The following is a 115,343-nucleotide window of genomic DNA, read 5'->3' as shown; positions in this document are numbered from 1 at the left end:
GCGTCGCCGGACAGACCGCGCCGGTGCCGCGGCGGCATGCGGTGCTGGCCGGCATCGAAAACAAGATGGGCGCGCTGCTCGCGCAGATCGAGCCGGACGGTCCGGCGGCGAAGGCGGGACTGTTGCCCGGCGACGTCGTGATCAGGCTCGACGGCGTCGAGATCAACGGCGTCGACGATCTGATCCGCGTGCTCGATCGCGACCGGATCGGCCGGCGCCTCGCCTTGGACGTGCTGCGGCTCGGCCGCCTGCGGGCGATCGACATCGATCCGATCGAGCGTAAGCCGCAGCGCTAGCGTCGGCCCCTCCGGGCGAGGTATGACGGTGTCATGCCTCGTCCCCGGAAACCCGCCGCATGATGCCGGCGCATGAGACCTACGACGTCATTGTCATCGGCGCCGGTGCCGGTGGCATGACGGCGGCGGCCGTTGCCGCTGCGCAGGGCCTGCGCGTGCTGGTGATCGAGAAGACCGCGTTCGTCGGCGGCACCACCGCGTGGTCCGGCGGCATGGTCTGGATCCCCGCCAATGCTAAGATGAAGGAGGCCGGGCTCTCCGACAGCGTCGCGGATGCCGTCCAATATCTGTCGAGCACGGTGCCCGAGCCCGCCAATGCCGGCCTGCGTGCCGCCTTCCTCGCGCGCGGGCCCGAGGCGATCGCCTATCTCGAAGCCAACACGGAAGTTCGTCTCCAGCCGGTGAAGACCTGTCCGGATTGTTATCCGGAGCGGCTGGGCGCAACGTCTGGCGGCCGCGTGCTGGAGCCGGTCGGTTTCGCTGGCACGCGGCTCGGCGCCGCTTTTGCGCGATTGCGGCCACCGCTGCCGGAGTTCACCCTGTTCGGCGGGATGATGGTCAATCCTCTCGACGTTCCGCATTTGCGCAGCGTTGGAAAATCGCTGCGCTCGACCATGCGCGCGGCGCGGCTGGTCTCTCGATATGCGCTGCAGCGGCTGCGCAGCCCGCGCGGAACGTCGCTGCATCTCGGCAACGCACTTGCCGCGCAGCTCTATGCTTCGCTGCTGGCGCGGCAGGTCGAAGTTCTCTTCAGCGCCGACGTCGAAGACCTCTCGATGCAGGGCGAACGCGTCAGCGGCGTGGTGATCCGTCATGGCTCCCGCGATCGGCCCATCGCAGCGCGCCGCGGCGTGGTGCTGGCGACCGGCGGCTTTTCGCACGATTCGAGCTTGCGCAAGCGCTTCTTCCCGGCGGCGGCTGGATTTGTCTCGGCGACCAACCCCTCCAGCACCGGCGACGGACTTCGGCTCGCGGCAACGACTGGTGCCGCGCTCAATACGGACGCGACCAGCCCGGCCTATTGGGTGCCGGCCTCGCTGTTCCGCCGCGCCGACGGCAGCCGCGGCGTGTTCCCGCACCTTGTGACCGACCGCGCCAAGCCCGGTGTGATCGCCGTCAACGCAGCGGGCCGGCGTTTCGTCAACGAGGCGCTGTCCCACCACGAGTTCGTGCTCGCCATGCTCCGTCATGGCGATGGCGAGCCGGACCGGCCGTTCTATTTGATCTGCGACCGCCGGTTCCTGTGGGCTTACGGCCTCGGCCGCATCAAGCCGTTCACGCGCAGCTATCGGCGCTATGTGGCGAGCGGCGAGTTGGTCGAGGCGCCTGATATCGCGGGGCTCGCGGCGAAGATCGGCGTCCAGCCGCCGGTGCTGGCGGCGACGGTCGCGAGCTACAACGAAGGCGCGAAGGAGGGGCGCGATGGCGAATTCGGCCGCGGCAGCACCCTCTACCAGCGCCATCTCGGCGATATCAGCCACAAGCCCAATCCCTGCGTTGCGCCGATCGTCCGCGCGCCGTTGTTCGCGATGCGCATCCATCCGGCTGATCTCGGCACGGCCATCGGCATGAAGGTCGATGCGCAAGCCCGTGTGCTGCGCGAGGACGGCACGCCGATCGCCGGCCTCTACGCCTGCGGCAACGACATGGGCTCGATCATGAACGGCAATTATCCGGCGCCGGGGATCACGTTAGGGCCGGCGCTGACGTTCGGGTATATTGCGGGGCGGCACCTGGCGGAGGGGGCGATGATCGCGCCGAGTGCTGCGAAGGCGGTTGTCTGAGGAGCGCACCCGCTATATCCGCGCCATTGCGAGCGTAGCGACTTGTCCGCCGAAGCCTTGGCGATGGCGGAAGCAATCCAGAATCCTTCGTGGAGGCAGTCTGGATTGCTTCGTCGCATCAGCGCAAAATTGCTGCGCAATTTTGTCGCGAGCTCCTCGCAATGACGCGTGGAGAGAGCTTGCGTCCTCACCGCTACTCCGCCGCCGCCGCAAAACGGCTGTTCTCCAGCTCCGCCTCCAGCCGCGCCGTCTCGGCCGCTGCCAGCTTGATATTGGCCTCCTTGACGTGGCCGAAGCCTCGGATCGTCTCGGGCACCCTCGCGAGCCTTGCCAGCAGCGGGATCTGCTCTGCCTTCAAACCCGCGATCCGCTGATCGATCATGCCGAGATAATCTTCAACCAGCTTCCGCTCCTTCCGGCGCTCCTCGGTGCGGCCGAACGGATCGAGCGCGCTGCCACGCAGGAATTTAAGCTTGGCGAGAACGCGGAAGGCATGGATCATCCAGCCGCCGAACTCCTGCTTCTGCAGCCGGCCTGTCGTCTTGTCGCGCTTCGCGAAGATCGGCGGCGCCAAATGGTATTTCAGGGTGAAGTCGCCGTCGAATTTTTCGGACACCTTGTTAGCAAAGCTGCCGTCGGTGTAGAGCCGCGCGACCTCGTACTCATCCTTGTAGGACATCAGCTTGAACAGGTTTTTCGCGACGGCCTCGGTCAGCTCGGTTGACGCTGGCGAAGCCGCACTCTCGGCTTGGCGCACCTTGGCAACAGCCGCGAGGTAGCGGCCGGCATAGGCTTTGTCCTGATAGCTGGTCAAGAACGCCGCGCGGGTGGCGATGATGTCGTCGAGCGACTTCACAGGCGCGGATGCACGGCTCTTGAACTGGAGCACGCTGCGCACCCGCGACATGTCGTGGGCGGCCATGCGCCCCCAGGTGAAGGCGAGCTTGTTCATCTCGATCGCGGCGCCGTTGATTTCGATGGCGCGCAGCAGTGCTTCCAGCGACAGCGGGATCGCGCCCTTCTGGAAGGCAAAGCCGAGCATGAAGGGGTTGGTCGCGATGCTGTCGCCCAACAGCGCGGCGGCAATGCCGGTGGCATCGATGATATCGAGGTTCTTGTCGCCGACGGCGTCGCGCAGCACCGTCTGCATCGTGCCCATCTCGAAGTCGAGATCGGGATTTTGCACGAAGCTCGCGGTCGGCTGCAGGTCGGCGTTGATATAGGCTTTGGTCACGCCACGTTCGGCGCGGCTGAGCGCGGTGGGGCCGGCCGAGACGATCATGTCGCAGCCGAGGATGACGTCGGCGCCGCCCGTGGTGATGCGGACCGCGGAGATATCCTCCGGCCTCCGTGCGATGCGGACATGGCTCATCACGGCACCGTTCTTTTGCGACAGGCCGGTGAAGTCGAGCGCCGAGCAGCCGCGGCCGTCGACATGGGCGGCCATGCCGAGCAGCGCGCCGATGGTGATGACGCCGGTGCCGCCGATGCCGGTGACGAGGATGTTGTAGGGCGCGTCCAGCTCGCGTGCGGGCGGCAGCGGCAGGTCGGCGAAGAGCTGGCCTGAATCGACGGCCGAAGTCTTCATGCGCTTGAGCGAACCGCCATGGACGGTCACGAAACTTGGGCAGAAACCCTCGACGCAGGAAAAGTCCTTGTTGCAGTTCGACTGGTCGATCTGGCGCTTGCGGCCGAACTCGGTCTCGAGCGGTTGCACCGAGACGCAGTTGGAGGCCTGCGAACAGTCGCCGCAGCCTTCGCAGACCAGCTCATTGATGAAGGCGCGCTTGGCGGGATCGGGATAGAGCCCGCGCTTGCGGCGGCGGCGCTTTTCCGCCGCGCAGGTCTGGTCGTAGATGATGACCGTGAGACCCTTGATGTCGCGCAGGTCGCGCTGCACGGCATCGAGCTCGCGGCGATGGTGGATAGTCGCGCCTTGCGGGAAGTAGTTTCCTTGCGGGTACTTGCCCGGATCGTCCGAGACGATTGCAAGACGCTTGACGCCCTCGGCCCAGACCTGATGCGCGATCTGCGCGACATTGAAGGCGCCTTCGGCGGGCTGGCCGCCGGTCATCGCGACGGCGTCGTTGTAGAGGATCTTGTAGGTGATGTTGATGCCGGCGGCGGAGGCGGCGCGAAGCGCAAGCAGGCCGGAATGGGTGTAGGTGCCGTCGCCGAGATTCTGGAAGATGTGCGTCTCGGTGGTGAAGGGCGATTGCCCGATCCAGTTCACGCCCTCGGCGCCCATATGCGAGATCAGATCGGTGCGGCGGGTCGGCATGCTCAGGGCCATGCCGTGGCAGCCGATGCCGGCCATGGCGCGGCTGCCTTCGGGCACGCGCGTCGAGGTGTTGTGCGGGCAGCCCGAGCAGAAGAACGGCGTGCGCGCGAGCTTGATCTGCGTGTTGGCGGTGACCGGATTGTCGAAGGCCTCCAGCCGCGCGAGCCGCTGCTCCAGCACCGGGCTGTGATGGCCGAGCTTGCGCAGCCGTGCCACCAGCGCGCCCGCGACGATGGTCGGCGTCAGTTCGCCTTCGCTCGGCAGCAGTGGCGCGCCGCGCTCGTCGCGTTTTCCAGTGACGGTCGGGCGTCTGGACACATCGATATTGTAGAGGATGCGCATCAGCTGGTCTTCGATGAATCCGCGCTTCTCCTCGACCACGAGCACGTCTTGCAGACCCTCGGCGAAACGCTTGGCGCCGCTCTCCTCCAGCGGCCAGGTCAGCGCGACCTTGTAGATGCGAAGGCCCAGATCCTGCGCGTCCTTGTCGGTGATGCCGAGATCAGCCAGCGCCTGGCGCAGATCGAGATAGGCCTTGCCGGTCGCGACGATGCCGAGCCGCGCCGGCTTTGAATCGAGCACGATGCGGTCGAGCTGGTTGGCGCGCGCGAAGGCCTGCACTGCGGCCATTTTCGGGCCGAACAGGCGCCGCTCCGCCTCCAGCGGCGGATCGGGCCAGCGGATGTTGAGGCCGCCGGGTGGCATCTCGAAATCGTCGGGCAGCACGATCCTGATGCGTTCCGGATCGCTGTCGATCGACGCCGAGCTTTCCACCGTCTCGCTGATGGCCTTGAAGCCGACCCAGCAGCCGGAGAAGCGCGACAGCGCGAACCCATAGAGACCGAGATCGAGATAATCCTGCAGCGTCGCCGGATTGATTACGGGGATCAGCGCCGCCGCGAACACCTGCTCGCTCTGATGCGCCAGCGTCGAGGACTGGCAGCCATGGTCGTCGCCGGCGAGCGCGAGCACTCCGCCATTGAGTGACGTGCCGGCCGCGTTGGCGTGCTTGAGCGCATCGACCGAGCGGTCGACGCCGGGGCCCTTGCCGTACCAGATGCCGAACACGCCATCGACCTTGGCGCCGGGAAACAGCCCGACCTGCTGGCTGCCCCAGACCGCGGTTGCAGCCAGATCCTCGTTCAGGCCAGGGACGAAGGCGATGTCGTGCTGCTGGAGGTGCGACTTCGCGCGCCACAACGCGTGGTCGTACATGCCGAGCGGGGAGCCGCGATAGCCGGAGATGAATCCGCCGGTGTTGAGACCCTGGAGCCGGTCGCGTTCGCGCTGCAACATCGGCAAGCGAACCAGAGCCTGTGTGCCGGACAGGAAGATCCGCTTCGATTCGAGCCGGTATTTATCGTCCAGCTCGACCTGCAACAGCGTCATGTCGGGGATCCTTGTTGTCCTGGTCCGGCGAGGGATTTTGCGCCGCGGGAGATTTGCGGCCTTGCGAAGCGGAAGATACCCAGTCAAGAGCATGGGCCGGCGAAGTCAATATCGCTGGCCGCATCCGTGGCGCTCCTGCTAGTCATGGCTTCCAGTGGAGAACATCATGGCTGCAAAGGCATTCGACACCGAGATCACAGCGACGGCTGAGGCCCTGATCGGACCGTGGCGCCAGCCGCGTCAGATGCTGCAAGCGCAAACCTACGACGCGCACGCGTCCATTCACGACGACGCCACCGCGCAGAAGCTCGGCTTCAAGGGCGGTACCATCGAGGGCCCGACGCATTTCAGCCAGTTCGCCCCGCTCGGCGCGCAGCTGTGGGGACGCGCCTGGTTCGAGACCGGCTGCCTGTCCGCGCATTATCGCAGCGTCTGCTATGAGGGTGAGGAGGTGCAAGCGATCCTGTCGAAGCCACTGCCCGGGACGAGCCAGTGCCAGATTCGAATGGTCAAGCGCGATGGCACGGAGGTGCTGCGCGGCACGGCCTCCGTCGGCGAACCGCACGCCGCGACCGCGCTGGAGGCGCGCCTCGCCGAGCTCAAACCGCTCGCCGATCCCGTCATCCTGCGCGACGTCAAGGTGGCACAGACCGGCAAGCGGCAGACGGTCCGCATGGCGTTTGATCAAACCATGGGCGACCTTTATCCCTTCTCGCTGCGGCAGAAGCTCGCCGTCATCACCGAAAACTCGCCGTACTATTCGGGCGTCGACAACCCCTGGGGCAGACCGATCGTCCCGATGGAGATGCTGAGCGTGCTGTTCCAGTATCGCTCGAAGGACGATCCGCTGCCTGCCAAGGGGCCGGCAGTCGGCTTGTTCGCCGACCAGGAGATCAGGCTGGTGAAGGGGCCGCTCTTCGTCGACGAGGACTACGAAGTCGAGCGCGAGATCGTCGCGCTTTCCGGCAGCCGCCGCACCGAAAGCGCCTGGGCCAGGACGCGTGTGTTCGACAAGGCGGGCACGATGGTGGCCACCATGCTGCTGAACATGGCGACGATGAAGGACTCCTATGCGCCGTACGAGGAAGAGTATCGGCAGCTGTATGGGGCGTAGGGGCGAGCCGCGAGTGCTTCGCCTCTCCCCGCTCGCGGGGAGAGGCCGGATTGCATCGAAGATGCAATCCGGGTGAGGGGGACTCTCCGCGAGTCCGTCTCTCACCGTGATTGCGGAGGCAGCCCTCACCCCGACCCTCTCCCTGTAAGAACGGGGAGAGGGAAAAGAGAGAGCGTCGCCTCGGCATGACGGCGGAGGCCGCCCATCCTCTAGGCAAATGCCCGCCGCGAAGTCGTCGCACAGGGAATATGCAGACGCCGATCGCCGACGTAACCTTCTGACCACACAACGAATTCCCTAACGTCCGGCGCGCCATCGCAATTGTACACAATGGCACGGCGCTTGCAGAACTCCGGCAAAGAGAGTTCTCGCGAGGGGCGGGCGTCATGCTGGACTCGAGCAAGCCGACATTGGGCGTCATCAACGCCGAGCCCGAGCCGATCAAGCTCGACTGGCCGAGCACCGCGCTTCTCATCATCGACATGCAGCGCGACTTCATGGAGCCCGGCGGCTTTGGCGAGACGCTCGGCAACGACGTCAGCCAGCTCGCGCGCGCGGTGAAGCCGATCGGCGCGGTGCTGACGGCGGCGCGGGACACCGGCATGCTGGTGATCCACACCCGCGAGGGCCATCTGCCCGATCTCTCCGACGCGCCGCCGGCGAAAGTCGAGCGCGGCGCGCCGAGCCTGCGCATCGGCGATCCCGGCCCGATGGGCCGCATCCTCATCCGCGGCGAAGCGGGCCACGACATCATTCCTGAGCTCTACCCGCTCGACAGCGAGATCGTGATCGACAAGCCCGGCAAGGGCGCGTTCTACGCCACCGAGCTTGGCGACGTGCTGGAGAAATACGGCATCGAGAATCTGCTGGTGTGCGGCGTCACCACTGAAGTGTGCGTCAACACCACGGTGCGCGAGGCCAATGACCGCGGCTACCGCTGCGTCGTCATGTCGGACGGCTGCGCGTCCTACTTCCCCGAGTTTCACGAGATGGGCCTGAAGATGATCAAGGCCCAGGGCGGCATCTTCGGCTGGGTCGCAACCTCGGCCGCGGTTCTGGAGGCAATGAAGGTTTCGACCACATAGGGGTATTGTCATGAGCATATTGACGGGGACGGCCGGCAAGTCTGAGTTCAATACGTCTGAGTACAAGCCGGCACTATGGACATCGGGCGACTGGAATGCGTTTTTCGGCTTCGGCACCAACATCCTCGTCAACATGCTGGTGCTCACGGGCCTGTTGCGCTTCGTCCTGAAGATGCCTGATAGTCTGGTGTTCGGCCGCATCCTCCCCGCGCTCGGGCTGATGATGTGCCTCTCGACTTTCTACTACGCCTACCTCGCCTACCGTCTGGCGCAGAAGACCGGCCGTAACGACGTCTGCGCGTTGCCCTCGGGCGTCAGCGTGCCGCACATGTTCATCGTCACCTTCGTGATCATGCTGCCGATCACGCTGAAGACCGGCGATCCGCTCAAGGGCTGGTCCGCCGGCCTCGTCTGGGTATTCTTCCAAAGCTTCATCCTCATGATCGGCGGCTTCATCGCGCCGTTCATCCGCAAGATCACGCCGCGCGCGGCGTTGCTCGGCACGCTCGCCGGTGTCTCCGTCACCTTCATCTCGATGCGGCCGGCGCTGGAAATGTACATGACGCCGCAGATCGGCCTCGTCTGCTTTGCCATCATCCTGGTGAGCTGGTTTGGCGGCGTGAAATATCCGCGCGGCATTCCCGCAGGCCTCGTCGCCATCGCCGTCGGCATGATCATCGCATGGGGCTCGAACCTGTTCGGGCTCGGTCTCGGTGGACTAAGCGTCAAGGGTGTCGGCGATGCCTTTGCCAATTTCGGCTTCTCGGTGCCGCTCCCCGCCGTAGGCTACGTCTTTTCCGGCTTCGAATTCCTTGGCATCATCCTCGTCACCGCCATTCCGTTCGGCATCTATGACCTCGTCGAAGCCATGGACAATGTCGAGAGCGCGGAAGCCGCCGGCGACGAATATCCGACCACGCGGGTACTCACGGCCGACGGCGTCGTCAGCCTGATCGGCTGCCTGATGGGCAATCCCTTCATCAACGCCGTCTATATCGGCCATCCCGGCTGGAAGGCGATGGGCGGCCGCATCGGTTACTCCGCCGCAACCGGCATCATGGTGATCGTGCTGGCCTGGTTCGGCATCATCTCGGTGCTGCTGGCGCTGGTGCCCGTGGTCGCGATCTCGCCGATCTTGCTCTACATCGGCATGCTCATCGGCGCGCAGGCGTTCCAGACCACGCCGGTCAAGCACGCGCCCGCGATCGTGCTGGCGCTGACGCCGCATCTGGCCGCCTGGGCCAAGCTGCAGATCGACACGATGCTCGGCTCGACCATGAATGCGGCGGCAACCGTCGGCGGCATGGCCGCCGACAAGGCGGACGCGGTGAAGGCCGCCGCGATCGCAGCGTTGCCGCAGCAGGGCGTGTTCTACCACGGGCTCGAAGTCATGGGCGGCGGCTCCATCCTCGGCGGCCTCATCCTGGGCGCGATCGGCGTCTTCATCATCGAGCGCGACTTCGAGAAGGCATCAGGCTTCGCGCTGGTCGGTGCGGTCCTGACCTATTTCGGCTTCATGCATGGCGAGGCCGTCGGCATCGGCGGCGGATTCGGTGTCACGCCCGCCGTCGCGCTGGCCTACGCTGCGATGGCCGCCGGCCTGTTCGCGGCCAGCAAGCTCGGCGCCAGCGAACACTATGCCGCACATCCGGAGATGTCGGCCGCGCCGGCGGAGTAGTCAACGAGGTCAAGCTCCTTGCGGAACGGCTGGGTGATCCCAGCCGTTCTCGTTCAGGGCCGTACGGCCGGCGTCTCCATCGGCAGGCCGCGCGCCCGCGACATCAGATAAAGCTCGAGCGCGACCAGCTCGGGCGAGCCGTAATCATAGGCCTGGGCGCGGACGCCGCTCATGCAGCTGCGCAGCCGCCGCTCCAGCGATCCCAGCGTTTGCCATTCGAGGCGGTAGAGCGGATAGCCGGTCGGCTGTCCTTGCGTGACCGGCGCGCCCGCAAGGCGCTTGTCGAAATTGTCGTCGTGGCAATTGGTGCAGGCGAGGTTGAGTTGGCCCTCCCGCTGCATGAAGAGGTCGCGGCCTTGCGCCACGAAGGGCTTTGCTTGCGGATCGTCGCCGGCGGTGATCGCGACACCGCGCGATTGATGGGCAACGAAGGCGGACAGCGCCAGGAGGTCGCGGCTCTCGTAAGGCAGTGGCGGCGCCTGCTGATGATTGGCGCGGCAGAGATTGATGCGCTGGTCGAGCGTGACGGGGCGACTGAGCGTCTTGTCGATGGCCGGATAGCGCGTAGCGACGCCCTTCATGCTGCTGTGCGCATCGCCATGGCAATCCGCGCAGGCTTTCTCCGCGCTGCCGGACTTCTTCGTCCAGAGCTGTTCGCCGTCGAGCACGAACAGCATGCCCGGATTGGAGGTGTCGTCATCCTGCATGGAGCGCGTGTCCGGGCCCATGAACGAGTAGCCGGACCGGCGCGCATCGGGCGGGATTTCACCGGCGAGCAGGGCTGGGGCCGCGGCGAACAAGGCCGCTGCTGCTATCGCGTGCCAAACGCTCATTCGACAGTGATCGACGCCGACGCAGTGGACGAATAGCCGTTGTCGCCGATCCATTCGAATTCGAACTTGCCGCTTTCCCTGGCGACCGTGAAGAACGACAGATAAGGATTGGCTGCGATCGCCGGAAACAGGTCGGCGCGAAAGACCTCGGCGCCATTGTAGCGGCAGGTGAAGCTCGTGATGATGTCGCGCGGCACCAGCTTGCCGTCCACGGTGTGGCGGAAGCCCGTCTCCATGATGTGCGAGGTCAGCGTGCGGATCTCGATGACGTCGCCGCGCTTGGCCTTCGCGGGAACGTTGATGAGCGCGGCCATCAGTTCATCTCCTCGGTGCAGGCGGCCAGCGTCACGACCACGTCGACGGCGACCTGCCAGAACGTGTCGTCGGACAGTCGCGCGATCGCAACCACCTTCTGGGTGTCTGCGAGGCGGATGCGGGTCGCGACCTGGGCGCGGCCGCAGGAGGGGCCGAGATAGAAATTGCCGATGTTCGGCTGCGGGTTCTTCTCGTTGAAGATGTGGATGCTCTTGACGTGGTCGTCAGCGGTCATCGGGCTTGCAACGCTCACCATCATCGGCACGGTGTTGCCGTTCTCGACCAGCGGCGGAATGTCGAGCTTCACCCTGCCGGTGCGAATCGGCGCTTCGCCGACGACGTTGCGGATCGCGGTATTGAGCATCGCTGGGGTCGCGTGAAGCGGACGCAGGGTGACGATCGGGATCGTGCCGGCGGCAGTGACGCCTCCGGCGAGGCTCAAAAATTGTCGTCGCGTGGTTGGCATGAACAGTCCTAGTCGCGAAGCGTTGCAAGAAAAGCCACGATGTCCTCGATCTCCGCCGCCGACAATATCGGCTTGCCGGTGAAGTTGCGCCCGACCCGCACGAAGCCGTCAATGCGATAATAGGACGGCATGATGGTCTCCGGGTTGAAGCGGGCCGCATCGACCAGCCGAAGCCGCAACTGGCTCACCGACCAGCGGTTCCCGGAGCCTGTGAGGTCAGGTGCGAGATCGCCCTTGAACCGCGTTTCCGGGAAGGGACCGGAATGGCAGAGGATGCAGGTCGTGGTGCGCGCCAGCACCAGCGCGCGGCCGCGCACGGCATCGCCTGGCGTGCCCGTGAGCGATTCCACTATGCCGTCGCCGGCTACCTTGTAGGAGGCGAGTTCGTCCGCGCGCGCAACGCTGACGAAGGCGAGACTGGCGGCGATCAGCGCCACGCCATGGACGGAGGATTTAGCCAAAGGTGTCCGCCGTGATGGTTTGAAACCAGCGCTCGGCTTCGGTCGCCTCGCGGGCGCGCAATTCGCGCGGGGCATCGACCGGGCTCGTCGCGCCGCCTTCGACCTCGGCGAAGATGTCGCCTTTCGGCTGGTAGTTGCCGGCGAGGGAGAAGCCGTAACCGGGTGCCACGGTATTGTAGCAGACGCCTGTCAGCCGCGGCATTTCCGGCGCGCGGCCCGCGAGCAAAGCGACGATGGCAGCGGCGCAAGCCTTGCCTTGCCCGCTTGCGGCCGAGGCCGATTTGGGAATGCCGCCGCCGAGACAGGCGTCGCCGATGACGTGGATGTTCTTGACGAGCTTCGACTCGAAGGTCACGGGGTCGATCGGGCACCAGCCGGTCGCATCCGTAGCGCCCGCGATCGCGGCAATACGACCCGCGCGCTGCGGCGGGATGACGTTGGCGACATCGGGCGTGTAGTTGCCGAACTCCGTGATGATGGTTCTGGTTGCAGGATCGACCGAGGTCACGCGGCCGCCTTGCGACAGCGCGACGCGCTCGATCATGTCGCCGTAGAGCTCCTTCCACGCCTTCTCGAACAGCCGCTGCTGGGAGAAACCGTCCTTGGCGTCGAGCACCAGCACTTTTGAGCGTGGCTTGTTCGTCTTCAGATAATGCGCGATCAGGCTGGCACGCTCGTAAGGTGCGGGCGGGCAGCGCGAGGGATTGGCCGGGATTGCAATGGCGACCGTGCCGCCGTCAGCCATTGCCTCCAGCTGCCTGCGCAGCAACAGCGTTTGCGCGCCGGCCTTCCAGGCGTGCGGCATCTTCTCCGATGCGGCGTCGTCATAGCCGGGCAGAGCTTCAAAGTGGAAGTCGATGCCGGGCGAGAGCACGAGGCGGTCATAGGCAAACGTGGCGCCATCGGCGGCCGTCACGCTGCGCTTTTGCGCGTCGACGGCCGTCGCGGCCTGAGCGGCGACGGTGATGCCCTCGGCGGCGAGCCTGTCATAGCCGAACTGCTGCGCGTCGATCTCGCGCAGGCCGGCGATCACCTCGTTGCTGAAGGGGCACGACGTGAAGGTCTTGTTCGGCTCGATCAGCGTCACCTGCAAGCCCGCCTGCGCGCGCTTGAGCGCCCGCGCGCAGGCCGCGCCGCCAAAACCGCCGCCGATCACGACGACGCGGCCTGCCGATTGCGCGCGCAGGATGGAGGGGACGGCGAACGATGTGGCCGCGGCGGTGATGCCGAGAAGGGCATTCCGCCGTGTCACCGGCGCATTCATGAATTTTGTCCGCAAAATACCGCGGCGGCCGATAGGCCGCCGCGGCTGCTCTTAGGCGAAGGTGATATTCTGGTCCCGCAGCGGCACCGAGCGGATGCGCTTGCCGGTCGCGGCGAAGTACGCATTGAGCACCGCCGGCGCGGCGACGCCGATGGTCGGCTCGCCGACACCGCCCCAGAACCCGCCGCTCGGCACCATCACCGATTCCACCTTCGGCATCTCGTTGATGCGCATCGAGTTGTAGGTGTCGAAGTTGGTTTGCTCGATCTTGCCGTCCTTGACGGTGCAGCCGCCGTAGAACAGCGCGGATAGGCCATAGACGAAGGAGCCCGCGATCTGCCGCTCGACCTGCGCCGGATTGACGACGTAGCCGGGGTCGGTGGAGGCGACGATGCGATGCACCTTGATCTTGCTGCCGTCGGTCACCGAGATCTCGGCGGCGCCGGCGACATAGCTGCCATAGCCCATGACCTGGGCGATGCCGCGGTAAACGCCCTGCGGCGCCGGCGTGCTCCAGCCGATCCTCTCGGCGACCGCATTGAGCACCGCCAGATGCTTGGGATGGTTGCCCATCAGCTTGCGGCGGAATTCGAGCGGGTCCTGGCCCGCGGCCTGGGCCAGCTCGTCCATGAAGCATTCCATGTAGATCGCGTTGTGATTGACGTTGACGCCGCGCCAGAAGCCGGGCGGAACGTGCGGGTTGCGCATCGCGTGCTCGACCAGCAGGTTCGGCACCGAATAGCCGAACGCGGCTTCGCCGGATTGGGCGACGCCCTGGAAGGCGGCCGGATCCATGCCGTTCTGCAGCGCTTCGGGGCGCAGCGAGAACAGGATCGATTGCCCGGACAGTCGATAGTGCAGCGCGACCAGGTTGTTGTCGGAGTCGAACGCGCCGGTCATCTTGCACTGGGTGATCGGGTGATACCGGCCGTGCGCCATGTCCTCTTCGCGCGACCACAACAGCTTGACCGGCGTGCCCGGCATCTGCTTGGCTATCATGACGGCCTGGCGGACATAGTCGGTCTGGCCGCGCCGGCCGAAACCGCCCCCTAACATCACCTTGTGCACGTCGCACTTGTCGGCCGGCAGGCCGGAAGCCTCCAGCACCGCTGCGAACGCCGCCTCGCCATTCTGCGTGCCGCACCAGACCTCGCATTTGTCCGCGGTGTAGAGCGCGGTGGCGTTCATCGGCTCCATCGTGGCGTGGTTCTGGTAGGGATAGGAGTAGACGGCCTCGACCTTCTTTGCCGCACTCGCAATCGCCGCCTTGGCGTCGCCGTTCTTGTTGCCGACATAGGCCGGCTGGTCGTTGTTGAGGCCTTCGGCCAGCCACTTCGCAATCGACTCGCTGGAGACTTTTGCGTTGTCGCCCTCGTCCCAGACGATCGGCAACGCCTCCAGCGCGGTCTTGGCGTGCCACCAGGTGTCGGCAACGACCGCGACCGCGGTATCGCCGACCTTGACGACTTTCTTGACGCCTTTCATGCTGGCGATCTTGGCTTCGTCAAAGCTCTTCAGCTTGCCGCCGAACACGGGGCAATCCTTGATCGCGGCATTCAGCATGCCCGGCAGCTTGATGTCGGCGCCGTAGATCATGGCGCCGGTGGTCTTGTCGACGGTGTCGAGCCGCTTCACACCCTTGCCGATCAGCTTCCAGTCCTTCGGATCCTTCAGCTTGACCTCGGCCGGCGGCGACAGCTTGGCTGCGGCCTCGGCGACCTTGCCGTAGGTCGTGGTCCGGCCCGATGGCGTATGGGTGATGACGCTGTTCGCGGCCGCGCATTCGGAGGCCGGCACCTTCCATGCGTCGGCGGCGGCCTGGATCAGCATCACGCGCGCGGTGGCGCCGCCCTTGCGGACATAGTCCTGCGAGGAGCGGATGCCGCGGCTGCCGCCGGTCGAGAAATCGCCCCAGACACGCTTGCGGGCAACGCTCTGGCCGGGTGTCGGATATTCGGTCGTGACCTTGGTCCAGTCGCATTCGAGCTCCTCGGCGACGAGCTGGGCGAGACCGGTGAGCGAGCCCTGGCCCATCTCGGAGCGGGCGATGCGGATCACGACGGTGTCGTCGGGCCTGACCACGACCCAGGCGCCGATCTCGGGCGAGCCGTCGGCCGCACGGACCACGGCGGGCCCGCCGAAGGGGAGGTCGAGGCCGATGGCAAGGCCGGCGCCGAGCGTGGCGCTGCCGATGACGAAGGCGCGGCGGTTGAGCCGCGGCGAGATATGCTTATTCATGTGGGGATTTCCTTACGCGCTTGCGATCGTGTGGATCGCTTCGCGCACCTGCTGGAAGGTGCCGCAGCGGCAGATATTGGTGATGGCCTCGTCGATATCGGCGTCGGTGGGCTTCGGCTTCTCGTTCAGCAGCGCCGCCACCGCCATGATCATGCCGCTCTGGCAATAGCCGCATTGCGGCACGTCCTGGGCGATCCAGGCCTCCTGTACCTTGTGCAGCGTATCCCCGGAGGCGAGCCCCTCGATGGTGGTGATCTTCTTGCCCTCGGCTTCGCTGACCGAGACGCCGCAGGAGCGGGTGGCGACGCCTTCGATGTGCACGGTACAGGCGCCGCATTGTGCAATGCCGCAACCATATTTGGTGCCCGTCAGGCCGGCATTCTCGCGAATCGCCCAGAGCAGCGGCGTATCCGGCTCGACGTCGAGTGTGAAGGTTTTTCCGTTGATTGTTAGGTTTGCCATCGCAGTCCCCTGATTGGCCCAATCCACCGATTGAACTCAGGGGCGCAATGTGTCCGGCAAACTGGAACTGTTCAAATCAACAGTCCGAGGGGTGAAATGCGAAGAATTACGCCGAGGGAAGATTGTGGGGAGGGTGGTGTTTTGTCTCGCCCTCCATCATGGTTGATTCGGTCGACCTTCCGCGGGCGCCAATCCGTGGGTCTGAGGCGACGCCCGGCTGTGAAGGCCGGTTCCATGGCCGGTCGAGGCCACGGCGACAGTTTGTCCCTTTTGCCGGGGTGCAAGACGCAGGCGCTTTGGTACACTGCGCCGACGCCAGAAGGAGTTCCATGAACGTGCCGAGTCCCAACGTACTGATGCTGTACCCGCTGTTCTCGGCAGAGTCCTTCTGGACCTTTGGCGAATCCTGCAAGGTATTGGGCGTAAAGCGCCCGGCCGCTCCTTTGGGCCTGATCACCGTTGCCGCGATGCTGCCCGAAAGCTGGACGGTCCGGCTGATCGATTGCAACACGGCGTCCTTCAACGACGAGGATCTCGCCTGGGCCGACGTCGTCTTCACCGGCGGGATGATGCCGCAGCAGGCCGACACGCTGCGTCTGATCGAGCTCTGCCGCGCGGCCGGCAAGCCGGTGGTCGTGGGCGGTCCCGATCCGACTTCAAGCCCCCACATCTATGAGCGGGCCGACTTCCGGGTGCTCGGCGAGGCCGAGAGCGTCATCGACGAGTTCATTGCGGCCTGGGAGGGTGGCGCGCGGAGCGGCGTCTTCACCGCGCCGAAATTCCAGGCGGACGTGACCAAGACGCCGGTACCGCGTTTCGACTTGCTCAAGTTCGAGGACTATCTCTATCTCGGGGTGCAATATTCGCGCGGCTGTCCCTTCACCTGCGAGTTCTGCGACATCATCGAGCTCTATGGCCGCGTGCCGCGGACCAAGACGATCGAGCAGATGTTCGTCGAGCTCGAGAGGCTCTATCAGATGGGTTACCGCGGCCATCTCGACTTCGTCGACGACAATTTCATCGGCAACAAGAAGTCGCTGCGGCAGTTCCTGCCGAAACTCGCAGAATGGCAGCGTACCCACGGCTATCCTTTCGAATTGTCCACCGAGGCCTCGGTCAATCTCGCCGACGATCCCGAACTGCTGGACCTGATGGGGGCGGCCAATTTCTTCGCCATCTTCGTCGGCATCGAAAGTCCGGATCCGGCGACGCTGGTCGCGATGCGGAAGAAGCAGAACACGCGGCGCAACATCGCCGAGAGCATCCACAAGATCTACGCCGCCGGCATGCTCGTCACCGCGGGCTTCATCGTCGGCTTCGACAACGAGAAGGTCTCCATGGCGGACGCCATGATCGACTTCATCGAGGAAGCGGCGATTCCCGTCAGCATGGTCGGACTGCTCTATGCCTTGCCGAACACGCAACTGACGCGCCGCCTGGAGCGCGAAGGCCGGCTCCACGCGGGCCACGATGTGGCGCCGACCATCGGCGCCGATCAGTGCACGGCCGGGATCAATTTCGATCCGGTGCGCCCGCTGCGCGACATCCTGACGGACTACAAGCGCGTGCTGGAGCACGTCTACAGCCCGGCCGCCTATGCGGGACGGGTCGATCGCTTGATGACGCTGCTCGACCGTTCGCGGCAGCGCCACGAACTCGCGGAAGGGGATATCCGCGCCAAGCTCGGTGCGATGGAGACCGTGCATCGTGTCGTCTCCGCGCTTCCCGAAGCGCGCGGGCCGCTGTGGCAGACATTCATGAACTGCGCCAAGCGCGACACGTCATCGGCGCGCATTGCGGTCCAGATGATCGCCGCCTATGCCCATCTCGGACCGTTCTCGCGCAAGGTCATCGCCGCCATCGATGAGCGGCTGGCGGCGCTGGACGAACAGATTCCGAGTCCAGCCGTGGCTGCAGGCGCGATCGAGGCTCGACATCTGGCCTGACATCCGGAGAGTCGATGGAACCGTCGACCCTTTGATGCTCTGCCCGGCGTGCCGTCCGGGGCGCAAACTGGCTGTCATGTGTGAGATCCCGGCTTGACAGCATGACAACCTCAAGCTGATCGTCATCAGGACGACACCGCGCCTGCCGCGATTTCGGCGTCTGGACGTTCCGCGGGCATTTGAATTGGCCCGCAAGGCTCAGTGCTCGTCTGCCGTTGCGACCGACGTCATTGCAGGAAAAGCTTTAGCGGGGTTGGGCCATGTTCAGGAAGGTGATCCGCTGGTCGGTTGCGCTGATTGTCGTGGCGGTGCTGGTCCTCGCGTATCTGCCTTCCTTCATCGCCGATTCCATCTACAAGAACGTCGACGACATCACCGATGGTGAGATGCCCGCCACCGTCACGGCCTTTCAATCGGGGCCGGACGTCGTCAGTACCATCGGTGGCAGCGGCGAGGGCTTGAACTGCAGCCTGCCGCCCTGGGCCAACATATTTTTCGACGGCGGCAGGGATTCCAACCAAAAGCGCCATCTCGTCCTGCAGCGCTTCAGGCAGGCATGCGTCTTTCACGATCTGTGCTATCGCCATGGCCTTGCGACCTATGGCTATAACCAGAACGATTGCGACCGCATTCTGCAGAACGCGGCTTTTCGACTCTGTCTCTACATACGAAACGGCAGCCAGGAGAGCAGCGCGGCGCGCTGTCAGACCGACTCCAAGATGGTTCTGGCAGGCGTGAGCCTCGGCGGATACGACGCCTATCGCGGCTGGGACCGATCGACCTATTTCGAATTCGATTCGGACCCGTCGCGGTCGAACGGATTTCTGGTCAGCCGTGTGGTGGATCATCCGTTCAAGGCGGTCGCGCCGGCGAAATACGGCAGCGACCCCGATCAGGTCATTCTCATGTTCGAGAACGTCCGCTCCAATCTTGCGGTGACCTGCATCACCTGCGCGAGTGTTCCCGTTCTCGACTGGACGACCGATCCCAACGCCGTCAGCGCCGAGTTGCGCTCGGTCGGTGTGATGCGCTTGCCGGAAGCGCTGCTCAAGCGCGAGCCCATGCTGTCCGAAACCATGCCGGTCTGGTTGCCGCCGCGCCGTCGACACGCGGCGCCGCATCTCCTCGTCGACGGAGCGGGCAAGGACCATCTGATCTGGATGAGCCGGAACAACCCGCAGGACAGCATGTCCTGCATCGTCGGCGCCGATCCGGCGCGTCTCCTCACCAATACCCTGCCGGCCCGGGATCTCTGCTCGGTCGATGCCGGCCCGTCGCTCAGCAGGGTGGAGGTCGACATGTTCGCGACCTCTCCGCTTCCGATGGAGGTGCCCGGAAGTTCGGATCTCGTCTACGCGACGTCGATCAGCACACAGAAGACAAAGGAGCAGCATCTGAGCTTCTGCTCCCGCTCTGCGTCCAGGAAGGTCGAGGACTCCGGAGGCGACGACCAGTCCAAATGCGTCACCTTCCCCGAACCGGAGGTTCGCAAGGGCGCGGCGCTCGGTGCATTTCAGAACTTTCCGCTGGTTCGCGCCGGACAGCAGATCTATTTCGCGCGGGACATCGATCAGCGTACGGATTCGCTGCTGACTGCCGCCTGGCAGCGCGCCTTCGGCAACAGCTTTTCGCCCGACGGTGCCCTGCTCGTGATCGACGTGGCGCCACCGCTCGCCGCCAAAGGGCCCCTTGCGGCCAAGCTGAAGAAGATCGTCCGGTTCAACATCGACGATCGTTTCGATCCGATGATGCCGATCACGCGCAAGGTGGACGATCTGCGATTCCTGAGCCTGGAGGCGTCGAAGTCGAGCGTGCACCTTCGCACGATCGATTTCGCCAGGGACAACCCCTCCGTTGGCAATGCGCGGCTGACGATGGGCAATGGTGACGTGGAGCTGGACCGCTCGTGGGCGGAGAGGCCCGTGCTGGTGCTGGAGACCAGGGAGGCGCGACCGAGGACCAAGCTGGTGTTCTCGCGTGGGGAGATAGCGGTCGAACCGGGCAGGCCCGACGTGTCCCGCGCGACGACCGAAGTGTTGACGCTGCAGACCCTGGTTTTCGAACGCGATGCGGCCGCGCCGTCGGATGCGCCATTCGTGAAATCGGCTGGCGCGGCATGCCGGATCGTCTATGAGTTCGAAGCGAACCACACCGATTGGCCGTGCTATCGCGCGTTCGACCCCGACCGTACGATGCGGGCCTCGCCGGCGACGCGGATGCAGGCTTCCCAGACGCTGGTTGGACGGTTCAGCCAAGGCGGCGGCCATGGCCTCGCATTTCCCGATCTCTGCCTGAAGTCGGAGCCGATCATCCTGACGCCGAAAGGGGGCACGTTTGTGCCCCTGAGCGAGACTGCGGGCTGGAACGGTCCGCCAAGGCTGACGCGGACGATCAAATGCGAGCCGCTCGATGCCGCGGCAATCGTGAGCCGTCCCATCGCGCAGAAGGCTCCGTGAAGGCGGGCCGGCCGATTGAGGCGCGGACGCGCGTTCGGTCTACTTCACTGCCAGCCGCAGGAAGCTCATCACGCTGCCAAGTGCGGCAAAGCCGGCGCCGAGCGCCAGCGCGACGGTTGCGCCGTCGTGGCCGGCGAGCGCGAAGCAGAGTGCCGCGAGGGCCGCCCCCGTCGTCTGTCCCGTCAGGCGCGCGGTCGCGACGATGCCCGAGGCGCTGCCGCTGCGATGCGGCGGCGCGCTTGACATCACCGCCTTCATGTTTGGCGCCTGGAAGAAGCCGAAGCCCATGCCGCAGATCACCATCCGCCAGATGATGTCGGCAATGGCGGGGTTGGCCGGAAGCGTCGCAAGCAGCGCCATGCCGAGGCCGAGCAGCACCAGGCCGATGCCGCCGAGCAGGCCGACCGCGTGGCGGTCGGACAGGCGTCCAGCGATCGGCGCCATGATGCCGACCACCAGTGGCCACGGCGTCATGAAGAAGCCGGTCTCGACCTGCGAGCGGCCGAGCACGTCCTCGAAATAGAACGGCAGCGAGACGAAGGCGAGCCCCTGCACGGCGAAGGAGCACACCGCGGTCGCGGCCGACAGCGCGAACATCGGCCGACTGAACAGGTCGATCGGCAGCATCGGCGCCGGGTGGTCGGCGTGGCGGCGCGTCAGGATGACGCCGAGCGCGAGGGCCGTGACCAGCTCGATGCCCACGACGACCGGCGACAGATTATGGGCGGCACTGCCGATGCCGGTGATGAACAGGCCGAGGCAGGCCGACGCCAGCACCGCGCCGAGGAAATCAAAGCCGTGATCGGCGCGCGGCGTCTTCGGCAGCATCGCAAAGCCGATGCCGATGGCGACGAGGCCGAACGGGATGTTGACGGCGAACAGCCACGGCCATGGGCCGATGGCCAGGATGGCGGAGGCGATCGTGGGCCCGAATGTGAAGGCGGTCGCGACCACCAGCGCGTTGTGCCCAAAACCGCGGCCCAGCATCCGGCCGGGATAGACGAAGCGCACCAGCGCGGTGTTGACGCTCATGATGCCGCTGGCACCCAGCCCCTGCAGCGTGCGCGCGACCAGCAGGCTCTCCAGCGACCACGCCACCGCGCAGAGCAGCGAGGCGATGGTGAACAGGATGAGGCCGCCGAGATAAATGCGCTGGTGCCCGACGATCTCGCCGAGCGCGCCCAACGGCAGCAGCGTCGCCACCAGCGCGATCTGGTAGACATTGACCACCCAGACCGACTGCTCCGGCGAGACATGCAGATCGGCGGCAATGGCGGGCAGGGCGATGTTGGCGATGGCGGTGTCGAGCGAGGCCATCGCCAGCGCGGTGAAGATCGCGGCGATCGCCCAGCGCCGCTGCGCGGCGGGGAGGCCGTCAGACGTGGTGTGGTCGGGCTCGCGCGCGGCGGCAGGTAACGTGATCGTCATTGCGTTGGCGCGTGGCTCCGGCGGCGCGGCTCAAATCGGTCATTTCGCATGTACTACGGTGGGGCCGCGTTCCACAGGCATATGCTTGCATGCTGTGTATGCGTGAAGGTGGGGCGATGCCGCCTCGCGCTGCCTTATATCGCGCCGCTGCTGCAAAAATCAGGGGATCGCCATGCAAATCGTCGTTCTGCCCGGTGACGGCATTGGACCTGAGATCACGACCGCGACAATGGGTGTGTTGCGCGCCGCCTCCGAGCGCTTCCAGCTCAATTTGCGCCTGGAGGAGCACGCGGTCGGGCATGCGAGCCTGAAGCTATCAGGCACGACCGTGCGCCCCGAGATGCTCGACATCGTCCGCGCCGCTGACGGCCTGATCCTGGGCCCGACTGCGACGTTCGACTTCAAGGACGAGGCGCGTGGCGAGATCAATCCGTCGAGGTACTTCCGCAAGAACCTCGACCTCTACGCCAATATCAGGCCCGCGCGCACCTATGCGGGGCGGCCCGGCCGCCTCGGTGATTTCGACCTCGTCGTGGTTCGCGAGAATACCGAGGGGTTCTACGCCGACCGCAATCTGGAGCAGGGCAATGGCGAGATGCTGGTCACGCCCGACGTGGTGATCTCGCTGCGAAGGATCACACGCCTATGCTGCGAGCGCATCGCGCATGCCGCATGCCGGCTCGCCATGAAGCGGCAGAGGCACCTTACCATCGTGCACAAGGCCAATGTGCTCAAGATCGGCGACGGCATGTTTCTCGAGATCTGCCGCGCGACGGCGAAGGCCTATCCAGGACTGAGCGTCGACGACATCCTGGTCGATGCCATGATGGCGCATGTGGTGCGCAGTCCCGATCGTTTCGACGTCATCGTGTCCACCAACATGTTCGGCGACATCCTGTCCGATCTTACCGCCGAACTTTCGGGAAGCCTCGGCCTCGGCGGCTCGCTCAATGTCGGTGAGCGCTACGCGATGGCGCAGGCCGCGCACGGCTCGGCGCCCGACATTGCCGGACAGGACGTCGCCAATCCCGTCTCGTTGATCCTGTCGACCGCGCTGCTGCTGGTCTGGCACGGCGAGAAGACTGGTGCGGTCCGCTATGAAGAGGCCGGGCACGCGATCGAGGCGGCGGTGGCGAAGGCGATTGGCGAGGGCAGTGCGACGCGGGACGTCGGCGGCAAGCTCGGCACCATCGCCGCAGGTGCGGTGATTGCGGAGATCCTGCAGGCGGAGTGAGCCGTGCACATTTTTCTCGGGGCCCAAGACAAAAAGTCGAAAAACAACCCCATGCACAGTAGAAGTCTCCTTGATTGATAACGGATTTTCGAACCGCATTGCGACGGCAGTCGCGGCTGCGATCAAGTTGACCCGTCGGGCAAAACGCTGGCAGGATGCTAACGTGCCAGCGATCCTGAAAAAGACTTGGATGCCGGTCCGTTACGGAAGGCCAATTTGAAGACGGCCAAGGCTCTGGACCTCGTGATCGCCGAAAGTTTTCTGATCGGCGCCGATCAGGTGATGGACTGAAGTACGTGGGTTCACGGCAGAAGTGTCATGAACTCATAGACGACTACGGCAGCGCCGAGACAGCGCCGCCAGGGATTCACGCCGCGGAAGACCTCGTCGGCGCCCCAGACGACGAGTCCGCCCTTCACGACGATCGTCAAGCCGACGCTGATGTTGCCTGCGGAAGGCCAGATCCAAAGCAGAAGGCCCGCAACGATAACGATCCAAAGAAGAAGATTCGGCCACTGCGCGATGGTGATGGCACCTGTTTCGCGGTTCCGGAAGAACCAATCAACGAATCGCCGCACCGTCACGGAGCCGATCAGAGCGCAACTTGACCCTCTTCACGGCCCTTCCAATAAGTTATGCGGTTGGCTTTGACCTTGATCAGCACGATGCCCGGCGTATCGATGCCGTGGTCGAACCATTTGTCGAGATCGCTCGTCCAGTGCTGCTGGAAAGCCGCCTTGTCCCGGATCAGTTCGGCCGTCCCCTCGACGGCGACGTAGATCCCGTTCGAGAACAGGCCCGCTTCCGACGAAAACCCGAGCGCGACTTTCGGATTTCGTTGGATGTCCGATACGGTGCGGGTCTGTTCATAGGCGAAGTAATAAGACGTGCCGTCGTAGGCGACATCGCCGTTGTTGCTCATGGGACGGTTGGCGATTTCGCCGTTCTCGGTGTGGGTCGAAAGAATGGCGATGTCGATGTCGGCCATTTCCTTCGCGATCTCGGCGAGCGATGTCTTGGACATGAACTTTCCTCCAGTGGGGCTGGAGCAACGGCGGGATGCAGGCCATGTTCCCTGATGAATAGAGCGGGGGTCCATGCCCACCGGCCATTACTTCGCTGATGCAGGCTTGGCGGGTTTGAAGGAGAGGGCCGTCGGCGGGTCTGATTGACGCGCTCTTTCTACCTCGAAATAAAACCGCCCCCGACATCAGCCGGGGGCGGTTTGGATGAGATCGTATCAGTGGCCGGTGCCGGGCTTGGTGGTCTTCGGGGGCTTGCCGTCTTCCATGCGGCCCTCATTGCGAAGATCGCGTCCCTCTTGAGCCTTGCGCTGGCTCTCGGGACCCTTGCCGTGCTCGTTCATCTCTTCCTTGATGTATCCGGCGCCTTCCTTGATCTTGCCTTCAACGCTCATGATCTTCTCCTTCGATATTGGAGATAACGCGTTGGCGGATTTGGCGTTCCGGCATCAGAACGGCGCAGATTTGCGGGGAACCGAGTTGAGCCTTCCCGAGCGTCTAACGCGCAGAATGGCAGAGCATTTGCGAAACTCATCGTGCTGAGTGCTGATCGTTCGTCGATGGGTTTCGCTGCGCGTTCATGGCGTGGCTCGGACTTTCCGAGCTGTGGCGCTGGTGCACGACAGGCGGGCTGCTCACTTATTCCCGCGGTATGGATCCGTCACCAGATGGCAGCTCATCACATGCGAGAGCCATTTCGTTTCGCTCTTCATCATCTACGGAGTGGTTGCTGCCACGGGAGTGACGATTTGCACCATGCAGTGCCTGTTGATCCGCAGGTGGTGGTTGAAGAAGCTGGCGGCGGGTCAGTGATCGTGCGCGCGCCTCTCGCGAGCACGATTGACCGCATTTGAAGGCCAGGAAGATGCTCGGCGGGCTGTCGCCGACATTGTTCCGGCGCGAGGTCGCGGCAAGACGGCTGGTAAGAAGCCAGCGGGCCAAGTGACGTGGAGATCAACGCTCGTTGTGGAAAACCGTCACTCGAATACAAGCCCTAACGCCAACCAGGTCGCAAGAGACAAGCAGACGCCAATTCCCAAATAGGGCAATGCAAGGCGCATCGGTCACTCCTCAGCTCCGAGACGCTGCGAAAACGCCGTCAGCTTCGCATGTTCGCCGTGCCCTGCCCATATTCCATACGATGTACGAGCTTTGGTTCACCGTGGACGGCAACGTACCCGACTGCACAATGAAGACGATGCGCCTGATTTGACGTCCCCTTTGCCGTACCAGGCTGATTTAATTTGACTTCGCATTTGGTTCAAAATATATAATTTATTTAATTATTTAATTGTGGGTATGGTGCCATGCCGAACTGCGAAACAGGCGGAGCAATCGCGCCGTTCTAGCTGTTATCTAAAGAGGCGTGATCAATGCGCCGACCGATTGATACTGCACCCAGGGACGGAGAAGACATCTGGGTGGAAGATGCGACCGGGGTTGTTGACGTCGCTCGCTGGTCGCCTCAAGCAGGCAAATGGGTCTCCAAAGACGGCGCTCCAATCAACGCCGAGCCGACCCATTGGTCTCCCGAAACTGAGGACATTGACCCAGAGGGCGGGCCATTGGGCATTCCGCTCGCAGCGGCTGTCATTTTGCTTCCCGCGATCCTGATTGGAGCGGCCTTACTGGGTGTGTTCGACACTTTCGGCGCACGAGCAATTCCGGAAACGACGCAAATCGGCGGCGAGAGTGCCCTCAGCTTCGAGCAACGGCCGGAAATAGGGGCGGGGTCGCAAGCGCTCCTTCAGCGCGAAGCGGGCGGAGCCCTGACGTACACGGTGCCGGCAGGCATGGTGCAGCCTGAGCCATGGCCGGATCGAGATGCTTTGCAAGCTAATGCGCGCGCCAGTGAACTGGACGGGGCGCGCAGGGAACTTGACGAGGCGGTCCAGCACGCGCACGCGGCAAAAATTGCGGCGGACGAGTTGCGGCAGTCGCTGCAACAGGAGCAAGCGCGCAACGCTGCGCTTGCGAACGAAGTCGCCGAATTTCGCAGCGAGATCGATGCCCGCGACGCAGGATCGCGGAAGGCGGAGGATGTGGCCGCGCAGCAGAGAGAGGCGGCGCAGCGGGAGATCGCAGAACTAGAGCAGTCCCTGCAGCGCGAGCGGGAAAATAGCGCCGTCCGCGCAAGGCAGGTGAACGCCGCACAGGCAGCAGCGGCGAGCGCTGAGCAGGAACGCCACGAGGCGCAGTCGCGCGCCGCCGCGCTCGCGAGCGAACTTGCCGGAATGCCTCGCCGCTTGCCTATGACGGAAGCTGCGACCGCGGAGCAAAGCCAGGCGGCGGGGCTGGAGATTGCGGAACTGCGGCAGTCCCTGCAGCAAGAGCAGGAAAAGAACGCCGTTCTCGTCACGGAAGCCAAAGCAGCACAGGCAGCAGCCGCCGATGCCGATCAACAACGCCGCGCTCTGGAAAAGGCTCAGGCGCACGCCGCTGCGCTGGAGAGCGAACTTGCCGAAGTGCGCCGGGAGATCGAAGCCCGCAACGTGCAACTGCGCGAGGCCGAAAATGCGACCTGGCAGCAGGGCCAGGCAGCGAAACAAGAGATCAGCGAACTGCGACAGTCGCTGAAACAGGAGCTGAGCAAAACCGAGGCCAGGGAGAGAGATCTTGCACCGGGGTGGCGCTCGACCCATGAGCGCGTCCTCGCCGAGCAAGCAAATGACGCCCCGGTCTTGCCGGCGACGCGGAGCGTGGAAGTGGCGGAGCCACCGACCGCTGCCGCCCAGAACGAGGCGGAGGCCCGTTTGATCCCGCGTGCCAGGGCGCTCCTCGATCAGGGAAATATCGGTGCAGCACGCATTGTACTCGAGCTCGCGGCTGAGAAAGACGTTGCGCAGGCAAGTTTCATGCTCGCCGAGACCTACGATCCGGCGGTTCTATCCGCCTGGGGTACTTATGGAACTCGCGGCGAAGCGGCCAAGGCGCGCGAGCTCTACGCGAAGGCACACAGGGCCGGTATTCGCGAAGCGAAGGAACGGCTGGATGCGTTGCGACCCTGAGAATGGGCTTCTTGCAGTCCGAGAGACGAAAGCTCGCGGTGGCTGAGCCGGAAGGAAACGACATGAAGAAGGCGCCAAAGTTACGCTCATTGCTCCTGCTCACTTGGTTGGTGCCGGTCGCTATGATGCTTCAAACGGCCTGCCTGGATGCGCAAACGGCGAAAAATGCCAAGGCCGATGCACAGCTCGACCGACGGCCGCTTCCGAAGGAGAACGAAAAGGACCGGATGAACGCCTGGACGGTCGGGCTCGCCGGGGGCCTGCTCGAGGGCGCGCCGATCCGCCTCGCCGCAGAAATGGCTCGCGTCGTCGACGACGGAGCAGACCTGCATCTCCTGCCGATCGTCACCCGGGGGGCCACCGACAATCTGAATGCGCTGCTCTATTTGCGCGGCGTCGATACTGCCATCATCAATTCCGACGCGCTCGAGGAGTATAAGATTCAGGCACCGCAGATCCGAAGCCGCATCACCTATCTGCTCAATCTCTTCCCATCCGAGCTGCACATTTTTGTGCGGCCTGAAATCACAAGCCTGCAGGATCTTGTCGGCAAGAAGGTGAACTTCAACACCCTGGGCACCGCGGCCGCCTATTCAGGACCACTGATCTTCAGCCGTCTCGGGATCGATGTCGAAAAGACATTCATCCCGCATCAGGTTGCCCTGGAACAGATGCGCAAAGGCGAAATGTCGGCCGTGGTGTTCATCACCTCGAAACCCGTCGACGCCTTCGTAAAGGGCCGTTGGGAGGCTGGATTCAAGTTCCTCCCGATCCGTTACGACAAGAAGTTCGAGGACTATTATCTGCCCGCGACCTTGGACGCCAATGAGTATCCAAATCTGATCAAGCAGGGTGAGCGGGTCTCGACCATCGCGGTCCCGACAGCGCTTGTCGCTTTCAACTGGCCGCTCGGCTCCAATCGCTACCAACGCGTGGCTCGCCTTGTCGAGTACCTGTTCTCGCGCATCGACCGCCTGCAGGCACCAGGCTTCGATCCGAAATGGCAGTCGATCAATCTTGCGGCATCGGTCCCGGGTCTCACCCGCTTCCAAGCCGCGCAGGAATGGCTGGATCGCAAAGCGCGCAGCGTACAGGCGAGGCCATGAAGACTGCCGCTCCTCCGCTCGCTGTCGCCTTCAACGTCGCCTGCGGTATCGCCTACGCGCAAAGTACGAGCGATCCCATGGAAACACTTAGGGCTTGTTCGGCGATGGAGGGACAAGCCCGGCTGGAATGTCTGCAAGACTTGTCGCGCAAGATTCCACCGTCCAGTAGGGGCAGCCGGGATGCTGGCTGGACCGTCAGCGAGACGACTTCGCCGGTCGATTATCTGCCGGTCGTCACCGCCACCGCCACTTCTGTCGGCAACTCGGATGGCGCCGCGATGCAGCTCGCAATCCACTGCCGCAGAGGCCGCACGGAAGTCATAGTCGCCGGACCGGCGCTGTCACGCAGCGCCAACGAATACGTGATCTCCTTTCGGCTGAATACGGATACGCCAATGCAACTCGCAGCAGCGTCGCCGTCATTCGGATCCGGCGTCGCTTTCGGGGGCGACGTCGTAAAGTTGTTGAGCTCACTACCCGACGACGGCCACATCGTCGTGAGCCTTTTCACCCGCACTGGCCCGGTGCAAGGCGGACAATTCCTGCTCAGCGGATTCGAAAACGTGCGCAAGAAAATGGCGGCTGCATGCAAATGGCCACATGCCATCGCCAGACCGGGTAGGTGATGGTCAGGAAATGGGAGACACGAGATGATCAATCCAAAATTGGCGATGGCACTCATCGGAGGCTTGACGATACTGCTTCTGGTCGGACCAGGCGCGCAGGCGCAGCAGGACAACCAGTGGATCCCGCAGGCGCGCGAGAAGAGCCAAGCGAGCAACGCGAAGCATCCGGGTGGACAGAAGCAGGTGAGCAAGCCGCGGCAGAACCACGCGATCAGGCAGGATCCTCCGAACAGCACGAAGATGGCTCAGGCTACGAAGACCGAGAGCGCGAAAAAGTCGCACCGGCTGGTGCTGCAGGTTAATTCCAACGAACCTGCGATGATGAACCTCACGCTCAACAATGCGAGCAACGTCGCGCAATACTATCGCGATCTCGGTGAACCGGTGTCGATCGAGGTCGTCACCTTTGGTCCCGGCCTTCACATGCTGCGCGATGACACCTCGCCGGTAAAGCCGCGCATCGAGGTGCTCGCGATGAGCCATCCCGAAATCTCCTTTAAAGCCTGCGGCAACACGCAGGAAAACATGCGCAAGGCGGAGAACAAGGACATAACCCTGATTCCACAGGCCACGATCGTCAAATCCGGCGTCGTCCGCGTCATGGAGCTGCAGGAGCAGGGCTGGAGTTACGTCAAGCCGTGAGGTCCGGCGTCAAACCGGAGAAGGCGTGCGTTCGCGGGCCGTGGATTCAGGAGACCAACCCTAGAACTGATACCGCCTCAGCCCGCCGTCCACCGGGATCACCGTGCCCGTGATGTACCGCGCCACCGGTGAGGCAAGAAACACTGCCAGTGCGGCGAGGTCTTCCGGCTCGCCCCAATAGCCGACCGGAATTTCCTCTTCCGCAAAGCGCTCGCGATAGTCAGGCGCGTAGTTGCGGCGGATCTGCTCGCTCATGATGCGGCCGGGCGGGATGCAGTTGATGGTGATGCCGTGCTCGCCGATCTCGCGCGACAGGCCCTTGGCCCAGGCGTGCACGGCGGCCTTGGCGGCGAACGCCGCGTTGAGCCCTTCGGGCTCGGACTTGCCGGTGATGTTGACGATGCGGCCCCATTTGCGTTCGATCATCTGCGGCAGCAGCGCATGCGCGATGCGGCGGTAGCTGGTGAAATTCAGCGCGATCGCCTCGTCCCATTTGCTGTCGGGGGCATCGACCGGCAGCGGCCGGCTGCCGCCGGCATTGTTGATGAGGATGTCGACATGGCCGAGCTCCTTCACCGCAAAGGCGGCGATCCGCTCCGCCGCATCCTTGGCCATGACGTCCTGTTCGAGCGGCGTGATCAGCCCGGAGCCTTCCTCCTTCACCAGCTCGGCGAGAAGATCGGTGCGCCGCGCCACGCCGACGACGCGCACGCCCTCGGCGGCGAGGCCCTTGGCGATCGCGCGGCCGATGCCGATGCTCGCGCCGGTGACGACAGCGGTTTTCGATTTGAGCCCGAGGTCCATGGTGACACGCTCTCTTGTTTGGTTCTTGCTTATTGCTGTGCGTTTCCTGCCCGTCCCGCGCGCCTTGCGAATTGCCTGAGCGGGACGAGCAGTGGTAACCAAGAGCGACGTTGAAGGAAACACGAAAAAGAAAAAGGCGTTGAGACGATGGTCTGGGATCCGCAGCAATACTTAAAATTCTCCGGCCACCGGCTCCGGCCCGCCGTTGACCTCTTGATGCGGATTCCGGATTTTGGCCCCCGCGAGATTGCCGATCTCGGCGCCGGCGCCGGCAACGTGACAAAACTCATCAAGGAGCGCTGGCAGGAGGCGAGCGTGACCGGCGTCGAGGGCTCCGCCGAGATGGTTGCCGCCGGCCGCAAGGCTGCACCCGATGTGGAATGGTCCCACGAGGACCTCGGCCATTGGCGCCCCGCCGGGCAGTACGACTTGATCTATTCCAATGCCGCACTGCACTGGCTGCCCAATCATGCGGCGCTGTTTCCATCGGTCATGGAGAAGGTGAGGCCTGGCGGCATGCTCGCGGTGCAGATGCCGCGCAACTTTCTGGCGCCGTCGCATGTGCTGATCGGCGAGACGGCGCTTGATGGTCCGTGGCGGTCCAAGGTCGAGCATCTCGTGACGCCGCCGCCGGTCGAGGGCCCGGCATTCTATCACGATCTTCTTGCGCCGATGTCGGCCAACATCGACATCTGGGAGACCGAATATCTGCAAGTGCTGGAAGGCGAGAACCCCGTCAAGGAATGGACCAAGGGGACTTGGCTGACGCGCTATCTCGACGTGCTCGCAGGCGAGGAGAAGATCGCATTCGAAGCCGCCTATGGCGCGCGGGTTGCGAGGGCCTATCCGAAGAATGCGGCGGGGCAGACCCTGTTCCCGTTCCGCCGTCTCTTCATGGTCGCCCAGCGCAAGAGCTAATGCACTGCCGCAATGCGACATAAGCGCTCGTTCCCCTGGATGGAAGCAGGTGCCGGGTTGCGTAGACAGCGCTCGTCAAGATAGCTTGGCTGCGGCAAATTGGGCTTAGGTCTAGTTGTTCGGCCTGCGGATTGCTGCCACTACTCAAACCGGAAAACAAAAAAAGCACCCGGTTTGTCGAGGTTGTTGGGAGGTCTTCATGCGCAAACTGCTTCTCGCGGTCGCGGCGGCCGCGCTCGTTTTGGCCCCCGTTGTTGCGCAGGCCCAAACTCCGATCGTCATCAAGTTCAGCCACGTCGTCGCCAACGACACGCCGAAGGGGAAGGGCGCGCTGAAGTTCAAGGAGCTCGCCGAGAACTACACCGACGGCAAGGTCAAGGTCGAAGTCTACCCGAACTCCACACTCTATAAGGACAAAGAGGAGATCGAGGCGCTGCAGCTCGGCTCGGTGCACATGCTTGCCCCTTCGACCGCCAAATTCGCGCCCCTTGGTATCAAGGAGTTCGAGGCGCTCGATCTGCCCTGGCTATTCAAGGACGATCAAACCTATTCCAGCGCGATCAAGGGCACCATCGGCAAGTGGCTATTCCAGAAGCTCGAGGCCAAGGGCATTACCGGCCTCGCTTACTGGGACAACGGCTTCCACATGGTCTCCTCGAATCGTCCGCTGATAAAGCCGACGGATTTCCAGGGCCTCAAGTTCCGCATCTCGGGATCCAAGGTCGCCGACCAGTATTTCCGCCTGGTCGGCACCATCCCTCAGATCATGGCGTTCTCCGAGGTCTACCAGGCTTTGCAGACCGGCGTGGTCGACGGCTGCGAGAACACCGCGTCCAACTACTTGACGCAGAAGTTCTACGAGGTGCAGAAAGACATCACCGTTTCCTATCACGCGCATCTGCAATATGCGGTCATCGTCAATTCGAAGTTCTGGTCGGGCCTGCCGCCCGATATCCGCACCCAACTCGACAAGGCGATGGCGGAGGCATCCGACTACACCAACTCGATCGCGCGCCAGGAGAACGAGGACGCGCTGGCCGAGATCAAGAAGACAGGCAAGACCAATCTGCATTACCTGACCGATGCCGATCGCAAGGCGTGGCAGGACGCGATGCAGCCGACTTATAAATGGGCAAAGGGCCGGGTCGGGCAGGAAGTGCTCGATCTCGTCGCCAAGGAACTCGACGTCAAGATGAACTGACGGCCGCGCCCTGACAAGAACAATAGCAACGGTCGGGGGTGATCGCACTCCCGGCCGTTTCGCTCTTGAATGGACGAGCCAATGCTGGGGGGACGAAGTTGCTGCGTGTGCTGAATCGTGTGCTCGATCATCTCGAAGAATGGCTGATCGCGACGATGATCGCGGCTGCGACGTCGCTCATCTTCGTCGCCGTGCTGCACCGCTACGGCGCCGGGCTGTCGATCGACATCGCCAAATGGGCGGAAGCCCGCAACCTGACCTTCCTCGCCGTCCCGGCGCGCGCGGCATTCGTCTGGCTTGCCGCGCTTGATTTGTCCTGGGCGCAGGAACTCTGCATCTACATGTTCATCTGGATGGCGAAGTTCGGTGCCGCCTACGGCGTGCGGACCGGCATCCATGTCGGCGTCGACGTGCTGGTCAACATCCTGCCCGGCGGATCGCGCCGTCGCGTCATCACCTTCGGTCTGTTGTGCGGCGCTCTCTTCACCGCCATCGTCGCCTATTTCGGCGCCGCGTTCGTGGGGCAGATGTGGCAGACCGGCCAGCAATCCAACGATTTGGAAGCACCGATGTGGATGGTGTATCTCACCATCCCGCTCGGCTCCGGCTTGATGTGCTTCCGCTTCCTGCAGGTCGCCTGGTCGTTCCATCGCACCGGCGAGCTGCCGCATCACGACATGGCGGGTGTCGAGGGCGTCGAGGCGGATCCGGTGCATCCGGCGCCGGTCACGCATAGTCAGGTCGTCCGCGACGAGCGCAGCCCGCTCGGCTGGATCCTGATGCTGCTGCCGGTCCTGATCGTCGCGCTGTGCTTCGCGCATGCGGGCCACGTCATCACGTTGCCGCAGGGCTTGCGCGTCCTCATCGTGTTCGCGCTTCTGCTCTCCTTGATGCTGACGGGTATGCCGATCTCGATCGCGCTCGGTCTCACCGTGCTCAGCTTCATGTTCACCTTGACCGACGTGCGCACGGAATCGGTAGCGCTGAAGCTGTTCACCGGCATCGAGAACTTCGAGATCATGGCGATCCCGTTCTTCATCCTCGCCGGCAACTTCCTGACCCATGGCGGGGTGGCGCGGCGGATGATCACCTTCGCGACCTCGCTGGTCGGCCATTGGTACGGCGGTCTCGCGCTGTCGGGGGTGGTCGCCTGCGCGCTGTTTGCCGCCATTTCCGGCTCGTCGCCGGCGACCGTGGTGGCGATCGGCTCGGTGATCCTGCCGGCGATGGTCGCGCAAGGCTTCCCGAAGCGGTTCGGCGCGGGCGTGATCACGACGTCGGGCTCGCTTGGAATTCTCATTCCGCCGTCGATCCCGATGGTTCTCTACGCCGTCTCCACCAACAGCTCGGTCGGCAAGCTTTTCATCGCCGGCATCGTGCCGGGATTGGTCCTGGCCTCGCTTCTCGGCGCCACGACGTTCTATCGGGCCTGGCGCAACGACTATCCGCGGATGCCGAAGGCAACGCTGTTCGAGCGCTTCGATGCCTTCCGCAAGTCGATCTGGGGCATCCTGCTGATCGTGATCGTGATCGGCGGCATCTACAGCGGCCTGTTCACGCCGACCGAAGCTGCCGCCGTCAGTGCGGTCTACGCCTTCATCGTCGCCGTGTTCATCTATAAAGACCTGAAGCTGAGCGACGTGCCGCGGGTGCTGCTGTCGTCGGCGAATCTCTCGGCGATGCTGCTTTACATCATCACCAACGCCGTCCTGTTCTCGTTCCTGATGACTTACGAAAATGTGCCGCAAGCGCTGGCGCAATGGATGATCGACCAGGGCCTGGGGTGGATCGGCTTCCTGCTCCTCGTCAACCTGCTGCTGCTGCTGGCGGGCAACGTGATGGAGCCGTCCTCGATCATCCTGATCATGGCCCCGATCCTGTTTCCGGTCGCGGTCAAGCTCGGCATCGACCCGATCCATTTCGGCATCCTGATGACAGTCAACATGGAGGTTGGCCTCTGCCATCCGCCTGTCGGCCTCAACCTCTACGTCGCCTCCGGCATCGCCAAGATGGGCATCACCGAGCTCACGGTCGCGGTGTGGCCGTGGCTGTTGACGATGCTGGGATTCCTGGTGGTGGTGACGTATTGGCCCGGGCTGTCGCTGTGGCTGCCGCGATTGCTGGGGATGTAGCGATGGGAGCTGCACGAAGCGACCTCCCCCTCCAGGGGAGAGTGAACCCGGCTGCGCTTCGCTCCATCAATGGCAAACGGCTGTGAGATGCGGTTAGATGGCTCTCACCAGATCAGGGGAGCCATCTTGATGACGGACATTTCGAACAGCGAGCCGAAGGACGCGACGCCGTCCGTCGTCGCGCAGCAAACAACGATGCTGAACGCGCTGCCGTTTTCCGACACGCGGGATTTCGACGACGCCGCGCGTGGCTTCCTCGGAACGATCGAGAACGCGACGATCACGAACCCGCAAGGGAGGACGGTCTGGAGCCTCGAGCCTTACGGCTTTCTGTCCACCGATCAGGCGCCGCCTACGGTCAATCCGAGCCTGTGGCGGCAGTCGCGTCTCAACATGCAGCACGGCCTGTTCGAGGTCGTGCCCGGTGTCTACCAGGTACGCGGGCTCGACATCGCCAACATGACGCTGATCGAGGGCGACAGCGGCGTCATCGTCGTCGACACTCTGACCTCGATCGAAGGCGCCCGCGCCGCGCTCGATCTTTACTTTAAGCATCGCGGCCTGAAGCCCGTTGCTGCCGTGATCTTCACCCACACCCACACCGATCATTGGGGCGGCGCGCGCGGCATGCTGGAGGACGACGCGCTCGCCACCGGCCGCGTGCCGATCATCGCTCCGAACCTGTTCATGGAGCACGCTGTCTCCGAGAATATCATCGCAGGCCCCGCGATGCTGCGCCGGGCGCAGTATCAGTTCGGGCCGCTGCTCGCCAAGGGGACGCGGGGGCAGGTCGATTGCGGGCTCGGCAAGTCGATGGCGGCAGGATCAGTTGCGCTGCTACGCCCGACCGATTTGATCATGGCGACCGGCGACAGGCGCGTCATCGACGGCGTCGAGTTCGAATTCCAGATGGCGCCGAACAGCGAAGCACCGGCGGAGATGCATTTCTTCATCCCGCGCTACAGGCTGTTGAACCTCGCCGAGAACTGCACTCATAATTTCCACAATCTGTTGCCGTTCCGCGGTGCCGACGTGCGCGACGCGCTGGCCTGGTCAAAATATCTGGGCGAGGCCTTGCAGCTCTGGGACGGCAAGGCGGAGGCGATGTGCGGCCAGCATCATTGGCCGGTGTGGGGAGCTGAGCGCATCGGCACGATGATCCGGCAGCAGCGCGACCTCTACAAATTTGCGCATGACCAGACCATCCGCCTGATGAATCACGGCCTCACCGCGGCCGAGATCGCCGAGACGATCCAGCTGCCCAAGAGCCTGGAAGGCGCCTGGCACGGCCGCGGCTATTACGGCCACATCCGGCACAATGTGAAGGCGATCTACCAGAAATATCTCGGCTGGTACGACGCCAACCCGGTCAATCTCGATCCGCTGCCGCCGGTGGAGTCAGGCAGGAAGTACGTCGAGTATATGGGCGGGGCGGATGCGATCCTCGCGCGGGCGCGTGCGGATTTCGATAAGGGGGAATTCCGCTTTGGCGCCCAAGTGCTCGGCCATCTCGTCTTCGCCGAGCCCGACCATGCGGCAGCGCGCGCGTTGCTCGCCGACACGCTGGAGCAGCTCGGCTACGCCGCCGAAAGCGCGACCTGGCGCAACGCCTATCTGTTCGGCGCGCAGGAATTGCGCCAGGGCATGCCGAAGGTGCCGGCGCGCCCCCCGATGCCACGGGAGACGCTGGCTGCGCTGCGCACCAGCCAGCTCTGGGACGTGCTCGGCATCCGCCTCAACGGTCCCAACGCCGAGGGCAAGCGCATCGTGCTGAACTGGAGTTTTTCCGATACCGGCGAGACCTTCGTGCTCAATCTGGAGAACTGCGCGCTGACCTATAGCGAGGGCGTGCAGGCAGAGGGCGCCGATGCCAGCTTCACGCTGGCGCGCGCAACGCTCGACGAGGTGATCGCCAAGCTGACGAGCTTTCCGGAGGCGGTGGCTGCGGGCAAGGTCAAGCTGTCGGGTAACCCGATGAAGCTCGCCGAGCTGATGGGCCTGATGGACGAGTTTCCGCGCATGTTCGAGATCGTGGAGCCGAAGCGGGCGGTGGTGAGGTAGGTGCTTTCGCAACAATACCAGTGTCGTCCCGGCGAAAGCCGGGACCCATAACCACAGGATTGCGTTTTTGCGCGAGCTGGCAACTCCGAGTCTTCGCAAAACTAATGCTGCGGAGTATGGGTCCCGGATCGGCGCGCGCTTAGGGCGCGCTTGTCCGGGACGACAGTTGTGATTGTGGCTAGCCTACTCCGCGCTGCTCACCAGCTTGATCCGCGGCGACTGTTCCTCGGCGAGGCTGCGATAGGCGGCGAGGTAATCCAGTGCCATTCGCCGCGCCGTGAAACGCGCCTCGAACTGCTTGCGGATCGCAGTGCGGTCAAGTTGCGGAAGGCGATTGACGACGCCGGCTGCACTCAGGACATCCTCGACGACGAAGCCGGTCAGCCCCTCGTCGATGATCTCCGGCACCGAGCCGCGGTTGAAGGCGACCACCGGCGTTCCGCAGGCCATGGCTTCGATCATCACAAGGCCGAACGGCTCCGGCCAGTCGATCGGCAGCAGAAGGCCGAGCGCGCCGCTCAAAAAGTCCGACTTCTCGTGATCGCTGATCTCGCCGATGAACTCCACCAGCGGATTGTTCTCGATCATCGGCCGGATCAGCTCGTCGTAGTAATCCTGGTCGGCACGATCGACCTTGGCCGCGATCTTCAGCGGAATGCCGCAATGGGTCGCGATCTTGATGGCGCGGTCGACGCCCTTCTCGGGCGCGATGCGGCCGAGCACGGCGAGATATTCCTGTTTCGCCGGCTTCGGCGTCAGCAAGTTCTCCGGAAGACCGTGATGAATCGTGGTCACCCAGTTCGCCTGCGGCACCGGCCGTCGCTGCGCATTGGAGATCGAAATGACGGGCATCTTCGAGAAGGTGTTGAACACCGGCTGATGCTCCGGCAGGTCGAGCCGGCCGTGCAGCGTGGTCAGGAATGGCGTCGGCTGGCGGTGGAACAACGACCACGGATAATAGTCGAGATGGAAGTGGAGGAAGTCGAACTCCTCGTCGTCACATTTTTGCCGCACACGCTCCAGCAGCACCATGTGCAGTGCATTGGGGTCACGTACGGAACCGTCGAGACGGAGCGCCTTGGGCCACAGCGCATCCAGCTTGGCTGATGTCTGCGAGTCGCCGCTGGCAAATAGCGTCACGTCGTGCCCGAGGGCCACCAGCTCTTCCGTCAACCAATGCACCACCCGCTCGGTGCCGCCATACAGCTTGGGTGGAACAGCCTCCGTCAACGGAGCAACCTGCGCGATGCGCATCTCACCATCTCCTTTGTGCGATCATGATCGTAGAAAGCCCCCGCTTGTCGGCACCGGCAATGCCAGCCAAGGGAACGTTCCCGCACTTGCGAAGTTCCTTCCTCCAAAGGTTACTTATTCGACACGTCCGGTGTTCGTCGCGATGCTGCCATCACATCTTCGCAGATCGTCCGCATCCGCATGTCGTGATGAGGTTGCCCGGGAACCGAGGCGAACTGGTCGATGTTCAGTCGATCAGTAACAAAATGAAGACCAGCAAACGGGGCGATAGCCATATGGATCATCTTTCTGGATACGCGCGCAGGCCATTTGCCTTTGTCTTGCGCTATCTTCGGATGCGAATGGCATCGCATCTGGTGATCCTGGCCGCGGTCGTTGCGGCGGTTGCCTGCTCCGTAGGCACCCAATACGGGGTCAAATCCCTTGTCGACGCCTTGTCTGCGGGTCCTTCGCAAGGCGGCGGCGTATGGCTGGCATTCATTTTACTCATGTCGCTGATCGCCGCTGACAACTTCCTGTGGCGGATCGCGAGCTGGACGGCGAGCTTCACCTTCGTTCGTGTCACGGGAGACTTACGACGTGACATATTTCGTCATCTGACCGGACACGCGCCGAGCTACTTTTCGGACCGGATGCCCGGCATGCTGACGAGCCGTATCACCGCGACGTCGAACGCGGTGTTCACGGTTGAGAACATGTTCGTCTGGAACGTTTTGCCGCCCTGCATTGCCACAATTGCGGCAATCGCCCTGATTGGAACCGTCAGTCCTTACATGGCGCTTGGCCTGATCGTGATTGCCGGCGGCATGGTGGTTGCGATGTTCCGCCTCGCCGCCGCGGGCAAGCCGCTGCATGACGATTTCGCCGACAAGGCCGCCGTCGTCGACGGCGAGATGATCGACGTCATCAGCAACATGCCCCTGGTGCGGGCATTCTGCGGTATCGGGCACGAGCACGAGCGGTTCGACGCGACCGTGAGCCGGGAACTGACCGCGCGAAGCCGCAGCCTGCGTTATCTGGAAAAGCTGCGGCTCCTGCATGCCGCTGTGACCGTGCTTCTGACGATCGCGCTGATGGCCTGGGCGGTCACGCTCTGGCAGCAGGGCGAGGCGACCACCGGCGACGTGGTGCTGGTCTGTACGCTCGGTATCTCCATCCTGAGCGCGACGCGCGACCTTGCGGTGGCGCTGGTCGACGTAACCCAGCACGTTGCGCGGCTGACCGAGGCGATCGCCACGCTGCTGGTGCCGCACGAATTGCGTGATCATCCCGAGGCGGAGCCCCTGGTCAAGAGCGGCGCCGCGATCGCGTACAATAACGTCACCTTCGGCTATCCCGGCGGCGAGAAGATCTTCGAGCGCTTCAGCCTGCGGCTCCAGCCCGGCCAGCGCGTCGGCCTGGTCGGCCAATCCGGCGGCGGCAAGTCCACACTGTTCACGCTGCTGCAGCGCTTCTACGATACCGACGAGGGCAGCATCACGATCGACGGCCAGGACATTTCGAAGGTCACGCAGCAGAGCCTGCGCGAGGCGATCTCCGTGGTGCCCCAGGACATTTCCCTGTTCCACCGTTCCATCCGCGAGAATATCCGCTATGGTCGGCCGAATGCGACCGATGACGAGGTGCTGCGCGCGGCGATCGCAGCACGCTGCGATTTCGTCGAGAGCCTGCCCGATGGCCTCGACACCATGGTCGGCGACCGCGGCGTCAAGATGTCCGGCGGCCAGCGCCAGCGCATCGCGATCGCGCGCGCCTTCCTGAAGGATGCGCCGATCCTGCTGCTGGACGAGGCGACCGCCGCGCTCGACAGCGAGTCCGAGGAAGCGATCCGCGAGGCACTGTCGCGCCTTATGCGCGGCCGGACCGTCATCGCGATCGCGCACCGGTTGGCGACGCTGCGCAATTTCGACCGCGTGGTGGTGCTGAAGCATGGTAAGATCATCGAGGACGGCTCGCCGGAGCGTCTGATGCAGGGCCACGGGCCATATCGTGAGCTGGTCACGCGGGAAATGAGCCGGCTCGCGCAAGCCGCCGCGTAAACCCACAGTCGCGTTCTCGAGTCGGTTGCGTTTCGAAACAAGCGCAGGGGAGCAGCTCATGTCGGCCGAAGCCGTAGCCCAATTCGTCTCCGTGACGCGCACCTCCGAACAGGTTGCGGAACAGCCTTTCTACATTCCCATGACCGGGCCGTCGGCCCGGCCGCGGCGGTCCCTAAAGCACGACGACACCTTCATCGTGCTCGACAGCCATGGCGACATCGGCGCCTCCGCCGGCGGGCCGGACGGTCTGTTTCACTACGACACCCGCTATCTGGCGCGGCTGGAGCTCGTGCTCGACGACCTCCAGCCGCTGCTGCTCGGCTCCAATCTGCGCGACGATAATTCGTCGCTCACCGTCGATCTCACCAATCCCGACATCTACCGTCAGGGCCGCCTCGTCTTCCAGAAGGACCTGCTGCACATCGTGCGCACGATCTTCCTGTGGCGCGGCACGGCCTATCAGCGCATCGGCGTGCAGAACCACGGCGACGGGCGGGCCAGTTTCGAGCTAACGTTGCTGTTCGACAACGATTTTGCCGATCTGTTCGAGGTCCGCGGCGAGCGCCGCCCGCGCCGCGGGACCGGCACGAGCAAATTGCTCGGGCCGACCGACGTCCTGTTCGAATATCGCGGCCTCGACGACACCGAGCGCACCACGGGCCTGCATTTCGACCCGCGTCCGACGCGGCTGTCGGTGAATGCCGCGACCTGGCAGATCGAGCTGGACCCGCATGAATCCAAATCGCTGTTCGTCGCCGTATCCTGCAACCGGCCGGTCGCGGAGAAGCCCGCACGCTTCTTCAGGGGCCTGCTCGCCCATCGGCGCGAGATGCGCCGGTCCACGATGGGCGCCGCCAGCATCGAGACCTCGAACAACATCTTCAACGAGGTGCTGTGCCAGGCCATGGCCGACCTCAACATGCTGATGACGGAGACGCCGCAGGGGCGTTATCCCTATGCCGGCATTCCCTGGTACTCGACGACGTTCGGCCGAGATGGCCTGATCACCGCGCTCCAGATGCTGTGGGTCGATCCGCGTGTCGCCAAGGGCGTGTTGCGCCGGCTCGCGCATTTCCAGGCCAAGGCGACCGATCCGCTCGCCGATGCCGCGCCCGGCAAGATCCTGCATGAGATGCGCGGCGGCGAGATGGCGGCGCTGCGCGAGGTGCCGTTCGCGCAATATTATGGCAGCGTCGATTCGACCGCGCTGTTCGTGCTGCTCGCCGGGAGCTATTTCGAGCGGACCGGGGACGAGAAGACCTTGATCGAGCTATGGCCGGCGATCGAGGCGGGGCTGGCCTGGATCGACGGTCCCGGCGATCCGGACCAGGACGGCTTCGTCGAATACCAGCGCGCGACCGAGAAGGGGCTCGTCAACCAGGGCTGGAAGGACTCGTACGATGCGATCTTCCATGCCGACGGCCAGCTTGCGGAAGGCAATATCGCGCTCGCCGAAGTCCAGGGCTACGTCTACGCAGCCAAGCTGCTCGCTGCGCGTTGCGCGCTGAGGCTCGGCAAGCCGGACCGTGCGCGTAAGCTCGAGGCCGAAGCCAGGACGCTGGCTGAGCGCTTCGAGAAGGCGTTCTGGTGCGAGGAGCTCGGCAGCTACGCTCCCGCCCTCGACGGCAAGAAGCGGCCCTGCAAGGTGCGGACCTCGAACGCCGGCCAGGTGCTGTTCAGCGGCATGATCCGCGAGGACCGTGCCCGCCTCGTCGCCGCCGATTTGATGCGGCCGCATTTCTTCTCGGGTTGGGGCATTCGTACGGTTGCTGTCGGTGAAGTGCGCTACAACCCGATGTCCTATCATGACGGGTCGATCTGGCCGCACGACAACGCGCTGATCGCGCTCGGGCTCGCGCGCTACGGCCTCAAGCATTCGGTCGCGCATGTCTTCAAGGGGCTGTTCGACGCCGCCACCTATATGGACCTGCGCCGGTTGCCCGAATTGTTCTGCGGCTTCCGGCGCGAGAAGCGCCGCGGCCCGACGCTCTATCCGGTCGCCTGCGCGCCGCAGGCCTGGGCCAGCGCGACGCCGTTCACGCTGCTGGAGGCGGCGCTCGGCATCGAGTTCGACGTGGCGCGCAGCGAGATTCGCCTGCGCAACCCGCATCTGCCGGCGTTCCTCAACGAGGTGATCCTGCGCGATCTCAGGCTCGGCGAATCCAGTGTCGATCTTCGTGTCAGCCGACACGGCGACGACGTGGCGCTGGAAGTCTTGCGCACGCGCGGCCAGATCCAGGTGTCGATCGTGCTGGCGCGCTAGCGGCGCGCAGGGAGAGTGTCATGCGTGCGATCGGAGCGTTGATCCTTGGCATAGCCATCGTCGCGGGCCTGGCGGTGGCCACGTCGCGCGCCGCAGAGGAGCCGCCTGCAGGGCAGAGCGAGGCGAAAGCGCCGACGGCAGCGTCGCCGACCTCGGCCGTCCCGGTCACGCCGAAGGACGCCGCGCCGCCGCCGTCGGTGACCATCATCGGCGCGAGCGAGGCCCATGGCGTGCTCGGCCGCGACGTGCGTAGCGCCGCGGATGAGGACATGGGTCGCATCGTCGACGTCATCGTCGACCGCGGCGGCCATGTCCGCGCCGCGGCCATCGATTTCGGCGGATTTCTGGGCGTCGGCAGCCGCAAGATCGTGGTGGATTGGAACGCATTGCGCTTCGGCAAGATTGCCAACAAGAAGGACAGCATCACGCTGGAACTGACCAAGGCGCAGGTCGCGGCCGCGCCGGAATACAAGGAAGACACGCCGATCGTCGTGCTCGGCGCGTCCGGCAGCCTTCAACCGCTGCAAGCGATCCAGTGAGGTGCCGGGAGGGCTGACCGCCTGTGCTGTTGTCGAGGAAGCCGAACCATGCGGATCGTGACGGCCGCGCCGAGCAGGACAACGTCACCGCGCCATCGGCCGCGGGCATTCCTGCGCCGTCGCGGCAGAGCCTGCGTGGCCTCGACTGGTTCATCTTCTTCCTCGCCGACGTGCAGACCGGATTCGGTCCCTTCATCGCAGTCTATCTGACGACCCAGAAATGGACCCAGGTCGAGATCGGCCTCGTGCTGTCGATCGGCGGTATCGTCGCGTTGATCGGGCAGATGCCGGGCGGGGCGATCATCGATGCCGCCAAATCGGAGCGACTGGTCGCCGCCCTTGCGATCGCCACCATCGGCGCTTGCGCGCTGGCCTATGCCGCGATGCCGATCTTTCCGGTGGTGGTGGCCGCGGCCACCCTGCATGCGGCGGCGAGCTGCGTGCTGGGGCCGGCGATTGCGGCGATCAGCCTTGGCCTCGTCGGCCCGCTCGCGATCGGCGAGCGGCTCGGCCGCAACGCGCGCTTTGCCTCGCTCGGCAACGGCGTAGCGGCGGCGGTGATGGGCACCGCGGGCTATCTGCTGTCGAGCCGTTCGGTCTTCCTGGTCACATTCCTGCTCGCGATTCCGACCCTGATCGCCCTTTCGCGCATCCGCGAGCACGAGGTCGACATTGCGCGCTGCCACGGCGAGATGCCGCGCGAAGCGGCGGACCGTGGCGACACCAATATTTGGCACCTGATCCGGCAGCGGCCGCTCATCGTCTTCGCCCTCAGCGTGCTGTTGTTGCAGCTGGCGAATGCCGCGATGATGCCGCTGATGGCGAGCGCTGTGACGGCGCGGTCCGCCCAATGGGCGACGGTGCTCGTCGCCTTTTGCATCGTCGTTCCGCAAGCGATCGTGGCGCTGCTGTCGCCGACGGTCGGGCGCAAGGCGCAAGCGTGGGGCCGGCGGCCGTTGCTCCTGATCGGATTCGGCGCGCTGACGATTCGCGGCCTGCTGTTTGCGACCGTGCGTGATCCGTATCTGCTGGTCGCAGTGCAGGTGTTCGACGGCCTCACTGCGGCGGTGTTCGCGGTGATGATTCCGCTGATCGTGGCCGATGTCGCCTTCGGCAGCGGCCATTTCAACCTGGCGCAGGGCATCGTCGGCACTGCGATCGGCATCGGCGCGTCCTTAAGCACTGCGCTCGGAGGCTATGTCAGCGACAAGTTCGGCAATGCGACCGCCTTCATCGGGCTGTCCGGCGTTGCCGCGACCGGGCTCTTGCTGATTCTGTTCGTGATGCCGGAGACGCGGCGCACGGCATGATTCGAGGCCCAAAGAAAATGGCCGGCCGAAACGCGTTCGGCCGGCCAAGTGGGTAGGGAGGAGGAAGATCAGGCGTCGAGATGTTGCAGGCGCTGGCGGTTGCGCAGCACGATCTGGCGGGCGCCGGAGAAGCCCAGAATCCCCTGGGCGTGAAGCTGCGACAGCGCGCGCGACACGGTTTCGAGGGTGAGGCCGAGATAGTCGCCGATGTCGCGGCGGCACATCGGCAGCGCCATCATGCCGGCAACGGCGAGGCGGCGGTCCATTTCGAGCAGGAAGGTCGCAACGCGCTCCATCGCGGTCTTGCGGCCCAGCAGCAGCATGTGATCCTCGGCATGGCGCAGCTCCGAGGCGGTCATGGCCCAGAGCTTGCGGGCGACCTGGACGTCGGTGCCGGCGGCCTTCTCGAGGCTGGCGCGCTTCACGAGGCGCACGGTGGTGTCGATGATGGCTTCGGCAGCAAGGCGGTGAGCCGGACCGGATTCGAGGCCGAACACGTCGCCGGGAAGATGGAAGGCGCCGATCTGGCGGCGGCCGTCGGACAGGAGCTTGTAGCTGCTCACTGCGCCGGACACGACCTGGTAGACATATTCGGCCGGCTCGTCCTCGCCATAGATCTCCTCGTCCTTGCGGTAGGAGAACTCGGTGGCGACGAGGCCGACATGGCCGGTGATGGCGCCGAACTGGTCGGTAACGGGATGGCCTGGGGCGATCTTGCCAACAATCTGGGTGTTGATCGCCTGGGTGTTGAGGGTCTGGGTGAGCATCTGCGCCATCTCCGTTGTGATGACGCTTTGGTACGCGGTATCGGGGGCTTCGAAAATTTCGAGCGATATCTTAAGGGGGTCTACCTACGTAGAATCCCGTAGGTCACGCGCGGGGGCGGTCCTGAATGGCCCGGCGGATGCGCTTGATCAGGTTTTCGTCGAGAAGCGGCTTCAAAACCACGTCTTTGACGCCCGCCGCGGCCGCCCGGGTCGAGATGTTCTCGTCCGGATAGCCGGTGATCAGGATCACGGGGGCGCCGCGGTCGGCCTCGCGCAGGCGGCCCGCCAACTCGATGCCGTTGATGTCGGGCATCTTGTAGTCGATCACGTAGCAGTCCGCCCCGCGCGCGCCGCCGGCGTTGAGCAGCGCGGTGCCGCTCCTGAAGGTCCGCACGGCAAAGCCGTCGGTTTCCAGCAGGAACCGCAGAGAGCCCAGGACGGCGGCATCATCATCGACCACGTAGACGGTGGGGAGCGCTGAGGACGACGGCCGCTCATGATGTGAACCGACCTCGATCATGCTGCTTGGCTAGCACGGCGCCGGGAAGGGGCCTTGACTTGCCTCAATCCCGTTTGCCCCTATCCGACTTGCCTCAATCGTTGAGCATGCCGGCGCGCATTGCGAGGCGGACCAGCTCCGACAGGCTGTTGGCCTGCATCTTGGTCATGACGTTGGCGCGGTAGACCTCGATGGTGCGCGGGCTGATGTCGTATTCGCGGGCGATCAGCTTGTTGGACAGGCCCGCGATCAGCCCCTCCATGACTTGGCGCTCCCGGGGACTCAAGGAGGCGACGCGGGCGGCGATGTCCTGCGTGACGGCCTCGCTCCTGGCGGCGGGCTCGGCCTGGCGGATCGCCGATTCGATCATCGTGGTGAGGCGGTCGTCCTCGAACGGCTTTTCCAGGAAGTCGACCGCCCCCAGCTTCATCGCCTCGACTGCGAGCGGCACGTCGCCATGACCGGTCATGATCAGGATCGGAAACGGGCTTTGCTGCGCCTTCATCCGCTTGAGCAGCTCGATCCCGTCGAGTCCCGGCATGCGCACGTCGGAGACGACGCAGCCGAAGGCGAGGCCGGGCAGGGCGTCGATGAAGCTCTGCGCACTGTCGAACAGCGTGACGCCGAAGCCGGCGGAATCCAGCAGGAAGTTCAGCGAATCCCGCATCGCCGCATCGTCGTCGATGACGTAGACATGTCCCTTGGTCGTCATGAATCGGTTCTCGTCAGTCAGTTCTCGGCGGTCGCCGGCAAGGTGAAGCGGAATGTCGCGCCGCCCGATGCATTGCTCTCGGCCCACATACGGCCGCCGTGAGCCTCGATGATCGAGCGGCTGATGGACAGTCCCACGCCCATGCCGGTTTCCTTGGTGGTGAAGAAGGTTTGAAACAGGTTTGGAATGACGTCGCCCTGGAAGCCGGAGCCGGTGTCGGAGACCTCCACCTCGATCATGTCGTCGGCGACGCGGGTGTTGGCGACGACGAGCTCGCGGCGCGGCGACTGCGCCATCGCCTCCAGCGCGTTGCGGAACAGATTGACCAGCACCTGCTGGATCTGCACCCGGTCGGCGAGGACGAGATCGGCGTCGGGATCGAGGCTGAAGCGGAGCTGTACGTTCTGCTCGCGCGCGCCGGCAAGCCCGAGCGCGCCGGCCTCCTCGATCAGCTTGGACAGGCTCTCGACCCGCTTCTCCGACTCGCCGCGCGAGACGAAGTCGCGCAGGCGCCGGATGATCTGGCCGGCGCGCAAGGCCTGCTCCGCCGCGCGATCCAGCGCGCTTTCGATCTTCGGCGTGTTCGCGTCGGTGCTGCCGGCGAGCAGCCGCCGCGATCCCTTCATGTAGTTGCTGATCGCGGCCAGTGGCTGATTGAGCTCGTGGGCGAGCGCGGAGGCCATTTCGCCCATCGCAGTCAGTCGCGAGACGTGGACGAGCTCGGATTGCAATTCCTGGAGCCGGGCCTGGGTCTGCTGGTGCTCGGTGAGGTCGCGGACGAATCCGGTGAAATAGGGCTCGCCGGCGGATTCCATCTCTCCGATCGACAGGTGCATCGGAAATGTCGTGCCGTCGCGGCGCTTGCCGGTCACGATGCGGCCGATGCCGATGATGTGCGGATCGTTCGTGGAGCGGTAGCGGGCGATGTAGCCGTCGTGGCGGGTGCGATCAGGCTCCGGCATCAGAATGCTGACGTTCTGACCGATCGCCTCGTGCTCGGACCAGCCGAACAGGCGCTCCGCAGCCGTGCTGAACAGCTGCATGATGCCGTGGCCGTCGATGACGATCATGGCGTCGGGAATAGTATGAAGAATCGAGCGGAGGTGGGTCTCGCGCGTGCGCAGCGCCTCCTCCACCTGCTTTTCCTCGTCGATGTCGAGAAAGATGCCGCTGAGATGACGCGCCGTGCCGGCTTCGTCCCGAATGAGTCCGGCTCGGGCGCGAATCCATTGCCCGTTGCCTGAGGGGTGCGCGACCTTGAAAGACACGTCAAAGCTGCCGCCACGCTCGGAAACGCGCTTGATTGCGCTCTCGACCCGCTCCCTATCGGTCGGTTGAAGCCGCGACAGGAAGAGATCGTAGCTCGCCGGCTGACCCGGTTCGGCGCCGAGCAGAGCCCTGGCGGTATCGGACCAGTCCAATTCCCGTGTCGCGAGGTCGAGGTCCCAGGTGCCGACGCCGAACCCCTCGATCCGAACGCGAAATCGTTCGCCCCGACCGTCGTCCTGCGAGTGCGTTACGCGGGTCGGCGACAAATGATGCTCCTCATCCTGATGCGGCGGCTCCGGACGCGGTTACCGCTCCCCTAATGTCGCCTAAGGCCGGGCCGGAGGCAAGTTCTGTCGGTTTGCCGATTGACGGCAAGTCGAGCGCCGGCGCCCTCCTTGATCTATCTCATCCCGATGTGCGGAGGCAGGCGTAAATTTCACCAAAGTCTTTGCACTGGAGAATTCCGATGACATACGCGACGGTGATGGTCAGCCTGGCGCTCGACCAGTCCAACGAAGCGCGTCTTCAGGTCGCGGGCGAGCTCGCCGAACGATTCGAGGCTGATATCGTCGGGGTCGCCGCGGCCCAGTTCGCGCCGCCGCTCTATTTCACCGACGGCGCCGAGGCGCAAGCGCTGATCGACGAGGGCGAAGCTTCGGTCAAGCGGCGGCTGGCTGGCCTCGAGGCGCAGTTCCGCGCCGCCACCAGGAATCGCGGCGGATATGCGGAGTGGCGCAGCGCCATGGACTTTCCGGCGCGATTCGTCCTGGCGCAGGCGCGCTGCGCCGACATCGTGGTCAGCGGCGGGCAGAGCCCGGCCTTCTCCGATGCGTTCGCGCTCGCGAGCCCCAAGGACCTGGTGATGCAGGCCGGCCGTCCGCTTCTCGTCGTCCCCGATCGGGTCAATTGGCTCGATCTGCGGAATGTGCTGGTGGCGTGGAAGGACACGCCGGAGGCCCGGCGGGCCGTGTCCGACGCGCTGCCGATGCTGCGCAAGGCGAGGGACGTCACCATCACCACAATTCCGGAGCGCGACGACGACCGTTCGGTCGTGATGGCCGGCGTCACCGACGTTGCGGCCTGGCTCGCCCGCCACGGCGTCACCGCGACCGCGCGCATCTACGAAGGCGCCCGGAACGAAACCGCCGCCGCGCAATTGGAGAAAGTCGCCGGCGACGTCGATGCCGGCCTGATCGTTGCGGGCGCCTATGGTCATTCGAGATTTCGTGAACTGATCCTGGGAGGCGTCACCCAATATCTGGTCACGCAGACCGCCCGCAGCGTGCTGCTGTCGCACTGACGGCCGGCCAGAATCGAATCGAGGAGGACGCGCCGTGTACAGATTTCTTGAACAAACCGTCGACTGCTACATGACGCGCAACGTCAAGGCGGTGCAGCGCGACCGTGACCTGCTCGAGCTCAGCGAGATGTTCGAGACCGATGATTTCAACTCCTATCCGGTCGAGGACGACGGGCAGGTGGTCGGCATCGTCACCAAATTCGACATTCTGAAGTGCTTCGCCTTCACGCCGAGCCAGATGCTGCCCCGCTATCACGACCTGATGAGCCGCAAGATCGGCGACGTCATGACGCCCGAGTTCATCTATGTCAGCCCCGACACGCGGCTGACGCGCGTGCTCCAGATCATGGTGGAGCACCGCATCAGGAGCATCATCGTGCTCGACGGTGCGCAGAAGCTGGTCGGAATCATCGCCCGCGAGGATGTCATCGCGGCGCTGAAGGCGACCGCGCGCGACTGACGGACTATCCCTGATCGATTTCATTGTCGCCTCCGTGATTATACGGAGGCTATTCCCGTTTGCGCGTCACGCCGGGCCGGCCTGCTCGCGGGTCGAGATTTCAAGGGAACCGATTTCAAGGGAACCAAAGGGATCATCGCCGGCTACGGAGAACTTAAATGCCTGTCTTGATTTCAATCAATTCCGAGTGAGGGTGAATGTGGTTTCTGGCGCTGTGTTCTTTCAGAGAGAATCCGCATGAGCCAGCCCTCCATTTCCAAATCCATGACCATCGGTGAAAGCGGCTTGGCTGTCGTGTTCGCAGTCACCGCCTTCCTCTGCGTGATCGCCTCGGCCAAGGCGCTGGATGCGCCGTTCGCCTTCCATGCCGCGCTCAGTGCGGCGGCGAGCCTTGCCGCAGTGTTCGTCATCGTCAACCGCTACCTCGATCGGCCGGCTACGCTGCCGCCGGCGGAGATCAACGGCCGCCCCAACTACAACATGGGGCCGATCAAGTTCACCGCCTTCATGGCGATGTTCTGGGGCATCGCGGGCTTCCTCGTCGGCCTCATCATCGCCTCTCAGCTGGCCTGGCCCGCGCTGAATTTCGATCTGCCCTGGACCAGCTTCGGCCGGCTGCGGCCGCTGCACACCTCCGCCGTGATCTTCGCCTTCGGCGGCAATGTGCTGATCGGCACATCGTTCTACGTGGTGCAGAAGTCCTGCCGCGCGCGCCTCGCCGGCGACCTCGCGCCCTGGTTCGTCGTGGTGGGCTACAATTTCTTCATTCTCGTCGCCGGCACCGGCTATCTGCTCGGCGTCACCCAGTCGAAGGAATATGCCGAGCCGGAATGGTATGCCGATTTGTGGCTGACGATCGTCTGGGTGACCTATCTGCTCGTCTTCCTCGGCACGGTCATCAAGCGCAAGGAACCGCACATCTTCGTCGCGAACTGGTTCTATCTCGCCTTCATCGTGACGATCGCGGTGCTGCATCTCGGCAACAACCCGGCGCTTCCCGTCTCGGTGTTCGGCTCGAAGTCCTACGTCGCCTGGGGCGGCATCCAGGACGCCATGTTCCAGTGGTGGTACGGCCACAACGCGGTCGGCTTCTTCCTGACCGCCGGCTTCCTCGCCATCATGTACTACTTCATCCCGAAACGCGCCGAACGGCCGATCTATTCCTACCGGCTGTCGATCATCCACTTCTGGGCACTGATCTTCCTCTACATCTGGGCAGGTCCCCACCATCTGCACTACACGGCGCTGCCCGACTGGACGCAGACGCTCGGCATGACCTTCTCGATCATGCTGTGGATGCCCTCCTGGGGTGGCATGATCAACGGCCTGATGACGCTGTCGGGTGCCTGGGACAAGCTGCGCACCGATCCCGTGCTGCGCATGCTCGTCGTCTCCGTCGCCTTCTACGGCATGTCGACCTTCGAAGGTCCGATGATGTCGATCAAGGTGGTCAACTCGCTCAGCCACTACACCGACTGGACCATCGGCCACGTGCACTCCGGCGCGCTCGGCTGGGTCGGCTTCGTGTCCTTCGGCGCGCTCTACTGCCTGGTGCCGTGGGCCTGGAATCGCAAGGGGCTCTACAGCCTGAAGCTCGTCAACTGGCACTTCTGGGTCGCGACCCTCGGCATCGTCCTCTACATCTCGGCGATGTGGGTGTCCGGCATCCTCCAGGGTCTGATGTGGCGCGCCTACACTTCGCTCGGCTTCCTCGAATATTCCTTCATCGAGACCGTCGAGGCGATGCATCCCTTCTATATCATCCGCGCCGCCGGCGGCGGGCTGTTCCTGATCGGCTCGTTGATCATGGCCTATAACCTCTGGATGACCGTTCGCGTCGGCGAGGCGGAAGTCCAGATGCCCGTCGCTCTTCAGCCGGCGGAATGAGGAGCTCCACCATGTCGTTCTGGACACGCCACCAAATCTTCGAAAAGAACTCGATCATCCTGATCGTCGGCATCCTGCTGGTGATCGCGATCGGCGGTCTCGTCGAGATCACCCCGCTGTTCTACCTCAAGAGCACGATCGAGAAGGTCGACGGGGTCAGGCCCTACACGCCGCTGGAGCTGGCGGGCCGCAACGTCTACGTTCGCGAGGGCTGCTATCTCTGTCACTCGCAGATGGTCCGCCCGCTGCGCGACGAGGTCGAGCGCTACGGCCACTTCTCGCTCGCCGCCGAGAGCATGTACGACCATCCGTTCCAGTGGGGCTCGAAGCGCACCGGTCCAGACCTTGCCCGAGTTGGCGCAAAGTATTCCGACGACTGGCACGTCACCCATCTGACCAACCCGCGCGCGATAGTGCCGCAGTCGGTGATGCCGGGCTATCCGTTCCTCAGCCAGACCGAGGTCGACCCGGACACGATCGCCGACCACATGCGCACGCTGAAGGCCGTCGGCACGCCGTACACGGACGACCAGATCGCCAACGCGGGCGCCGACATGAAGGCCCAGGCCGACCCGGACAATTCCGGCGGCGACGCCTTCAACAAGCGCTACGCCAAAGCCGTCGTGCGCAATTTCGACGGCAAGGCCGGCACGCCGACCGAGATGGACGCGCTGGTTGCGTACCTGCAGATGCTCGGCACGCTGGTCGACTTCAAGATCTACAACGAGAAAGCCAATCTTCGCTGAGAAGGCATGAACGATGAAAGCTATCCTGTCAGTCCATAATCTAGCGTCCGAGCTCGTGACGACGATCTGGACCCCGGTGTTCGTCGCGATCTTTCTCGCGATCATCGCCTACGCATTTTGGCCCCGTAACAAGGCTGTCTTCGACGAAGCAGCGCACCTGCCGTTGCGGGAGGAGTGAGAGACCATGACCGATCATCATAGCGACATCGATTCCGTCTCCGGCAAGTCCACGACCGGACACGAGTGGGACGGTATCAAGGAGCTCAACACACCGCTGCCGCGCTGGTGGGTGATCTCGTTCTACCTCACCATCATCTGGTCGATCGGCTACTGGATCGTCTATCCGGCCTGGCCGCTGATCCAAAGCAATACTACGGGCATGTTCGGCTACTCCTCGCGCGCCGACGTCGCGGTCGAGCTCGCCAACCTCGAGAAGATCCGCGGTGACAAGATGGCGGCGCTGGGCGCAGCCTCGCTCGCCGACATCGAGAAGGATCCGGCCTTGCTGGCGCTCGCCCGCGCCAAGGGCAAGACCGTGTTCGGCGACAATTGCGCGCCCTGCCACGGCTCCGGCGCCGCCGGCGCCAAGGGCTATCCGAACCTGAACGACGACGACTGGCTGTGGGGCGGCACGCTCGACCAGATCATGCAGACCATCCAGTTCGGCGCGCGCTCCGGTCATGCCAAGACCCATGAGGGCCAGATGCTCGCCTTCGGCAAGGACGGTGTGCTGAAGTCCGACGAGATCGTCACGGTCGCCAACTACGTGCGGTCGCTGGCGGGCCTTTCGACCCGTAACGGCTTCGATGCCGCCAAGGGCGAGAAGATCTTTGCGGAGAATTGCGTCGCCTGCCACGGCGACGGCGGCAAGGGCAACCAGGAGATGGGGGCCCCGAACCTGACCGACAAGATCTGGCTCTACGGCTCCGACGAGGCGGCCCTGATCGAGACCATCGGCCAGGGCCGTGCCGGCGTCATGCCGGCCTGGGAAGGGCGGCTCGATCCCGCCACCATCAAGGCAATGGCGGTCTACGTTCATTCGCTGGGCGGTGGAAAATAGCAGATCTCGCTGCAGACGGGGGTGAACAAAAGTGCCCCCGTTTGAGCTGGATCAACTGACGCGGCGGTGTCGGGTCTAGGTTCAATCGCACCTTTACGAGAAGCTCCAGGCGATGAACAAGACCGTGAACCCCAAAGACCTCACATTGGATGATGACAACGGGCCGCTCTACGCAGCTCACAAGAAGGTCTATCCCCAGAGCGTCTCCGGCACGTTCCGCCGGATCAAATGGAGCCTGATGGCGATCTGCCTCGGCGTCTATTATTTCCTGCCGTTCGTGCGCTGGAACCGCGGCCTCGGCGCCCCCAGCCAGGCGGTGCTGATCGATCTTCCCAACAGCCGCTTCTACTTCTTCTTCATCGAGCTGTGGCCGCAGGAGGTCTACTACTTCACCGGCCTGTTGATCGTGGCCGCGGTGGCGCTATTCCTGATGAACTCGGTCGGCGGCCGCATCTGGTGCGGCTATCTCTGTCCGCAGACGGTGTGGACCGACCTGTTCTATGCCGTCGAGCGTCTGATCGAAGGTGACCGGCGCGAGCGGATGAAGAAGGACAAATCGTCCGACCCGCTGAAGCTCGAGCGGATCTCCGAGATCGTGCTCAAGCATTCGATCTGGCTCATGATCGCCTGGTGGACCGGTGGCGCCTGGGTGCTCTACTTCAACGACGCACCGACCCTGGTGAAGGAGCTCGTCACCTTCCAGGGGCCGATGATCGCCTATATCTGGATCGGCATTCTCACGGCCTCGACCTATCTGCTCGCCGGCTACATGCGCGAGCAGGTCTGCACCTATATGTGCCCGTGGCCGCGCATCCAGGCCGCGCTCACCGACGAATGGGCGCTGAACGTCACCTACCGCTACGACCGCGGCGAGAAGCGCACCTCCGTCAAGAAGGCCGCCGAGCTGCGCGCGCTCGGCGAGCAGGTTGGCGATTGCGTCGATTGCTACCAGTGCGTCGCGGTTTGCCCGACCGGAATCGACATTCGCAACGGACCGCAGATGGAATGCATCCAGTGCGGCCTTTGCATCGACGCCTGCGACAACGTGATGACGAAGATCGGCCGGCCGAAGCGCTTGATCGGCTACGACAACGACATCAACATCCATCGACGCCAGGAGGGCAAGGCGCCGATCTACCGGATCGTCCGGGCACGCACCATCGTCTACAGCGCGATCATCGCGGCGATCGGCGGCTTCATGGTCTATACGCTCGCGACCCGCAGCCTGCTCGACGTCAACGTGCTGCATGACCGCAATCCGGTCGCGGTCAAGCTCAGCGACGGCTCGATCCGCAACGCCTATACGGTGCGGCTGCTGAACAAGAGCGGCTACGACCGCGCCATCGCCATCGACGTGGAGGGGCCAGCCAATCCCACGATGCACGTCGTCGGCGTCGATTCGGTGACGCCGGATCGGCCGATCATCGTGATCCCGCGCGACTCCACCAGCGAGCTGCGGTTGCTCGTCACCGCGCCGGCCGAAAACAATCCGGAGAAGTCGATTCCGGTCCGCTTCCACGTCATGGATATCGGACTGGGTGTCGCCGCGAGCGCCACCGACAATTTCGTCGCGCCGTAAATCCAGGAGACCGTCATGTCATCCAAGCCGCTGACCGGAACCAAGGTCTTCCTGATGCTGGTCGCCTTCTTCGGCCTCGTGATCGGCGTCAACGTCACGATGATGAAGCTGGCGATCGCGACGCTGCCCGGCACCGAGGTCGACAGCCCCTATGCCGCGGGCCTGACCTACGACCGCGAGATTTCGGCGGCGCAGGACCAGGCCGCGCGCAAATGGAAGGTCAACGCCCATATCGAACGCCGCAACGACGGCGGCGCGGTGGTTCAGGTCGAGGCGCGCGATGCCGGCGGCCAGCCGATCGCCGGACTGAAATTCGGCGGCCGGCTGGAGCGGCCGACTGACAAGCGCGCCGATCTCGCCGTCGAGCTCACCGAAGCCGGCATCGGCCTCTATCGCGGCGATGCCGCGTCCGTCGCGCCGGGCCAGTGGGACCTGGTGATCGAGGGCGAGGCGCGGGGAACGCGCGTGTTCCTGTCGCGCAACCGCGTGATCCTGAACTGAAGGACTTCGACATGCACGTCACGCAGGATTTCTCGCACTACGTCCGGACCGCGGGCGAGGGCGTCCAGCATATCGATCTCGCGGTCGAAGGCGTTCACTGCGCCGGCTGCATGGCCAAGATCGAACGCGGCCTGTCCACCATCCCCGACGTCACGCTGGCGCGCGTCAACCTCACCGATCGCCGCGTCGCGCTGGAATGGAAGGCGGGTACGCTCGACCCCGGCCGTTTCATCGATCGCCTCGAGGAGCTCGGCTACAAGGCCTATCCGTTCGAGACCGAGAGCGCGGAGGTGGCGGAGGTCGCCGAATCGCGCTTCCTGCTGCGCTGCCTCGGTGTCGCGGCGTTCGCCACGATGAACGTGATGATGCTGTCGATCCCGGTGTGGTCGGGCAACGTCTCGGACATGCTGCCCGAGCAGCGCGACTTCTTCCACTGGCTGTCGGCGCTGATCGCATTGCCGGCGGCGGCTTATGCCGGCCAGCCGTTCTTCCGCTCGGCCTGGCGTGCGCTGTCGGCGAAGACGACCAACATGGACGTGCCGATCTCGATCGGCGTGATCCTGGCGCTCGGCATGTCCGTGGTCGAGACCTTCCACCACGCCGAACACGCCTATTTCGACGCAGCGATCATGCTGTTGACCTTCCTGCTCGTCGGCCGCTTCCTCGACCAGAACATGCGGCGGCGCACCCGCGCAGTCGCCGGCAATCTCGCCGCGCTGAAGGCGGAGACGGCGGCCAAGTTCATCGGTCCCGACGAGATATCGCAGGTGCCGGTGGCCGCGATTAATCCCGGCGACATCGTGCTGCTCCGGCCCGGCGAGCGTTGCGCGGTCGATGGCACCGTGATCGAGGGCCGTTCCGAGATCGACCAGAGCCTGATCACCGGCGAGACGCTCTACGTCACGGCCGAGCAGGGCACGCCGGTCTATGCGGGCTCCATGAACATCTCCGGCACGCTGCGGGTGCGGGTTTCGGCCGCGTCCGAGGCGACGCTGCTCGCCGAGATCACGCGGCTGCTCGATAACGCGCTCCAGGCGCGCTCGCGCTATATGCGCCTCGCCGACCGCGCCTCGCGGCTGTATGCGCCGGTGGTGCATGCGACCGCGTTCATCACCATCCTCGGTTGGGTCATTGCCGGCGCGTCCTGGCATGATGCGATCGTGACGGGCGTCGCCGTGCTGATCATCACCTGTCCCTGCGCGCTGGGGCTTGCCATTCCGACCGTGCAGACCATCGCCTCCGGCGCAATGTTCAAGTCCGGCGTGCTGCTGAATTCCGGCGACGCGATCGAGCGGCTGGCCGAAGCCGACCATGTCATCTTCGACAAGACCGGCACGCTGACGCTGCCCGATCTCGAAGTGATGAATGCCGCCAACATCCCCGCCGACATCTTCGAGCTCGCCGGCCGGCTCGCGCTGTCGAGCCATCATCCGGTGGCCGCCGCCGTGGCGCAGGCCGCCGCCGCCAAATCGCCTGTTGTCGGTGCGGTCGAAGAGGCCGGGCAGGGCGTCCGTGCGACCGTGGACGGCGTCGAGCTTCGCCTTGGCCGACCCTCCTTCTGCGGCGCGGAGGCGCTGGTTGGCAGCACCGTCGTCGATCCCGAAGCCTCCATCGTCGCGTTCAGCAAGGGCAGCGAGAGGTTCGTGCTCTCGGTCCGCCAGGGCCTCCGTCCGGACGCGCAGGCTGTGATCGCGGCGCTGAAGGCGCGCAATATCGGCATCGAGATTCTCTCCGGCGACCGCGAGCCGGCGGTGAAGGCCGCGGCTCACGCGCTCGAAATCCCCGAATGGCGCGCCGGCGTCACGCCGGCCGACAAGATCGCACGGATCGAGGAATTGAAGCAGCGCGGCGCCAAGGTGCTGATGGTGGGCGACGGCATGAACGACGCGCCTTCGCTCGCGGCAGCCCATGTCTCGATGTCGCCGATCTCGGCCGCGCATCTGAGCCAGGCCACCGCCGATCTCGTCTTCCTCGGCCGGCCGCTGGCTCCGGTGGTTGCGGCCATCGACGCCTCGCGCAAGGCGCTGCATTTGATGCGGCAAAACCTCTGGCTTGCGATCGGCTACAATGTGCTCGCGGTGCCGGTTGCGATCAGTGGCGTCGTGACGCCCCTGATCGCGGCTGCGGCCATGAGCGGATCCTCGATCCTGGTCATGCTGAATTCGCTGCGGGCGCGCAGCACCTCGCGGGAGATCGTGTAATGGAGATTCTGGTCATCCTGGTCCCGCTGGCGTTGATGCTCGGCGGCGCCGGTCTCGTCGCCTTTCTCTGGTCGCTCCGGAGCGGCCAGTACGACGATCTCGATGGTGCCGCCTGGCGCGCCATCGCCGATGACGAGCCGCCGCAGGAAGCCCCAGTCAAGCGCTAGCGCTTCAAGTTCAGCGCGAGCAGGCCAGCGGCCGCAAGGGCTATGCCCACGCCCGTCACGCAAGCGTGCCAGCCGAAGGCATCGAACAGTCGGCCGAGAACGGCTGTGCCGACGAGCCCTCCACAGAAATAGCACGCAAGATAGGTGCCGCTGGCGACCCCACGGTTCTCGGTCGCCGTCTTCCCGACGAAGCCGGTGGCCGCCGCCTGTGCAAAGAAGGTTCCGACCGCAACGAGCACCATTCCGGTGAGCACTTCAGGCAGCCGCGCAGTCAGCATCAGCGGCAGGCCGATGCCGGCAACGGCGAGCGAGCCCCAGATCGTCGGGCGTGCTCCGATGCGTGAGGCAACCCGTCCCGCCAGCAAGGTCGTGACGACCGAGGGCAGGAACACCAGATAGACAAGGCCAAGATCCATCATGCCGAGCGACAGCGGCGGTCGGACCAGAACGAAATTGACGAAGGTGAAGGTACCGATGAAGGCGAACAGGATGCAGAAGCCGATGCCGTAGGCCGCGCGCAATCGCGGATTGCGCCAATGCGCGATGGTGGCTTTGAGCGGCGAAGCAGTCGGCATCATCGCATGCATCGGCTGCACGCGTCGAATCGTGAAGTAGACCAGCACCGCGCCGGCCAGATTAAGAGCTGCGAACAGATAGAAGTTCCAGGCAAGGCCCAGGCCGTCTGCAACGGCGGCCGAGATCACCCGGCCGACGAGATTGCTCGCGACATTGCCGGTGATGTAGGCGGCAAAGGCGCCGCCGGCGTCCATCGCGCTGCATTGCTCGCCGAGATAGGCGAGGGTGAGCGCGAAGGCGGAGGCCATGCACAGGCCCTGTGCGACGCGCAGGACGGTGAACACGGTGAGATTTGGCGCGATCGCCAGCAGGCTGGTCGGGAGTGCGAGCAGCATCAAGCTGAGCAGGATGCCGGTCCGGCGGTCGATATGCGGGCTGAGAAAGCCAACCACGAGGCTGGCTGTGGCCATGCCGAACGTGCTGGCGTTGACGGCAAAGCCCATCGCTGCGGGCGTGACGCCGTAATGGCGGGTCAGCGAGGGCAGGATCGCCTGTGTTGCGAAGAGATCGACAACGGTCAGGAACGCGGTGAGGCCGATCACGAGCGAGCGTAGCGCCAGACCCGGCGAGTGCGCCTCCATCGTCATCGCGGCCGGTTGATCGGTGCGGAAAGATCGGTCATGGCGTGATTGTCCTGTTAGGATTTGGCGCCCGGCATGGGGATCGCGGGCGCCTCATCCATAACGGTGCGCTGGGGCTGGAATGCGCTCGTTACATGTGGCGATCGTTGGGATCCTTGCGGATGTCGCCGACATAGAGAATGACGGTCTCCTTGCCGAGGTTCTTCCACCAATGCGAGGTGCCGTACACCTCCGGGCGGATGTCGCCGGCCCTGTGCACGATCGGGTCGACACAGTTGGAGGCGTATTCGACGATTTCGCCCTGCTGCACGAAGATCAACGCGGGGCGGTCGTCATGGCTGTGCCAGGGCACGATGCCGCCGGGCTCGATCGTGAGCTTGCGGAAGCGCAGCTCGCGGCCCTCGATATGCGCCGGCTGCTTGCCGAGATCGATCGCCCCGAGCGTGACGTCGATAACGCCGACGGGTTTGTGATCGACCATCTGCTGGGCGTTCGGCTTGATCTTACCGGCCGGGCACTCGCCGGCAACGACCGGCTGCGCCGAGAGTGCGAGCGCGCTGACGATGGCAAGGCCCGGCCAGATCAGACGCGGCAAAGCGTAGCTCTTGAACATGGGGAGGTCTCCTATGTTGGCCGCAACCCCGCTGGTCGCCGGCGATGACGGGAGCTTCATCGAGATCGCGTCGATCCTGAAATGCCGGCTTGCTCTCGATGCGATAGCGGTGCGCTATGTTGATGCGCGCCGGCTATCGATCCGATTGGGCAACGGCATTTCCGCTTTCGCGGCATTCGGCGTCCGATGGCACGGCGCCCGATTGGCGGGCGTTCACGTCAATCCGCAGGAGCCCCAATGCCGAAATTGTCCAAGACCCTGATCGCCACCGCCGCGTTTGCGGTCATCGCCACCTCGGCCTTCTCGGAGGCCGCCTGGGACTTCAAGGCCGGCATGGCCTATGTCTATGGCGGCCCCGGCAAGATGTCGGCGATGGCCATGGCTCCGGCCGAGAAGAACCACGAGGCGATGATGAAGAACGCCAAGAAGGTGCCCGACAACACCGTCTTCTTCATGAGCAACGGATCGCTGTACTCCACCTCGGGACGGCTCGATCCGACCGGCAATTTCTACGTGAACTGAGCCGGCCTGGCATCGCGGCCGCCCCTTGCGGGCGGCCGAACCGGGAAACTAATATTCGCTGAAGGGAATGCCGGAGCAGAAGATGACATCTCTCTCGCCAGCCGATGCCGAGCAGCTCAGGCTTGCTTTCCAGCGCTGCCGCGACATGGACGGCACGCTGAACGAACAGCTCCGCGCCTATGCCGACGCCAGCCGTGCGGTGTTTCCGGCCTATGGCGAGGCCGTCGATCGCCTGGTGGCGAGATTGGGCGGGAACGGCGGTGGCGAGACCGCGCCTCACCCGGGCGATGCGATGCCGGCGTTCATGCTGCCGGACGAGGCCGGGCGTCTCGTCACGCTGCCTTCGCTGCTGCAGCGCGGCCCGCTCGCCGTGATGTTCTTCCGCGGCCATTGGTGTCCCTATTGCCGGCTCAATGTCCGTGCCGTGGTCCAGGCGTTCGATCGCATCGAGGCCATGGGTGCGCAGATTGTTGCGGTCGTGCCGGAGACGCTGGAATTTACCCGCCAGCTCAAGGCTGAATCCGGCGCGCCGTTTCCGGTCCTGACCGATCTCGACAACGGCTATGCGCTGTCGCTCAATCTCGCGATCTGGCTCGGTGCCGAGATCCAGCGCCTGTTGTCCTATCAGGACATGGCGAAATTCCACGGCAATGACGGCTGGATGCTGCCGATCCCGGCCGTGTTCGTGGTCGGCCGCGACGGCATCGTGAAGGCCCGCTTCGTCGATCCCGATTTCCGCAAACGCATGGAGATCGACGATCTGCTCGCCGCGCTGGAGAGCGCGGGCAGGGAGAACTAGGTTCTCCCCTTATCCGAAGACCGTTCTCGCTACCCCGCGATCTCGCGCCAGTCGGCGCCGCGCAGCATGCGCATCACGGCGCTGGCGACCGCCGTGCGCTGCCGGCCGGCCACGCCGTAAAGGCTGACGGTGCGGCGGGCGTCCAGGCCGGCGACGGCGGCACGCGTCAGTGTCTGCGGCAGGGGCGAGGTGTGCGGCATCATGGCGACGCCGATGTCGGCCTCGACCAGCTCGATCAGGTCGCGCTCGCTCGAAATCTCGTGGCCATGCTCGATGCCGTGCTCGCGCAGGCTCGCGGAGATGCGGCGCGAATGCTCGCAGAACGTCCGGCTCAACAGTTGCTCCGAGCGCAGATCGTCCAGTTCGATGCTGCTGCGGCCGGCCAGCCGATGTCCGTCGCCAAAGACGAGCTCGAAGCTCTCGGTGAACAGCGGCCAGGCGTCGAGCCGTTCCCAGGCCTCATCGATCTCGGCGGCGATGCCGAGCTCGGCTTCACCTTTCTTCAAGAACTCGCCGACCTCGCGGCTCGTCCCGCGCAGGAAGCGGAATTCGAGCTGGTTGAATTGCCGCCTGATCTCGTTGAGATGCGGAATGAGCAGCGCTAGGTCGATCGAATGCGTCAAGGCAACGCGCAACGCGCCGACCTCTCCGCTTTTGAACGAGGAGGCGAGCGAGCGCGCGCCGGCGGCAGCGTCAAAACACTGCTTCAGGAGCGGATGCATGCGCTGGCCGAGCTCGGTCAATTGCGCCGCCGGCCGCTCGCGGCGGAACAGGTCGCCGCCAAGCTCGGCCTCGAGTTGCTTGATCGCGCGTGTCAGCGAGGGCTGTGTAACGTTGCACTCCTCGGCCGCGCGCGTGAAATTGAGCAGCTGCGCCACCGCGAGGAAATAGCGGACCTGGTGCATTTCCATGGATCGGCTCCCAGCGAAATCGACCTCAAATCTAGCCGATCGGAACCAGAAATGACATCCCACGCGCGATAGCACGGACGTATGGACTTGGAAGCCAACTGGCATTTCAAAAGATCCCGCCATCTCTTAAAATGATCGCGGGTAACAATGCCGCCGCGTGCGACGAAAATTCGGCCGGTGCAGGCTCACCAGGAGCGAACCATGAACGGCATGAAGGGCAAAGGTGCGGATATCCCGGGTCAGGTCGTGCTGGTGCTTCAGGGCGGCGGTGCGCTTGGCTCCTATCAGGCGGGTGTCTACCAGGCGCTGCACGAGGCCGGCATCGAGCCGGACTGGGTCATCGGCACCTCGATCGGCGCCATCAATGCGAGCCTGATTGCCGGCAACGTGCCGGAGCAACGGCTTGCGCGCCTGAAGGAATTCTGGAAGCGGATGGAGCAGGCCCCGGTCTGGACCCTGGGCGGCGCCTTTCCCGACTTCAACGAGAGGCTCGCTTATTGGTCGACGGTCACCGGCGGCATTCGCGGCTTCTTCCGGCCCAATCCACTGGCGCATGCGGGCGATTCCTATCCGCTCGGTGCCGACAACGCGGGCTATTATTCGACCGCGCCGCTGGAGAAGACGCTGAGCGAGCTCGTCGATTTCGATCTCGCCAATCGCTGCGCGCCGCGCCTGACGGTCGGTGCGGCTCATGTCGGCACCAGTGAAATGCGCTATTTCGACAGCCGCGACAGTGAACTGACGGTGAAGCACATAATGGCGTCGGGCGCGCTGCCGCCGGCTTTCCCGGCGGTGCGCATCGACGGCGAGCTCTATTGGGACGGCGGCATCCTGTCGAACACGCCGACGGAAGCGGTGTTCGACGATAATCCGCGCAGGGATTCGCTGATTTTCTCCGTGCATTTGTGGAATCCCGTCGGACCCGAGCCGAACACGATCGCGGAGGTGCTGAACCGGCACAAGGACGTGCAATATTCCAGCCGCATTTCGAGCCAGATTGCGCGCCAGCAGCAGGCCCATCGCCTGCGCCATGTCATCAACCAGCTCGCGGCACGGCTTCGGGAGAGCGAGCGCAGCGATCCCGCGGTGAGAGAGTTGACGAGCTATGGCTGTCCGACCCGCATGCATGTGGTACGGCTGCTGGCGCCGCAGCTTGAGCGCGAGACCCATACCAAGGATATCGACTTCAGTCCGTCGGGGATCACACGGCGTTGGCACGCTGGTTACGCTCACACGCGATCGGTCCTGGCACGCAAGCCCTGGATCGGCGAATTCGATCCGCTCGCCGGGGTGGTGCTGCACGAGCATATGGAGGAGATGCCGATTGCGGCGGAGTGAGGGCTTGACGCGTGATTGTCTTGCGCAGTGGCGATTTCCCGAGGGCTAGGTCTGGGCTATTGTTGCCCCGTGTTCGTCGCGAGGCTTGCAATTGGTCGCTGAGAAAGATCTGGAGGCAACGCTCGATCTGGTCCGCGCCAACGCGGCGGGGCCGGTAGCGGGCGTGTTCGGTCCTGATACGCTGACCTGGCGGATCGACCGGGAGGCGGTCATCTTTCTCGGTGCCGGCCGCGCGTTGTTGCTGCAACTGGCGCATCCCTGGGTCGCCGCCGCCATCGCCGAGCATTCGAAAACCCTGGCCGATCCGATTGGCCGCTTCCATCGCACCTTTGACATCGTCTTTGCCATGGTGTTCGGCTCGCTCGACCGTGCCTTGCTGTCCTCCCGGCAGCTGCACCGACGACACAGCATGATCGTCGGAGAGATGCCGGAGACGGTCGGTCCCTTTGCGGCAGGCTCGCGCTACTGCGCCAACGATATCCCCTCGCTGCGTTGGGTCCATGCGACGCTGGTCGAGACGGCGCTGATGGCGCACGAGCTGGTTCTGCCGCCATTCTCGGTGGAGGAGCGCGAGCGCTACTGGACCGAGAGTCGGACGTTCGGTGCATTGTTCGGATTGACGGCGGATGATCTGCCCGCGGACTGGTCGGGCTTTACGGCCTACATCGCGGCGATGGCGCAGTCGGACACGCTGACCGTGAGCCCGGCGGCGCGCGAGATCGCGGCGCAGATTTTTGGCGGCGCGCGTCCGTGGTTGCGGCCGCCGCGATGGTATCGCGCGCTCACGGCGAGCCTGCTGCCGGAACGCTTGCGCGCCGGCTTCGGGTTTGAGCTCGGCGAGCGGGAGCTCAGATCGGCCGACAACGCGCTGCGATGGATCCGGCGCATCTATCCGACATTGCCGGATCGGCTGCGCTATGTCGGGCCCTACCAGGAAGCGCAGGCGCGGCTGCGGGGCGAGCCGCAGCCCGACTGGATGACGCGCTGCCTCAACAGGGCGTGGATCGGGCGGCCGCAGATGGATGTGCGCCGCTGAGAATTATTCAGGGTGTCCCGGACACAGCGCACCGCAAGAGCACTGCGCTGCGTCCGGGGAACGAGAGCGGAAAGTGAGGCGCAAAACTGTCTCCACACCGTCATTGCGAGCGCAGCGACTTGTCCGCCGAAGCTGGCGAAGGCGGAAGCAATCCAGACTGTAACCGCGGAGGGTTTTTGGATTGTTTCGTCGCAAGGGCTTCTCGCAATGACGAAGAATGAGGAAGCGGCTTGCCTCACACCGAAGCCAGCTTCCGGTAGAGCGCGCTGTAGGTCCCCGCCGAGATGCTCCAGGAGAAGGACCGTCCCATGGCGCTGCGGCGCATGGTGTCGAGCTGGTCCTGCGCCATGAAGGCCGAGAACGCGCGGCGGACGCCGCCAAGGAAGGACTCGCGCGAGGGCCTCGAGAACAGGAAGCCGGTCTCGCCGTCGGTGATGGTTTCGGCAAGGCCGCCGGTCTGGTGACCGATTGGCAGCGAGCCGAAGCGCTGGGCGTACATCTGGCTGAGCCCGCACGGCTCGAAGCGCGACGGCATCAGGGTGAAATCGCTGCCGGCAAAGATGCGGCGGGCCTGGGCATCGTTGAAGCCGATCACAACTCCGATCGCGTCGGGGCGGCGGCGATGCGCGTCGATCAAGGCCTGCTCCAGCGCCGGCTCGCCGGAGCCGGTGACCACGATCTGTCCGCCGGCATCGACGATCTCGTCGGCCGCCGACAGCACGAGATCGATGCCCTTCTGGTGCACGAGACGCGCGACGATGCCGAACATCGGGCCGCGCGAGACCGCTAAGCCAAACTGCTTGCGGACGTAGTCCGCATTGGCCCTCTTGCCGACCCAGTCGCCGGCGCCGAACTGCTGGGCGAGCTGGGCGCAGGAGCGCGGGTCCCAGCTCTCGTCGATGCCGTTGAGGATGCCGGTGAGCTCGGACGCGTCCGAGCGCAGGCGGAGCAGGCCCTCCAGGCCGCAGCCGAATTCGGCGGTGGTGATCTCGCGCGCATAGGTGCCGCTGACGGTGGTGAGGTGCGAGGCGTAGACGAGGCCCGCCTTGAGGAAGGACAGCTGGTCGTAGAACTCGACACCGTCGATGTGGAAAGAGCTCTCCGGTGCGCCGATCCGCCGCAGCGAGTCCTTCGGGAAGAGGCCCTGATAGGCAAGGTTGTGAATGGTCAGGATCGACGGTAGCTTGGAGCCGCGCCAGGCGAGATAGGCCGGCACGAGCGAGGCCTGCCAGTCATTGGCATGGATCAGGTCAGCTGCCCAATTCTTGTCCAGCTTGCCCATGGCCAGCTCAGCGGCGGCAGAGGCAAAGCGCGCGAAGCGGATGTCATTGTCGGGCCAGTCGCGCCCGGACTCGTCGCCATAGGGGTTACCGGGCCGGTCGTAAAGTTGCGAGCACAACAGCACGTAGACCGGCATTCCGTCCTTGGTTGCGGCCCGTCCGAGCGAGCAGGCCGGCATCTCCGCGAGCGCCGGGCAGCGTCCAACGATCTGAATATGCGTGAGTTGCTCGATGATGTCGCGATAGCCGGGCAACATGATCCGGATATCGGCAAAGGAGCGAAGGGCGCGGGGCAGTGCAGCGGACACGGCTCCAAGGCCGCCGACGCGGACGAAGTCGTCCAACTCCGTGGTGACGAACAAGACCCTCAAGAACAGCTGCCCTCTGTCGATCCCGTTCGCTACTATGCAAGAACGGGTCCAGTTGTCCGGGAATTCTTAAAGCCCACCCACGCGGCGTGTCGGTTCGGTAAACACTTTCCTACTCGGCCGCCGCCCTCTAGGGTCGCCGCATCAACAACAGAGAACTTCGAGAGTTCCTAAGACCCAAGGACGTGAGCAGGCATGCAGCTAGCAGATAAGCATGAGGGGACGACGACAAAAACCTTCGCCGGGCTGAGGGTCCTGGATTTTTCCACCACCATCGCCGGTCCTCACTGCGCGCGGATGCTTGCCGACATGGGCGCTGAGGTCATCAAGATCGAGACCGACGGCGGGGAGACCATGCGGACCCGGCCGCCGCTGCGCAAGGGGTGCAGCACCGCGTTCGGCCAGCTCAATGTCGGCAAGAAGAGCGTCGTGCTCGACCTCAAGTCCGAGGACGGCAAGGAGGCGGTGCGCCGGCTGGCCGCGACATCAGACATCCTGGTCGAGAACTTTCGCCCCGGCGTGATGCATCGGCTGCGGCTCGACTACGACAGGCTGCGCACCGTCAACCCGAAGCTGATCTATTGCTCGATCTCGGGCTACGGCCAGACCGGCCCCTCGGCCGAGCTGCCGGCCTATGCGCCGGTGATCCATGCCGCCTCCGGCTATGATATGGCGCATCTGGCCTACCAGCCCGGCCGCAATCGCCCTGATTATTGCGGCATCTATCACGCCGACGTGGTCACCGGCACCTACGGCTTCGGCGCGATCGCGTCCGCACTCTATCAGCGGACCGTGACCGGCCTTGGCCAGCACATCGACGTGTCGATGCTGGAATCGATGCTGTCACTGACGCTGACCGAATTGCAGAGCGCACAATTCGCCGTGAAGCCACCGCCGCGCCCGATGTTCGGCCCGACCGAGACGGCAAGCGGCTATGTCATGATCACGGTCGCCAGCGAGAAGACGTTCCAGGGATTGATGGGCGTGATCGGTCACCCCGAATGGATCTCCGATCCGCGCTTTGCGACCTATGCCGCGCGCCGCGAGAATTGGGCCGAGGTGATGGACGGCGTCGAGGCCTGGTCGCGGCAGCTCACGACCGATGCGTGTCTCGCAGCGCTCGGGGCTGCCGGCGTGCCGGCTTCGGCCTATCGCACCGTGTCCGAGGCGCTGGCCGATCCGCAGCTTGCGCACCGGCAGGCGCTCTCCGAGGTGCGGGACGAGGGCGGCTCCTTTCAGGTGCTCAACCTGCCATTCCGGATGTCGGGTGCCGATACCACGCCGGCCAAGACGATGGCCGTGCTCGGCGAGCATACGGATGCCCTGCGCGAAGAGATCAGCCTCGCCGATGATGCATCAATTCCGACAGGCAAAACTGCCGCGACAGGCTGAGCACCATTACGCCGCACGTGCGGCGTGTGATCTGTCACGCGTTCCTCTTGCCGTGGCGAGCTTTTGTCGCCAATCTCGTCCCCAGTCATTCAACGAACCGAAACATCGGACGAGGGATCCCGGGAGGAACCATGACGAACATTGCTGCCGCGGCGCGCAAGCACGCGCCGATTTTCCTTGTTGCGGCATTTGCCCTCCTTCCGCTGGCCGGGCCGGTGCAAGCGCAGAAGCCGGGCGGCAGCATCACCGTCGGCCAGGAGCTGGAGATCGCGGGCTTCGATCCGCTCAAGGTCGGCGTCTACGACACCTCGACTTTCACCGCGGCCGCGGCGATCTTCGATACGCTGACCACGCTCGACGACAAGGGCGATGCCGCTCCAAAGCTCGCGATGTCATGGACCCATTCCGACGATTACAAGAGCTGGACCTTCAGGCTCCGCGAGGGTGTGACATTCCACGACGGCACGCCGTTCAATGCGCAGGCCTTCAAGGAGAATTTTGACCGGCAGAAGGACCCGGCCAACAAATGCCGCTGCGCCTTCTACATCACCAACGTCAAGGAAGTGCTGGCGCCGGACGAAACCACCGTTGTCTTCAATCTGACCGATCCCTCGGTGAACTGGCCGGCGGTGATCACCATCCAGAGCTCCAACAACGTCATTCAGTCGCCGACCGCCTGGAAGACGAAGGGCGACGATTACAATCGCAATCCCGTCGGTACCGGTCCCTATATCCTGAAATCATGGACCGCTGGCGACCGGATGGTGCTGGAGAAAAACCCCAACTACTGGGACAAGGGCCGTCCCTATCTCGACCGCATCATCTTAAAGCCGCTGCCCGATGCGCAGTCGCGCTTCGCCTCGCTGCAATCGGGCGAGGCCGACATCATCTGGGACGACGAGAACGACGCCGACAACATCATGAAGGCGCAGAAGGACTCCAAGCTCACGGTGCACACCTACAAGGGCTCGGGCGCGCAGGTCTACGCCTTCAACACCAAGGTCGCGCCGTTCGACGATGTCCGCGTGCGTCAGGCGCTGGTGATGGCGCTCGACCGCCCGAAAATGTCGCAGGCGATCAGCAACGGCCTGAGCCGGCCCGCGACCAATCCCTATGGCGATGGCTCCTGGGTCAAATGCAAGGATGACGGCGCGCTGCCGTTCGATGTCGAGAAGGCCAAGGCGCTGATCAAGGATTACGGCAAGCCGGTCGAGTTCAAGATGCTGGTGACCGCAACCCCGCGCGGCCGCATGATCGGCCAGGTGCTTCAGCAATTCTGGAAGCGCGCCGGCGCCAACATGGAGATCGAGCAGGTCGATCAGGCGACCATTCCGTCACGCGCCTTCACCCGCCAGTTCCAGATGACGCCGTGGCGCATCGTCGATCTCGCCGATCCCGACCCGCAGATGTACGCGAATTTCCGCAGCGGCAGCCCGCTGGCATTGGCCGGATACTCAAACCCGGAGCTCGACAAGCTGCTGGACCACGCGCGCGTCACCGCCGACCTCGGCCAACGCACCGAGGATTACTGCGCCATCAGCCGCCTGATCAACAAGGAGGCAATCTGGTTCTGGACCTTCCAGAACACTTATTACGCGCTGTCGAGCGCCAAGCTGAAAGGCTTCCCCAAGATCTACAACGGCGTGATCGACGTTTCGACGACCTGGCTGGAATGATGGCGCGATGCTGAACTTCGTCGTTCGGCGGCTGCTTGGCATGCTGCCGGTGTTGCTCGCCGTGTCGCTGTTGACCTTCCTGATCGCCTCGCTGCTGCCGGGCGATCTCGCTCTCGTCATCCTCGGCGATCAGGCGACGCCGGAGAATGTTGCGGCGCTGCGCCGTGACATGGGGCTCGATCAGCCGCTGTGGTGGCGTTACCTGAGCTGGCTCGGTCACGTCCTGCAGGGCGATCTCGGCCGCTCGTTCCGCACCGGGCAGACGGTGTTGCAGGCGGTCGCCGAGCGCATTCCGGTCTCGCTCCAACTGATGCTGATGGCCGAGTTCATCGGACTGTTGATCGGCGTCCCGGTTGCGATCGCCTGTGCCGCGCGTGCCGGCGGCGCGTTCGACCGTTTCATGACCGGCAGCGCGTTCGCGATGCTGTCGATGCCGTCGTTCCTGGTGGCGATCCTGCTGATCTATCTGTTCGCGGTCGAGCTGCACTGGCTGCCGGCGACGGGCTATGTGCCGTTCACCGAGGCGCCGCTGGCGAATTTACGCTTCTTCGTGCTGCCGGCACTGACGCTGGCGCTGGCGGAATGGCCGGGAATCATGCGCGTGCTGCGCTCCGACATGATCGCGACCTTGCAGGAGGATTATATCGCGCTCGCCAAGGCCAAGGGTCTCAAGCCCGCGCGTATCCTGTTCGTGCATGCGCTCAAGCCCTCGTCGCTGACGCTGGTGACGGTCACAGGCATCAATATCGGCCGCCTGCTCGGCGGCACCCTGATCGTGGAATCGATCTTTGCGCTGCCCGGCATCGGCCGGCTGCTGGTCGGGGCGATCTACACCCGCGACCTCGTCATCCTCCAGGGCGTCGTGCTGCTGGTTGCCTGCGGCTTCGTCATCGTGAATTTCATCGTCGACATGCTCTACGCCGTGCTCGACCCCAGGATCCGCCATGGCCACGCTTGAGCTCTCGATGCAGGACGAGGCGGCGCCCGTGCCGGTCGGCCGCAAGCGCAGGCTCGGCCTGCTGTTCTGGATCGCGAGCGCCTGGCTCGCGATCATCCTTGCGCTCGCGATCCTTGCGCCGGTGCTGCCGCTGCAGAACCCCGTAGACATGGACATGCTGGAGCGCCGCGCGGCATTCTCCACCGAGCACTGGCTCGGCACCGACGGGCTCGGCCGCGACGAGCTCGCCCGCCTGATTTTTGGCGCGCGCGTGTCGTTGACCGTCGGGCTGATCGCGCCGATGATCGGCCTTACGCTCGGCGGCGCGCTCGGCCTGCTCGCCGGTTATTTCCGCGGCCGGTTCGAGACGCTGGTGGTCGGCAGCATGGACGTGCTGCTCGCCTTTCCGCCGCTGATCTTCGCGCTCGCGGTGACGGCTTATCTCGGTCAGTCCGTCCCCAACCTCACCCTGATCCTCGGCGTGCTCGGCGTTCCCGCCTTCATGCGTGTGGCGCGGGCTGCGACGCTGACGCTGGCGCGGCGGGAATTCGTGATCGCGGCCGAGGCGTTAGGTGCCAGCCATGCGCGCATCCTGCTGCGTGAGCTATTGCCGAACGTGATCCTGCCGCTGCTGGCCTTCTTCCTGCTCGGCGTTGCCGTCACCATCGTGGTCGAGGGGGCGCTGTCCTTCCTCGGTCTCGGCGTGCCGCCGCCGATGGCGAGCTGGGGCAGCATGATCGGCGAAGGGCGCGACAGCCTCGACGTCGCGCCGCGGCTGGCGTTCCTGCCGGCGACCGGATTGTTCCTCACCGTGCTGGCCTTCAATCTGGTCGGCGATACCTTGCGGGCGCTGACCGACCCGCGTCAGGGGGCGCTGTGAGCGCTCCGCTCTTGATCATCGAGGACGTTGCAGTCGAGCTACCGACGCCGCGCGGTAATCTGCGCGCCGTGGATCATGTCGACCTGTCGCTGGAGGCGGGCTGCACGCTCGGCATCGTCGGCGAGTCCGGCTGCGGCAAGACCATGCTCTCGCGCGCGGTGCTTCAGCTGCTACCGAAAAAAGCAAAGCTCACGGGCCGCGTGATGTTCGACGGCCAGGATCTGGTGCGGCTCGATGCGGAACCCTTGCGTCGCTTGCGCGGGCGCGATCTCGCAGTCGTGTTTCAGGACCCCATGACCTCGCTAAACCCGGTGCTGACCATCGGCACGCAGCTGATGGAGACGATCCAGGAGCATCTCGAGCTCGATGCCCCCGCAGCACGGAAGCGCAGCATCGAGCTGCTGGCGGCTGTCGGAATCCCGGCGCCTGAGCAGCGGCTCGCGCAATATCCGCATCAATGTTCCGGCGGCATGCGCCAGCGCATCGCGATTGCGATCGCGTTGTCCTGCGAACCGAAGCTGCTGATCGCGGACGAGCCGACCACCGCGCTCGACGTCACCATCCAGGCACAGATCCTCGATCTGCTCGCGCGCGAGCAGCGCCGCCGCCACATGGCGATGATCATCATCACCCACGATCTCGGCGTGGTCGCGGGCCGTGCCGACGAGGTCGCCGTGATGTATGCGGGCAGGGTGGTGGAGCGCGCCCCGACCCAGGCGCTGTTCAAGCGCATGCACATGCCCTACACCGAAGCGTTGCTGGCGGCGATCCCGAAGCTGGAGACCGCGCCCCATACCCCGCTGCCCGCGATCTCCGGCCGTCCGCCCGATCCGACACGACCGCTAAAGGGCTGCTCCTTCGCGCCTCGCTGCCGCTATGCCGCTAGCCGTTGTCATGAGGCCAAGCCCGACCTGAAGAGCGCCGAGATGCCCGATCATCTCTATGCCTGCTTCCACCCGATCCAGATGGCGGAGGGAGTTGGCGCATGATGCAGCTTGCCGCGCGCGCTGAGCCGCTGCTGAACGTCGACAATCTCGTCGTCGAATATGGTCTCGGCAACAAGACGGTGCATGCGGTGTCCGGTGTCAGCCTTGCGGTCGCGCGCGGCGAGACGTTGGGGCTGGTCGGAGAATCCGGCTGCGGCAAGTCGACGCTGGGGCGCGCGGTGCTGCAATTGCGACGTGCCAAATCCGGCCGGGTGTTGTTCGACGGCGAAGATCTCACCGCAATGGAGGGCGAGGCGTTGCGCAAGATGCGCCGCCGCGTGCAGTTGATCTTCCAGGATCCGATCGCCTCGCTCAATCCGCGCCGTCGCATCGGCGACATCGTGGCCGAGCCGCTCATCATTGCCGGCGTCAAGGATGCCGCCGAGCGCAAGCGCAGGGTTCACGAGGTGCTCAGCGCGGTCGGGCTCGATCCTGATCTCGTCGCGGGCCGCCTGCCGCATGAATTCTCCGGCGGGCAGTGCCAGCGCATCTGTATCGCGCGGTCGCTCGTCCTCAATCCGGAATTCATCGTCTGCGACGAACCGGTCTCGGCGCTGGACGTCTCGATCCGCGCACAGATCCTCAATTTGCTGGAGGAGATGAAAGCACGCTTCGGCCTGACGCTGTTGTTCATCGCGCATGATCTCGCAGTGGTCAAAGCGGTCAGCGACCGCGTCGCGGTGATGTATCTCGGCCGGCTCTGCGAGGTCGGTCCGTCGGAGCAATTGTTCGCAAATCCTGCGCATCCCTATACCGGGCTCTTGTTGCAGGCGATCCCGGTGCCCGATCCGGATGTGCGTCCCGCCGAGAGTGTGGCGGCGGGTGAGCCACCATCGCCGATTGCGCCGCCGTCCGGCTGCCGCTTCCGCACCCGCTGCCCACGCGCCGATAAGCGATGCAGCGCGGAGATACCGGAGTTGCGCGAAATCGGGCCTCGCCAGTTCGCGGCTTGCCATCATCCGCTGACCTGAACTAAGACCGGTTTGTCTCGCCTCGCCGGCCATGGCATGGTGGCGCGACAACGAGAAGCATGCCGGGAGAACGCCGATGAAGAGTTTCAAGGTCGCCGATTTCAAGGCGCCGCTGCAGGAGTTCGACGAGGCGACGCCGCAGCCTTCGGGCACGCAGGTCCTGATCAAGGTGAAGGCCGCCGGCGTCTGCCACAGCGACCTCCACATCTGGGAGGGCGGCTACGATCTCGGCCATGGCCGCAAGCCGCTCTCGCTGAAGGACCGCGGCATCAATCTGCCGCTGACCATGGGTCACGAGACGGTCGGCGAAATCCTGGCCTTCGGCCCCGACGTGAAACCGACCGACCAGGGCGACCTCAAGCTCGGCGATGTCGGGCTGGTCTATCCCTGGATTGGCTGCGGCAAGTGCGCGACGTGCCTCGCCGGTGACGAGAACATGTGCCTGACGCCGCGCTCGCTCGGCGTCTATTGCGACGGCGGCTATTCCGATCACATGCTGGTGCCGCATCCGCGCTATCTGCTCAATCTCAGGGGACTCGATCCCGCAACGACCGCGCCCTATGCCTGCTCGGGCGTCACCACCTACAGCGCGCTGAAAAAGGTTGAGCAGCATTTCGACACGCCGATCGTGATGTTCGGCGCCGGCGGGCTCGGCCTGATGGCGCTGTCGCTCTTGAAAGCCATGGGCGGCAAGGGCGCGATCATGGTCGATATCGATGCCAGGAAGCGCGAAGCGGCGGAGAAGGCCGGCGCGCTCGCCACCGTCGACCCGAAGGCGCCGGATGCGCTGGAGCAACTCGCCAAGAAGGCGGGCGGGCCGATCCGTGCCGTGATCGACCTCGTCGGGAATGCCGCGACGACGCAACTTGGATTCGACTGCCTGACCAAGGGCGGCAAACTCGTGATCGTCGGCCTGTTCGGCGGCGGCGCAACCTGGGCGCTGCCGCTGATTCCGATCAAGGCGGTGACGATCCAGGGCAGCTACGTCGGAAACCTGCGCGAGACGCAGGAATTGCTCGACCTCGTCCGCACCAAGAAGGTGCCGCCGATCCCGGTGACCACGGCGCCGCTCGCCAAGGCCAACGATGCGCTGGTGCAATTGCAGCAGGGCGCGGTGGTCGGGCGCACGGTGCTGACGCCGTAGCGAACACTCTCTCCTCCGTCATTGCGAGCGCAGGGAAGCAATCCGGAAATCCCTCCGCGGACACAGTCTGGATTGCTTCGTCGCAAGAGTTCTTCGCAATGACGACTTGGCTAGCTCCTTTCCTTGAGGCCTTAAATGTCCGCAAACAACGCCTTCCACATTGCCGTGCTCGCCGGTGACGGCATCGGTCCCGAAGTCATGGCGCCGGCCGTCGAGGTGCTGCGCAAGATCGAGCAGAAATCGGATTTGCGCTTCCGTTTCACTGAAGCACCCGCCGGCGCCAACAATTATCTTGCCACCGGCAAGTCGATGCCTGACTCGACCATCAAGCTGTGCGAGGAGGCGGACGCAATCCTGCTCGGCGCCTGCGGCCTGCCGTCGGTGCGCTACCCCGACAATACCGAGATCGCGCCGCAGATCGAGCTGCGTTTCATCTTCGATCTCTATGCCGGCGTGCGACCGGCGCGCCTTATTCCGGGCGTGCCGAGCCCGATCGTCGGCGCTGATGAGCGCGGCATCGATCTCGTCGTGATCCGGGAATCGACCGAAGGCCTGTTCGCCTCGATGGGCAAGGGCGTCGTCACCCATGAGGACGCGCGCGAGACCATGGTGATCACACGCAGGACATCCGAGCGCCTGTTCGATTTCTCGTTTCGCCTCGCCGAGCGGCGCAAGGCGCGCGGCAAGCCCGGCGCGCTTGCCTGCGTCGACAAGGCGAACGTGTTCAAGGCGTTCGCGTTCTTTCGCGGCATTTTCGATGAGATCGCCAAGAAGCACCCCGACGTGAAGACCGATCGGCTCTATGTCGATGCCTGCTCGGCCATGCTGGTGAAGCGTCCCTGGGATTTCGACGTGATGGTGATGGAGAACATGTTCGGCGACATCGTCTCCGACATCACTGCGAGCCTGATCGGCGGCCTCGGAATGGCGCCGTCGGCGGACATCGGCGACAAATATGCCGTGTTCCAGCCCTGCCACGGCACCGCGCCCGACATCATGGGGCAGGGCAAGGCCAATCCCACTGGCATGATCCTGTCGGCGGCGATGATGCTGGACTGGCTCGCCGACAAGCACGGCGTCGAGAGCGCGGCGGAGGCCGGCGAGACGATCGAGCGTGCGGTGGATCAGGTCTATGCCGGCGGCATCAAGCCGATGGAATTCGGCGGCAGCAACGGGACTGCCGACATCACCAAAGCGGTGCTGGCGGCGCTCTGAGAAGCAGCCGAGCCGCGGCGCCGGTTCGTCTCAAAAGAAAAAGGGGCCTCGCGGCCCCTTTGTCGTTCACCAGCGGCGCCAATGGTGGTGGCGATGGCCCCAGCCCCACGGGCGCGGGCCGTAGAAGCGTCGCGGGCCGCCGTAATAGCCGTAGGCGCCGTAATAGTTCGGACGCCAGAAGCAGCGGCCCCAGGGGTTGCACACCCAGCGCACCTGATCGACGTCAGCGGCCGGACCGCTTGCAATCTTGTCCGCCTGCGGGATGCCATTCGGCATGGCTGCGAGCGCCTCGCCCGAGGCGAGCGCTACACCGCCGATGGCAGCCAGAGCAAGAACAGCAGATTTCAGTGTCATCGCGATCTCCCTCGTTGTGGCGGGAGAACTTTCGTCAGATCAACTAGTTGCTACCGCGCGGAGCTGCACGAGGAATTTAATCTTCCTGAACGTCGGTTCAGCTTCAACGCCCCTGGAACTGTGGCTTGCGCTTTTCCATGAAGGCTTGCCGGCCCTCGCGAAAGTCTGCGCTGTCCATACAGGCATTGCCGATCGCCTTGATCGCATCCATGTCGCGTTGACTCTCATCCTTCAGCACCTGCGCGATGGTGATCTTGGCGGCCTTGATCGCGAGCGGGGCGTTCTGCGAGATCGTCTCGGCAATCGTCATGGTCTCGCCCCAGAGCTCGTCGACCGGGAACACGCGCTCGATAAGGCCAATGCGCAGCGCTTCGGCGGAATCGATGCGCATGCCCGTGTACATCAGAAGCCGCGCCCAGGACGGGCCGACCAGCGAAACCAGGTGCCGCAGGCCGTCAAAGCCATAGGCGATGCCGAGCTTGGCCGCGGGAATGCCGAACTGGCTGTCGTGCGCGGCGATGCGGATATCGGCGAGCATCGCGACCTGCATGCCGCCGCCGAGGCAAAAGCCGTCGATGCAGGCAATCGTCGGCTTGGGATAGTCTGCGAGCAGTGCGCGCTGGGCGGCGCTGCGCCTGGCATATTCCTCGGACGCTGCCGCGTTGTGGCGGGTCTTCTCGAATTGGCTGATGTCGGCGCCGGAGACGAAGGCCTTACCGCCGGCTCCGCGCAGGACCACGACGCGCACCGTCTCGTCGTCGCGCAGGCTCGTCAAGGCCTCGCCAAATCCCTCCCACATCTCCAGGGACATCGCGTTGCGCTTGTCGGGATTGTTGAAGGTGATCACGCCGACGCCGTCGGTGGTGTGCTGGAGAATCTTGCCGTCCGCGTAGGGTGTACCGGTCGTGCTGAATATGTCGGACATCGCTTGCTCGCTCGTCATGTGCGAGGGGCAATGTGCTGCGCTGGCGCTTCCGGGGTCAACCGCGGCAGGGTGGGCGAGTCTGCATCCGCCTGTTCCGGGATTGCATGGCGCGTCGTCCCGAGTGTCGCGCGCGCAAAGAAAAGGGGCGGTCGTGCCGCCCCGCAAAGGCCGCGCGCAAGCGCGCGAGCCGGAATATGATCGTTCAATCCGGCCGCGTCCCCGCGACGCGGCGGATTGAAGATCGGCCGCAAAGGCCAGACCGTCGACCGGTCTCAGCTCTCGTTCGCCGCGATCGATTCCATCAGCGAGACCAACTGACGCTGCACGGTCTGGTCCTTGATCTTGCTGTAGGCGCGCAGCAGGCGGAGGCTGAAGGCCGAATCGAGGAACAGCAGGCTCTCGACTTCGCGCGCCTTGTTGTCACCGTCGTAGAAGAAGGTCACGGGCACGTCGAGGGCGGAAGCGATCTGCTGCAGACGAGCCGCGCCGACGCGATTGACGCCCTTCTCGTATTTCTGGACCTGCTGGAAGCTGACGCCAAGCTTCTCGCCGAGCTCGGCCTGCGAGATCTTCATCTCGACGCGCCGCAGACGAATCCGCTTGCCAAGCTCGATGTCCGGCTTGCCAGCACTGCGCTGCTTCATTCTTTTCGCCGCTGCTTTCATCTTCGTTTTCACCTTTGTTCTTCGGTTGAAAATCCCCCGAAGAGCTGGGTCAGGGGTTCGCCCATATACGAGTCATTGAATTCATGCGGATGCACGAACTCTTCCTTAAACCACGGGAAGCGAGCCGGACTGAAAGCTTCGATCAGCCAATCAATCATGTGCCGCACGCGCGGAATTCGGCCGCTACCGGGATGGTAGGACAACCAGATATCCAGCGGTCGGTTCAACTCGACCTCCAGTGGAATCAACCTCCCGCCAAGCGCAATGGCGTAGCTCGGGAAGACGCCGATGCCGGCGCCATTCGCGACCGCCCAGTAGTTGGCGCTTGAGACGTTGGTCTTCATGACCAGAAGGTCACGTTCCGATACGCCCGGGAAGAAGCTCTCGAAGGATTCCTTGGCGGCAAGCTGGTCGGCGAATTGCAGCACCAGGCGATGCTTGATCAATTCCGCCGCCGAGCGCGGCGCGCCATGCTTCTCGATGTATTTCTCGGAGGCCCAGAACATCAGATGCATGCGACCGAGCCGCACTAGCTTGATGTCGAGCGCCGAGGGACGCGACAGATGGATGGCGACGTCGGCTTCGTGGCGCGAGACGTCGGCCGAGCGCATCGCGCAATGCAGGTCGACCAGGATCTTCGGATAGGCCTGCTGGAATTCAACCAGGCGCGGGGCGAGCCAGAACGTGCCGAGCCCCTCAGTAACGGCGACTCGCACCTCGCCGGACAGGGCGTTGGCCATCGAATCGCTGGCGCGCAGTACGTCGAAGGTGGCGGCCTCCATGCGCTCGACGGCGGAGACCACCAGCGCGCCCTCATCGGTGAGATGGGTGCCATGGACGTCGCGGGTGAAGAGTGTGGTGCCGGTCTGGCGTTCGAAATCGTCGATTCGCCGGCGCACGGCGTTGATCGACAGCGACAGGCGCTCGGCCGCCGATCGGAAACTCCCGCATCGGACGACTTCAAGGAATATGCGGGCGGCATCCCAATCAGAGAGGCCGCTGAGATTTGTCTTTGGGCGTTCCGCCACAGGAACGCCCCTTTCCGCCAAGGAGTGCATACAAGTCCCTTCGGTTAGCTAAACTGGCAGAATCTGGCGCAAACCACAACCACTGCGGGTTGGGGGATGATGAGTTTTGAACGTCATCCTTACTACCTCGTGGGTGGTATCTGAATGCTGCCAAGGGTTGGGAATCGGGCAGGCCATTGCCCGGATGAGGGGTGTGGCGTGAGTGCCGTTGCGAGCCGTGAAATGGCTGCGGGATTGCAGGCGCTGTCGGCAATGAGTGTGCTTGCGCGAAAGCCGGCGCCATCTCTCTCAATGGATCAATCACAGGGCGCGGGGCGTTTGCTCTCGGACCGTTTCGACCATGGCCAACGGAGCAGCGCGGCGATGTTAGCCGGAACCGCAGTTCCGCGGCAGAAACCCACTGAAATCAGGTTCAGAGGCGCTGTGGCCTCGTGCTATCCTCCGTATTCCATGGGGGCCGAAGGGGTCGTCACCAACACGTCTCGCAGGCCGAATTAACGGAAAGAACGCCGGTGTCGCATTCAGACGAACAGTTGCAGTCGGTGCTGGAAACGCTCGAGGGGTGCCGCAGGGTTCTCAACGCGTGCGACAGCCGTGAGTCGGCCGAGCTGCTGTCCATTGTCATCCTCGACGTCAGGATGAAACTCAAAGGAATTGACAGTGCCGATCTCAAGGCACTGTGCGACGAAATGCTGCGGAGCGCTGCGAGCGAGCCGCCGTCCCCTTCCAAGCAGACGCAGGACCAGCCCCGGCGTCCGCTGCTCCGCGTGGTGAAGTAGCCGCGCCGCCGAATCTCGCTTTTTGGCGAGGTTTGTGCGCGTCCCGATGCCGCACCTGTGATCGCAGGCGGCATCGGGAGGAGCCCTGGTTTGATGCGCCTCTGTTGCGCATTCTCCGGCATCGGTTACACCAGAGCCGGTTCGGCTCCGGGCCGCGCGCATTCCCGGCGCGCCGCACCGGGGCCTGAGATGGCTCAGACGGCATCATGCAAAATGTTTCGATCCCGGCGGCGCTGATTGCAGGCCTCGTCAGCTTCCTTTCGCCTTGCGTCCTGCCCCTGGTCCCGCCCTATCTGATCTATCTTACGGGCGCCACGATCGAGCATGTCGAGAGCGACGAGCCGGGCTCGGCCTCCAAGCGCGCGATCATGATGTCGGCGCTCCTGTTCGTGCTCGGCTTCTCCACGGTGTTCGTCGCGCTCGGCGCCAGCGCCTCGCTGGTCGGTGGGCTGATCCGCGCCTGGTCGGCGGAGTTGTCGATCCTCGCCGGCATCGTCATCATCATCATGGGCCTGCACTTTCTCGGATTGACGCGCATCGGCCTGTTGATGCGCGAGGGACGGCTGCCGATCCCCAAACCGGTCGGCCTCTGGGGCGCCTACATCATGGGGCTCGCCTTCGCCTTCGGCTGGACGCCCTGTATCGGCCCGATCCTCGCCGCGATCCTTTCGATCGCGGCCGCTGAGGCTACGGTGACGAAGGGCGCGGGGCTGCTCGCGGTCTATTCGGCCGGTCTCGGCATTCCCTTCCTGATCGCCGCGCTGATGATCGAGCAGTTCTCGGCACTGTTCGCGCGGATGAAGGGACATCTCGTCAATGTCGAGCGCGCCATGGGCGTCCTGATGGTGATCACCGGCATCGGCTTTCTCACCGGCGCGGTCTCGAATGTGAGCATCTGGCTGCTGGAGACGTTCCCGGCGCTGCAGACCATCGGGTAGGGCTTGATCCGGAAAATGCCGGCGCGCTGATCGCGCCGGCGTCCCCGTGTGCAGTTGCTCAGGGTTTGAACACGTAGCCCGGCGAGATCGCCGCCGTCTCCGGGATCGGCGGCAGGTCGGTGAACAGTTCGGGACGATCCTTCATGACCTTGAGAATGTGCTTCGGCTCGATATGCGCATTGACGTCAAAGGTCGATTTGAGGATGCCGAGGCGGGAGAGCCGATCCTCGGCGCTCCACAGCGCACGGTAATTGTTCGCCGACAGCCGACGGTCCGCCTGCTGGATGTTAAACTGCATCGCAGCCTCGGCGACGTCCTGCTTGAGGCCGGGAATCCAGCGTGTGGCGACTTGCGCCGCCTGCTTCGGATTCTTGCGCATCCATTGATCGGCCTCGGAGACGGCAGCGAGGAATTTCTCGATGGTCTCGCCGTTGGCCTGCACCCAGGGACGAAGCGCGACGTTGAAGCCGATATAGGAGATCACGTCGCCGCCTCTGATGATCTCGACCGCGCCGGGCACATCCTTGCCTGCAACGATCGGCCAGGGATCCCAGCCCGAGAACGCGTCGATACCCTTGGCGAGCAGGGCGACGGTCATGTCCGGCGGCGGCGTGTTGACCAGCGTCACGTCATCGGGCTTCAGCCCGGCCTTCTGCAGCGTCGCCAGGATGTAGAGATGATTGATCGTGCCGAAGGAGGCCGCGATCTTCTTGCCCTTGAGCGTCGACAGGTCACCCTTGACGATGCCTGAACCTTCACGCGCGATGATCGCCATGGTGGCATCGGAGCCGGCCTTGGTGGCGTTGCCGCTGTAATTGCCGAGTGCGACAAGATCCATGCCGCGCAGCACGGCGCCGATCATGGGCACGCCGACCTGCACGATCTCGCTCTCGCCGGCTTGCAGTGCGTTCAGCGCGTCGACGCCGGTCGCGTAGGGGCGTGCGATCGTGACATCGAGCCCGTACTTCTCGAAGAAGCCGCGCTCGAGTGCGATCGGCAGGCCGATCTGGTCGATGCCGGTGACCATGCCGGCCTTCAGTTTCGTCGGGGTCTGGGCGCTCGCCGGCACCATGCCGGCCAAGAGCGCGATTCCGAGCAGCAAGAGTCGTTTCATATTCTCAGCCTCCCTCTTTTATCGGCCCCACCGCCGTCACCCAATAGGGGCGGGCGACGGCGTTGAGGTCCGTTCGTTTGACGCCGCGTAGCTCGATCGAATGCTCATCCGTTCCCGAGACGCGTCCATATTGCTGGAATGCGAGCACGTGGAAGCGCTCCGGCGTGAACGGCAGCTCGATCTGCACGTTCACTTTTTCCGATGTGCCCGTGAGCTCCGGCGAGATCTTTCCCGGCGCGGCAACCGTCAACCAGAGTTGAAACAGCGCCCATGCGGCAATGGCGCCGAGCACGATGCGGCCCTTGGGCGAGCGCAGGACGTCGGAGGCGATGCTCATGCCGCGCGCACCATCTGGAGCACCCGCGCCGAGAGCTGCTTGAAGTGGTCGTCCTTGACGAGGTCGTCCCAGACGCGAGGCCGCGGCAGGTCCACCGCGATCTCGTCGAGCACGCGTCCCTTCGACAGCACGACCACGCGGTTGGCGAGAAACACCGCTTCGGGCACGTCATGGGTGATGAAGATCACCGTCGGCTTGCGCTCCTGCCAGATCCGGGTCAGCTCCTCCTGGAGCGTCATGCGCGTCTGCGCGTCGACGCTGGCGAACGGCTCGTCCATCAGCAGGACGTCGGGATTGTTGGCGAGTGCGCGCACCACGCCGACGCGCTGCTGCATGCCGCCGGAGAGCTCGTTTGGATAGCGGTGCGCCGCGTGCGACAGCCCCGCGAGCGCGAGATATTCGCGCGCGATGCGGTCGCGCTCGGCCTTCGGCACGCCGCGCATCTTCGGGCCGAAGCCGACATTGTCGAGCACCGTCTTCCAGGGAAACAGCGCGAACGATTGGAACACGACGCCACGCTCGGGGCCGGGTCCGTGCACCGGCTTTCCGTCGAGCAGGATGTCCCCCTTCGAATAGGGGATGAAGCCGGCGATCATGTTGAGGATTGTCGTCTTGCCGCAGCCGGACGGGCCGACCACGGAGATGAACTCGCCGGGCTCGACGTCCAGCGAGACGTCGTGAACGGCGGTGACATGCGCGCCTGCGTAAGGATCGAAATAGGTCTTGCCGAGATTGCGCAGCGAAAGCGTCTTCATGATGTCACCAATCCCCAGCGTTGGCCGGTCACGCGCTCGAGCGGCGCGAGGACCCAGGCGTCCACGATGTACCAGAGCAATCCGAGAATGATCATGCCGAGCAGAATCTCCACGGTAGAGCCGGCGCGGCGGGCATCGAACATCATGAAGCCGATGCCCGATGTGCCGACGATCATCTCGACCGCGATCAGCGCGCGCCAGCCATAACCGAGGCCGTTGCGCAGGCCCGTGATGATGTTGGGCAGCGCTCCCGGCAGCGTCACCTCCCAGAGCACCCGCGCGCGCGAGGCACCGAGGCTGAGGGCGGCGCGCGCGAGGTCGCGCGGCACGGATTCAACCCCGAGCACGGTGTTGAGCACGACCGGGAACAGCACGGTGTAGACGATGACGAAAGTCATCGTCGTCAGTCCGAAGCCGAACCAGATCAAGAGGATCGGCAGCCAGGCAATGTCGCCGATGGCCTGGAAGAACAGCAGCACCGGCCAGCAGATCCGGTGTGCCCAGCGGCTCGTGCCGATCAGGATGCCCAAGGGAATGCCGAGCGCCATGCCGACGGCGGCGCCGGTTGCGAGCCGGATCAGGCTGTCCTGAAGATAGTCGGGCAGGATCCCCTTGTAGGTGAGCGTGAAGAACGCGCGCAGCACATCGGCGGGGCCGGGGAAGAACGCTCGCGGAAACACCCCGGCCTCGCTGACCGCCGTCCACAGCGCGAGCACCGGGATGAAGGGAATGATGGCCGCGATCCCCGGCCAGCGCCGGGTCAGGCGGGTATAGCCGCCCCAGATTTGCAGCAGCAGGTTCATGCGCGCCTCACCAAGCCCCAGCGTTCGATGGTCGCGCGTTCCAGCGGGACCAGCAGCAGACGGTCGATCAATAGCCAGAGCACGCCGATCACGATCATGCCGAACACGATCACTTCGGTGCGGTAGAAATCGCGTGCGACGAACAGCATGTAGCCGAGCCCGACATTGGTCGCGATCATCTCGGCGGCGATCAGCCCGCGCCAGGCAAAGCCCAGGCCGGTGCGAATGCCAGTGACGATGTTGGGCAGCGCGCCCGGCAGCAATACTTCGGTCAGCAGCGCCCAGCGGCCGGCGCCGAGCGAGGCGGCAGCATTGCGCAGCGTGTGCGGAATGGTCCTGACGCCGAGCAGGGTGTTGTAGGCGACGACGAAGAACACGGCGTTGAAGATCACGAAGACGATCGCGCCGAAGCCGTAGCCGAACCATAAGGTCGCGATCGGGATCCAGGCGATGCCGGCGAGCACCGAGAAGAAGCGGAACAGCGGCGTGAGAAAGGCCGCCACCGTCGGGCTCACGCCCATGGCGATACCGAGCGGCACGGCGGTGGCGATGCCGATCAGCGTGCCGAGGCCGACGCGCAAAAGGCTGGCGCCGACATGGGCGAACAGCGTGCCGTCGCGGATCGACTCCATGGCGGCCGCGCCGACCGCACCGACCGATGGAAACACGCGCGGATTGACGTTGAACAGCGGGACGACGATCGCCCAGATCGCCACCAGCGCAAGCAGCGGCGCGACGAACATCGCAGCGCCCGCCAGCGAATTGACGCTGCGGATCAATCGCGACGATCGACCTTTCAGACTGCCCGTCACCTGCATTTGACCTCCCTGACGCTCAGCTATGCCTGTGCCGGCATTTCACGCTGATCATTCCTGACATCGTCACCGTGTCTCGCGCGATCGCGGCTGCCCGTCGGTTGCCACGACCGCGATCCCGGGCGGAGCGTGGATGTGGGGCCAGCCCTTCCTGTCACGGTCCACGACGTTTCCTCCTGCTCTTGACGCTCGACGTCCTGGCCGCGCGCACGGCCGACCCGGTGCGAGTTGCCGCGGCGATGACCGTCTTCCGGTTCGAGAGCTTCAATCGGGTATAGCCGAGCAGGCGTTCCATCGCGGCGCGCGCCTTCTCGGGGTTGGCGCTCTCGATAGCCCGCGCTGCCGCCACGTGGTTCGGCAAATTATCCTTGAACCAGCCCCCGGGGCTTCCGACGGCGACGGTGAAGACGGTGCTCAGGATGGTGTCGATCGCGCTGCGAAAGCCCTGCAACACCGGGTTATGGGTCGCATCCAGGATGGCAAGATGAAAGGCCTTGTCGGCGGCGAGGGCGCTGGCCTGGTCCTTTGCGGTCTGCATCGCGGCCAAGGCCGTATCGATCCGCCAGCGATCGTTCCTGGTCGCGCGTTCGGCCGCAAGCGCTGCGGCTGCAGGCTCGATGATCGAGCGCACCTCCTGGATTGCCAGCAGGAGGTCGCGATCCGGTTCGTCCTGGCCGACGAGCCAGCTCAGCACGTCGCGATCGAGCAGGCTCCATTCGTGGCGCGGCAGCACTTGCGTGCCGTGGCGCGGTCGCACGCTGACGAGGCCCTTCGCGGCGAGCGTCTTGATCGCCTCGCGCACCACGCCGCGCCCGACGCCGAAACGGGCTTCGAGTTCCGGCTCCGGCGGCAGGGTGGTACCGACGGGAATGAGACCCTGGGCGATCTCGCGGCCGAGCGTCGTCAGCACGGCGCGGATGCGGCCGGGCTTGATCAGTTTGTCGGCTGGGCTCGGCCGCGCTCTTGCCACCGGTTTGTTTCTCCCCGCCGGCCTGTCGCGGCCGGTTCATTTGTATTGGCCGCCCGCCGGCAGCTTCACAATCATCCGATGTTTAACATCGGATGATTGCCTGGGGCGAGCGCAATTGTCGCAGGAAAGGCTGTATTGCGCTGCGATATGGCGCCAGGCCCGGAGCGGCTACCGCGCCTCGTCCAGCGTACAGACCACCGTGCAGACCACGCCGCGCGGCAGGAAGTCGACGGTGGCCTCGCCGCCGAGCTGGTCGCGTGCGCTGCGCTCGATCAGGCGCGAGCCGAAGCCGCGCTGTACCGGCGCGGTCACCGGCGGTCCGCCGATCTCGGTCCAGATCAGGCGCAGCCGCGGTTTCGGAGCATCGGCGATGATCTCCCAGTCCAGCGTCACCCGGCCGGTCTCGTTGGACAGCGCGCCATATTTCGCGGCGTTGGTGGCGATCTCGTGCACGATCATCGACAGCACCACGGCGAGCCGCGGCGACAGCGGCACCGCGGGTCCGGCCATGCGGATGCGGTCAGGACTGTTCATCAGGAACGGCTGAAGCGCACGGGCGATCACCTCCCGCAGCTCGGAGCCCGCCCATTTCTCCTGGCTCAGCAGATTATGCGCTTCGGCCAGTGCGCCGAGCCGTCCCTCGAATTTCGTCCGCTCGTCCCGGCTGGCGCTGCGGAAGGTCTGCACCGCGATCGCCTGCATCAAGGCCAGCGTGTTCTTGACGCGATGGTTGAGCTCGTCGATCAGGAGATTGTGCAGCATCTCGCCGCGCGCGATCGTGGTTGCCATCCTGACCGCGAAGGTCAGGCCGGTCAGCAGCAGGATGCCGCCGATCAGGCTGGTGATCGCGATGTTGCGCCAGAGCGGCGCGATCAGGGAGCTTTCGTCGACGCCGGCGGCGATCGTCCAGCCCGTCAGCCGCGATCGTGTGTAGGCCGCGGCCAGAGCGATGCCGTCGAGCGACACCGTCGGGAGCGATGCCTCGCTGCGGCGGAACATCTCGGCATAGAGCGAGGGCGAGGCGCGTTTGCCGAAGGTCTCGCTGGGGTTCGGCGCGCGTGCAAACACGATGCCCTTGGTGTCGAGCAGAGTCACCGTCCAGAGCCGGTCGGGCCGCTGCTTCTCCACCAGTTCCTGAAAGATGCTGATCGGTGGGCTGAAGCAGAGGTCGTAGATCACCTCGCCGTCGCGGAACACCGGAACCTCGACGGTGAGCACCTGCCGCCCGTTGATCGCGCCGGTGAACAGGTCGGAATATTGCGGCGACCTGGTCGCAAAGACCTTTTCGATGATCTCGAGATGGCCGCGTGGCGGCAGGCTTGCGGTGTCTTCCGTTGCGGAGGAAAACAGCAGCCGGCCCTTGCGATCGGAGATCAGCACCAGCCCGCCCTTGCCATATTGGTCGAGAAAGCCGAGCGCGATGCGGCGGAAGTTCTGGAAGTCGTCGTTACGAAGCGAATTCGTCAGTGCAAGCACTTGCAAGCCGCCGGTCATCCGCTGCACCTCGGAGTCGAGCACGAGGCGCATGCTGCGCACGTTCTCCAGCACTCGGCGGGTCGCGTCGCTTCGATCCTGCTTGTAATTGTAGAACACAATGCCAACCGCAAAGACGATCAGCGGCAACATCGTTCCCGTCACCAGAAGAGCGAGCCGGACCGGCAGGGTGAGCTTTGACAAACGCGGGCGTCCCGGTTCCGGCGCAGCGGCGCCGGATTATGATTTTGGGCAGACCATACGTGCGGGACTTGCGCGGCGCCATGTTTTTCGCAGATGGCGAGCAGTTCGGAAACGAGATGTTGCAGCGCAGTCCGGGATGTCCGCGCCTGCAGCGTTGATGCTTACTGCATTGTCCCTGCCCGCGTTCGCAGCCGACGAGTTCTACGTCGCGCAGGACGTCAAGACGAAGAAGTGCACCGTCGTCGACAAGAAGCCGACGGACACGACGATGACCGTCGTCAGCCCGTCGGGCACGATCTACAAATCGCGGACCGGCGGCATGAAGACCGTGAAGGTCTGCACGTCAAACTGAGGTGCAAACTGAGGAGGATGACAAATGCCGGTATTGATCTTGTGGGCCGTGCCGGCCGTGCTGGTGATCGGCGGCGGCATCTATCTGATCGGGCATATGCACTAGGCCAGCAGTAACGGGCGAGCGGGTCCGTGCGTGCAGCGCACAGGTCCGCTCGTGGTCCGCCTCCTACGAGAGTGCGACTGCGCCCATACGGACTGGCCGCGCCGGCAGGAGCGCGAGTTGCAGTGCAGCAGGTGCGCCGGGCGTAACCCTGCGACGAAGAGTACCTCCAGCGCACGCGAAATGACTTCCGTCCGGCCGACGTTTTTCATACGCTTCCATTTCGCAAGCCGCATACCGGCTGCGCTCACGGCCCGGCTACAGGGCCGGAGCATCAAAGGGAGGGGAGACGATGAAGCGAAGGTCATTTCTCGCTGGTATCGGTGCGACCACTGCGGCGGCCACGATTGGGATGCCGTCGATCCTCAGGGCGCAAGCGCCGATCTCGCTGAACGGCGCGGTCCAGTTCAACGACGACCACGCCTTCAACCGGGCACTGCTCCGGTTCGAGGAGCTGGTGAAGAAGTACTACGGCAAGCCTGTCAACTTCACCCTGCACAGGAACTCCTCGCTCGGCCTCGAGAAGCAGTATTTCGAGTACATGTCACAGGGCAAGGCGGTCGATTACGGCATCGTCTCGCCGGCTCACATGTCGACCTTCGCCAAGGCCGCTCCCTTCATCGACGCGCCCTTCGTGTTCAAGGGCATCGAGCACATGAACAAGGTCGTCGAAGCCAATATCCTGGCGCCGATCGCCGACGAGGTCGCGGCGAAGGCCGAGGTCGTCCTGATCGGCTATTCCGGCGGCGGCATCCGCAACATCTTCGCCAACAAGCCACTCAAGAATCTCGCCGATCTCAAGGGACTCAAGGTTCGCGTGCAGGGCGCGCCGATCTGGTCGAAGACCTTTGCGGCGGTCGGCATGAGCCCGACGGTGATCGCCTATAACGAGATCTACAACGCGATCCAGAACGGTGTGATATCGGCCGGCGAAAACGAGGCGGCCGGCGTCGAGGCGATGAAGTTCTACGAAGTCGCTCCGCATCTCAACCTGACCCAGCACGCCGTGTCGATCCGGCCGATCTGCTTCTCGGTGAAGACGCTGAAGACCCTGCCGAAGGAGCTGCAGGACGCGATCATGAAGGCCGGCAAGGAGGCCGGCGACTACGGCCGTCAGCTCGAGTCGAGCGAAGAGGTCGTCAAGCTCGACACGCTCGAGAAGGCCGGCAAGCTCAAGCGCGTTCCCTTCGAGGAGCGGGACGCCATGAAGAAGCTTGCCGACCCCGTGATGGCCACCTACGCCAAGGAAATCGGTGCGGAGGGCATTTTCGAGAAGATCAACGTCGTCTGAGGTCTTTGCGTCCGCCGACAGCACGTCCGGGCAAGCCCCGCTTCTTGCCCGGAGCTGGCGGATGAGCTGCTGCACGGAGCCCCAATGTCTGAAATGCCCGTCCCGTCCACACCGTCGCTGTGGCGCCGCGTATCGGCGGCCTATGCGAAGCTGCTGGAATTCCTGCTGGCCACCTGCGTCGGCGTCCTGGTTGTTCCGGTCACGCTGCAAATCATCTCACGCTACACGCCCTTCATTCCGTCCTACATCTGGACGGAGGAGATGGCGCGCTTCCTGTTCGTCTGGACGATCATGATCGGCGCCATGGTCGGCGTGCGCGAAGCGCAGCATTTCGAGGTCGATGTGTGGCCTGACCTGTCGCGGCGGTCGGAGGCCGCGGTGCGAATCCTCGCGCGGCTCGGCATACTGGCGCTGGCGCTGGTGTTCGTATCGGCCGGCCTCGAGTTCACCCGCTTTGCCTGGAACAGGACTTCAGAGCTGGCCGATCTGCCGCTTTGGCTGATTCACGTCGCCTGGCCTGTGACCGGCGTGACGTGGATCGTCTTTGCGGGTGAACAGATCATCGATGAAATGCGCATTCTGGTTGGGGCAGGGCGATGAGCGGCAATATACTCTCCGCCGGACAGGCCGCGATGGTGCTGTTCGGGGTTTTCATCGGCCTGCTCATCGTGCGCGTGCCGGTCGCATTCGCGCTCGGCCTTGCCTGCGTGCCGATTCTGCTGATCGAGCCTCATCTCTCGATGATGATGCTCGCGCAGGAAACCTTCAACGCCTACAATTCATTCATCCTGCTCGCGGTGCCGTTCTTCCTGCTGACGGCCAACCTGATGAGCATCGGCGGCATCACCGATCGCCTGGTGGCGCTGTCGCGCTCGATGGTCGGGCACTGGCCCGGATCGCTGGCGCAGATCAATGTCGTGCTGTCGGTATTCTTTGCCGGCATCTCGGGCTCCTCCACCGCTGATGCAGCGAGCCAGTCAAAGATCTTCATCGATGCACAGACCAAGGAGGGCTACGATCTCTCGTTCTCGATTGCCATCACCGCGGTGTCGGCGGTCCTGGCGGTCATCATCCCGCCGTCGATCCTCATGATCGTGTGGGGCGGGCTGATCTCGACCTCGATTGCGGCGATGTATCTGGCCGGCATCGTGCCGGGTTTGCTGATCGCGGGCGCGCAGATGGCGACGGTGCACGTCTATGCAGTGCGCCGCGGCTACCCGACCTATCCGAAGGCAAGCTGGGTCGAGATGCGATGCGCCATTTGGAAGTCAATTCCGGCGCTGATGACGCCCTTCATCATCGTTGGGGGCATTCTGCTCGGCTGGTTCACCGCAACCGAGTCCGCCTGCGTCGCGGTGCTATATTCCGTCGCGCTGTCGGCGTTCTTCTATCGGGAGACAGGCATACGGGAATTGTACAAGGCCCTGCTCGACACCGGGCGCCTTGCCGGCGTGGCGCTGTTCTGCGTCGGCACCGCAAGTGCGTTCGGCTGGCTGCTCGCCTACTACAAGATCCCTCAGGAGCTGCTGGCCAACGTCTCGACATGGGGCATGGGCACTGTCTCAGCCGGCTTCTTCATCGCCTTCTGCTTTCTGGTGGTGGGCTGCTTCCTCGACGCCATCCCGGCGATCGTCATCGTCGGCACCGTGCTGGAACCACTGGCCAGGTCCGTCGATCTCCATCCGGTCCAGTTCGCGATCATTTCCATCGTGTCGCTGGCGTTCGGACTGGTGACGCCGCCCTACGGCCTGTGTCTGATGATCGCCTGTTCGATCGCCGGCGTGCGGCTGCGCTATGCTCTGAAGGACACGGTGATCATGCTGATCCCGATGCTGCTCGTGCTCGCGGCCGTCATCGTCTGGCCAAGCGTGTCGCTGTTCCTGCCGCGCCTGATCGTGCCGGAGATGCTCAAATGAGCGTCTGATGGCGCGATCCCGCGGCGGTGGGCTGCGGGATCGGCTGGATTGGTTACAGATTGCTCTCGGTGATCGCGGCGTAGACCATGCTGCGCAGCTCGCGCCGGATCGGGTAGGCGCTCGACGGCAGCACCTGCGTCATGAAGATCGCGATCAGCTCTTCGGCCGGATCGATCCAGAACGAGGTCGTGGCCGCGCCGCCCCAATTGTATTCGCCGGGGCTGCCGGCGATCAGCGTCTCTGCGGGGCGCATGGTCACCGCGAAGCCGAGACCGAAGCCGATGCCGTTATAGGCGGCCTCGGAGAACAGCGAGCGCGACACTTCGGGCAGGGCGCGGCCGCCCGGAATGTGGTTGCTGGTCATCAGGGCCAGCGTTTTCGGTCCGATCAGCCTGATACCGCCGAGCTCGCCGCCGTTGAGCAGTGCGCGGCAGAAGGTGAGATAGTCTGCGACCGTCGAGCAGAGGCCGCCGCCGCCGGAGATGAAGGAGGGCGGGGTGAGGAACGAGCTCGTTGTCGGATCGTCCTGAAGTGTCAGGCCTTCGCGGCGCTGGCCGGCATGGAAGGTCATGCCGCCACCGGGATCTGCGGAATAGCAGGCCGCGAACCGATGCGCCTTGGAGGCCGGCACGTGGAATTCGGTGTCGGTCATGCCGAGCGGGTCGAGGATGCGTTGCTTCAGGAATTGCTCGAAGGGGATTCCCGAGATCTTGCCGACGAGATAGCCGAGCACGTCGGTTGCGACCGAGTAGTTCCAGGCCTCGCCCGGCGAGAATTCCAGCGGGATCTTGGCCAGAGCCTCGATCATGGTCTGGAGCGTGCCCGACTTCTCGACCTCGCCGATCTTTTCAGTGCGGTAGGCGGCATCGACATTGGAGCGTTGCTGGAAGCCGTAGGTGAGGCCGGACGTGTGGCGCAGGAGGTCGACGATCAGCATCGGCCGGGACGGCGGCCGGGTCAGAAAGGCCGGCGAGTTGCCGGCGATGAACACGCCGAGATCCTTCCATTCCGGAATGTATTTGGCGACGGGCTCGTCGATCGCGACCAGGCCTTCCTCGACCAGCATCATGAAGGCGACGCTGGTGAGCGGCTTGGTCATGGAATAGATGCGGTAGATGGTGTCGTCCTTGACCGACAGCTTGCGTTCGACGTCGGCAAAGCCTTGAACCGAGCTGTGCGCGACCTTGCCGCGGCGGTAGACGAGAAGATGCGTGCCGGGGAAGCGGCCGGCATCGATGTACCGTTTCCTCAGATGCGCATCGATGCGGTCGAGCGCGGCCTTGGACATGCCGACGGATTCGGGCGAGGCGGGGGTGGGGGCGAGCATCAGTTCCTCCGGGCAGTTTTGTCGGTCCGTTGATAGCCAAATGACGGCCCCATTCCAAGCCGCTCGCGCTTAACGCGAGCGGGCCGACTGGTGTAGGCTGGCCCCTGGAACGCCTCCAAGCCCCCCGGGGCCAATGAGAAAACGCAGGGCAAACCATCATGACCCAGTTCAACGAGACTGATCTCACCCAGGCCGTCGTGAAAAGCTTCGACAGCACGCCCAATCCGCGCGCCAAATTCCTGCTCCAGGAACTGGTGAAGTCGCTGCACGATTACGTGAGCAAGACGGGTCTCACCTTCGAGGAATGGGACTACGCCATCGATTTCCTGACCCGCACCGGGCAGAAATGCACCGACACCCGCCAGGAGTTCATCCTGCTGTCCGACGTGCTCGGTGTCTCCATGCTGGTTGACGCGGTCAACCATCGCGACCGTGAGGGCGCCACCCAGACCACGGTGCTCGGCCCGTTCTATGTCGGCGAGCACAAGGTGACCGCGCACGGCACCGACATCTCGCCGAACAATCAAACCGGCGAGCGGATGTTCGTGCAGAGCCGCGTCACCGACCTCCAGGGCAAGCCGCTGGCCAATGTCCCCGTCGACGTCTGGCATGCCGATGACGACGGCTTCTACGATTCCCAGAAGCCGAACTATGACGAGGTCGGCGCTTCGGCGCGGGCGCGCTTCATCACCGATAACGACGGCCGCTTCTTCTTCCGGACCATTTTGCCATGCAGCTATCCGATCCCGACCGACGGCCCGGTCGGCGAGATGATCGTGCAGACCAAGCGTCATCCGATGCGCCCGGCGCATGTGCACTTCCTGGTCAACGCGAGGGGATACGAGCCCCTGATCACGCACGTCTTCATGGACGGCGACAAATATCTGGATTCCGACGTGGTGTTCGGGGTCAAGGATGATCTCGTCGCCAAGGTCGAGCCGCGCAACGATCCAGCGATGCCTGACGGCTCCAAGGCGAACGGTCAGTGGCATCTGATGACCTACGAATTCCACCTCAAGCCCGGCGGCGGCATGGCGCCGACGCCGCTCGGGGTGAAGGCTGTGGAGCGGGCCTGATGGCCCGCGGGAATGCCGGGGCAGTGCGGACGCGTACGAGTTGGGCCATCCATGCAAGTCGTCAACCTACCAGCGATTAAACCTACACTTGGTCGACTGATCCCGATTCACCAACCCAAGTCTACCTAGGTATGGTCACTTCATACCTGCGCGCGATGGCGCCGACCAAGTGCTTGGTGTTACCGATGCATCCAGAGTGGAAAGCAACGGAACCGGCCCTGTGAGCCGGCAGTTGCGGGACAAGGCCGGCGGCGTAGCGCCCGCCGGCCCTTCTCCCGAACTAGCGGGCGCTTTGCCGCTCAACTGATGCTTATTGCCATGGTTGGTGCAGAGAGTACGCCATGAGAAACATCGCCGATCTCTTGATGCGGTTCTGGCAGGGAAGCCGACCCGCGTCCAATACTCAGATTGCGGCTATGGCTGAAAGCCAAGATCGATCCAGCATGGCTGATTTTGTCAGGATCCTGCAGGCCTACGATCAAGCCCCGTAGGGCCGACTGCGTCAGTCCGTGATACGGATGTCAGAGCAAGTCAAGACGCCGCCTCACCGCTAGACGGGCCCGTCAGCAACGGGCATCTTGAAGTCTCCGAATTCGGCCGGTGCGCGCACAATGCGTTGCGATCACCGGTCAGGGTTTGGGACCCATTCCTCCGCGGTTGCGTCCCAATGATGGGTGTCGTCGAAGTGTTTCCAGAGTGGCCGCCTCGACTTATTTTCACCGGTCTGTCGGTTTGCATTCGGTGCGCGGAGTTGGACGACGAGCGCCCCAGCCTTCATCACCCATTCGCGAGCGTTATATCGGGAGTTCCATCTGATTGCCGCGAGCATTGGATGCCTCCTTCAAAGTAAGAAGCCTTCGCCACTTTAGCCCGAGCCAAGACCCCAAGGATGTAAACCACTTCACAGTTGGTCAACATCTTCGGCATGGGTCACGTTGCCGCGCGATCAAAAGGCACGCGGCGAAACGCAGCATTGTGCTTGCGCGCGAAGGCGCGTCCTTTTGAGGAAGTGTAGTCTATCGCTGATGGGCGGCGCTCGATAGAGGCCAGCGCATGCTTGAGCTTTGGAACAGCTGGTACGACACCTTTGCCTCGGTGGAGGCGCTTGCCACGGTCATCATCATTGTCCTAGTGGCTGCAGGCGCTATTACGCTGGCAGATAGTCGGCGCCGATGAACGCGTCCGACAAAAGATTGATCTAGGGGGAGACCTCGATAGAATTTCCCCATGACCGCCAGAAGCTGACGCTTCGGCCCTAGCGGGCGTGCAGCAGCGCCAGCAGCACGACGACGGCGCAGGCGAGTGCCGCGGAGGTCAGCTTCCAGAACATCAGCGGGCTGCGCTCCAATAGCGGCGTGATCCGCGTGTCCAGATAGGCTGGATTGGGCGTGCGAAGCTCGAAGACGAATTCGGACAGGTCCTCGTGCCGCTTGTAGGGATCGGGATGCAGCGCGCGGCGGAGCGCGCCGTCGATCCAGGCCGGCACATTGCGGTCGTCGTCTGCGGAGCGATATTTGAGCCTCCGCACGTCCGCCTTGCGCCGGATCCTGGCAATCTGGGCGCCGTAGGGAAGCTTTCCGGTCAGCATCTGGTAGCAGATCACCGCGAGCGAAAACATGTCGGAGCGCGGTGAGCCGCCTTGCCCGAGAAAATACTCCGGCGCCGTATACTGGACCGTGCCCAGGATTTCGTCGGCCTCGTCCCGTGGCGCAGCCTCCGCGACGCCCGCAACCCTGACCGATCCGAAGTCGATGATCTTCGCGGTGCCGGTCTTGTCGATCAGGATGTTTTCGGGCCTGAGATCCTGATGCAGCATCTCCATGCGGTGGAAGGCGCGCAGGCCCGCGGCGATCTGCTCAATGATGCCACGCACGGTTTCGAGATCGGGGCGCGGATTGTCGGTCATCCACTGCTTCAGGGTCTGCCCCTCGACGAATTCGGTCGCGACATAGAGATAATTGCGGCGCCGCGACTGCGACAGCGGCTTCAGCACGTGAGGGCTGTCGATCCGGCGCGCGATCCACTCCTCCATCAGGAAGCGCTTGAGATAGGCGGCGTTGTCGCGCAAATCGACCGACGGCAGCTTGAGCGCGACCGGCTCCTCGGTCTCGGCATCGACGGCGAGATAGATGTGGCTGCGGCTGCTGCCGTGGATCTCGCGGACGATGCGGTAGCCGTCGAACATCGCGCGCGGCTCAGGCAGCGGAGGCAGCGGCAATTGTGACGTCTGATTGAAGATGCCGGCCGGCTCGCGCTGCGGCACCGCGTCGATGCGGATAATCTGGACGGTGATGTTGTCGTCGCTGCCGCGCCGGTAGGCTTCCTCGACGATCGCCCTCGCCGCACCGTCGAGCTCGCCTGCGTGCTCGTTCAGCGCGCTCGTGATGAAGCGCGCGTCGACGAATTCGTAAGCGCCGTCGGTCGCCAGCAGGAACGTGTCGCCGGCCTCGACCTCGAACGCCAGGTAGTCGATCTCGAGCTGCGGATTGATGCCGAGCGCGCGGCCGAGATAGGTCTGCTCCGATGACACGATGATGCGGTGATCGTCGGTCAGCTGCTCGAGCGCCTTGCCGGCGACGCGGTAGATGCGGCAGTCGCCGACATGGAAGATGTGCGCGGTGGTCGCCTTGATGACCATGGCGCTGAGGGTGCAGACATAGCCCTTGTCGCGGTCATAGGCATATTGGCTCTTGCGCGTCTGCGCATGCAGCCAGGAATTGGTGGCGTCCAGCACGCGGCGGGCGGAGGTCTTCACCGTCCAGGATTCCGACGTGCAGTAATAGTCCATCAGGAAGCTCTTGACCGCCGACTCGCTGGCGATCTGGCTCACGCTGCTAGAGGAGATGCCGTCGGCGAGGACCGCCGAGATGCCCTTCAGGCCGAGCAGCGGCTCCTCTGGAATGAGGACGCCGTGAAAGTCCTGGTTGACGGGCTTGCGGCCCTTGTCGGAGTGCTGGCCGACCGAAATCAGGAGTCCGCGGGTCATCGTCATCACCAGGAGAGGGGAGCCTCACCCTGCTCGGGCGAGGCTCCCCTGTCGAGACGTATTCGATCAGGCGGCGACGCGGGGCTTTGCAGCCTTGTCGACCTGGCGCTTCGGCAGGGTCATGACGTGCGTGGCGTAGAGGGTCATGCCGGTGAAGGCGAGGCCGCCGACGAGGTTGCCGAGCACGGTCGGGATCTCGTTCCAGATCAGATAGTCGAGGATCGAGAACTTCGCGCCGAGCAGCAGGCCGGACGGGAACAGGAACATGTTCACGACGGAATGCTCGAACACCATGTAGAAGAACACCAGGATCGGCATCCACATCGCGATGACCTTGCCGGGGACCGAGGTCGAGATCATGGCGCCGACGACGCCGGTCGAGACCATCCAGTTGCAGAGCATGCCGCGCAGGAACAGCGTCGCCATGCCGGCCGCACCGTGCGCGGCGTAGCCGAGCGTCCGGCTTTCGCCGATGATTCCGATGGCGGTCCCGACCTTGTCCGGCGGCTGCGTGAAGCCGAAGGTGGTGACGAAGGCCATCATGAAGGCGACCGTGAACGCGCCGGCGAAATTACCGATGAACACGAGGCCCCAGTTGCGCAGCACGCCGCCGATCGTGACGCCAGGACGCTTGTCGATCAGGGCAAGCGGCGAGAGCACGAACACGCCGGTCAGGAGGTCGAAGCCGAGGAGGTACAGCATGACGAAGCCGACCGGAAACAAGAGCGCGCCGACCAGCGGCTGACCCGTGTTGACGTTGATCGTGACGGCGAACCATGCGGCGAGCGTGAGGATGGCGCCGGCCATGTAGGCGCGGATGATGGTATCCCGGGTGGACATGAAGATCTTGGACTCGCCCGCATCCACCATCTTGGTGACGAATTCCGAAGGCGCGAGATACGACATCAATGGTTCCTTTTGCTTCGTAAGAGAGGTCGACGCGCACCTGGCGAGAGCGCGGCTGAACATCTTTGGCCGTGCGGGCTGGCTTGCCGCGCACGAGCGGTATGGAGAGTTGGAAGCCGTGAGAATCGCGTCACGAGGACTGAGCCGGTGAGGGCCGCGAAGCAGTGAGCTTCCGGGATGCAGCCGCCAGAGGCTGCAACAATGCGGCGAGCCGCAGTCTTCGTTGACGGCCCAGGAGAAGCAAGTCGCGTGCCGTTCGGGCCAACGAGAAAGATCAAGCAATCTCAATACGATGTGTTGCTGCTTGGTTGGCTGCCGACGTGCCCCGAGCCTTTTTCCTGGGCTGCTGCACAAGTTTTGTGCGACGCACAAGGATTGAGCAGGCCGCAAATTTCGCGTGCGGAGCGGGGGGTGCGGCAGTCTGGCGCGGTCACCGTAACCCCTTCATTGTCCGCCATTTTTGGCGATGAAGGGCTTGGCATGAAGCTTGAATAGTTCCGTGCCGACGCCATTGAAGCCGTCCCGCGAGACTTCTCATCCGACTTGCCGACGCCACCGGACGGGGGTCTCCCCCGTCGTGCGTTCGCATGCGCCAAAGACGGCGCCGCCGGACGGACGGGCTGCTCGTGTGCACTGACGCCATCAATTCTGCAACGACGCAAAGGACGACATATGACCAAGCGCACCCGCAGGCCCTCGGACAATGGGCTCAGCCGCCGCCAATTGTTGAAGGCCGCAGGCTCTACCGCCGCACTTCTCGCCGCCGCCAAACTGAATTTTCCCGCCGGCGCCTTCGCGCAGGACGCTGGCCCCGAGGTCAAGGGCGCCAAGCTCGGCTTCATCGCGCTCTCCGATGCCGGCCCGCTCTTCGTCGCCAAGGACAAGGGTCTGTTCGCCAAATACGGCATGCCCGACGTCGACGTGCAGAAGCAGGCCTCTTGGGGCACCACGCGCGACAATCTCGTGCTCGGCTCCGAGGGCAACGGCATCGACGGCGCGCATATCCTCACCCCGATGCCGTATCTGATCTCGGCCGGTAAGGTGACGCAGAACAACCAGCCGACGCCGATGTACATCCTGGCCCGGCTCAATCTCGATGCGCAGTGCATCTCGGTCGCCAAGGAATATGCCGACCTCAAGGTCGGCGTCGATGCCTCGCTGCTGAAGGCGGCATTCGAGAAGAAGAAGGCCGAGGGCAAGTCGGCCAAGGTCGCGATGACCTTTCCCGGCGGCACGCATGACCTCTGGGTTCGCTACTGGCTCGCCGCCGGCGGCATCGATCCGGACAAGGATGTCGAGACCATCACCGTGCCGCCTCCGCAGATGGTGGCCAACATGAAGGTCGGCACCATGGATGCGTTCTGTGTCGGTGAGCCCTGGCCCGGGCAGCTGGTGCACCAGGGCATCGGCTATACCGCCGTCACCACCGGCGAGATCTGGAGCAAGCATCCGGAAAAGTCACTCGGCATGCGCGCGGCCTGGGTCGACAAGAACCCGAAGGCTGCGAAAGCGATCCTGATGGCGGTGATGGAAGCCCAGCAATGGGCCGACAAGATGGAGAACAAGGAGGAACTCGCCACCATCATGGCCAAGCGCCAGTGGATCAACTGCCCGGTCGAGGACATCGCCGATCGCGCCAAGGGCAAGTTCGATTACGGCCTTTCCGGCAAGGTGGTCGAGAACTCGCTGCACATCATGAAGTACTGGCGCGACCATGCCTCCTATCCATTCCAGAGCCACGACCTCTGGTTCATGACGGAGGACATTCGCTGGGGCAAATACGAGGCCGGCTTCGACAGCAAGGCGCTCATCGCCAAGGTCAACCGCGAGGACATGTGGAAGGATGCGGCCAAGACACTCGGCGTCGCGAGCTCCGACATCCCGACATCCACCTCGCGCGGCAAGGAGACCTTCTTCGACGGCAAGGTGTTCGATCCCGAAAATCCGGCAGCCTATCTGAAGTCGCTCGCGATCAAGCGCGTCGAAGTCTGATGGAGCCAGCGGCCGCCCATGGGCGGCCGCATCGTCCTTTGCAGCCGGAGAGATATTGCGATGAATATGCCTGCCACGAAGATTGAGGTCGAGACCGCGTCGCCTGCGGCCGTTGCCGCACCGGTCGTCGCGCTGACACCGAAGCGCCCGCCGCGCGCTGAAGCCTATGCGCGGATGGCGCGAGAAACTGCCGTGCGCGTGATCCCGCCGCTGGTCGTGATCGCGCTTTTGACGCTGGTGTGGGAGCTGGTCTGCCGTCGCGCCGGCTCGGCGCTGCCGCCGCCGTCACGTGTGTTCAAGGACACGAAGGAGCTGATCCTCGATCCGTTCTTCGACCATGGCGGCATCGACAAGGGCCTGTTCTGGCATCTCTCCGCCAGTCTCCAGCGCGTCGCCTTCGGCTATTCGCTCTCGGCGATCGCCGGCATCGCGCTCGGTGTGCTGGTGGGGCAGTCGGTCTGGGCGATGCGCGGGCTCGATCCGCTGTTCCAGGTGCTCCGCACCATTCCGCCGCTGGCCTGGCTCCCGCTGTCGCTCGCGGCCTTCCGCGACGGCCAGCCTTCGGCGATCTTCGTCATATTCATCACCTCGATCTGGCCGATCATCATCAATACCGCGGTCGGCATCCGCAACATCCCGCAAGATTATCGCAACGTCGCCGCGGTGGTGCAGCTCAACCCGCTCGAGTTCTTCGCCAAGATCATGATCCCGGCGGCGGCGCCTTACATCTTCACGGGCCTGCGCATCGGCATCGGGCTGTCCTGGCTCGCCATCATCGCCGCGGAAATGCTGATCGGCGGCGTCGGCATTGGCTTCTTCATCTGGGACGCATGGAACTCCTCGCATATCAGCGAGATCATCCTGGCGCTGTTCTATGTCGGCATCGTCGGCTTCGTGCTGGACCGCCTGATCGCGGGTCTCGGCAAGTTCGTCACCCGCGGCACCGCGCTGAACTGAGAGGAGAGGGCACATGACCGCTTATCTGAAGCTCGACCACATCGACAAGGTCTTTACCCGCGGTGCCGCCACCACGGAGGTGCTGAAGGAGATCAATCTCACGATCGAGAAGGGTCAATACGTCTCGATCATCGGCCATTCCGGCTGCGGTAAGTCGACCCTGCTCAACATCATCGCGGGGCTGACCAACGCCACCACCGGCGGGGTGCTGCTGGAAAACCGCGAGGTCAACTCGCCGGGGCCGGACCGCGCCGTGGTGTTCCAGAACCACAGCCTGTTGCCGTGGCTGACCGTCTACGAGAACGTCAGGCTCGGCGTCGACAAGGTCTTTGCCAGGACCAAGTCCCGCGCCGAGCGCGACGCCTGGGTCATGCACAATCTCAATCTCGTGCAGATGGCCCATGCCAAGGACAAGCGTCCTTCCGAAATCTCCGGCGGCATGAAACAGCGCGTCGGCATTGCGCGGGCGCTGGCGATGGAGCCGAAGGTGCTGCTGCTGGATGAGCCGTTCGGCGCGCTCGACGCGCTGACCCGCGCTCACTTGCAGGACTCGGTGATGGCGCTGCATCAGAAGCTCGGCAACACCATTTTAATGATCACTCACGACGTCGACGAGGCCGTGCTGCTGTCCGACCGCATCGTGATGATGACCAATGGGCCGAGCGCGCGGATCGGCGAGGTGCTGGAGGTGCCGCTGGTGCGCCCGCGCAAGCGGCTCGAGCTGGCCACCAACACCACCTATCTGAAGTGCCGCCAGCGCGTGCTCGAATTCCTCTACGAGCGTCATCGCTTCGTCGAGGCCGCGTAACGAAGAGTTAACGCAAGCGGATGCCTGCGCACAAATAATCGACATCTAGCTCAATCCTTGTGCGTCGCACAAGGATTGAGCGAATCGCAAATTTAGCGTGCGGAAAAGCCCTGCCAGAATTTCTGGCAATGCGAATAACGTCCTGAAATCCCTGTATTTCCAGTGTGCGCGCAACTGGCACGGAAATTGAAATGTCTTTGCGCGACGCCAACGACGACGTCCCTCAACATCATCAATCAGCATCGTGAACTCGCCACCGGGGTGAAGCCTCGGAGCGCGCCTCCATGTGAGGCGGAGCCTGCAACGACGCAGCGGTGAGCCTGGAAGGGATACTCAATGACGAAGAATCCTACTTGGATTTCAGACTGGCGCCCCGAAGATGAGGCGTTCTGGAATGCGACCGGCAAGACGATCGCGCGACGCAACCTGATCTGGTCGATCGTGGCCGAGCATATCGGCTTCTCGGTCTGGCTGATCTGGAGCATCGTCACCACCAAGCTGCCGCAGGCAGGCTTTCACTACACCACCGACCAGCTGTTTCAGCTCATCGCTGTGCCGGGGCTCATCGGCGCCCTGATACGCTTTCCCTATACGTTCGCGGTCACGACGTTCGGCGGCCGCAACTGGACCATCTTCAGCGCGGCGATCCTGTTCATCCCGACCTTGTCGCTTGCCTATTTCGTGAGCCAGCCTGATACGCCGTTCTGGCTGATGCTGCTGATCGCCTCGACCGCAGGTCTCGGCGGCGGCAATTTCGCCTCCAGCATGACCAACATCTCCTTCTTCTTCCCTGACCGGATGAAGGGCTGGGCGCTCGGCTTGAATGCAGCCGGCGGCAATATCGGCGTCTCCAGCGTGCAGCTGCTGACCCCGATCCTGATGACGCTCGCCGTCTTCAACCTGTTCCAGGCAACCCCCGTCGACGGCATCTTCCTGCAGAATGCTGGCCTGATGTGGGTGCTGCCGATCGCGATCGCGGTGTTCGGTGCCGTGTTCTTCATGAACAATCTGACTACGGCGAAGTCGTCGGTGAAGAACCAGCTTGCGATCGTCAAGCGCAAGCACACCTGGATCATGGCGTATCTCTACATCGGTACGTTCGGCTCCTTCATCGGCTATTCGGCTGCGTTTCCGCTGCTGATCAAGACCCAGTTCCCGCAAATCACAATTGCGATCGCGTTCCTGGGGCCGTTGGTCGGCTCGCTGTCGCGTCCGCTCGGCGGCTGGCTCGCCGACAAGATCGGTGGCTCCATCATCACCTTCTGGAACTTCATCGTGATGGCAGGCGCAACGGTCGGCGTGCTCTACTTCGTCGGGCAAAAGGATTTCATCGGCTTCCTGTCGATGTTCCTGTTCCTGTTCGTGACGACGGGCATCGGCAACGGGTCGACCTATCGCATGATCCCCTCGATCTTCCGCGAAGAGAACCTGTTCAGGGTGCGCGGCAAGGGCGAGGCAGCGCGCGCGCTCGCGCTGAAGACGGCGAGCATCGAGAGCGGTGCAGCGGTGGGCTTCATCGGCGCGATCGGTGCCGTCGGCGGCTACCTGATCCCGACCGGTTTCGGCAAGTCGATCGCCCTGACCGGCGGCCCGCAGCTCGCGCTCGCGATCTATCTCGCCTTCTACGCCAGCTGCCTCGGCTTGACCTGGTGGTTCTACCTGCGTCGCGGCCCGCAGGGTGAGGGCGCCTCAAGCCTCGCCGAGGCGCGGGTCTGACACTTGGCACGAATGTCGCTTCTCCCCGTACGCGGGGAGAAGACTCTCTGATGACGTTTGACCCATGAACCTTGTTCGCAACGAAGCGCACCAAGGCAAACCGAAACAGACAGGAGAACCACATGACGCCCGAACAGATCACTCTCATCCAGCAGAGCTTCGCCAAGGTCGCGCCGATTTCGGAAGCTGCCTCCGTGTTGTTCTACGACCGCCTGTTCGAGGTGGCGCCGTCCGTGCGCGCGATGTTCCCTGAAGATATGACCGAGCAGCGCAAGAAGCTGATGGGGATGCTCGCCGCCGTCGTCAGCGGCCTGTCGAACCTGGAGACGGTTCTTCCCGCGGCATCCGCGCTCGCCAAGCGTCACGTCGCTTACGGCGCCACGGCCGAGCACTATCCCGTGGTCGGTGCGACCTTGCTGTGGACCCTGGAGAAGGGTCTTGGCGAGGCCTGGACGCCCGAATTGGCAAAGGCCTGGACCGACGCCTACGGCGTTCTGTCCGGCTTCATGATGTCCGAGGCCTACGGCGCGCAAGCGCAGGCCGCTGAATAGGAGATGCCTCGTGAGTGAACCGCTGGTCATCGTCGGTAACGGTATGGCGGCCGCGCGTCTGGTCGACGAGCTCGCCAAGACCTCGCTCGGCCGCTACGCGGTCGCGGTGATCGGCGAAGAGCCGCGGCTCGCTTACAATCGCGTGCTGCTCTCCTCCGTGCTGGCCGGCGAGACCGGCTCGCACGAGATCGAGCTGCGGCCGGCCGACTGGTGGCGCCATCGTGGCGTCACGGTCCGCTATGGCTATCGCGTCACCGAGATCGACACCGGCCGCCGCGAGCTCAAGATCGAGGGCGAGGAGAGCATGGAGTATTCCAAGCTCGTGCTCGCCACCGGATCGACGCCGCTGCGGCTCAATTTGCCGGGCGCCGATCTCGCCGGCGTGCACACTTTTCGCGATACGCGCGACGTCGACCTTTTGCTGACGCTGGCCGCTGCGAAGAAGCGTGTCGTCGTGGTTGGCGGTGGCCTGCTCGGACTTGAGGCAGCCTACGGCCTTGCCAAGGCCGGCGCGCCGGTAACGCTGCTGCATCTGATGGACCGGCTGATGGAGCGTCAGCTCGATGGGCCGGCCGCCGACCTGCTCAAGATGCTGGTCGAGCGCAAGGGCATCCGCATCATGCTCAGTGCCTCGACCGCCCGCATCCATGGCGATGGCCATGTCGAGGCCGTCGAGCTTGCCGATGGCAGCCGCATCGAGGCCGACGCGGTGATCTTCGCCGCCGGCATCAAGCCGAACGTGGCGCTTGCCAAAGACGCCGGCATCGCGGTCAACCGCGGCATCGTCGTCAACGATTTGATGCAGACGGCATCGCCCGACATCTTCGCGCTCGGCGAATGCGCCGAGCATCGCGGCACCTGCTATGGCCTGGTCGAGCCCGCCTATGAGCAGGCGCGGGTGCTGGCACGGCATCTGGCCGGCCGGCCCGCCGCCTACCAGGGCAGCGTGGTCTCGACCAATTTGAAGGTCTCCGGCGTCAGCGTGTTCTCCGCCGGCGACTTCATGGGCGGGGAGGGCAGCGAGAGCCTGGTGCTGACCGACCGCAGGCGCGGCACCTACAAGAAGCTCGTGATCGCCGACGGCCGGCTCACCGGCGCGGTGCTGATCGGCGATACCGTCGATGCGCTCTGGTATCTCGAGCTGATCCGCAATCGCGACAAGGTGGCGGCGATCCGGACCGACATGATGTTTGGTCGCGCGTTCGCGCGTTCTCCCAAGGCGGCTTGATAGAGCCGGCGTGACAGGGCAGCTTGATATGACGGTGATCGATCCCACGCTTCGTGCCACCAAGACGACCTGTCCCTATTGCGGCGTCGGCTGCGGCGTGCTGGCGACGCCGGACGGCATGGGCGGGGCGGCGATCGCTGGCGATCCTGACCATCCCGCCAATTTCGGCCGGCTGTGCTCGAAAGGCTCAGCGCTCGGCGAGACCGTTGGCCTCGAAAGCCGTCTGCTCTATCCGATGATCCGCTGCAAGGGCGTGCTCGAGCGCGTCGCCTGGAGCGATGCGCTCGATCATGTCGCCCATCGCATGCAGCACATCGTGGCGCGAGATGGCGCCGATGCGGTCGCGTTCTATCTGTCCGGCCAGCTCCTCACCGAGGATTATTACGTCGCCAACAAGCTGATGAAGGGCTTTGTCGGCACGGCGAATGTCGATACCAACTCGCGGCTCTGCATGTCGTCCTCGGTCGCCGGCCATCGCCGCGCCTTTGGCGCCGACACAGTCCCCGGCTGCTATGAGGATCTCGATCAGGCCGATCTGCTGGTCTTCGTCGGCTCGAACGCGGCCTGGTGCCATCCGGTGCTGTTCCAGCGCATGCTGAAGAACCGTGGGGAGCGTGGCGCGCGCATGATCGTGATCGATCCGCGCCGCACCGACACTGCAAGCGATGTCGATCTGTTCCTCGGCCTCAAGCCCGGCACCGATACCGCGTTGTTCTCCGGCCTGTTTGTCCATCTCGCCGACAGCGGCGCGCTGGACGAGGACTACATCGCGCAGAACACGAGCGGTTTCGACGATGCCTTGGCGCGTGCGCGCAGCATCGCCGGCAGCGTCACTGCGACGGCGCTCGCGACGGGCCTCTCGGAGCAGGATGTCGCCACCTTCTTCAAGATGTTCCGCGACACGGACCGCGTCGTCACGCTGTATTCGCAGGGCGTCAACCAGTCGGCACAGGGCACCGACAAGGTCAACGCGATCCTGAACTGCCACCTCGCGACGGGACGCATCGGCAAGCCCGGCGCCTCGCCGTTCTCGCTCACCGGTCAGCCCAACGCGATGGGCGGCCGCGAGGTCGGCGGTCTCGCCAATATGCTTGCCGCGCATATGGGCTTCACGCCGCCCGACATCGATCGTGTCAGGCGGTTCTGGAAGGCGCCGCGCATCGCCACCCATGAGGGGCTGAAGGCGGTGCAGCTGTTCGAGGCCATCCATCGCGGCGAGGTCAAGGCGCTCTGGGTGATGGGCACCAATCCCGCGGTGTCGCTGCCCGATGCGGACTTCGTGCGCGAGGCGTTGAAGAAGCTCGAGCTGTTCGTGGTGTCCGAGAACGTGCTCTCCAACGACACGGTCGATGCCGGTCCGCATGTGCTGCTGCCGGCGCTCGCCTGGGGCGAGAAGTCGGGCACCGTGACCAATTCCGAGCGCCGCATCTCGCGCCAGCGCTCGTTCCTGCCGGCGCCGGGCGAGTCGCGCCCCGATTGGTGGATCCTCAGCGAGACCGCCAAGCGCCTCGGCTTCGGCGACAGCTTCAACTACAAATCCGCCGCCGAGATCTTCCGAGAGCACGCCGCGCTCTCGGCGTTCGAGAACGAGGGCAGCCGCGATTTCGATATCGGCGCGCTGACCTCGCTGTCCGACGACGCCTTCGACGCCTTGAAGCCGGTGCAGTGGCCGGTGCGCGAAGGCGAGACGTCCAGCGAGCGCTTCTTTGCAAAGGGCGGCTTCTTCACCAATGACGGCAAGGGCCGCTTCATTGCGCCGGAGGTGCCGTCGCTGCGCGGCGAGACCGGTGCCTCGCGCCCCCTCAGGCTCAACACCGGACGCATCCGCGACCAATGGCACACCATGACGCGCACGGGGCTCAGCCAGCGCCTGGGCGCGCATCTGCCGGAGCCCTTCGTCGAGATCCATCCTGATGATGCCGGCAAATACGGCATCGTTCACGACGGCTTTGCCCGCGTGACCACCGACTACGGTCAGTGCATCCTGAAGGTCGTCGTGAGTGACGGCACTCAGCGTGGCACATTGTTCGCGCCGATCCATTGGAGCGCAATGAATGCCTCGCATGGCCGCGTCGGAGCGCTGGTGCAGTCCTTCACCGATCCGTTCTCGGGGCAGCCGGAATCCAAGGCGACGCCGGCCGCGATCGCGCCTTACGAATTCGTCTTCCGCGGCTTTGCGCTGTCGCGGAAGCAGCTCGATCTGCCGCCGAACCTGTTGTGGACCCGCGTCACGGTCACCGGCGGCTTCGGCTATCTCTTCGCCGACAACGCCGACCTTTCGCGCTGGCCGGCCTGGCTCGAGAGCGTCGCCGGCGAGGACGTCGCCGACTATCGCGACTTCGGCGGCGGGGTCTATCGTGCGGCGTCGTTCGCGGGCGATCGCATCGAGACCTGCCTGTTCGTCGGCCCTGGGCATGATGCGGGCGACCGGGAGGTGGTGAAGAGCCTGTTCGTGGCCGACCTCGTCACCGACGATCAGCGCCGCATGCTGCTGTCAGGCAAGTCCGGCGAAGGCGCCGCCTCGACCGGGCCGGTCGTCTGCGCCTGCTTCGGCGTCGGCCGCGGCACCATCTGCGAGACCATCGCGGCCGGCGCGCGCTCGGCTGCCGAGATCGGCGCCAAGCTCAAGGCCGGCACCAATTGCGGCTCCTGCATTCCGGAACTGAAGCGCCTGATCGCAGCGACGGACACGGCGCCGGTGAAGCAGGCGAAGGTCGCGGGCGCGGTGGGGTAGGCCTCGTGCCTCGGACGCAGCGCAGCGCGTAGCGGTGCGCTGCAGAGCCGGGGCCATCTAGCAGCGAGTGTTTGGCCTTTCTGGGTCCCGGCTCTGCGCAGCAGCGTTTCACGCTGCAGCGCGTCCGGGACGCGAGGGTGGCGTGGACGCGGCCATTCCCGGCCCAATCGACGGGCCCTCGATAGTGCCCTATGGTGCCGCGTGCTCCCCCTCAACACATCCAAAAACAACAATGATGTACCTGGAAACGCCGCCGCGCCTGATCGAGACGAGGCTTTTCTCCGCGATGCCCGAAAAGTTCCGCCGCAAGGGCGTGCGGACCGATTGGGCTGATGCCAACCGGCCGAATGTGCCGACCGACAGCTTCATCGAAGGACCGTCTTTCGACAGCGACGGCAATCTCTACATCGTCGACATTCCCTTCGGCCGCATCTTTCGCATCGCGCCTGATGACGAATGGTCGCTCGTGATCGAATATGAGGGTTGGCCGAACGGACTGAAGATCGCATCTGATGGGCGCATCCTGGTGGCCGACTACAGGCACGGCATCATGGAGCTCGACCCCAACGCCGGTCGCATCAAGCCCGTCCTGACCGCGCGCAATTCAGAATCTTTCCGCGGTTGCAACGACCTGCATCTTGCTTCCAACGGCGACATCTATTTCACCGATCAGGGCCAGACTGGCCTGCACGACCCCAGCGGTCGCGTGTATCGTCTCGCATCGAACGGCCGGCTCGATTGCCTGATCGACACCGGCATCAGCCCGAATGGCCTGGTGCTCGATCTCACCGAAACCGTACTGTTCGTCGCGATGACGCGCGACAACGCGGTGTGGCGGTTGCCGTTCATGAAGGACGGCAGTGTGTCCAAGGTTGGCCGCTTCTGCTCGCTGTTCGGCACCAGCGGTCCCGATGGCTTGATCATGGACGCCAGGGGTCGCCTGTTCGTCGGCCATGCTTCGCTCGGCCACGTCTTCGTGTTCGCGCCGAACGGCGAATTGCTTGCGCGGATCAAGTCGTGCGCGGGGCCGAATTGCACCAATGTGGCGATCGGTGGCGAAAGCGGGAATCGGCTCTATATCACGGAGTCGTCGACTGGCAGCGTGCTGGTTGCGGATATCGGCGGACTGTGAGCTCTAACATGAACACAAAATTCTTCGGCAAAGCCGGCGCCAAAGTCTCCGTCATCGGGCAGGGCACCTGGTATCTCGACCATGGCGACCGCAAGCGCGCGATTGCGGCGCTTCAGCGCGGGCTCGATCTCGGCATGACCCACATCGACACCGCCGAGATGTATGGCGATGCCGAGCTCGTCATTGCCGATGCGATCACGGGCCGCCGTGATGAAGTGTTCCTCGTCTCCAAGGTGTTGCCGAGCAACGCGTCGCGCCGCGGCACCATCACCGCCTGCGAGCGTTCGCTGAAGCGGCTGAAGACCGATCATCTCGATTGCTATCTCCTGCACTGGCGCGGTTCCTATCCGCTCGAAGACACCGTCGCCGCGTTCGAGGAGCTGGTGAAATCAGGCAAGATCAAATCCTGGGGCGTGTCCAATTTCGATGCCGATGATCTCGACGAAATTCTCGACGTCGCGGGCGAAGGTCGTATCGCCTGCAATCAGGTGCTCTATCATCTGAAGGAACGCGCGATCGAGCATGCGGTGATCCCGTGGTGCGAGCAGCATGGCGTCGCCGTCGTCGCCTACTCGCCGTTCGGTCACGACGATTTTCCGGATGCGCGCAGCAAGGGCGGTGCCGTGCTGGAGCGCATCGCAGAGGCGCGTCGCGTGACGCCGCGTCAGGTCGCGCTCAGCTTCCTCACCCGTGCGACTACGGTGTTCGCGATTCCGAAGGCCTCGTCCCCCGAACATGCCGGCGAGAATGCGGCGGCCGGTGATCTCGCGCTAACGAAAGACGAGATTACGGCGCTCGATGCGGCGTTTCCGCGCGGGCCGAAGCCGCGCAGCCTGCCCATGCTGTAATGCACAAACGCCCATTATTAACGGAGCATTGACGCGCGCGGCGGCCTGCGCATATCGGCATCCTGTTTTCGGAAGTTGTGAACGCGGCGCATTTGTCGTTTTTTACCACCGTTCTCGATTCGCATTTTCCCGGGTTCCAGCCGTGACACCGCCGCCCGCCGCAGCCGCAAGGCTCGACAGTATCCCCATGCCCGTGCCGGAGAAGAAGCAGACGGCTCGCCGCGCGCCCGCGCGTGTCGACCATCCCTTCAAGGGCATTGCGCTGGTGCTGCTGTCGACGATCTTCCTCGGCTGCTCCGACGTCACCGCGAAATATCTGTCGACCAGCCTGCCGTCGATCGAGATCACCTGGATCCGGTTCGTCACGTTCGCGCTGATGTTCACGCCGGTGATGCTGCCGGGCTCTCCGCTCCATGCGATGCGCACCGAGCGGCTCGGCCTGCAACTGATGCGCGGTGCCGCGCTGCTCGGCTCCTCGCTGTTCTTCATCACCGGCCTGCGCTTCCTTCCCATCGCGGAAGCCTCCGCGACGGGCTTTGTCTCGCCGCTGTTCGTCACCGCGCTCTCGATCGTCTTCCTCAGCGAGACGGTGGGCATGCGACGCTGGATCGCGACCGCGATCGGCCTGACGGGCGTGCTGATCATCCTGCGGCCGGGCTCGAGCGCGTTTCACGCCGCTGCGTTCTTCCCGATCGTCTCTGCGTTCTGCTGGGCCGCCGCGCTGATCCTGACGCGGATGATGAGCGGGCGTGAAGCCGTGCTCACCACGATGGCGTATTCCGCGCTGACGGGCGTTGCGATCCTTTCCGTGATGGTGCCGTTCGTCTGGGTCACGCCGACCTGGACCGCGATCGGGCTTGGCATCGTGATCGGCGTCGCCTCCACCGTCGGCCAGTGGATCATCGTGCTGGCCTATCGCTATGGCGATGCCTCGGTGCTGGCGCCGTTCTCCTACACCCAGTTGCTGTGGGTCAGCATTCTCGGCTTCTTCATCTTCGGCGAGGTCCCCGATCTCTGGACGGTCGTCGGCGCGGCCTTCATCGTCGCCAGCGGCCTCTACATCGCTCATCGCGAGCGTATCCGCCGCGCCCAGTTGCTGGTGCTGGAAGAGCGTTCCCCGAACCCCTGACGCAAGTTCGCGCGCCCTGTTACGTGCTATCAACGGCTCCAACAATGCGGGAGGAGCCGGATGCGCGCTGCGATTTTCAGGAACGGCGAGATTGTCGTCGACAGGATGGCCGATCCGAAGCCGGGCCCCGGCCAGGTGCTGGTCAAGACGCTCGCCTGCGGCATCTGCGGCTCCGATCTGCATGCGCGCCAGCATGCGCCGCGGATGGTGGAGATGGCCAGGAAGACCGGTCGCACGCCGATGGATCTGTCGCGTGACGTCGTGTTCGGTCACGAATTCTGCTGCGAGATCGTCGATTACGGCCCCGGCACGGAACGCAAGTTCAAACCGGGGACACATGTCTGCTCGCTGCCTGCGCTGGTGACGCCGGAAGGCATCAAGGGGATCGGCTATTCCAACGACCTCGTCGGCGGCTATGCGGAGCAGATGGTCTTGAGCGAGCCGCTCCTGCTCGAGGTGCCCAACGGTCTTGCGCCGGAGCATGCGGCCTTGACCGAGCCGCTCGCAGTCGGCGTTCACGCCGTGGCGAAAGCCAACATCCGGGGCGGCGAGGTGCCGCTCGTCATCGGTTGCGGCCCTGTCGGGCTCGCGGTGATCGCGGCGCTGAAGATCAAGGGGCTGCACCCCATCGTCGCCGCCGACTATTCGCCGGCGCGCCGCGCGCTAGCGGCAAAGCTCGGCGCCGATATCGTCGTCGATCCCTGGGTGTCGCAGCCCTATGCGACCTGGGCCGAGCACGCGCAGATGTCGGATGCCGAGAAGGCGGCGCGGCCGCCGTTCCAGCTCATGCTGCCGGCGCTAAAGCCTGCGATCATCTTCGAATGCGTCGGCGTGCCCGGGCTGCTGCAGCAGGTGTTCGAAGGCGCGCCGCGCGATGCTCGGATCGTGGTGGTCGGCGTCTGCATGGAGACCGACAAGAGCGAACCCATGCTCGGCATCATGAAGGAGCTCAACGTCCAATACGTGCTCGGTTATACGCCGGACGAATTCGCAGGCTCGCTGCGGCTGATCGCGGAAGGGCAGGTGGATGCGGCGGCGATGGTCACGGCCGAGGTCGGCATCGACGGCGTCGCCAAGGCCTTCGCCGATCTCGCCAATCCTGAAGCCCACACCAAGATCATCGTGCAGCCGTGGCGATGACGGTACTGCGTAGGGTGGGCAAAGACGCAGAGCGCCGTGCCCACCATGCATCCGCGTTCCTGGTGAGATTGGTGGGCACGCTTCCGCCGTCGCTCTTCGAGCTATGGCGGACAAGCCGCTTTGCTCAACCCACGAAACCTTTCTCAATATTTTGCCGGCACGTACATCTCCGGCGGGACCGGCCCGCGGTGGTAATCTGGGTTCCGCACGCGCGCCGGCAGCACCACCGGGACCCGCGCGACCTCCTGGTATGGCATCTGGCTCAGCAGATGCGCGATGCAGTTCAGCCGCGCGCGCTTCTTGTCGACGGCATCGACGATCCACCACGGTGAATCCGGAAGGTGCGTATGCTCCAGCATGGTCTCCTTGGCCTTGGTGTAGAGCTCCCAGCGGCTGCGGGCCTCGACGTCCATCGGGCTCAGCTTCCACTGCTTCAAGGGGTCCTTGATGCGCATGGTGAAGCGGAACTGCTGCTCGTCGTCGGTGATCGAGAACCAGTATTTGACCAAAATGATGCCGGAGCGGATCAGCATCCGCTCGAACTCCGGCACCGTCTGGAAGAACTCCTGGTATTGCTCGTCGGTGCAAAAGCCCATCACGCGCTCGACGCCGGCGCGGTTGTACCAGCTGCGATCGAACAGCACGATCTCGCCGCCGGCCGGCAGATGGGACACGTAGCGCTGAAAATACCATTGCGTGCGCTCGCGCTCGCTCGGTGCTGGCAGCGCGGCGACGCGGCAGATGCGCGGATTGAGGCGCTGGGTGATGCGCTTGATCACGCCGCCCTTGCCGGCGGAGTCGCGGCCCTCGAACAGCACCACGACCTTCTTCTTCTCGCTCTGGACCCAGTCCTGGAGCTTGACCAGTTCGCCCTGGAGCCGCAGCAACTCCCGGAAATAGAGCTGCGGTCGACCGCCGGGCCCAGCGTATCGGTCTCCTCCAGGAGCTCGTCGAGACGCGCATCGTCGAGCTCCATCTCCAGCTCTTCGTCGAGATCGTCGGTCATTTCCCGAATAATGCGCTCGCGTTTGGCCATTTCAGGGGTGCGGTCGGATGCGGTCATGGGTCCTTCTCTCGGCTCGGGTGCCAGTCGCCGAGGACCATCGGTGGCGTCTATTGCACCCATGTGACAGCCGCCGCTATCACACCGGCAGAGCGATCGAATACTTCACCTGGCTCAGCGCAAAGCTCGACTCGATCGAGGCGATGCCGTCGAGCCGGGTCAGCTTGGTCTTGAGGAAGGTCTCGTAGGAGGCGAGGTCGGCTGCGACGACGCGAAGCAGGTAATCGCGGTTGCCGGTCATCAGATAACACTCCAGCACCTCGTCCCATTTCGAGATCGCGCGCGCGAAGCGGTTGAGATCCTCCTCCTTCTGCCGCGCCAGCTTGATCGAGATGAAGACGCTGACATGCAGGCCGAGCGCCTTCTGGTCCACGGTCGCAACGTAGCGGCTGATGACGCCGCGCTCCTCCAGCAGCTTGACCCGGCGATGGCAGGGCGAGACCGAGAGCCCGACCTTGTCGGCGAGTTCCTGCATGGTCAGCCGGCTGTCGGCCTGAAGCAGCGCGAGGATTTTGCGGTCGATGGCGTCTAGCTCTGGCATTGGGATGAAACCTGCATATTTTGGGTAGTTATTAGCATGCTATCCCAATATCATCAGGTATTGCGCGAAAAATTGAGAAGTTTGGCGCCCCTCGCAGGCGTATCATCGCCCCACCTGTTTTCCAGGAGCCTTTGCCATGCCCGTCGATACCGCCCGCCTCGACACCTTGACCGCGCTGAGCCGCAAGGCGCTGTGGCTGTCGTCCTGGACCATCCACCACGCCAACCACATCCGCCCCAATGCCGACGGGTTGAAGGTCGGGGGACATCAGGCCTCGTCCGCCTCGCTCGCGACCATCATGTCGGCGCTGTATTTCCACGTGCTGCGTCCCGAGGACCGCGTGGCGGTGAAGCCGCATGCGAGCCCGGTGTTCCACGCCATCCAGTATCTGTTCGGCCGGCAGAGCCGCGAGAAGCTGGAGAACTTTCGCGGCTTCAAGGGCGCGCAGTCCTATCCCTCGCGCACCAAGGACGTCGACGACGTCGATTTCTCCACCGGCTCGGTCGGCCTCGGCGTCGCGCAGACGCTGTTCGCCTCGCTGGTGCAGGATTACGTCAAGGCGCATGGCTGGATGAAGGATCGCCGCGAGGGGCGGATGATTGCGCTGGTCGGCGACGCCGAGATGGACGAGGGCAACATCTGGGAGGCGCTTGCCGAAGGCTGGAAGCACGGCCTGCGCAACACCTGGTGGGTGGTCGACTACAACAGGCAGTCGCTCGATGCCGTCGTGCGGGAAGGGCTCTGGGAAAAGTTCGAGACCATGTTCCGCAATTTCGGCTGGGACGTCGTCATCGTGAAATACGGTCGCCTGATGCGCGAGGCCTTCGCCGAGCCCGGCGGCGAGGCGCTTAAAGCTTGGATCGACAATTGCCCGAACGCGCTTTACGCCGCGCTCTGCTTCCAGGGCGGCGCCGCGTTCCGAAAGCATCTGCACGACGAGATCGGCGACCAGGGGCCGATCACGAAACTGATCGACAGCCGCAGTGACGAGGAATTGCTGGCGCTGATGTCGAACCTCGGCGGCCACGACATGGCGAGCATGCTGGACGCCTTCGAATCCATCGATCACGATCGCCCGGTCTGCTTCATCGCCTACACCATCAAGGGCGTCGGCCTGCCGTTCCAGGGCCACAAGGATAATCACGCCGGCCTGATGACGGTCGCGCAGATGGAGAAATATCGCGACAGCCAGAACATCCGGCCCGGGCATGAATGGGAGAAGTATGAAGGCCTCGCGCAATCCGCCGCCGAGCTCGATGCCTTCCTCGCGCGCGTGCCGTTCAACCAGGACGGCCGCCGCCTGACCGCACCGGTCGTCGAGGTGCCCCAGCAGCTCGCCTTCAAGCCGTCGCCGCAGATGTCGACCCAGCAGGGCTTTGGTCTCGTCTTGAACGAGATCGCGCGCAGCGACGGCGAATTGGCGAGGCGCATCGTCACGACCTCGCCCGACGTCACGGTCTCGACCAATCTCGGTCCGTGGGTGAATCGCCGCGGCCTGTTCGCGCGCGCCGAAAAGGCGGATTTATTCCGCAGCGAGAAAATTCCCTCCACCTTCAACTGGGACTTTTCGCCCAAGGGCCAGCATCTCGAGCTTGGGATTGCCGAGATGAACCTCTTCATCATGCTCTCGGCGCTCGGGCTGTCGCACCAGATCAACGGCGAGCGGCTGCTGCCGGTCGGCACGCTCTACGATCCCTTCATCGAGCGCGGGCTCGATGCGCTGAACTACGCCTGCTACCAGGATGCGCGCTTCATGGTGGCGGCGACGCCGTCAGGCATCACGCTCGCACCCGAGGGCGGCGCGCACCAGTCGATTGCAACGCCCCTGATCGGCATGGCGCAGGACGGGCTCGCCTCGTTCGAGCCGGCTTTCGTCGACGAACTCGCCGTGATCATGGCTTTCGGTTTTGAGCACATGCAGCGCGATCCGGGCGAGGGCGGCTCGGTGTATTTGCGCCTCTCGACGCGCAGCATCGAGCAGGTGCAGCGGATCATGACGCCGGAGCTTGCGCAGGGCATCACCGACGGCGCCTATTGGCTGCGTAAGCCTGGCCCCAATGCCGAAGTCGTGATCGCCTATACCGGCGCGGTGGCGCCGGAAGCGATCGAGGCCACGGGCTTCGTCGGCGAGAGCCGGCGCGACATCGGCCTGCTCGCGATCACCTCGGCGGACCGCCTCCATGCGGGTTGGACCGCCGCACGGAAATTGCGGCGGGATCGCCGCGGCGTGCAGCATCTCAGCCACATCGAAAAACTGCTGGCGCCGCTGCCGCGCGACTGCGGCATCGTGACCGTGATCGACGGCCATCCGTCCGCGCTCGGCTGGCTCGGCAGCGTCCGCGGCCACCGCGTCGAGGCGCTCGGCGTCGAGCAGTTCGGCCAGACCGGCACGATCGCTGACCTGTATCGACACTACGGCATCGATGCCAACGCAATCATCGATGCGGCCGAAAGCCTCACCACCGGCGCGCCGGTGCTGCATCGGAAGATGGCGGTGTAACTGAAAAAGCTCGGTTGTCATTCCGGGGCTCGCGCCGAGAGGGCGCCCGGAATGACGACCGGACAGAGCCTTGCCTCGCCCCGTCTCTCCGCCCATATTCCGCGCGTCCGCCGCAACGCTGGCCCCGCATATGGCGGGTTCAATTGCCGGCGCTTTCGTGCAAGGATGCCTGCCGAAACGCCCCCACATGCCCCCAAGAAGAGGTTAACGATGGTCAATCGCATGCAATTCTACATCGACGGCGCCTGGGTCGATCCCGCCGTCAAGAAGTCGACCGCCGTGGTCAATCCCGCGACGGAAGAGGCGATGTACGAGGTTGCGCTGGGCTCCAAGGCCGACGTGGACAAGGCGGTTGCCGCCGCCAAGCGCGCCTTCGCAACCTTCTCCCAGACCAGCCGTGATGAGCGCGTCGCGCTGCTCACCAAGGTCATCGAGGTCTACAAGGGCCGCCTCAAGGAGATCGGCGCCGCCGTGTCCGACGAGATGGGCGCACCGCTGCCAATGGCAGAGAAGCTCCAGGCCGGCGCCGGCCTCGGCCATCTCATGACCACGCTCGACGTGCTCAAGAACTATCATTTCGAGGAGCCGGTCGGCACCGCCATGGTGCTGCGCGAGCCGATCGGCGTGGTCGGCATGATCACGCCCTGGAACTGGCCGCTCAACCAGATCGCCTGCAAGGTCGCGCCCGCGCTCGCCGCCGGCTGCACCATGATCCTGAAGCCGTCGGAGTTCACCCCGACCTCGGCGCTGATCTTCGCGGAGATCCTCCATGAAGCCGGCGTGCCCAAGGGCGTGTTCAACCTCGTCAACGGCCTCGGCCCCGAGGTCGGCGCCGCCATGAGCGAGCACCCCGACATCGACATGATCTCCTTCACCGGCTCGACCCGTGCCGGCATCGACGTGGCCAAGCGCGCCGCGCCGACCGTGAAGCGCGTCAGCCAGGAGCTCGGCGGCAAGTCGCCGAACGTCATCCTCGAAGGCGCCGACCTCACGAAGGCGGTGACTGGCGGCGTGATGCACATGTTCAACAACTCCGGCCAGTCCTGCAACGCACCCTCGCGCATGATCGTGCCGCTGTCCAAGATGAAGGACGTCGCCGCGATCGCGAAGGCCGTCGCCGACAAGACCAAGGCCGGTGATCCCCGCGCCGAAGGCACCACCATCGGTCCAGTCGTCAACCGCGGCCAGTGGGATAAGATCCAGGGCCTGATCAAGAAGGGCATCGACGAGGGCGCAACGCTCGTCGCCGGCGGCCCGGGCCTGCCCGAAGGCGTCAACAAGGGCTTCTATGTCCGCCCGACCATCTTCGCCGACGTCACCCCCGACATGACGATTGCTCGTGAAGAAATCTTCGGACCGGTGCTGACCATCATCGGCGCCAAGGACGAAGCCGAAGCCGTGCAGATCGCCAACGACACGCCGTATGGCCTCGCTGGCTACGTCACGGGTGCCTCGGTCGAAGACGCCAAGCGCGTCGGCCGCCAGATCCGCGCCGGCAACGTCAACCTCCAGGGCGTGCCCAACGACCGCACCGCGCCGTTCGGCGGCTACAAGCAGTCGGGCAACGGACGTGAGTGGGGCAAGTACGGCCTCGAGGATTTCCTCGAAGTGAAGGCCGTCGCCGGCTTCAACGCGGCGTAAGTTTTTAGCGGTTGAACAAATGACGCCGGAGCGGGCAACCGCTCCGGCGTTTTTGTTTTGGGCGGCGTGTCGCGACACGGCGAGGTGCCGTAGGGTGGGCAAAGGAGCGAAGCGACGTGCCCACCATCACGCCACAAGCGAGCAGTGGTGGGCACGCTTCGCTTTGCCCACCCTTGTATTAGCGCGCCGGATTAGAATGGCCTGGTTCCGTGAGGAATG

Annotated in this window: 99 protein-coding genes and 3 pseudogenes (1 of these 102 running past the window's edge); 64 read left to right on the top strand and 38 right to left on the bottom strand. The window is 64.4% G+C overall.

The window, feature by feature from the left end; genetic code table 11:
• A protein-coding gene (locus XI04_RS16080; protein WP_271623726.1) for a S1C family serine protease crosses the window boundary here: on the top strand, nt 1-296 show its 3' end. 724 nt of this gene lie to the left of the window's left edge; 296 of the gene's 1,020 nt are visible here — the last part of the coding sequence; the start codon falls outside the window, past its left edge; the stop codon is at nt 294-296.
• Between the two features lie 59 nt (nt 297-355).
• Complete coding sequence (locus XI04_RS16075) at nt 356-2,080, top strand: FAD-dependent oxidoreductase (RefSeq protein WP_152103328.1); 1,725 nt, start codon at nt 356-358, stop codon at nt 2,078-2,080.
• Between the two features lie 193 nt (nt 2,081-2,273).
• On the opposite strand, the gene XI04_RS16070 is transcribed toward XI04_RS16075, so the two are convergent.
• Nucleotides 2,274-5,750, bottom strand: a complete 3,477-nt coding sequence (locus tag XI04_RS16070) for an indolepyruvate ferredoxin oxidoreductase family protein (RefSeq protein ID WP_271609702.1) — start codon at nt 5,748-5,750, stop codon at nt 2,274-2,276.
• A 166-nt stretch (nt 5,751-5,916) separates the two neighbouring features.
• Here XI04_RS16070 and XI04_RS16065 point away from each other — a divergent pair, with 166 nt between their 5' ends.
• The 3 genes from XI04_RS16065 (at nt 5,917) to XI04_RS16055 (ending at nt 9,627) form a co-directional block, all read left to right on the top strand.
• Nucleotides 5,917-6,864, top strand: a complete 948-nt coding sequence (locus XI04_RS16065) for a hypothetical protein (protein WP_173015883.1) — start codon at nt 5,917-5,919, stop codon at nt 6,862-6,864.
• A gap of 386 nt (nt 6,865-7,250) precedes the next feature.
• Entirely contained in the window at nt 7,251-7,949 is a 699-nt protein-coding gene (locus XI04_RS16060) for a cysteine hydrolase family protein (RefSeq protein WP_028143122.1), read from the top strand.
• A 10-nt stretch (nt 7,950-7,959) separates the two neighbouring features.
• Nucleotides 7,960-9,627: a hypothetical protein gene (locus XI04_RS16055; RefSeq protein ID WP_028143121.1), complete on the top strand. Its 1,668-nt coding sequence runs from the start codon at nt 7,960-7,962 to the stop codon at nt 9,625-9,627.
• A gap of 53 nt (nt 9,628-9,680) precedes the next feature.
• Here XI04_RS16055 and soxA read toward each other — a convergent pair whose 3' ends face one another.
• Genes soxA through XI04_RS16020 form a run of 7 tightly spaced genes read right to left on the bottom strand, consistent with a single transcriptional unit; the run spans nt 9,681 to nt 15,666 of the window.
• Nucleotides 9,681-10,460: a sulfur oxidation c-type cytochrome SoxA gene (soxA, locus tag XI04_RS16050; RefSeq protein ID WP_161966497.1), complete on the bottom strand. Its 780-nt coding sequence runs from the start codon at nt 10,458-10,460 to the stop codon at nt 9,681-9,683.
• The gene (soxZ, locus tag XI04_RS16045; protein WP_212429097.1) at nt 10,457-10,774 is read right to left on the bottom strand and encodes a thiosulfate oxidation carrier complex protein SoxZ; all 318 of its coding nucleotides are present in this window, start codon (nt 10,772-10,774) and stop codon (nt 10,457-10,459) included. Before soxZ ends, soxA begins: the two co-directional genes overlap by 4 nt.
• Nucleotides 10,774-11,241, bottom strand: coding sequence for a SoxY-related AACIE arm protein (locus tag XI04_RS16040; RefSeq protein WP_028143118.1), 468 nt, complete (start codon nt 11,239-11,241; stop codon nt 10,774-10,776). The genes soxZ and XI04_RS16040 overlap by 1 nt, the downstream gene beginning before the upstream one ends.
• An 8-nt stretch (nt 11,242-11,249) precedes the next feature.
• Nucleotides 11,250-11,702 carry a sulfur oxidation c-type cytochrome SoxX gene (soxX, locus tag XI04_RS16035; protein WP_271623725.1) on the bottom strand — a complete coding sequence of 151 codons (453 nt, stop codon included), beginning with the start codon at nt 11,700-11,702 and terminating at the stop codon, nt 11,250-11,252.
• Nucleotides 11,695-12,966 (bottom strand): NAD(P)/FAD-dependent oxidoreductase, encoded by a 1,272-nt coding sequence (locus XI04_RS16030; RefSeq protein WP_271609700.1) that lies wholly within the window; start codon nt 12,964-12,966, stop codon nt 11,695-11,697. Before XI04_RS16030 ends, soxX begins: the two co-directional genes overlap by 8 nt.
• 51 nt (nt 12,967-13,017) lie before the next feature.
• Nucleotides 13,018-15,204, bottom strand: a complete 2,187-nt coding sequence (locus tag XI04_RS16025; protein ID WP_271609699.1) for a xanthine dehydrogenase family protein molybdopterin-binding subunit — start codon at nt 15,202-15,204, stop codon at nt 13,018-13,020.
• Nucleotides 15,205-15,216: 12 nt separating this feature from the next.
• Nucleotides 15,217-15,666, bottom strand: a complete 450-nt coding sequence (locus XI04_RS16020) for a (2Fe-2S)-binding protein (protein ID WP_028135089.1) — start codon at nt 15,664-15,666, stop codon at nt 15,217-15,219.
• Between the two features lie 329 nt (nt 15,667-15,995).
• Between XI04_RS16020 and XI04_RS16015 the strand changes: the two genes are divergently transcribed.
• Nucleotides 15,996-17,612, top strand: a complete 1,617-nt coding sequence (locus tag XI04_RS16015) for a B12-binding domain-containing radical SAM protein (protein ID WP_028143113.1) — start codon at nt 15,996-15,998, stop codon at nt 17,610-17,612.
• 260 nt (nt 17,613-17,872) lie between these two features.
• Nucleotides 17,873-20,068: a hypothetical protein gene (locus XI04_RS16010; RefSeq protein WP_271609698.1), complete on the top strand. Its 2,196-nt coding sequence runs from the start codon at nt 17,873-17,875 to the stop codon at nt 20,066-20,068.
• A 39-nt stretch (nt 20,069-20,107) separates the two neighbouring features.
• On the opposite strand, the gene XI04_RS16005 is transcribed toward XI04_RS16010, so the two are convergent.
• The gene (locus tag XI04_RS16005) at nt 20,108-21,496 is read right to left on the bottom strand and encodes an MFS transporter (RefSeq protein WP_028143111.1); all 1,389 of its coding nucleotides are present in this window, start codon (nt 21,494-21,496) and stop codon (nt 20,108-20,110) included.
• A 172-nt stretch (nt 21,497-21,668) separates the two neighbouring features.
• Between XI04_RS16005 and XI04_RS16000 the strand changes: the two genes are divergently transcribed.
• Nucleotides 21,669-22,730 carry an isocitrate/isopropylmalate dehydrogenase family protein gene (locus XI04_RS16000; protein WP_271609697.1) on the top strand — a complete coding sequence of 354 codons (1,062 nt, stop codon included), beginning with the start codon at nt 21,669-21,671 and terminating at the stop codon, nt 22,728-22,730.
• A 302-nt stretch (nt 22,731-23,032) separates the two neighbouring features.
• Here the strand turns inward: XI04_RS16000 and XI04_RS15995 are convergent, their stop codons facing one another.
• The 3 genes from XI04_RS15995 to XI04_RS15985 form a co-directional block, all read right to left on the bottom strand.
• Entirely contained in the window at nt 23,033-23,308 is a 276-nt protein-coding gene (locus XI04_RS15995; protein ID WP_271609708.1) for a hypothetical protein, read from the bottom strand.
• Nucleotides 23,309-23,322: 14 nt separating this feature from the next.
• Nucleotides 23,323-23,754: a pyridoxamine 5'-phosphate oxidase family protein gene (locus tag XI04_RS15990; RefSeq protein ID WP_271609696.1), complete on the bottom strand. Its 432-nt coding sequence runs from the start codon at nt 23,752-23,754 to the stop codon at nt 23,323-23,325.
• 216 nt (nt 23,755-23,970) lie between these two features.
• A complete protein-coding gene (locus tag XI04_RS15985; protein WP_162832242.1) occupies nt 23,971-24,147 on the bottom strand; it encodes a hypothetical protein in 177 nt (58 codons plus the stop codon).
• A gap of 1,026 nt (nt 24,148-25,173) precedes the next feature.
• Between XI04_RS15985 and XI04_RS15980 the strand changes: the two genes are divergently transcribed.
• The 4 genes from XI04_RS15980 (at nt 25,174) to XI04_RS15965 (ending at nt 29,134) form a co-directional block, all read left to right on the top strand.
• Nucleotides 25,174-26,760, top strand: a complete 1,587-nt coding sequence (locus XI04_RS15980; RefSeq protein ID WP_271609695.1) for a hypothetical protein — start codon at nt 25,174-25,176, stop codon at nt 26,758-26,760.
• 62 nt (nt 26,761-26,822) lie between these two features.
• A complete protein-coding gene (locus XI04_RS15975; RefSeq protein ID WP_038946970.1) occupies nt 26,823-27,866 on the top strand; it encodes a TAXI family TRAP transporter solute-binding subunit in 1,044 nt (347 codons plus the stop codon).
• Nucleotides 27,863-28,492 (top strand): hypothetical protein, encoded by a 630-nt coding sequence (locus XI04_RS15970; RefSeq protein ID WP_271609694.1) that lies wholly within the window; start codon nt 27,863-27,865, stop codon nt 28,490-28,492. The genes XI04_RS15975 and XI04_RS15970 overlap by 4 nt, the downstream gene beginning before the upstream one ends.
• Before the next feature lie 24 nt (nt 28,493-28,516).
• Nucleotides 28,517-29,134 (top strand): DsrE family protein, encoded by a 618-nt coding sequence (locus XI04_RS15965; RefSeq protein WP_271609693.1) that lies wholly within the window; start codon nt 28,517-28,519, stop codon nt 29,132-29,134.
• A 60-nt stretch (nt 29,135-29,194) separates the two neighbouring features.
• On the opposite strand, the gene XI04_RS15960 is transcribed toward XI04_RS15965, so the two are convergent.
• Nucleotides 29,195-29,938, bottom strand: a complete 744-nt coding sequence (locus XI04_RS15960) for an SDR family NAD(P)-dependent oxidoreductase (RefSeq protein ID WP_095426400.1) — start codon at nt 29,936-29,938, stop codon at nt 29,195-29,197.
• 147 nt (nt 29,939-30,085) lie between these two features.
• On the opposite strand from XI04_RS15960, the gene XI04_RS15955 reads away from it, so the two are divergent.
• The 5 genes and pseudogenes from XI04_RS15955 (at nt 30,086) to XI04_RS15940 (ending at nt 36,250) form a co-directional block, all read left to right on the top strand.
• Nucleotides 30,086-30,856, top strand: coding sequence for a methyltransferase domain-containing protein (locus XI04_RS15955; RefSeq protein ID WP_038946976.1), 771 nt, complete (start codon nt 30,086-30,088; stop codon nt 30,854-30,856).
• Between the two features lie 199 nt (nt 30,857-31,055).
• On the top strand, nt 31,056-32,057 hold the full coding sequence (locus tag XI04_RS15950) for a DctP family TRAP transporter solute-binding subunit (RefSeq protein ID WP_038946977.1): 1,002 nt from the start codon (nt 31,056-31,058) through the stop codon (nt 32,055-32,057).
• A 155-nt stretch (nt 32,058-32,212) separates the two neighbouring features.
• A pseudogene (locus tag XI04_RS38700) lies at nt 32,213-32,689 on the top strand (TRAP transporter small permease); the annotation flags it as partial.
• A 219-nt stretch (nt 32,690-32,908) separates the two neighbouring features.
• Nucleotides 32,909-34,189 carry a TRAP transporter large permease gene (locus XI04_RS38695; RefSeq protein ID WP_244625905.1) on the top strand — a complete coding sequence of 427 codons (1,281 nt, stop codon included), beginning with the start codon at nt 32,909-32,911 and terminating at the stop codon, nt 34,187-34,189.
• Between the two features lie 129 nt (nt 34,190-34,318).
• Nucleotides 34,319-36,250 carry an alkyl/aryl-sulfatase gene (locus XI04_RS15940; protein WP_271609691.1) on the top strand — a complete coding sequence of 644 codons (1,932 nt, stop codon included), beginning with the start codon at nt 34,319-34,321 and terminating at the stop codon, nt 36,248-36,250.
• A 183-nt stretch (nt 36,251-36,433) separates the two neighbouring features.
• On the opposite strand, the gene XI04_RS15935 is transcribed toward XI04_RS15940, so the two are convergent.
• A complete protein-coding gene (locus XI04_RS15935) occupies nt 36,434-37,504 on the bottom strand; it encodes a glycosyltransferase family 4 protein (protein WP_028143097.1) in 1,071 nt (356 codons plus the stop codon).
• Between the two features lie 275 nt (nt 37,505-37,779).
• On the opposite strand from XI04_RS15935, the gene XI04_RS15930 reads away from it, so the two are divergent.
• The 4 genes from XI04_RS15930 to XI04_RS15915 are packed head-to-tail and all read left to right on the top strand — an operon-like array spanning nt 37,780 to nt 43,655.
• Nucleotides 37,780-39,543, top strand: coding sequence for an ABC transporter ATP-binding protein (locus XI04_RS15930; protein ID WP_028143096.1), 1,764 nt, complete (start codon nt 37,780-37,782; stop codon nt 39,541-39,543).
• Nucleotides 39,544-39,601: 58 nt separating this feature from the next.
• Nucleotides 39,602-41,806: an amylo-alpha-1,6-glucosidase gene (locus XI04_RS15925; protein ID WP_271609690.1), complete on the top strand. Its 2,205-nt coding sequence runs from the start codon at nt 39,602-39,604 to the stop codon at nt 41,804-41,806.
• A gap of 20 nt (nt 41,807-41,826) precedes the next feature.
• Nucleotides 41,827-42,345 (top strand): PRC-barrel domain-containing protein, encoded by a 519-nt coding sequence (locus tag XI04_RS15920; protein ID WP_028143094.1) that lies wholly within the window; start codon nt 41,827-41,829, stop codon nt 42,343-42,345.
• A 23-nt stretch (nt 42,346-42,368) separates the two neighbouring features.
• Nucleotides 42,369-43,655, top strand: a complete 1,287-nt coding sequence (locus XI04_RS15915; protein WP_028143093.1) for an MFS transporter — start codon at nt 42,369-42,371, stop codon at nt 43,653-43,655.
• Between the two features lie 68 nt (nt 43,656-43,723).
• On the opposite strand, the gene XI04_RS15910 is transcribed toward XI04_RS15915, so the two are convergent.
• The 4 genes from XI04_RS15910 to fixL form a co-directional block, all read right to left on the bottom strand.
• A complete protein-coding gene (locus XI04_RS15910) occupies nt 43,724-44,422 on the bottom strand; it encodes a helix-turn-helix domain-containing protein (protein WP_026202804.1) in 699 nt (232 codons plus the stop codon).
• Between the two features lie 103 nt (nt 44,423-44,525).
• Entirely contained in the window at nt 44,526-44,942 is a 417-nt protein-coding gene (locus tag XI04_RS15905) for a response regulator transcription factor (protein ID WP_028143091.1), read from the bottom strand.
• A 73-nt stretch (nt 44,943-45,015) separates the two neighbouring features.
• A complete protein-coding gene (gene fixJ / locus XI04_RS15900) occupies nt 45,016-45,633 on the bottom strand; it encodes a response regulator FixJ (protein ID WP_028143090.1) in 618 nt (205 codons plus the stop codon).
• A gap of 17 nt (nt 45,634-45,650) precedes the next feature.
• Nucleotides 45,651-47,168: a sensor protein FixL gene (gene fixL, locus XI04_RS15895; protein ID WP_028143089.1), complete on the bottom strand. Its 1,518-nt coding sequence runs from the start codon at nt 47,166-47,168 to the stop codon at nt 45,651-45,653.
• Between the two features lie 200 nt (nt 47,169-47,368).
• On the opposite strand from fixL, the gene XI04_RS15890 reads away from it, so the two are divergent.
• The 10 genes from XI04_RS15890 to ccoS all read left to right on the top strand — a co-directional run bounded on the left by XI04_RS15890 (nt 47,369) and on the right by ccoS (nt 56,803).
• Nucleotides 47,369-48,202 carry a universal stress protein gene (locus XI04_RS15890; protein WP_028143088.1) on the top strand — a complete coding sequence of 278 codons (834 nt, stop codon included), beginning with the start codon at nt 47,369-47,371 and terminating at the stop codon, nt 48,200-48,202.
• Between the two features lie 34 nt (nt 48,203-48,236).
• Nucleotides 48,237-48,662, top strand: coding sequence for a CBS domain-containing protein (locus XI04_RS15885; protein ID WP_271609688.1), 426 nt, complete (start codon nt 48,237-48,239; stop codon nt 48,660-48,662).
• A 237-nt stretch (nt 48,663-48,899) separates the two neighbouring features.
• The gene (gene ccoN, locus XI04_RS15880) at nt 48,900-50,549 is read left to right on the top strand and encodes a cytochrome-c oxidase, cbb3-type subunit I (protein ID WP_038946982.1); all 1,650 of its coding nucleotides are present in this window, start codon (nt 48,900-48,902) and stop codon (nt 50,547-50,549) included.
• Nucleotides 50,550-50,560: 11 nt separating this feature from the next.
• Nucleotides 50,561-51,295, top strand: coding sequence for a cytochrome-c oxidase, cbb3-type subunit II (ccoO, locus tag XI04_RS15875; RefSeq protein WP_018322741.1), 735 nt, complete (start codon nt 50,561-50,563; stop codon nt 51,293-51,295).
• Nucleotides 51,296-51,308: 13 nt separating this feature from the next.
• Nucleotides 51,309-51,473, top strand: a complete 165-nt coding sequence (locus XI04_RS15870; protein WP_018322742.1) for a cbb3-type cytochrome oxidase subunit 3 — start codon at nt 51,309-51,311, stop codon at nt 51,471-51,473.
• 6 nt (nt 51,474-51,479) lie between these two features.
• Entirely contained in the window at nt 51,480-52,355 is an 876-nt protein-coding gene (gene ccoP, locus XI04_RS15865; RefSeq protein WP_271609687.1) for a cytochrome-c oxidase, cbb3-type subunit III, read from the top strand.
• 112 nt (nt 52,356-52,467) lie between these two features.
• The gene (gene ccoG / locus XI04_RS15860; RefSeq protein WP_028143084.1) at nt 52,468-53,934 is read left to right on the top strand and encodes a cytochrome c oxidase accessory protein CcoG; all 1,467 of its coding nucleotides are present in this window, start codon (nt 52,468-52,470) and stop codon (nt 53,932-53,934) included.
• 15 nt (nt 53,935-53,949) lie between these two features.
• On the top strand, nt 53,950-54,435 hold the full coding sequence (locus tag XI04_RS15855; RefSeq protein WP_095426396.1) for a FixH family protein: 486 nt from the start codon (nt 53,950-53,952) through the stop codon (nt 54,433-54,435).
• An 11-nt stretch (nt 54,436-54,446) separates the two neighbouring features.
• Nucleotides 54,447-56,636, top strand: a complete 2,190-nt coding sequence (locus XI04_RS15850) for a cation-translocating P-type ATPase (protein WP_271623724.1) — start codon at nt 54,447-54,449, stop codon at nt 56,634-56,636.
• Entirely contained in the window at nt 56,636-56,803 is a 168-nt protein-coding gene (gene ccoS, locus XI04_RS15845; RefSeq protein ID WP_008138466.1) for a cbb3-type cytochrome oxidase assembly protein CcoS, read from the top strand. Before XI04_RS15850 ends, ccoS begins: the two co-directional genes overlap by 1 nt.
• Here the strand turns inward: ccoS and XI04_RS15840 are convergent.
• Both XI04_RS15840 and XI04_RS15835 read right to left on the bottom strand, forming a co-directional pair.
• A pseudogene (locus XI04_RS15840) lies at nt 56,800-58,001 on the bottom strand (MFS transporter). The gene ccoS and the pseudogene XI04_RS15840 sit on opposite strands and share 4 nt — an antisense overlap.
• Before the next feature lie 89 nt (nt 58,002-58,090).
• Nucleotides 58,091-58,573, bottom strand: a complete 483-nt coding sequence (locus XI04_RS15835) for a cupin domain-containing protein (RefSeq protein WP_271609685.1) — start codon at nt 58,571-58,573, stop codon at nt 58,091-58,093.
• 237 nt (nt 58,574-58,810) lie between these two features.
• On the opposite strand from XI04_RS15835, the gene XI04_RS15830 reads away from it, so the two are divergent.
• Together XI04_RS15830 and XI04_RS15825 are read left to right on the top strand one after the other, a co-directional pair.
• Nucleotides 58,811-59,095: a hypothetical protein gene (locus XI04_RS15830; RefSeq protein ID WP_038946988.1), complete on the top strand. Its 285-nt coding sequence runs from the start codon at nt 58,811-58,813 to the stop codon at nt 59,093-59,095.
• Between the two features lie 82 nt (nt 59,096-59,177).
• Nucleotides 59,178-59,894: a peroxiredoxin-like family protein gene (locus XI04_RS15825; protein WP_028143079.1), complete on the top strand. Its 717-nt coding sequence runs from the start codon at nt 59,178-59,180 to the stop codon at nt 59,892-59,894.
• A 29-nt stretch (nt 59,895-59,923) separates the two neighbouring features.
• Here XI04_RS15825 and XI04_RS15820 read toward each other — a convergent pair whose 3' ends face one another.
• Nucleotides 59,924-60,805 carry a LysR family transcriptional regulator gene (locus XI04_RS15820; protein WP_028143078.1) on the bottom strand — a complete coding sequence of 294 codons (882 nt, stop codon included), beginning with the start codon at nt 60,803-60,805 and terminating at the stop codon, nt 59,924-59,926.
• Between the two features lie 201 nt (nt 60,806-61,006).
• Between XI04_RS15820 and XI04_RS15815 the strand changes: the two genes are divergently transcribed.
• Nucleotides 61,007-62,143 (top strand): patatin-like phospholipase family protein, encoded by a 1,137-nt coding sequence (locus XI04_RS15815; RefSeq protein WP_271609683.1) that lies wholly within the window; start codon nt 61,007-61,009, stop codon nt 62,141-62,143.
• Nucleotides 62,144-62,234: 91 nt separating this feature from the next.
• Nucleotides 62,235-63,179: an oxygenase MpaB family protein gene (locus XI04_RS15810; protein ID WP_271609682.1), complete on the top strand. Its 945-nt coding sequence runs from the start codon at nt 62,235-62,237 to the stop codon at nt 63,177-63,179.
• A gap of 235 nt (nt 63,180-63,414) precedes the next feature.
• Here XI04_RS15810 and glgA read toward each other — a convergent pair whose 3' ends face one another.
• Complete coding sequence (gene glgA / locus XI04_RS15805) at nt 63,415-64,830, bottom strand: glycogen synthase GlgA (RefSeq protein WP_038946992.1); 1,416 nt, start codon at nt 64,828-64,830, stop codon at nt 63,415-63,417.
• A 192-nt stretch (nt 64,831-65,022) separates the two neighbouring features.
• Between glgA and XI04_RS15800 the strand changes: the two genes are divergently transcribed.
• The 8 genes from XI04_RS15800 to XI04_RS15765 all read left to right on the top strand — a co-directional run bounded on the left by XI04_RS15800 (nt 65,023) and on the right by XI04_RS15765 (nt 74,028).
• Nucleotides 65,023-66,219: a CaiB/BaiF CoA transferase family protein gene (locus tag XI04_RS15800; RefSeq protein WP_271609681.1), complete on the top strand. Its 1,197-nt coding sequence runs from the start codon at nt 65,023-65,025 to the stop codon at nt 66,217-66,219.
• A gap of 131 nt (nt 66,220-66,350) precedes the next feature.
• Complete coding sequence (locus XI04_RS15795; protein WP_271609680.1) at nt 66,351-67,895, top strand: ABC transporter substrate-binding protein; 1,545 nt, start codon at nt 66,351-66,353, stop codon at nt 67,893-67,895.
• A 7-nt stretch (nt 67,896-67,902) separates the two neighbouring features.
• Nucleotides 67,903-68,853: an ABC transporter permease gene (locus tag XI04_RS15790; protein ID WP_038946995.1), complete on the top strand. Its 951-nt coding sequence runs from the start codon at nt 67,903-67,905 to the stop codon at nt 68,851-68,853.
• Complete coding sequence (locus XI04_RS15785; protein ID WP_097668994.1) at nt 68,840-69,712, top strand: ABC transporter permease; 873 nt, start codon at nt 68,840-68,842, stop codon at nt 69,710-69,712. Before XI04_RS15790 ends, XI04_RS15785 begins: the two co-directional genes overlap by 14 nt.
• Entirely contained in the window at nt 69,709-70,701 is a 993-nt protein-coding gene (locus XI04_RS15780) for an ABC transporter ATP-binding protein (protein WP_028143070.1), read from the top strand. The genes XI04_RS15785 and XI04_RS15780 overlap by 4 nt, the downstream gene beginning before the upstream one ends.
• Complete coding sequence (locus XI04_RS15775) at nt 70,698-71,669, top strand: ABC transporter ATP-binding protein (RefSeq protein WP_028143069.1); 972 nt, start codon at nt 70,698-70,700, stop codon at nt 71,667-71,669. Before XI04_RS15780 ends, XI04_RS15775 begins: the two co-directional genes overlap by 4 nt.
• 76 nt (nt 71,670-71,745) lie before the next feature.
• The gene (locus XI04_RS15770) at nt 71,746-72,813 is read left to right on the top strand and encodes an alcohol dehydrogenase (RefSeq protein ID WP_028143068.1); all 1,068 of its coding nucleotides are present in this window, start codon (nt 71,746-71,748) and stop codon (nt 72,811-72,813) included.
• A 135-nt stretch (nt 72,814-72,948) separates the two neighbouring features.
• A complete protein-coding gene (locus tag XI04_RS15765) occupies nt 72,949-74,028 on the top strand; it encodes an isocitrate/isopropylmalate dehydrogenase family protein (RefSeq protein ID WP_028143067.1) in 1,080 nt (359 codons plus the stop codon).
• Between the two features lie 66 nt (nt 74,029-74,094).
• Here the strand turns inward: XI04_RS15765 and XI04_RS15760 are convergent, their stop codons facing one another.
• The 4 genes from XI04_RS15760 to XI04_RS15745 all read right to left on the bottom strand — a co-directional run bounded on the left by XI04_RS15760 (nt 74,095) and on the right by XI04_RS15745 (nt 77,030).
• Nucleotides 74,095-74,382, bottom strand: coding sequence for a hypothetical protein (locus tag XI04_RS15760; protein ID WP_028143066.1), 288 nt, complete (start codon nt 74,380-74,382; stop codon nt 74,095-74,097).
• Nucleotides 74,383-74,485: 103 nt separating this feature from the next.
• On the bottom strand, nt 74,486-75,307 hold the full coding sequence (locus tag XI04_RS15755) for an enoyl-CoA hydratase (protein ID WP_028143065.1): 822 nt from the start codon (nt 75,305-75,307) through the stop codon (nt 74,486-74,488).
• A 272-nt stretch (nt 75,308-75,579) separates the two neighbouring features.
• Complete coding sequence (locus XI04_RS15750) at nt 75,580-75,951, bottom strand: helix-turn-helix domain-containing protein (protein ID WP_020608151.1); 372 nt, start codon at nt 75,949-75,951, stop codon at nt 75,580-75,582.
• Between the two features lie 29 nt (nt 75,952-75,980).
• Nucleotides 75,981-77,030 (bottom strand): LysR family transcriptional regulator, encoded by a 1,050-nt coding sequence (locus tag XI04_RS15745; protein ID WP_271623723.1) that lies wholly within the window; start codon nt 77,028-77,030, stop codon nt 75,981-75,983.
• Between the two features lie 482 nt (nt 77,031-77,512).
• Here XI04_RS15745 and XI04_RS15740 point away from each other — a divergent pair, with 482 nt between their 5' ends.
• On the top strand, nt 77,513-77,779 hold the full coding sequence (locus tag XI04_RS15740) for a hypothetical protein (protein ID WP_028143063.1): 267 nt from the start codon (nt 77,513-77,515) through the stop codon (nt 77,777-77,779).
• A gap of 206 nt (nt 77,780-77,985) precedes the next feature.
• The gene (locus XI04_RS15735; protein WP_038947000.1) at nt 77,986-78,717 is read left to right on the top strand and encodes a cytochrome c biogenesis CcdA family protein; all 732 of its coding nucleotides are present in this window, start codon (nt 77,986-77,988) and stop codon (nt 78,715-78,717) included.
• Nucleotides 78,718-78,775: 58 nt separating this feature from the next.
• Here the strand turns inward: XI04_RS15735 and XI04_RS15730 are convergent, their stop codons facing one another.
• The 7 genes from XI04_RS15730 to XI04_RS15700 form a co-directional block, all read right to left on the bottom strand.
• On the bottom strand, nt 78,776-79,831 hold the full coding sequence (locus XI04_RS15730; protein WP_271609679.1) for an ABC transporter substrate-binding protein: 1,056 nt from the start codon (nt 79,829-79,831) through the stop codon (nt 78,776-78,778).
• A 4-nt stretch (nt 79,832-79,835) separates the two neighbouring features.
• The gene (locus tag XI04_RS15725; RefSeq protein ID WP_028143060.1) at nt 79,836-80,168 is read right to left on the bottom strand and encodes a hypothetical protein; all 333 of its coding nucleotides are present in this window, start codon (nt 80,166-80,168) and stop codon (nt 79,836-79,838) included.
• Nucleotides 80,165-80,923 (bottom strand): ABC transporter ATP-binding protein, encoded by a 759-nt coding sequence (locus tag XI04_RS15720; protein WP_028143059.1) that lies wholly within the window; start codon nt 80,921-80,923, stop codon nt 80,165-80,167. The genes XI04_RS15725 and XI04_RS15720 overlap by 4 nt, the downstream gene beginning before the upstream one ends.
• Nucleotides 80,920-81,726: an ABC transporter permease gene (locus XI04_RS15715; RefSeq protein ID WP_095426387.1), complete on the bottom strand. Its 807-nt coding sequence runs from the start codon at nt 81,724-81,726 to the stop codon at nt 80,920-80,922. The genes XI04_RS15720 and XI04_RS15715 overlap by 4 nt, the downstream gene beginning before the upstream one ends.
• Nucleotides 81,723-82,544 carry an ABC transporter permease gene (locus XI04_RS15710; RefSeq protein WP_038947001.1) on the bottom strand — a complete coding sequence of 274 codons (822 nt, stop codon included), beginning with the start codon at nt 82,542-82,544 and terminating at the stop codon, nt 81,723-81,725. Before XI04_RS15710 ends, XI04_RS15715 begins: the two co-directional genes overlap by 4 nt.
• 151 nt (nt 82,545-82,695) lie before the next feature.
• Complete coding sequence (locus XI04_RS15705; protein WP_271609678.1) at nt 82,696-83,511, bottom strand: FadR/GntR family transcriptional regulator; 816 nt, start codon at nt 83,509-83,511, stop codon at nt 82,696-82,698.
• A gap of 168 nt (nt 83,512-83,679) precedes the next feature.
• Nucleotides 83,680-85,137 carry a sensor histidine kinase gene (locus tag XI04_RS15700; protein ID WP_271609707.1) on the bottom strand — a complete coding sequence of 486 codons (1,458 nt, stop codon included), beginning with the start codon at nt 85,135-85,137 and terminating at the stop codon, nt 83,680-83,682.
• Between the two features lie 187 nt (nt 85,138-85,324).
• Here XI04_RS15700 and XI04_RS15695 point away from each other — a divergent pair, with 187 nt between their 5' ends.
• The 4 genes from XI04_RS15695 (at nt 85,325) to XI04_RS15680 (ending at nt 88,849) form a co-directional block, all read left to right on the top strand.
• The gene (locus XI04_RS15695) at nt 85,325-85,540 is read left to right on the top strand and encodes a hypothetical protein (RefSeq protein ID WP_271611055.1); all 216 of its coding nucleotides are present in this window, start codon (nt 85,325-85,327) and stop codon (nt 85,538-85,540) included.
• Nucleotides 85,541-85,934: 394 nt separating this feature from the next.
• Nucleotides 85,935-86,933, top strand: a complete 999-nt coding sequence (locus XI04_RS15690; RefSeq protein ID WP_018322778.1) for a TRAP transporter substrate-binding protein — start codon at nt 85,935-85,937, stop codon at nt 86,931-86,933.
• Nucleotides 86,934-87,017: 84 nt separating this feature from the next.
• Nucleotides 87,018-87,533: a TRAP transporter small permease gene (locus XI04_RS15685; RefSeq protein WP_028143054.1), complete on the top strand. Its 516-nt coding sequence runs from the start codon at nt 87,018-87,020 to the stop codon at nt 87,531-87,533.
• Nucleotides 87,530-88,849 (top strand): TRAP transporter large permease, encoded by a 1,320-nt coding sequence (locus XI04_RS15680; protein WP_271609677.1) that lies wholly within the window; start codon nt 87,530-87,532, stop codon nt 88,847-88,849. Before XI04_RS15685 ends, XI04_RS15680 begins: the two co-directional genes overlap by 4 nt.
• 52 nt (nt 88,850-88,901) lie before the next feature.
• Here XI04_RS15680 and XI04_RS15675 read toward each other — a convergent pair whose 3' ends face one another.
• Entirely contained in the window at nt 88,902-90,176 is a 1,275-nt protein-coding gene (locus XI04_RS15675; RefSeq protein WP_271609676.1) for a serine hydrolase domain-containing protein, read from the bottom strand.
• Nucleotides 90,177-90,334: 158 nt separating this feature from the next.
• Here XI04_RS15675 and XI04_RS15670 point away from each other — a divergent pair, with 158 nt between their 5' ends.
• Both XI04_RS15670 and XI04_RS15665 read left to right on the top strand, forming a co-directional pair.
• Nucleotides 90,335-91,252, top strand: a complete 918-nt coding sequence (locus XI04_RS15670) for a dioxygenase family protein (protein ID WP_271609675.1) — start codon at nt 90,335-90,337, stop codon at nt 91,250-91,252.
• 341 nt (nt 91,253-91,593) lie between these two features.
• Nucleotides 91,594-91,743, top strand: coding sequence for a hypothetical protein (locus XI04_RS15665; RefSeq protein ID WP_168772738.1), 150 nt, complete (start codon nt 91,594-91,596; stop codon nt 91,741-91,743).
• 764 nt (nt 91,744-92,507) lie between these two features.
• Here XI04_RS15665 and XI04_RS15660 read toward each other — a convergent pair.
• A complete protein-coding gene (locus tag XI04_RS15660) occupies nt 92,508-94,244 on the bottom strand; it encodes a bifunctional protein-serine/threonine kinase/phosphatase (RefSeq protein WP_038971850.1) in 1,737 nt (578 codons plus the stop codon).
• A 60-nt stretch (nt 94,245-94,304) separates the two neighbouring features.
• Complete coding sequence (locus XI04_RS15655; protein ID WP_028144315.1) at nt 94,305-95,144, bottom strand: formate/nitrite transporter family protein; 840 nt, start codon at nt 95,142-95,144, stop codon at nt 94,305-94,307.
• A gap of 672 nt (nt 95,145-95,816) precedes the next feature.
• On the opposite strand from XI04_RS15655, the gene XI04_RS15650 reads away from it, so the two are divergent.
• From XI04_RS15650 to XI04_RS15600, 11 genes are all read left to right on the top strand, one after another.
• On the top strand, nt 95,817-97,136 hold the full coding sequence (locus XI04_RS15650; RefSeq protein WP_271609674.1) for a CmpA/NrtA family ABC transporter substrate-binding protein: 1,320 nt from the start codon (nt 95,817-95,819) through the stop codon (nt 97,134-97,136).
• A 60-nt stretch (nt 97,137-97,196) separates the two neighbouring features.
• Complete coding sequence (gene ntrB / locus XI04_RS15645; RefSeq protein WP_028144313.1) at nt 97,197-98,093, top strand: nitrate ABC transporter permease; 897 nt, start codon at nt 97,197-97,199, stop codon at nt 98,091-98,093.
• A 13-nt stretch (nt 98,094-98,106) separates the two neighbouring features.
• The gene (locus tag XI04_RS15640) at nt 98,107-98,901 is read left to right on the top strand and encodes an ABC transporter ATP-binding protein (RefSeq protein WP_028144312.1); all 795 of its coding nucleotides are present in this window, start codon (nt 98,107-98,109) and stop codon (nt 98,899-98,901) included.
• A 336-nt stretch (nt 98,902-99,237) separates the two neighbouring features.
• Nucleotides 99,238-100,617 (top strand): MFS transporter, encoded by a 1,380-nt coding sequence (locus tag XI04_RS15635; RefSeq protein ID WP_028144311.1) that lies wholly within the window; start codon nt 99,238-99,240, stop codon nt 100,615-100,617.
• A gap of 122 nt (nt 100,618-100,739) precedes the next feature.
• The gene (locus XI04_RS15630) at nt 100,740-101,168 is read left to right on the top strand and encodes a globin family protein (protein WP_028144310.1); all 429 of its coding nucleotides are present in this window, start codon (nt 100,740-100,742) and stop codon (nt 101,166-101,168) included.
• Nucleotides 101,169-101,178: 10 nt separating this feature from the next.
• Nucleotides 101,179-102,396: an NAD(P)/FAD-dependent oxidoreductase gene (locus XI04_RS15625; RefSeq protein ID WP_212476140.1), complete on the top strand. Its 1,218-nt coding sequence runs from the start codon at nt 101,179-101,181 to the stop codon at nt 102,394-102,396.
• Nucleotides 102,397-102,424: 28 nt separating this feature from the next.
• On the top strand, nt 102,425-105,130 hold the full coding sequence (locus tag XI04_RS15620; protein WP_271609706.1) for a nitrate reductase: 2,706 nt from the start codon (nt 102,425-102,427) through the stop codon (nt 105,128-105,130).
• 235 nt (nt 105,131-105,365) lie between these two features.
• The gene (locus XI04_RS15615; protein WP_271609705.1) at nt 105,366-106,262 is read left to right on the top strand and encodes an SMP-30/gluconolactonase/LRE family protein; all 897 of its coding nucleotides are present in this window, start codon (nt 105,366-105,368) and stop codon (nt 106,260-106,262) included.
• An 8-nt stretch (nt 106,263-106,270) separates the two neighbouring features.
• A complete protein-coding gene (locus XI04_RS15610; RefSeq protein ID WP_028144307.1) occupies nt 106,271-107,110 on the top strand; it encodes an aldo/keto reductase in 840 nt (279 codons plus the stop codon).
• A gap of 187 nt (nt 107,111-107,297) precedes the next feature.
• Nucleotides 107,298-108,239, top strand: a complete 942-nt coding sequence (locus XI04_RS15605) for a DMT family transporter (protein WP_271596511.1) — start codon at nt 107,298-107,300, stop codon at nt 108,237-108,239.
• 60 nt (nt 108,240-108,299) lie between these two features.
• On the top strand, nt 108,300-109,379 hold the full coding sequence (locus XI04_RS15600; RefSeq protein WP_271609673.1) for a zinc-binding dehydrogenase: 1,080 nt from the start codon (nt 108,300-108,302) through the stop codon (nt 109,377-109,379).
• Between the two features lie 143 nt (nt 109,380-109,522).
• Here XI04_RS15600 and ppk2 read toward each other — a convergent pair.
• Together ppk2 and XI04_RS15590 are read right to left on the bottom strand one after the other, a co-directional pair.
• Nucleotides 109,523-110,442: pseudogene (ppk2, locus tag XI04_RS15595) on the bottom strand (polyphosphate kinase 2).
• A gap of 79 nt (nt 110,443-110,521) precedes the next feature.
• On the bottom strand, nt 110,522-110,983 hold the full coding sequence (locus tag XI04_RS15590; protein WP_028144303.1) for an Lrp/AsnC family transcriptional regulator: 462 nt from the start codon (nt 110,981-110,983) through the stop codon (nt 110,522-110,524).
• 136 nt (nt 110,984-111,119) lie between these two features.
• Here XI04_RS15590 and XI04_RS15585 point away from each other — a divergent pair, with 136 nt between their 5' ends.
• Complete coding sequence (locus tag XI04_RS15585) at nt 111,120-113,483, top strand: transketolase (protein WP_097668988.1); 2,364 nt, start codon at nt 111,120-111,122, stop codon at nt 113,481-113,483.
• A 210-nt stretch (nt 113,484-113,693) separates the two neighbouring features.
• Nucleotides 113,694-115,124 carry an aldehyde dehydrogenase family protein gene (locus tag XI04_RS15580; RefSeq protein ID WP_028144301.1) on the top strand — a complete coding sequence of 477 codons (1,431 nt, stop codon included), beginning with the start codon at nt 113,694-113,696 and terminating at the stop codon, nt 115,122-115,124.
• Nucleotides 115,125-115,343 lie beyond the last annotated feature (219 nt).

The sequence above is a fragment of the Bradyrhizobium sp. CCBAU 11430 genome, from assembly GCF_028128855.1.
In the GTDB taxonomy this organism is placed as follows: Bacteria; Pseudomonadota; Alphaproteobacteria; order Rhizobiales; family Xanthobacteraceae; genus Bradyrhizobium; species Bradyrhizobium ottawaense.
This window is presented reverse-complemented; position numbering and strand designations above follow the sequence as displayed.

Excerpts from the sequence above, each read along its gene's own strand:
- XI04_RS16075 (WP_152103328.1), top strand. The coding sequence starts at position 356 with ATGATGCCGGCGCATGAGACCTACGACGTCATTGTCATCGGCGCCGGT.
- XI04_RS16070 (WP_271609702.1), bottom strand. The coding sequence starts at position 5,750 with ATGACGCTGTTGCAGGTCGAGCTGGACGATAAATACCGGCTCGAATCG.
- XI04_RS16065 (WP_173015883.1), top strand. The coding sequence starts at position 5,917 with ATGGCTGCAAAGGCATTCGACACCGAGATCACAGCGACGGCTGAGGCC.
- XI04_RS16060 (WP_028143122.1), top strand. The coding sequence starts at position 7,251 with ATGCTGGACTCGAGCAAGCCGACATTGGGCGTCATCAACGCCGAGCCC.
- XI04_RS16055 (WP_028143121.1), top strand. The coding sequence starts at position 7,960 with ATGAGCATATTGACGGGGACGGCCGGCAAGTCTGAGTTCAATACGTCT.
- soxA (WP_161966497.1), bottom strand. The coding sequence starts at position 10,460 with ATGAGCGTTTGGCACGCGATAGCAGCAGCGGCCTTGTTCGCCGCGGCC.
- soxZ (WP_212429097.1), bottom strand. The coding sequence starts at position 10,774 with ATGGCCGCGCTCATCAACGTTCCCGCGAAGGCCAAGCGCGGCGACGTC.
- XI04_RS16040 (WP_028143118.1), bottom strand. The coding sequence starts at position 11,241 with ATGCCAACCACGCGACGACAATTTTTGAGCCTCGCCGGAGGCGTCACT.
- XI04_RS16030 (WP_271609700.1), bottom strand. The coding sequence starts at position 12,966 with ATGAATGCGCCGGTGACACGGCGGAATGCCCTTCTCGGCATCACCGCC.
- XI04_RS16025 (WP_271609699.1), bottom strand. The coding sequence starts at position 15,204 with ATGAATAAGCATATCTCGCCGCGGCTCAACCGCCGCGCCTTCGTCATC.
- XI04_RS16020 (WP_028135089.1), bottom strand. The coding sequence starts at position 15,666 with ATGGCAAACCTAACAATCAACGGAAAAACCTTCACACTCGACGTCGAG.
- XI04_RS16015 (WP_028143113.1), top strand. The coding sequence starts at position 15,996 with ATGAACGTGCCGAGTCCCAACGTACTGATGCTGTACCCGCTGTTCTCG.
- XI04_RS16010 (WP_271609698.1), top strand. The coding sequence starts at position 17,873 with ATGTTCAGGAAGGTGATCCGCTGGTCGGTTGCGCTGATTGTCGTGGCG.
- XI04_RS16005 (WP_028143111.1), bottom strand. The coding sequence starts at position 21,496 with ATGACGATCACGTTACCTGCCGCCGCGCGCGAGCCCGACCACACCACG.
- XI04_RS16000 (WP_271609697.1), top strand. The coding sequence starts at position 21,669 with ATGCAAATCGTCGTTCTGCCCGGTGACGGCATTGGACCTGAGATCACG.
- XI04_RS15990 (WP_271609696.1), bottom strand. The coding sequence starts at position 23,754 with ATGTCCAAGACATCGCTCGCCGAGATCGCGAAGGAAATGGCCGACATC.
- XI04_RS15985 (WP_162832242.1), bottom strand. The coding sequence starts at position 24,147 with ATGAGCGTTGAAGGCAAGATCAAGGAAGGCGCCGGATACATCAAGGAA.
- XI04_RS15975 (WP_038946970.1), top strand. The coding sequence starts at position 26,823 with ATGAAGAAGGCGCCAAAGTTACGCTCATTGCTCCTGCTCACTTGGTTG.
- XI04_RS15970 (WP_271609694.1), top strand. The coding sequence starts at position 27,863 with ATGAAGACTGCCGCTCCTCCGCTCGCTGTCGCCTTCAACGTCGCCTGC.
- XI04_RS15965 (WP_271609693.1), top strand. The coding sequence starts at position 28,517 with ATGATCAATCCAAAATTGGCGATGGCACTCATCGGAGGCTTGACGATA.
- XI04_RS15960 (WP_095426400.1), bottom strand. The coding sequence starts at position 29,938 with ATGGACCTCGGGCTCAAATCGAAAACCGCTGTCGTCACCGGCGCGAGC.
- XI04_RS15955 (WP_038946976.1), top strand. The coding sequence starts at position 30,086 with ATGGTCTGGGATCCGCAGCAATACTTAAAATTCTCCGGCCACCGGCTC.
- XI04_RS15950 (WP_038946977.1), top strand. The coding sequence starts at position 31,056 with ATGCGCAAACTGCTTCTCGCGGTCGCGGCGGCCGCGCTCGTTTTGGCC.
- XI04_RS15940 (WP_271609691.1), top strand. The coding sequence starts at position 34,319 with ATGACGGACATTTCGAACAGCGAGCCGAAGGACGCGACGCCGTCCGTC.
- XI04_RS15935 (WP_028143097.1), bottom strand. The coding sequence starts at position 37,504 with ATGCGCATCGCGCAGGTTGCTCCGTTGACGGAGGCTGTTCCACCCAAG.
- XI04_RS15930 (WP_028143096.1), top strand. The coding sequence starts at position 37,780 with ATGGATCATCTTTCTGGATACGCGCGCAGGCCATTTGCCTTTGTCTTG.
- XI04_RS15925 (WP_271609690.1), top strand. The coding sequence starts at position 39,602 with ATGTCGGCCGAAGCCGTAGCCCAATTCGTCTCCGTGACGCGCACCTCC.
- XI04_RS15920 (WP_028143094.1), top strand. The coding sequence starts at position 41,827 with ATGCGTGCGATCGGAGCGTTGATCCTTGGCATAGCCATCGTCGCGGGC.
- XI04_RS15910 (WP_026202804.1), bottom strand. The coding sequence starts at position 44,422 with ATGCTCACCCAGACCCTCAACACCCAGGCGATCAACACCCAGATTGTT.
- XI04_RS15905 (WP_028143091.1), bottom strand. The coding sequence starts at position 44,942 with ATGATCGAGGTCGGTTCACATCATGAGCGGCCGTCGTCCTCAGCGCTC.
- fixJ (WP_028143090.1), bottom strand. The coding sequence starts at position 45,633 with ATGACGACCAAGGGACATGTCTACGTCATCGACGACGATGCGGCGATG.
- XI04_RS15890 (WP_028143088.1), top strand. The coding sequence starts at position 47,369 with ATGACATACGCGACGGTGATGGTCAGCCTGGCGCTCGACCAGTCCAAC.
- ccoN (WP_038946982.1), top strand. The coding sequence starts at position 48,900 with ATGAGCCAGCCCTCCATTTCCAAATCCATGACCATCGGTGAAAGCGGC.
- ccoO (WP_018322741.1), top strand. The coding sequence starts at position 50,561 with ATGTCGTTCTGGACACGCCACCAAATCTTCGAAAAGAACTCGATCATC.
- XI04_RS15870 (WP_018322742.1), top strand. The coding sequence starts at position 51,309 with ATGAAAGCTATCCTGTCAGTCCATAATCTAGCGTCCGAGCTCGTGACG.
- ccoP (WP_271609687.1), top strand. The coding sequence starts at position 51,480 with ATGACCGATCATCATAGCGACATCGATTCCGTCTCCGGCAAGTCCACG.
- ccoG (WP_028143084.1), top strand. The coding sequence starts at position 52,468 with ATGAACAAGACCGTGAACCCCAAAGACCTCACATTGGATGATGACAAC.
- XI04_RS15855 (WP_095426396.1), top strand. The coding sequence starts at position 53,950 with ATGTCATCCAAGCCGCTGACCGGAACCAAGGTCTTCCTGATGCTGGTC.
- XI04_RS15850 (WP_271623724.1), top strand. The coding sequence starts at position 54,447 with ATGCACGTCACGCAGGATTTCTCGCACTACGTCCGGACCGCGGGCGAG.
- ccoS (WP_008138466.1), top strand. The coding sequence starts at position 56,636 with ATGGAGATTCTGGTCATCCTGGTCCCGCTGGCGTTGATGCTCGGCGGC.
- XI04_RS15835 (WP_271609685.1), bottom strand. The coding sequence starts at position 58,573 with ATGTTCAAGAGCTACGCTTTGCCGCGTCTGATCTGGCCGGGCCTTGCC.
- XI04_RS15830 (WP_038946988.1), top strand. The coding sequence starts at position 58,811 with ATGCCGAAATTGTCCAAGACCCTGATCGCCACCGCCGCGTTTGCGGTC.
- XI04_RS15825 (WP_028143079.1), top strand. The coding sequence starts at position 59,178 with ATGACATCTCTCTCGCCAGCCGATGCCGAGCAGCTCAGGCTTGCTTTC.
- XI04_RS15820 (WP_028143078.1), bottom strand. The coding sequence starts at position 60,805 with ATGGAAATGCACCAGGTCCGCTATTTCCTCGCGGTGGCGCAGCTGCTC.
- XI04_RS15815 (WP_271609683.1), top strand. The coding sequence starts at position 61,007 with ATGAACGGCATGAAGGGCAAAGGTGCGGATATCCCGGGTCAGGTCGTG.
- XI04_RS15800 (WP_271609681.1), top strand. The coding sequence starts at position 65,023 with ATGCAGCTAGCAGATAAGCATGAGGGGACGACGACAAAAACCTTCGCC.
- XI04_RS15795 (WP_271609680.1), top strand. The coding sequence starts at position 66,351 with ATGACGAACATTGCTGCCGCGGCGCGCAAGCACGCGCCGATTTTCCTT.
- XI04_RS15790 (WP_038946995.1), top strand. The coding sequence starts at position 67,903 with ATGCTGAACTTCGTCGTTCGGCGGCTGCTTGGCATGCTGCCGGTGTTG.
- XI04_RS15785 (WP_097668994.1), top strand. The coding sequence starts at position 68,840 with ATGGCCACGCTTGAGCTCTCGATGCAGGACGAGGCGGCGCCCGTGCCG.
- XI04_RS15775 (WP_028143069.1), top strand. The coding sequence starts at position 70,698 with ATGATGCAGCTTGCCGCGCGCGCTGAGCCGCTGCTGAACGTCGACAAT.
- XI04_RS15770 (WP_028143068.1), top strand. The coding sequence starts at position 71,746 with ATGAAGAGTTTCAAGGTCGCCGATTTCAAGGCGCCGCTGCAGGAGTTC.
- XI04_RS15765 (WP_028143067.1), top strand. The coding sequence starts at position 72,949 with ATGTCCGCAAACAACGCCTTCCACATTGCCGTGCTCGCCGGTGACGGC.
- XI04_RS15760 (WP_028143066.1), bottom strand. The coding sequence starts at position 74,382 with ATGACACTGAAATCTGCTGTTCTTGCTCTGGCTGCCATCGGCGGTGTA.
- XI04_RS15755 (WP_028143065.1), bottom strand. The coding sequence starts at position 75,307 with ATGTCCGACATATTCAGCACGACCGGTACACCCTACGCGGACGGCAAG.
- XI04_RS15750 (WP_020608151.1), bottom strand. The coding sequence starts at position 75,951 with ATGAAGCAGCGCAGTGCTGGCAAGCCGGACATCGAGCTTGGCAAGCGG.
- XI04_RS15745 (WP_271623723.1), bottom strand. The coding sequence starts at position 77,030 with ATGCACTCCTTGGCGGAAAGGGGCGTTCCTGTGGCGGAACGCCCAAAG.
- XI04_RS15735 (WP_038947000.1), top strand. The coding sequence starts at position 77,986 with ATGCAAAATGTTTCGATCCCGGCGGCGCTGATTGCAGGCCTCGTCAGC.
- XI04_RS15730 (WP_271609679.1), bottom strand. The coding sequence starts at position 79,831 with ATGAAACGACTCTTGCTGCTCGGAATCGCGCTCTTGGCCGGCATGGTG.
- XI04_RS15725 (WP_028143060.1), bottom strand. The coding sequence starts at position 80,168 with ATGAGCATCGCCTCCGACGTCCTGCGCTCGCCCAAGGGCCGCATCGTG.
- XI04_RS15720 (WP_028143059.1), bottom strand. The coding sequence starts at position 80,923 with ATGAAGACGCTTTCGCTGCGCAATCTCGGCAAGACCTATTTCGATCCT.
- XI04_RS15715 (WP_095426387.1), bottom strand. The coding sequence starts at position 81,726 with ATGAACCTGCTGCTGCAAATCTGGGGCGGCTATACCCGCCTGACCCGG.
- XI04_RS15710 (WP_038947001.1), bottom strand. The coding sequence starts at position 82,544 with ATGCAGGTGACGGGCAGTCTGAAAGGTCGATCGTCGCGATTGATCCGC.
- XI04_RS15700 (WP_271609707.1), bottom strand. The coding sequence starts at position 85,137 with ATGTTGCCGCTGATCGTCTTTGCGGTTGGCATTGTGTTCTACAATTAC.
- XI04_RS15695 (WP_271611055.1), top strand. The coding sequence starts at position 85,325 with ATGTCCGCGCCTGCAGCGTTGATGCTTACTGCATTGTCCCTGCCCGCG.
- XI04_RS15690 (WP_018322778.1), top strand. The coding sequence starts at position 85,935 with ATGAAGCGAAGGTCATTTCTCGCTGGTATCGGTGCGACCACTGCGGCG.
- XI04_RS15685 (WP_028143054.1), top strand. The coding sequence starts at position 87,018 with ATGTCTGAAATGCCCGTCCCGTCCACACCGTCGCTGTGGCGCCGCGTA.
- XI04_RS15680 (WP_271609677.1), top strand. The coding sequence starts at position 87,530 with ATGAGCGGCAATATACTCTCCGCCGGACAGGCCGCGATGGTGCTGTTC.
- XI04_RS15675 (WP_271609676.1), bottom strand. The coding sequence starts at position 90,176 with ATGCTCGCCCCCACCCCCGCCTCGCCCGAATCCGTCGGCATGTCCAAG.
- XI04_RS15670 (WP_271609675.1), top strand. The coding sequence starts at position 90,335 with ATGACCCAGTTCAACGAGACTGATCTCACCCAGGCCGTCGTGAAAAGC.
- XI04_RS15665 (WP_168772738.1), top strand. The coding sequence starts at position 91,594 with ATGAGAAACATCGCCGATCTCTTGATGCGGTTCTGGCAGGGAAGCCGA.
- XI04_RS15660 (WP_038971850.1), bottom strand. The coding sequence starts at position 94,244 with ATGACGATGACCCGCGGACTCCTGATTTCGGTCGGCCAGCACTCCGAC.
- XI04_RS15655 (WP_028144315.1), bottom strand. The coding sequence starts at position 95,144 with ATGTCGTATCTCGCGCCTTCGGAATTCGTCACCAAGATGGTGGATGCG.
- XI04_RS15650 (WP_271609674.1), top strand. The coding sequence starts at position 95,817 with ATGACCAAGCGCACCCGCAGGCCCTCGGACAATGGGCTCAGCCGCCGC.
- ntrB (WP_028144313.1), top strand. The coding sequence starts at position 97,197 with ATGAATATGCCTGCCACGAAGATTGAGGTCGAGACCGCGTCGCCTGCG.
- XI04_RS15640 (WP_028144312.1), top strand. The coding sequence starts at position 98,107 with ATGACCGCTTATCTGAAGCTCGACCACATCGACAAGGTCTTTACCCGC.
- XI04_RS15635 (WP_028144311.1), top strand. The coding sequence starts at position 99,238 with ATGACGAAGAATCCTACTTGGATTTCAGACTGGCGCCCCGAAGATGAG.
- XI04_RS15630 (WP_028144310.1), top strand. The coding sequence starts at position 100,740 with ATGACGCCCGAACAGATCACTCTCATCCAGCAGAGCTTCGCCAAGGTC.
- XI04_RS15620 (WP_271609706.1), top strand. The coding sequence starts at position 102,425 with ATGACGGTGATCGATCCCACGCTTCGTGCCACCAAGACGACCTGTCCC.
- XI04_RS15615 (WP_271609705.1), top strand. The coding sequence starts at position 105,366 with ATGTACCTGGAAACGCCGCCGCGCCTGATCGAGACGAGGCTTTTCTCC.
- XI04_RS15610 (WP_028144307.1), top strand. The coding sequence starts at position 106,271 with ATGAACACAAAATTCTTCGGCAAAGCCGGCGCCAAAGTCTCCGTCATC.
- XI04_RS15605 (WP_271596511.1), top strand. The coding sequence starts at position 107,298 with ATGCCCGTGCCGGAGAAGAAGCAGACGGCTCGCCGCGCGCCCGCGCGT.
- XI04_RS15600 (WP_271609673.1), top strand. The coding sequence starts at position 108,300 with ATGCGCGCTGCGATTTTCAGGAACGGCGAGATTGTCGTCGACAGGATG.
- XI04_RS15590 (WP_028144303.1), bottom strand. The coding sequence starts at position 110,983 with ATGCCAGAGCTAGACGCCATCGACCGCAAAATCCTCGCGCTGCTTCAG.
- XI04_RS15585 (WP_097668988.1), top strand. The coding sequence starts at position 111,120 with ATGCCCGTCGATACCGCCCGCCTCGACACCTTGACCGCGCTGAGCCGC.
- XI04_RS15580 (WP_028144301.1), top strand. The coding sequence starts at position 113,694 with ATGGTCAATCGCATGCAATTCTACATCGACGGCGCCTGGGTCGATCCC.